General features: G+C 69.5%; 97 protein-coding genes and 2 tRNA genes (1 of these 99 only partly in view). 53 read left to right on the top strand and 46 right to left on the bottom strand.

Translation table 11 applies throughout. The annotated features are described in order from the left end of the window. The first annotated feature begins 150 nt into the window (after positions 1 to 150). Together ACT541_RS11715 and ACT541_RS11710 are read left to right on the top strand one after the other, a co-directional pair. Complete coding sequence (locus ACT541_RS11715) at positions 151 to 540, top strand: nuclear transport factor 2 family protein (RefSeq protein ID WP_476137041.1); 390 nt, start codon at positions 151 to 153, stop codon at positions 538 to 540. Between the two features lie 16 nt (positions 541 to 556). Further along, a complete protein-coding gene (locus tag ACT541_RS11710; RefSeq protein ID WP_476137039.1) occupies positions 557 to 1960 on the top strand; it encodes an NAD(P)/FAD-dependent oxidoreductase in 1404 nt (467 codons plus the stop codon). A gap of 24 nt (positions 1961 to 1984) precedes the next feature. Here the strand turns inward: ACT541_RS11710 and ACT541_RS11705 are convergent, their stop codons facing one another. The 4 genes from ACT541_RS11705 to ACT541_RS11690 all read right to left on the bottom strand — a co-directional run bounded on the left by ACT541_RS11705 (position 1985) and on the right by ACT541_RS11690 (position 6563). Next, positions 1985 to 3301 carry an NAD(P)/FAD-dependent oxidoreductase gene (locus ACT541_RS11705; RefSeq protein WP_476137037.1) on the bottom strand — a complete coding sequence of 439 codons (1317 nt, stop codon included), beginning with the start codon at positions 3299 to 3301 and terminating at the stop codon, positions 1985 to 1987. Positions 3302 to 3342: 41 nt separating this feature from the next. Next, a complete protein-coding gene (locus ACT541_RS11700) occupies positions 3343 to 3765 on the bottom strand; it encodes a Rid family hydrolase (RefSeq protein WP_476137035.1) in 423 nt (140 codons plus the stop codon). Positions 3766 to 3842: 77 nt separating this feature from the next. Further along, entirely contained in the window at positions 3843 to 4982 is a 1140-nt protein-coding gene (locus tag ACT541_RS11695; protein ID WP_476137033.1) for a tyramine oxidase subunit B, read from the bottom strand. Between the two features lie 138 nt (positions 4983 to 5120). Then, on the bottom strand, positions 5121 to 6563 hold the full coding sequence (locus tag ACT541_RS11690) for an APC family permease (RefSeq protein ID WP_476137032.1): 1443 nt from the start codon (positions 6561 to 6563) through the stop codon (positions 5121 to 5123). Positions 6564 to 6674: 111 nt separating this feature from the next. Here ACT541_RS11690 and ACT541_RS11685 point away from each other — a divergent pair, with 111 nt between their 5' ends. Continuing rightward, the gene (locus ACT541_RS11685; RefSeq protein ID WP_476137030.1) at positions 6675 to 7769 is read left to right on the top strand and encodes an AraC family transcriptional regulator; all 1095 of its coding nucleotides are present in this window, start codon (positions 6675 to 6677) and stop codon (positions 7767 to 7769) included. Between the two features lie 52 nt (positions 7770 to 7821). On the opposite strand, the gene rnd is transcribed toward ACT541_RS11685, so the two are convergent. Beyond that, positions 7822 to 9006 (bottom strand): ribonuclease D, encoded by a 1185-nt coding sequence (gene rnd / locus ACT541_RS11680; protein ID WP_476137028.1) that lies wholly within the window; start codon positions 9004 to 9006, stop codon positions 7822 to 7824. A gap of 227 nt (positions 9007 to 9233) precedes the next feature. Between rnd and bfr the strand changes: the two genes are divergently transcribed. After that, entirely contained in the window at positions 9234 to 9713 is a 480-nt protein-coding gene (gene bfr, locus ACT541_RS11675; RefSeq protein ID WP_476137027.1) for a bacterioferritin, read from the top strand. Positions 9714 to 9838: 125 nt separating this feature from the next. Here bfr and ACT541_RS11670 read toward each other — a convergent pair whose 3' ends face one another. Next, the gene (locus ACT541_RS11670; RefSeq protein WP_476137025.1) at positions 9839 to 10096 is read right to left on the bottom strand and encodes a (2Fe-2S)-binding protein; all 258 of its coding nucleotides are present in this window, start codon (positions 10094 to 10096) and stop codon (positions 9839 to 9841) included. Positions 10097 to 10835: 739 nt separating this feature from the next. On the opposite strand from ACT541_RS11670, the gene aspS reads away from it, so the two are divergent. Further along, entirely contained in the window at positions 10836 to 12611 is a 1776-nt protein-coding gene (gene aspS / locus ACT541_RS11665; RefSeq protein ID WP_476137023.1) for an aspartate--tRNA ligase, read from the top strand. 125 nt (positions 12612 to 12736) lie between these two features. Then, positions 12737 to 13342: a DUF3592 domain-containing protein gene (locus ACT541_RS11660; protein WP_476137021.1), complete on the top strand. Its 606-nt coding sequence runs from the start codon at positions 12737 to 12739 to the stop codon at positions 13340 to 13342. A 13-nt stretch (positions 13343 to 13355) separates the two neighbouring features. Here the strand turns inward: ACT541_RS11660 and ACT541_RS11655 are convergent, their stop codons facing one another. Together ACT541_RS11655 and ACT541_RS11650 are read right to left on the bottom strand one after the other, a co-directional pair. Continuing rightward, positions 13356 to 14612, bottom strand: a complete 1257-nt coding sequence (locus ACT541_RS11655; protein ID WP_476137019.1) for a YcbK family protein — start codon at positions 14610 to 14612, stop codon at positions 13356 to 13358. Between the two features lie 218 nt (positions 14613 to 14830). Beyond that, the gene (locus ACT541_RS11650; RefSeq protein ID WP_476137017.1) at positions 14831 to 16000 is read right to left on the bottom strand and encodes a hypothetical protein; all 1170 of its coding nucleotides are present in this window, start codon (positions 15998 to 16000) and stop codon (positions 14831 to 14833) included. Between the two features lie 291 nt (positions 16001 to 16291). Between ACT541_RS11650 and ACT541_RS11645 the strand changes: the two genes are divergently transcribed. Next, positions 16292 to 17845, top strand: coding sequence for an EAL domain-containing protein (locus tag ACT541_RS11645; protein ID WP_476137015.1), 1554 nt, complete (start codon positions 16292 to 16294; stop codon positions 17843 to 17845). 38 nt (positions 17846 to 17883) lie between these two features. Further along, the gene (locus tag ACT541_RS11640; RefSeq protein WP_476137013.1) at positions 17884 to 18720 is read left to right on the top strand and encodes an EamA family transporter; all 837 of its coding nucleotides are present in this window, start codon (positions 17884 to 17886) and stop codon (positions 18718 to 18720) included. 34 nt (positions 18721 to 18754) lie between these two features. Here the strand turns inward: ACT541_RS11640 and ACT541_RS11635 are convergent, their stop codons facing one another. Continuing rightward, positions 18755 to 18961 carry a hypothetical protein gene (locus ACT541_RS11635; RefSeq protein ID WP_476137011.1) on the bottom strand — a complete coding sequence of 69 codons (207 nt, stop codon included), beginning with the start codon at positions 18959 to 18961 and terminating at the stop codon, positions 18755 to 18757. Positions 18962 to 20068: 1107 nt separating this feature from the next. Between ACT541_RS11635 and dnaE the strand changes: the two genes are divergently transcribed. Next, a complete protein-coding gene (gene dnaE, locus ACT541_RS11630; protein ID WP_476137009.1) occupies positions 20069 to 23545 on the top strand; it encodes a DNA polymerase III subunit alpha in 3477 nt (1158 codons plus the stop codon). A 52-nt stretch (positions 23546 to 23597) separates the two neighbouring features. Here the strand turns inward: dnaE and ACT541_RS11625 are convergent, their stop codons facing one another. Further along, on the bottom strand, positions 23598 to 24944 hold the full coding sequence (locus ACT541_RS11625) for an Hsp70 family protein (RefSeq protein WP_476137007.1): 1347 nt from the start codon (positions 24942 to 24944) through the stop codon (positions 23598 to 23600). Positions 24945 to 25139: 195 nt separating this feature from the next. After that, positions 25140 to 25601 carry a preQ(1) synthase gene (gene queF, locus ACT541_RS11620; RefSeq protein ID WP_476137005.1) on the bottom strand — a complete coding sequence of 154 codons (462 nt, stop codon included), beginning with the start codon at positions 25599 to 25601 and terminating at the stop codon, positions 25140 to 25142. Positions 25602 to 25729: 128 nt separating this feature from the next. Here queF and eno point away from each other — a divergent pair, with 128 nt between their 5' ends. Then, positions 25730 to 27007 carry a phosphopyruvate hydratase gene (gene eno, locus ACT541_RS11615; RefSeq protein ID WP_476137003.1) on the top strand — a complete coding sequence of 426 codons (1278 nt, stop codon included), beginning with the start codon at positions 25730 to 25732 and terminating at the stop codon, positions 27005 to 27007. Positions 27008 to 27103: 96 nt separating this feature from the next. On the opposite strand, the gene ACT541_RS11610 is transcribed toward eno, so the two are convergent. Further along, positions 27104 to 27877 (bottom strand): hypothetical protein, encoded by a 774-nt coding sequence (locus ACT541_RS11610; RefSeq protein ID WP_476137001.1) that lies wholly within the window; start codon positions 27875 to 27877, stop codon positions 27104 to 27106. Between the two features lie 219 nt (positions 27878 to 28096). On the opposite strand from ACT541_RS11610, the gene ACT541_RS11605 reads away from it, so the two are divergent. The 9 genes from ACT541_RS11605 (at position 28097) to ACT541_RS11565 (ending at position 37697) form a co-directional block, all read left to right on the top strand. Continuing rightward, a complete protein-coding gene (locus ACT541_RS11605) occupies positions 28097 to 28438 on the top strand; it encodes an FtsB family cell division protein (RefSeq protein ID WP_476136999.1) in 342 nt (113 codons plus the stop codon). Between the two features lie 167 nt (positions 28439 to 28605). Beyond that, complete coding sequence (gene pdhA, locus ACT541_RS11600) at positions 28606 to 29619, top strand: pyruvate dehydrogenase (acetyl-transferring) E1 component subunit alpha (protein ID WP_476136997.1); 1014 nt, start codon at positions 28606 to 28608, stop codon at positions 29617 to 29619. A gap of 12 nt (positions 29620 to 29631) precedes the next feature. Continuing rightward, positions 29632 to 30990: a pyruvate dehydrogenase complex E1 component subunit beta gene (locus tag ACT541_RS11595; protein WP_476136995.1), complete on the top strand. Its 1359-nt coding sequence runs from the start codon at positions 29632 to 29634 to the stop codon at positions 30988 to 30990. Positions 30991 to 31075: 85 nt separating this feature from the next. Next, positions 31076 to 32419 carry a pyruvate dehydrogenase complex dihydrolipoamide acetyltransferase gene (locus tag ACT541_RS11590; protein WP_476136994.1) on the top strand — a complete coding sequence of 448 codons (1344 nt, stop codon included), beginning with the start codon at positions 31076 to 31078 and terminating at the stop codon, positions 32417 to 32419. Positions 32420 to 32729: 310 nt separating this feature from the next. Beyond that, positions 32730 to 34142 carry a dihydrolipoyl dehydrogenase gene (lpdA, locus tag ACT541_RS11585; protein ID WP_476136992.1) on the top strand — a complete coding sequence of 471 codons (1413 nt, stop codon included), beginning with the start codon at positions 32730 to 32732 and terminating at the stop codon, positions 34140 to 34142. 225 nt (positions 34143 to 34367) lie between these two features. Next, positions 34368 to 35444 carry a methyl-accepting chemotaxis protein gene (locus ACT541_RS11580; protein ID WP_476136990.1) on the top strand — a complete coding sequence of 359 codons (1077 nt, stop codon included), beginning with the start codon at positions 34368 to 34370 and terminating at the stop codon, positions 35442 to 35444. 29 nt (positions 35445 to 35473) lie between these two features. Then, entirely contained in the window at positions 35474 to 35923 is a 450-nt protein-coding gene (locus tag ACT541_RS11575) for a hypothetical protein (protein ID WP_476136988.1), read from the top strand. Positions 35924 to 36273: 350 nt separating this feature from the next. Beyond that, a complete protein-coding gene (lipA, locus tag ACT541_RS11570; RefSeq protein WP_476136986.1) occupies positions 36274 to 37242 on the top strand; it encodes a lipoyl synthase in 969 nt (322 codons plus the stop codon). Beyond that, positions 37242 to 37697, top strand: a complete 456-nt coding sequence (locus ACT541_RS11565) for a type II toxin-antitoxin system RatA family toxin (RefSeq protein ID WP_476136985.1) — start codon at positions 37242 to 37244, stop codon at positions 37695 to 37697. The genes lipA and ACT541_RS11565 overlap by 1 nt, the downstream gene beginning before the upstream one ends. A 27-nt stretch (positions 37698 to 37724) precedes the next feature. On the opposite strand, the gene ACT541_RS11560 is transcribed toward ACT541_RS11565, so the two are convergent. Next, complete coding sequence (locus ACT541_RS11560) at positions 37725 to 38249, bottom strand: GNAT family N-acetyltransferase (protein WP_476136983.1); 525 nt, start codon at positions 38247 to 38249, stop codon at positions 37725 to 37727. Positions 38250 to 38484: 235 nt separating this feature from the next. Between ACT541_RS11560 and ACT541_RS11555 the strand changes: the two genes are divergently transcribed. From ACT541_RS11555 to ACT541_RS11540, 4 genes are all read left to right on the top strand, one after another. Further along, positions 38485 to 39564, top strand: coding sequence for an OpgC family protein (locus ACT541_RS11555; RefSeq protein ID WP_476136981.1), 1080 nt, complete (start codon positions 38485 to 38487; stop codon positions 39562 to 39564). Continuing rightward, on the top strand, positions 39561 to 40355 hold the full coding sequence (locus ACT541_RS11550; RefSeq protein WP_476136980.1) for an SGNH/GDSL hydrolase family protein: 795 nt from the start codon (positions 39561 to 39563) through the stop codon (positions 40353 to 40355). The genes ACT541_RS11555 and ACT541_RS11550 overlap by 4 nt, the downstream gene beginning before the upstream one ends. Before the next feature lie 50 nt (positions 40356 to 40405). Continuing rightward, positions 40406 to 41215 (top strand): SGNH/GDSL hydrolase family protein, encoded by an 810-nt coding sequence (locus tag ACT541_RS11545; RefSeq protein WP_476136978.1) that lies wholly within the window; start codon positions 40406 to 40408, stop codon positions 41213 to 41215. A gap of 416 nt (positions 41216 to 41631) precedes the next feature. Continuing rightward, on the top strand, positions 41632 to 43413 hold the full coding sequence (locus ACT541_RS11540) for a TIGR03768 family metallophosphoesterase (RefSeq protein WP_476136976.1): 1782 nt from the start codon (positions 41632 to 41634) through the stop codon (positions 43411 to 43413). A gap of 85 nt (positions 43414 to 43498) precedes the next feature. Here ACT541_RS11540 and ACT541_RS11535 read toward each other — a convergent pair whose 3' ends face one another. Beyond that, positions 43499 to 44290 carry a hypothetical protein gene (locus tag ACT541_RS11535; RefSeq protein ID WP_476136974.1) on the bottom strand — a complete coding sequence of 264 codons (792 nt, stop codon included), beginning with the start codon at positions 44288 to 44290 and terminating at the stop codon, positions 43499 to 43501. A gap of 367 nt (positions 44291 to 44657) precedes the next feature. On the opposite strand from ACT541_RS11535, the gene rpsB reads away from it, so the two are divergent. From rpsB to lpxB, 13 genes are all read left to right on the top strand, one after another. Next, positions 44658 to 45425: a 30S ribosomal protein S2 gene (rpsB, locus tag ACT541_RS11530; RefSeq protein WP_476136972.1), complete on the top strand. Its 768-nt coding sequence runs from the start codon at positions 44658 to 44660 to the stop codon at positions 45423 to 45425. A gap of 187 nt (positions 45426 to 45612) precedes the next feature. Further along, positions 45613 to 46542, top strand: a complete 930-nt coding sequence (tsf, locus tag ACT541_RS11525; RefSeq protein WP_476136970.1) for a translation elongation factor Ts — start codon at positions 45613 to 45615, stop codon at positions 46540 to 46542. Positions 46543 to 46734: 192 nt separating this feature from the next. Further along, the gene (pyrH, locus tag ACT541_RS11520) at positions 46735 to 47463 is read left to right on the top strand and encodes a UMP kinase (RefSeq protein ID WP_476136968.1); all 729 of its coding nucleotides are present in this window, start codon (positions 46735 to 46737) and stop codon (positions 47461 to 47463) included. Between the two features lie 134 nt (positions 47464 to 47597). Continuing rightward, positions 47598 to 48155 carry a ribosome recycling factor gene (frr, locus tag ACT541_RS11515; protein WP_476136967.1) on the top strand — a complete coding sequence of 186 codons (558 nt, stop codon included), beginning with the start codon at positions 47598 to 47600 and terminating at the stop codon, positions 48153 to 48155. A gap of 32 nt (positions 48156 to 48187) precedes the next feature. After that, positions 48188 to 48958: an isoprenyl transferase gene (locus tag ACT541_RS11510; protein ID WP_476136965.1), complete on the top strand. Its 771-nt coding sequence runs from the start codon at positions 48188 to 48190 to the stop codon at positions 48956 to 48958. After that, positions 48955 to 49806: a phosphatidate cytidylyltransferase gene (locus ACT541_RS11505; protein ID WP_476136963.1), complete on the top strand. Its 852-nt coding sequence runs from the start codon at positions 48955 to 48957 to the stop codon at positions 49804 to 49806. The genes ACT541_RS11510 and ACT541_RS11505 overlap by 4 nt, the downstream gene beginning before the upstream one ends. A 109-nt stretch (positions 49807 to 49915) precedes the next feature. Then, positions 49916 to 51058: a M50 family metallopeptidase gene (locus tag ACT541_RS11500; RefSeq protein WP_476136961.1), complete on the top strand. Its 1143-nt coding sequence runs from the start codon at positions 49916 to 49918 to the stop codon at positions 51056 to 51058. A 288-nt stretch (positions 51059 to 51346) separates the two neighbouring features. Beyond that, entirely contained in the window at positions 51347 to 53698 is a 2352-nt protein-coding gene (gene bamA / locus ACT541_RS11495; protein WP_476136959.1) for an outer membrane protein assembly factor BamA, read from the top strand. A 108-nt stretch (positions 53699 to 53806) separates the two neighbouring features. After that, a complete protein-coding gene (gene lpxD / locus ACT541_RS11490; RefSeq protein ID WP_476136957.1) occupies positions 53807 to 54856 on the top strand; it encodes a UDP-3-O-(3-hydroxymyristoyl)glucosamine N-acyltransferase in 1050 nt (349 codons plus the stop codon). Between the two features lie 64 nt (positions 54857 to 54920). Beyond that, positions 54921 to 55391 (top strand): 3-hydroxyacyl-ACP dehydratase FabZ, encoded by a 471-nt coding sequence (gene fabZ, locus ACT541_RS11485; protein ID WP_476136956.1) that lies wholly within the window; start codon positions 54921 to 54923, stop codon positions 55389 to 55391. A 96-nt stretch (positions 55392 to 55487) separates the two neighbouring features. Next, on the top strand, positions 55488 to 56273 hold the full coding sequence (gene lpxA / locus ACT541_RS11480; protein ID WP_476136954.1) for an acyl-ACP--UDP-N-acetylglucosamine O-acyltransferase: 786 nt from the start codon (positions 55488 to 55490) through the stop codon (positions 56271 to 56273). A 7-nt stretch (positions 56274 to 56280) separates the two neighbouring features. Beyond that, the gene (locus tag ACT541_RS11475; RefSeq protein WP_476136953.1) at positions 56281 to 57126 is read left to right on the top strand and encodes an LpxI family protein; all 846 of its coding nucleotides are present in this window, start codon (positions 56281 to 56283) and stop codon (positions 57124 to 57126) included. Next, on the top strand, positions 57123 to 58328 hold the full coding sequence (lpxB, locus tag ACT541_RS11470; protein WP_476136951.1) for a lipid-A-disaccharide synthase: 1206 nt from the start codon (positions 57123 to 57125) through the stop codon (positions 58326 to 58328). The genes ACT541_RS11475 and lpxB overlap by 4 nt, the downstream gene beginning before the upstream one ends. Before the next feature lie 2 nt (positions 58329 to 58330). Here lpxB and sseA read toward each other — a convergent pair whose 3' ends face one another. The 5 genes from sseA to ACT541_RS11445 form a co-directional block, all read right to left on the bottom strand. Further along, positions 58331 to 59182: a 3-mercaptopyruvate sulfurtransferase gene (gene sseA, locus ACT541_RS11465; RefSeq protein WP_476136949.1), complete on the bottom strand. Its 852-nt coding sequence runs from the start codon at positions 59180 to 59182 to the stop codon at positions 58331 to 58333. An 18-nt stretch (positions 59183 to 59200) separates the two neighbouring features. After that, positions 59201 to 59935 (bottom strand): alanyl-tRNA editing protein, encoded by a 735-nt coding sequence (locus tag ACT541_RS11460; protein ID WP_476136947.1) that lies wholly within the window; start codon positions 59933 to 59935, stop codon positions 59201 to 59203. 40 nt (positions 59936 to 59975) lie between these two features. After that, positions 59976 to 61037 carry a cysteine synthase A gene (locus ACT541_RS11455; RefSeq protein WP_476136945.1) on the bottom strand — a complete coding sequence of 354 codons (1062 nt, stop codon included), beginning with the start codon at positions 61035 to 61037 and terminating at the stop codon, positions 59976 to 59978. A 143-nt stretch (positions 61038 to 61180) separates the two neighbouring features. Then, entirely contained in the window at positions 61181 to 62761 is a 1581-nt protein-coding gene (locus ACT541_RS11450; RefSeq protein ID WP_476136943.1) for an MFS transporter, read from the bottom strand. 171 nt (positions 62762 to 62932) lie between these two features. Next, a complete protein-coding gene (locus ACT541_RS11445) occupies positions 62933 to 64372 on the bottom strand; it encodes a cryptochrome/photolyase family protein (protein ID WP_476136941.1) in 1440 nt (479 codons plus the stop codon). Between the two features lie 371 nt (positions 64373 to 64743). Here ACT541_RS11445 and ACT541_RS11440 point away from each other — a divergent pair, with 371 nt between their 5' ends. Both ACT541_RS11440 and ACT541_RS11435 read left to right on the top strand, forming a co-directional pair. After that, positions 64744 to 66414 (top strand): methyl-accepting chemotaxis protein, encoded by a 1671-nt coding sequence (locus ACT541_RS11440; protein WP_476136939.1) that lies wholly within the window; start codon positions 64744 to 64746, stop codon positions 66412 to 66414. A gap of 158 nt (positions 66415 to 66572) precedes the next feature. Then, on the top strand, positions 66573 to 66983 hold the full coding sequence (locus tag ACT541_RS11435; protein ID WP_476136937.1) for a DUF2147 domain-containing protein: 411 nt from the start codon (positions 66573 to 66575) through the stop codon (positions 66981 to 66983). 19 nt (positions 66984 to 67002) lie between these two features. On the opposite strand, the gene ACT541_RS11430 is transcribed toward ACT541_RS11435, so the two are convergent. The 9 genes from ACT541_RS11430 to ACT541_RS11390 all read right to left on the bottom strand — a co-directional run bounded on the left by ACT541_RS11430 (position 67003) and on the right by ACT541_RS11390 (position 78730). Continuing rightward, positions 67003 to 67263: a hypothetical protein gene (locus ACT541_RS11430; RefSeq protein WP_476136935.1), complete on the bottom strand. Its 261-nt coding sequence runs from the start codon at positions 67261 to 67263 to the stop codon at positions 67003 to 67005. A gap of 164 nt (positions 67264 to 67427) precedes the next feature. Beyond that, positions 67428 to 67943 carry a hypothetical protein gene (locus ACT541_RS11425; RefSeq protein ID WP_476136933.1) on the bottom strand — a complete coding sequence of 172 codons (516 nt, stop codon included), beginning with the start codon at positions 67941 to 67943 and terminating at the stop codon, positions 67428 to 67430. Between the two features lie 246 nt (positions 67944 to 68189). After that, positions 68190 to 69671: an NAD-dependent succinate-semialdehyde dehydrogenase gene (locus ACT541_RS11420; protein ID WP_476136931.1), complete on the bottom strand. Its 1482-nt coding sequence runs from the start codon at positions 69669 to 69671 to the stop codon at positions 68190 to 68192. Between the two features lie 129 nt (positions 69672 to 69800). Beyond that, complete coding sequence (gene gabT, locus ACT541_RS11415) at positions 69801 to 71087, bottom strand: 4-aminobutyrate--2-oxoglutarate transaminase (RefSeq protein WP_476136929.1); 1287 nt, start codon at positions 71085 to 71087, stop codon at positions 69801 to 69803. 161 nt (positions 71088 to 71248) lie between these two features. Then, entirely contained in the window at positions 71249 to 72460 is a 1212-nt protein-coding gene (locus ACT541_RS11410; RefSeq protein WP_476136927.1) for a TMEM43 family protein, read from the bottom strand. Positions 72461 to 72509: 49 nt separating this feature from the next. Beyond that, complete coding sequence (locus ACT541_RS11405; RefSeq protein WP_476136925.1) at positions 72510 to 72866, bottom strand: VHL beta domain-containing protein; 357 nt, start codon at positions 72864 to 72866, stop codon at positions 72510 to 72512. A gap of 96 nt (positions 72867 to 72962) precedes the next feature. Continuing rightward, a complete protein-coding gene (locus tag ACT541_RS11400; protein WP_476136923.1) occupies positions 72963 to 76226 on the bottom strand; it encodes an error-prone DNA polymerase in 3264 nt (1087 codons plus the stop codon). A 181-nt stretch (positions 76227 to 76407) separates the two neighbouring features. Then, the gene (locus ACT541_RS11395) at positions 76408 to 77976 is read right to left on the bottom strand and encodes a Y-family DNA polymerase (protein WP_476136921.1); all 1569 of its coding nucleotides are present in this window, start codon (positions 77974 to 77976) and stop codon (positions 76408 to 76410) included. Further along, positions 77861 to 78730 (bottom strand): hypothetical protein, encoded by an 870-nt coding sequence (locus ACT541_RS11390; RefSeq protein ID WP_476136919.1) that lies wholly within the window; start codon positions 78728 to 78730, stop codon positions 77861 to 77863. Before ACT541_RS11390 ends, ACT541_RS11395 begins: the two co-directional genes overlap by 116 nt. A gap of 623 nt (positions 78731 to 79353) precedes the next feature. On the opposite strand from ACT541_RS11390, the gene ACT541_RS11385 reads away from it, so the two are divergent. Continuing rightward, entirely contained in the window at positions 79354 to 80274 is a 921-nt protein-coding gene (locus tag ACT541_RS11385) for a glycosyltransferase family 2 protein (protein WP_476136918.1), read from the top strand. A gap of 198 nt (positions 80275 to 80472) precedes the next feature. Here ACT541_RS11385 and rpe read toward each other — a convergent pair whose 3' ends face one another. The 7 genes from rpe to ACT541_RS11350 all read right to left on the bottom strand — a co-directional run bounded on the left by rpe (position 80473) and on the right by ACT541_RS11350 (position 88684). Further along, positions 80473 to 81162: a ribulose-phosphate 3-epimerase gene (rpe, locus tag ACT541_RS11380; protein ID WP_476136916.1), complete on the bottom strand. Its 690-nt coding sequence runs from the start codon at positions 81160 to 81162 to the stop codon at positions 80473 to 80475. Positions 81163 to 81415: 253 nt separating this feature from the next. After that, entirely contained in the window at positions 81416 to 83428 is a 2013-nt protein-coding gene (tkt, locus tag ACT541_RS11375; RefSeq protein WP_476136914.1) for a transketolase, read from the bottom strand. Positions 83429 to 83574: 146 nt separating this feature from the next. Then, positions 83575 to 84450 (bottom strand): phosphoribulokinase, encoded by an 876-nt coding sequence (locus tag ACT541_RS11370; protein ID WP_476136912.1) that lies wholly within the window; start codon positions 84448 to 84450, stop codon positions 83575 to 83577. A gap of 63 nt (positions 84451 to 84513) precedes the next feature. Then, entirely contained in the window at positions 84514 to 85572 is a 1059-nt protein-coding gene (locus ACT541_RS11365) for a class 1 fructose-bisphosphatase (protein WP_476136911.1), read from the bottom strand. Positions 85573 to 85665: 93 nt separating this feature from the next. After that, the gene (gene cbbX, locus ACT541_RS11360) at positions 85666 to 86589 is read right to left on the bottom strand and encodes a CbbX protein (protein ID WP_476136909.1); all 924 of its coding nucleotides are present in this window, start codon (positions 86587 to 86589) and stop codon (positions 85666 to 85668) included. 137 nt (positions 86590 to 86726) lie between these two features. Further along, on the bottom strand, positions 86727 to 87122 hold the full coding sequence (locus tag ACT541_RS11355) for a ribulose bisphosphate carboxylase small subunit (RefSeq protein ID WP_476136907.1): 396 nt from the start codon (positions 87120 to 87122) through the stop codon (positions 86727 to 86729). A gap of 89 nt (positions 87123 to 87211) precedes the next feature. Then, a complete protein-coding gene (locus ACT541_RS11350) occupies positions 87212 to 88684 on the bottom strand; it encodes a form I ribulose bisphosphate carboxylase large subunit (RefSeq protein ID WP_476136905.1) in 1473 nt (490 codons plus the stop codon). Positions 88685 to 88781: 97 nt separating this feature from the next. On the opposite strand from ACT541_RS11350, the gene ACT541_RS11345 reads away from it, so the two are divergent. Together ACT541_RS11345 and ACT541_RS11340 are read left to right on the top strand one after the other, a co-directional pair. Further along, positions 88782 to 89720, top strand: a complete 939-nt coding sequence (locus ACT541_RS11345; protein ID WP_476136904.1) for a LysR family transcriptional regulator — start codon at positions 88782 to 88784, stop codon at positions 89718 to 89720. A 118-nt stretch (positions 89721 to 89838) separates the two neighbouring features. After that, positions 89839 to 89913: transfer RNA gene (locus ACT541_RS11340), tRNA-Glu, on the top strand. 58 nt (positions 89914 to 89971) lie between these two features. Here the strand turns inward: ACT541_RS11340 and ACT541_RS11335 are convergent. The 6 genes from ACT541_RS11335 to ACT541_RS11310 form a co-directional block, all read right to left on the bottom strand. Beyond that, complete coding sequence (locus ACT541_RS11335) at positions 89972 to 90226, bottom strand: hypothetical protein (protein ID WP_476136902.1); 255 nt, start codon at positions 90224 to 90226, stop codon at positions 89972 to 89974. A gap of 92 nt (positions 90227 to 90318) precedes the next feature. Then, positions 90319 to 90858 (bottom strand): GNAT family N-acetyltransferase, encoded by a 540-nt coding sequence (locus ACT541_RS11330; RefSeq protein WP_476136899.1) that lies wholly within the window; start codon positions 90856 to 90858, stop codon positions 90319 to 90321. Positions 90859 to 90917: 59 nt separating this feature from the next. Next, the gene (locus ACT541_RS11325) at positions 90918 to 91454 is read right to left on the bottom strand and encodes a phage tail protein (RefSeq protein WP_476136897.1); all 537 of its coding nucleotides are present in this window, start codon (positions 91452 to 91454) and stop codon (positions 90918 to 90920) included. A gap of 46 nt (positions 91455 to 91500) precedes the next feature. Then, on the bottom strand, positions 91501 to 92037 hold the full coding sequence (locus ACT541_RS11320; protein ID WP_476136895.1) for a phage tail protein: 537 nt from the start codon (positions 92035 to 92037) through the stop codon (positions 91501 to 91503). A gap of 47 nt (positions 92038 to 92084) precedes the next feature. Then, complete coding sequence (locus ACT541_RS11315) at positions 92085 to 92594, bottom strand: phage tail protein (protein ID WP_476136894.1); 510 nt, start codon at positions 92592 to 92594, stop codon at positions 92085 to 92087. 369 nt (positions 92595 to 92963) lie between these two features. Beyond that, positions 92964 to 93281 (bottom strand): hypothetical protein, encoded by a 318-nt coding sequence (locus ACT541_RS11310; protein WP_476136892.1) that lies wholly within the window; start codon positions 93279 to 93281, stop codon positions 92964 to 92966. Positions 93282 to 93333: 52 nt separating this feature from the next. On the opposite strand from ACT541_RS11310, the gene ACT541_RS11305 reads away from it, so the two are divergent. The 3 genes from ACT541_RS11305 (at position 93334) to serA (ending at position 101506) form a co-directional block, all read left to right on the top strand. Then, entirely contained in the window at positions 93334 to 99216 is a 5883-nt protein-coding gene (locus ACT541_RS11305) for a fibronectin type III domain-containing protein (RefSeq protein ID WP_476136890.1), read from the top strand. A gap of 122 nt (positions 99217 to 99338) precedes the next feature. Beyond that, positions 99339 to 100142: a TrmH family RNA methyltransferase gene (locus tag ACT541_RS11300; protein WP_476136888.1), complete on the top strand. Its 804-nt coding sequence runs from the start codon at positions 99339 to 99341 to the stop codon at positions 100140 to 100142. A 125-nt stretch (positions 100143 to 100267) separates the two neighbouring features. Continuing rightward, complete coding sequence (gene serA / locus ACT541_RS11295) at positions 100268 to 101506, top strand: phosphoglycerate dehydrogenase (protein ID WP_476136886.1); 1239 nt, start codon at positions 100268 to 100270, stop codon at positions 101504 to 101506. Positions 101507 to 101799: 293 nt separating this feature from the next. Here serA and hldE read toward each other — a convergent pair whose 3' ends face one another. Continuing rightward, a complete protein-coding gene (hldE, locus tag ACT541_RS11290; RefSeq protein ID WP_476136884.1) occupies positions 101800 to 103239 on the bottom strand; it encodes a bifunctional D-glycero-beta-D-manno-heptose-7-phosphate kinase/D-glycero-beta-D-manno-heptose 1-phosphate adenylyltransferase HldE in 1440 nt (479 codons plus the stop codon). Between the two features lie 182 nt (positions 103240 to 103421). Between hldE and ACT541_RS11285 the strand changes: the two genes are divergently transcribed. The 6 genes from ACT541_RS11285 to ACT541_RS11260 all read left to right on the top strand — a co-directional run bounded on the left by ACT541_RS11285 (position 103422) and on the right by ACT541_RS11260 (position 107164). Continuing rightward, positions 103422 to 103574 (top strand): hypothetical protein, encoded by a 153-nt coding sequence (locus ACT541_RS11285; protein ID WP_476136882.1) that lies wholly within the window; start codon positions 103422 to 103424, stop codon positions 103572 to 103574. A gap of 106 nt (positions 103575 to 103680) precedes the next feature. After that, positions 103681 to 104076 (top strand): DUF2946 family protein, encoded by a 396-nt coding sequence (locus tag ACT541_RS11280; protein ID WP_476136880.1) that lies wholly within the window; start codon positions 103681 to 103683, stop codon positions 104074 to 104076. Positions 104077 to 104133: 57 nt separating this feature from the next. Next, positions 104134 to 105489 carry a PepSY-associated TM helix domain-containing protein gene (locus ACT541_RS11275; protein ID WP_476136879.1) on the top strand — a complete coding sequence of 452 codons (1356 nt, stop codon included), beginning with the start codon at positions 104134 to 104136 and terminating at the stop codon, positions 105487 to 105489. A gap of 190 nt (positions 105490 to 105679) precedes the next feature. Next, positions 105680 to 105754, top strand: a tRNA-Lys gene (locus ACT541_RS11270). A 138-nt stretch (positions 105755 to 105892) separates the two neighbouring features. Continuing rightward, positions 105893 to 106240 carry a hypothetical protein gene (locus ACT541_RS11265; RefSeq protein ID WP_476136877.1) on the top strand — a complete coding sequence of 116 codons (348 nt, stop codon included), beginning with the start codon at positions 105893 to 105895 and terminating at the stop codon, positions 106238 to 106240. A gap of 189 nt (positions 106241 to 106429) precedes the next feature. Further along, positions 106430 to 107164 carry a cytochrome c biogenesis CcdA family protein gene (locus tag ACT541_RS11260; RefSeq protein ID WP_476136875.1) on the top strand — a complete coding sequence of 245 codons (735 nt, stop codon included), beginning with the start codon at positions 106430 to 106432 and terminating at the stop codon, positions 107162 to 107164. A gap of 62 nt (positions 107165 to 107226) precedes the next feature. Here ACT541_RS11260 and ACT541_RS11255 read toward each other — a convergent pair whose 3' ends face one another. Beyond that, positions 107227 to 108309 (bottom strand): SPOR domain-containing protein, encoded by a 1083-nt coding sequence (locus ACT541_RS11255; RefSeq protein ID WP_476136873.1) that lies wholly within the window; start codon positions 108307 to 108309, stop codon positions 107227 to 107229. Between the two features lie 179 nt (positions 108310 to 108488). On the opposite strand from ACT541_RS11255, the gene glmU reads away from it, so the two are divergent. The 3 genes from glmU (at position 108489) to ACT541_RS11240 (ending at position 112935) form a co-directional block, all read left to right on the top strand. Beyond that, positions 108489 to 109844, top strand: coding sequence for a bifunctional UDP-N-acetylglucosamine diphosphorylase/glucosamine-1-phosphate N-acetyltransferase GlmU (gene glmU / locus ACT541_RS11250; RefSeq protein ID WP_476136871.1), 1356 nt, complete (start codon positions 108489 to 108491; stop codon positions 109842 to 109844). Between the two features lie 147 nt (positions 109845 to 109991). Continuing rightward, entirely contained in the window at positions 109992 to 111821 is a 1830-nt protein-coding gene (glmS, locus tag ACT541_RS11245; protein ID WP_476137523.1) for a glutamine--fructose-6-phosphate transaminase (isomerizing), read from the top strand. Between the two features lie 49 nt (positions 111822 to 111870). Then, entirely contained in the window at positions 111871 to 112935 is a 1065-nt protein-coding gene (locus tag ACT541_RS11240; RefSeq protein WP_476136869.1) for a DMT family transporter, read from the top strand. A 66-nt stretch (positions 112936 to 113001) separates the two neighbouring features. Here the strand turns inward: ACT541_RS11240 and ACT541_RS11235 are convergent, their stop codons facing one another. The 3 genes from ACT541_RS11235 to ACT541_RS11225 all read right to left on the bottom strand — a co-directional run. Then, positions 113002 to 113502, bottom strand: coding sequence for a GNAT family N-acetyltransferase (locus ACT541_RS11235; RefSeq protein ID WP_476136867.1), 501 nt, complete (start codon positions 113500 to 113502; stop codon positions 113002 to 113004). A 358-nt stretch (positions 113503 to 113860) separates the two neighbouring features. Next, positions 113861 to 115015 (bottom strand): iron-containing alcohol dehydrogenase, encoded by a 1155-nt coding sequence (locus ACT541_RS11230; RefSeq protein ID WP_476136865.1) that lies wholly within the window; start codon positions 115013 to 115015, stop codon positions 113861 to 113863. Between the two features lie 53 nt (positions 115016 to 115068). After that, positions 115069 to 115343 carry the 3' portion of an acyl-CoA thioesterase gene (locus ACT541_RS11225; protein ID WP_476136863.1) on the bottom strand. It continues 166 nt past the right edge of the window, so only the last 275 of its 441 coding nucleotides appear in the window; the start codon falls outside the window, past its right edge; the stop codon is at positions 115069 to 115071.

Here is a 115343-nt window from a genome sequence, read left to right as displayed (position 1 = left end):
CGTCCGTCCCATACGGGTCTCGAGCAGACATGCGGGACGCGACCGCCGCCGCGGTCGTGTCCGACGACGCTCGACCCATGTCTCGACCTCGGCCGCGGCCGATCGCCCGGGAGGCTCCGGGAAGGGTGCCCGCCGCGAAGGAGAACGTCGATGCCGACACCATTCACCGCCGAACACCTCCGCGAGACGTTCGACGCCTTCAATCGCCACGACGTCGAGGGCGTGATGCGGCACTTCGCCGACGACTGCGTCTTCTTCACCGTCGGCGGCCCCGAGGCCTTCGGCACGCGCATCGCCGGCCGCGAGGCCGTCGCCACCGCCTTCGCCGCAGTCTGGGCGGGAATGCCCGACGCCCAGTGGCACCAGAGGGGCCATTTCGTCGCCGGCGACCGCGCCGTGTCGGAATGGACCTTCACCGGCACCCGCGCAGACGGCCAGCGCATCGAGGCCGACGGCTGCGATCTCTTCCGCATCCGCGACGGCGCGATCGTCGAGAAGCACGCCTTCCGCAAGGACCGGCCGTTGCAGGAGGCGCGCTGACCGCGCGGGATCGCCCATGAACTCGTCCGCCCCCGCCTCGCGAACCCCGTCGCGCACGCCCTACGACCCGGCCTACGATCCGCTCGTCGACACGACGCCGGGCCGCGGCGCCGCCTATGCCCCGACCTACTGGATCGCCACCGCCGGCCCGCCGCCGGAGGACGACGGACCGGTCGTCGCCGACATGGACGTCGACGTCGTGGTGATCGGCTCTGGCTATACCGGGCTCTCCACCGCGATCCACCTCGCCAAGGACCACGGCGTCCGCGCCCACGTGCTCGAGGCCAACGGCATCGCCTTCGGCTGCTCGACCCGGTCGGGCGGTCAGGCCCAGATCAACAACGGCCGCCTCAAGCGCAGCCAGTGGATCGAACGCTGGGGCCTCGACACCGCGCGCGCCATGCACGCCGAGGTGATGGAGGGCTTCGAACTCTTCCGCGCGCTCATCGTCGAGCACGACCTGAAGTGCGACGCCATCGAGGGCGGCCACTGGTACATCGCCCATCGCCCCTGGATGATGCCGAAGCTCGAGGCCGAGGCCCGCGTGATGCGCGACGCCTTCGGCTACGCCACCCGCATCGTCACGCGGCAGGAAATCCACGACGAGGCGGTGCGCGACATGGACGCCCACGGCGGCGTCTGGGAGCCCGACGGCGTCTCGGTCCAGCCGGCCAAGCTCGCCTTCGAATATGCCCGCGTGGCGCGCTCGCTCGGGGCGAAGCTCCATCCCAATTCGCCGGTGACGCGGATCGAGGAGCGGGGCGGCTCGCTCTGGTGCCACACGCCGGGTGGTATCGTCCGGGCGCGCGCGGTCTGTGTCGCGACCGCCGGCTACACCGGGCGCGACCTGCACGGTTCGACCCGCGATCGGCTGATGCCGATCCTGTCGAACAACTGCGTCACCCGGCAACTGACGGCCGAGGAGATCGCCTCGGTCGGGGCGAGGACCCATGCGCCGCTGACCGACACGCGGACGCTGCGGTTCTATTATCGGATGCTGCCGGAAGGTCGGCTGCAGATCGGCTCGCGTTCGGCGATCACCGGCCGCGATGCGGCGGCCCCCCGTCACGAGAAGCTGCTGCACGATGCCATCGCCCGCAAGTTCCCCGGCCTCGCAGGCGTCGCACTCGATCATTCCTGGTGGGGATGGGTCGACGTCAGCCACGACATGGTGCCGCGCATCACAAGGCCCGACCCGAAGACGCCACTCTTCTACGCCCTCGGCTACGGCGGCAACGGCGTCATGTACGCCGCCCAGGCCGGCCGGCGCATGGCCCGGATGGCGATGGGGAAGGGCGCCGGCTCCGCCCTTCCCATCTTCTCCGGTGAGCTGCCGCACGAAGGCTGGCGCACGCCCTTCCGCCGCCTCGGACAGGCCTGGCTCTATCGCTGGTATCATCTGCGCGACGAGCGGCCCTGAGCCGGGTTCCGGCGCCCTGCGCCGTCAGGACTTCGCGTCGCCGCTCTTCGTCAGGCGGGAGAGGCGATAGGGCGTCGGGTCGACGACCGGCGTCGCGTCGGTGACGAGGTCGGCGGCGAGCCGTCCGGCCGCCGGCGAGGTGCCGAAGCCGTGGCCGGAGAAGCCGGAGGCGACCGTCAGGCCGGGGATCGCCGCGACCGGCGAGATCACCGGCAGCGAATCCGGCGTGATGTCCATCATCCCCGCCCAGACCTCTTCGACGACCGCCTTGCCGAAGGCCGGCCAGGCGGCCGTGAGGTTGCGCATCGCCTCGGCGTTGATACCCTCGTCCGCCTCCGGCGACATGGTGCGCACCCGCTCGAAGGGCGAGACGCTCTTTGCGTTCCAACGCCGCGCCAGCATGAGATCGCGCAGGAAGTGGCCGCCGAGCCGGATGCGCAGCAGGCTGCGATTGCCCGAGAGCGAGCCGAGATAGCGCATGCCGATCAACAGGTGGTCGAGCGACAGCGGCGCGATCAGCGCCCCGCGCTGGGTGACGATGTAGCCGCCGTCGCGGTGCTTGCGGAAGGAGAAGTCCGGTCCGCCGACGGCGATCTCGGTCGGCCCCTCCATCGGCGCGGTGCGCAGCACGGACGAGATCAGCGGCAGCGTCGGCAGCGAGATGCCGTGATTGCCGAGGAAGCGCCGCGACCACAGACCGCCGGCGAGGAGCACCCGGTCGCAGCGGATCTCGCCGCGCTCGGTGACGACGCCCGTGACCTTGCCGCCCGAGAGCGACAGCATGCGCACGGCGCAGTTCTCGACGATCACCGCGCCCTTGGCCATGGCCGCCGCGGCGATGGCGAAGGGGGCGATCGTCGGCTCGGCGCGGCCGTCCGACGGCGTGTGGATGCCGCCCGCCCACTTGCCCCGGCCGCCCGGCACCAGCCGGTCGATGTCGGCCTGACCGAGCAGGCGGGAATCGAGGTCGAGATGGGCGACGGAGGCGAGCCAGTCGCGGTGCATCGCCATCTCGTCCTCGGTGCGGGCGAGATACATGATGCCCTGCTGCCGGTAGCCGACGTCGCAGCCGACGCGCTCGGCCATGCCGGCCCACAGTCGGTCGGAGGTGAGCGACAGCGGCACGTCGGGTGCGGCACGGCCCATCTTGCGCGCCCAGCCGAGGTTGCGCGACGACTGTTCGAGCCCGACCCGGCCCTTCTCCAGCACGACGACGGGAATGCCGCGTTCGGCGAGCTCGAGCGCCGCCGTCAGGCCGACGATGCCGCCGCCGATGACGACGACGGTGGTCGCCGCCGGCATGTCGGGCGACGTCGCGAGGGGAAAGTCGATGCGGGGCATGATGCGTCCTCGGGAGGTTCGACGCGCGGCGCGCGCCGTCGTCAGAGCGAAACGGTGATCAGTTCGGCCTTCGCGGCGCCGACGCCGCGGTGGGCGGTGACCTCGATCTCGACGCGGTAGACGGTCGAGCCGAGCGGCGGGCAGGTGGCGGTGAGCGCCGGGCGGATGCCGCGGAACTTCTCGCCGACGATCGTCATCACCGTGTGCATGTCGGCGGGCTCCTGGACGAAGACCCGCGAGGCGACGACGTCGGCGAGGCTCGCCCCGACCGCCGCGAGTGCGCGCTCGACATTGGCGAAGACCTGCCGCGTCTGCGGCTCGATCTCGGCCGGGATCTCGCCGGTCGCCGGATCGCGGCCGGCGGTGTTGGAGACGAAGATCCAGTCGTCGACGGCGACGATGCGCGAATAGCTGGCGTGGTCCTCGAACCTGGAACCGGTCCCGACCTTGACGACCCTGGGCATGATGCATCCGTGATGATGGGAGAAGGAGCGTGCGGGGAGCCGGCCGCGGGCGACGGCGTCGCGGCCGGCCTCCGTGATCAGCGCAGTTCGGGAACGTCCCAGAGGTTCAGCTTGACGCCGATCCCCTCGGCCACCGCCTTGCGATAGAGCACCGTGCCCCAGGCGACGTCCTCGACCGGCATGCCGCCGACCGACAGGATGATGATCTCGTCCTCGCTCACCCGGCCGCGCGTCTCACCGGCGACGATGGCGCCGAGATCCTCGAGCGCGTCGGCGTCCATCTTGCCCTCGGCGATCATGTCCATGAAGCGCACGCCGATGATCGGCACGTGGTTGTGGGCGGGCTTGGGCAGCTCGTGGAACCACGCCTCGTAGAGGCCGACGTTGTCGCAGACCTTGCGGATGTCGGCCGCCTCCAGCCCCTCGTCGATGTTGCAGAGCGCCGGCATCGACAGGAAGGCGCCGGGCTTCACCCATTCGCGTCGGACGATCGGATAGGTCGAGGGATCGCCGACCTCGCCGGAATTGCAGTAGGTGACGATGTCGGAGCCGCGCACGACGCTCTCGACGTCGTCGACCACCGAGACGGTCTTCACCTGCGGATAGGTCGCGGCGATCCAGTCGAGGAAGGACTTCAGGCTCTTCTCGCCGCGTCCCTTGACCTTGACGGTGTCGATGCCGGGCCGCGCCGCCATGAAGGCCGAGAACGAAGTCTTGGCCATCACGCCGGGGCCGAGGATGCCGACGACCTTGGCGTCCTTGCGGGCGAGGTGCCGCGCGCCGACGCCCGGCACCGCGCCGGTGCGATAGGCCGACAAGAGGTTCGCCGACATGTGGGCGAGCGGCGCGCCGGTGTCGGCGTCGTTCAGCGTGAACATCAGGATCGAGCGCGGCAGACCCTTCTCGCGATTGGCGATGTTGGAGCCGTACCACTTCATGCCCGCGGTCTTGAAGCTGCCGCCGAGATAGGCCGGCATCGCCATGAAGCGACGGTCCGCCGTCGGCTTCGGCATGTCGGGGAACGGCGAGTTCTCGGGGAAGGTGACGATGGCGCCGTGGCTGTCGTTGTTGGCGCCGGCCATGCGGTAGTCGCCGTGGTGGAGGAGGGCGAACATCTCCTCCATCGTGTCGATGCAGGCGGCCATGTCGGTCACGCCGGCACGGATCATGTCCTTCTCGGACAGGTAGATGAAGTCGATCCGGGTGTTCTCGGTCATCGTGTCGTCTCTCGTCTCTCGAGGCGCGCGGCCTCTCTCGGCGGGCGGGTCGGCCGCCGGTGGGATGGTCTTGGGAAGCGGGAAGGCGGGATGATCGGGGTGGGGCGCGCCGGGCGGTGCCGCGGCGCGCCCGGCTCGTCACTCGAGCATGCGGCCGAGGCCGGCGTAGAGATCCGGGCGCTTGGCGCGGATGCGGTAGGCGAAGGCGACGCCGGCGAGACCGACCAGGGCGATGCCATAGGGGAAGGCGGCGACGATCGGGCTCTCGGAACCGGAGAGCAGTGACAGGTTGGCGATCACCAGGGCGAGGCCGCCGACGAGGCCGACGAAGGCGACGAGCGGGGCGACCAGCGTCGTCCACAGGCCGTGCCCGTCGGGCTGGCGGCGGAAGTAGACGATGATGGCGATGCTCACCAGCGCCTGGATCGACAGGATGCCGATCACCGCGAGCGCCGACATCCACGAGAACACCACGGTGTAGGGATCGGCGCCGCCCACCACGAAGAGGCCGACGATCAGCGCCGCGCTGGCGGACTGGACGAGGCCGGCGACGTGGGGCGACAGGTGCTTCTCGTGGACCTGACCCAGCGCCCGCATCGCCAGACCTTCGCGGCCGAGGGCGAAGAAGTAGCGGTTGAGCGTGTTGTGGAAGGACAGCAGGCAGGCGAACAGGCTGGCGATCAGCAGGAAGTTCATCAGCTTGCTCGCCCAGGGGCCGAGCACCGCGTCGGCGGCGACGAAGAAGAACGTGTCGAGGCCGGCGTTGGCGACGTCCTGCACCTTCGACGGGCCGTAGTACTGGACGATGGCCCAGGTGGAGAAGGCGTAGAAGGCGGTGATCAGGAAGACCGCGACATAGGTCGCCCGCGGAATGGTGGTCTCCGGGTCCTCGGCCTCCTCGCCGAAGATGGCGGTCGCCTCGAAGCCGATGAACGAGCCGATGACGAAGACCAGCGCCGAGCCGAGCCCCGGTCCGAACACGACGGAGGGCGCGAAGGAGGTCAGGCCGATCCCCTCCGGTCCGCCGCCCTTCACCAGGATGCCGACGTCGAGCAGCAGCAGCACGGCGATCTCGGCGATCATGCAGACGCCGAGAATGGCGCCGGAGAAGGCGATGTTGCGCCGTCCGGCGAGGTGGACGACGACCAGCGCGGTGAAGGACCACACCCACCACGGCAGATCGAGCCCCTGCGGTGCCAGCGAACCGGCGACGAAGACGCCGAACAGCGCGTAGACCGCGACCTGCACGGCGGAATAGGTGACGAGCGCGATCAGCGCGCCGGCGACGCCGGCCGGTCGGCCGATGCCCTGCGAGATGTAGGTGTAGAAGGCGCCGGCCGCCTCGACGTGACGCCCCATCGCGGTGAAGCCGACGGAGAAGATCACGTAGAGCAGCCCCGCCAACACGAAGGCTCCGGGAACGCCGGCGCCGTTGCCGAAGGCGAAGGCCGCCGGCGAAGCACCCACCACCGCCGTCAGCGGCGCGGCCGCGGCGACGACGAAGAACACGATGTGGGCGAGGCCCACCGAATTGCGCGCCAGGCGCGGTCCGACATCGGAAAGTGTAGCGTCCAAGGTCATGGTGCCCCTCATGTGCATGATCCTGCACAGTAAATTAGGGGTCCGCCACTGGTCTCGATATTGCAAGGTACGCCAGTGAATCGATAATTCGCGCCAAACGGGGTGAAGACGATGATCGAGACGGCAAATGCACGGTATTTGACCAGACGAATGCCGATGATCGCATCAATTCGTGCCTCTGCACTGATGCCGATCGTCAAAGAACTCGATCAACGGACCGGAAAAGCGGATCTGTTGATGGCCGGGCAGGGCATTTTCCGCGGCGAACTCGCCGATCCCTACTCGACCGTGCCGATCGGCGGCTATCTCGCCACCTTCGAACACGCCGCCGAACTCGTCGGCGATCCGAGCCTCGGCGCCCGCCTCGGCATCGGGCTGAAGCCGGCCGACATCGGGCCGATGGGCATGCTCTTCGCCATGGCGCCGACCATCCGCCGCGCCTTCGAGCGCCTGTCGCGCTTCGTCAGCGCGTTCCAGGGCGCGACGAGCTCGGAGGTGACCGAGAAGGGCGACATGCTGGTGTGGAGCTACGGCATCAGCGATCCCGCCCTGTGGCCGCGCCGGCAGGACAGCGAATACACGCTCGCCGCCACCTGCCATCTGGTGCGCCAGTGCTTCGTCTCCGGCTGGAACCCGGTCGAGGTGCATTTCGAGCACCCGGCCCCTGCCGACGTCGCGCCGCTCCGCCGCATCTTCCAGGCGCCGCTGCGCTTCGGCCAGTCGGCCAATCGCCTGATCTTCGACACGGCCGAGGCCGACCGCGTCCACCATCAGGAAGACCCGGCGCTGGTCGAGATGCTGCAACGCCACATCGCCGATCTCTCCGGCGAACTCGGCAAGCCGGTGAGCTGGTCGGAACGCGTCTGGGCGCTGCTCGGCATCCATCTCGGCTTCAAGGACGTCACCACCGCCAGCCTCGCCCGCGAACTCGGCACCGCGCCGCGCACCCTGCAGCGCCGGCTGGCGGAGGAAGGCGTCTCCTTGCGCGAGTTGCTCCGGCGCTACCGCATCACCAAGGCGGCGTCCTTCGAGCGCACCGACGAGCGCAATCGCTCGCGCCTCGCCCATGCGCTCGGCTATGCCGACAGCACCTCGTTGTGGCGGGCCCGGCGGACGTGGAACGCCGACGTCGCGGTCGCACCGGCGACGGCTCGCGGCGGGGCCGGTCGCACGAAAGCGGCGCGCGGAGCATCCCGCGCGCCGTGAGCGCCTGATCGAGTAGAGAACGGCGCGCCTCTGGCGCTCCGGGGGGGAGGCTTCACGCCTTCTTCGGTGCCGGCTTCCGCAGCATCGATTCGCATTCGATGGCGATCACCTTGCGCCCGTCGAAGGAGAGGGCGAGACGGCCGTGCTTCAGCTCGAGCGCCCGCTCGCCGAAGAGCTCGCGCCGCCAGCCCTTGAGCGCGCCGACGTCGGCCTCGTCGTCGGCCGCGATCGCATCGAGCTCGTCGACGGTGGCCACCACCTTGGAGGCGACGCCGTTCTGCTCGCAGACGAGCTTCAGCAGCACCTTCATCAGGTCGACCGCCGCACCGGCGCCGTCCGGCATCGGCTTGCCCTTGGGCACCGGCGGCAGCTTGTCGCGCGGAATGGCCTGGGCGCGGGCGACGCAGGCGAGGATCTCCTCGCCGGCGCGCGAGCGCTCGAAGCCCTTGGAGAGCGAACGCAGGTTCGACAGCGCCGCTGCGTCCTTGGGCTGATCGGCGGCGATCTCGTAGAGCGCGTCGTCCTTGAGGATGCGCGAACGGGGCACGTCGCGATTGCGCGCCTCACGCTCGCGCCACGCCGCGAGTTCTTTCAGAACAGCGAGTTCTATCGGTTTCCTGATGCGAAGCTTGAGGCGCTCCCAGGCGTTCTCGGGCTTCAGGTCGTAGGTCTCGACGGAGGTCAGCACCTCCATCTCCTCCGCCACCCAATGGGCGCGGTCCTGTTCCTCGAGCCGCTTCTTCAGGAAGTGATAGACGTCGCGCAGGTGCGTCACGTCCGACAGCGCGTAGTCGTACTGCTTCTGCGTCAGCGGCCGGCGGGTCCAGTCGGTGAAGCGCGACGACTTGTCGATGTGGTGGCCGCTGATGCGCTGCACCAGCTGATCGTAGGAGATCGAATCACCGAAGCCGCAGACCATTGCCGCGACCTGGGTGTCGAACACCGGATGGGGGACGAAGCCGCCGAGATTGAAGACGATCTCGATGTCCTGCCGGCCCGAATGGAAGACCTTCACGACGTTTTCGTCGCGCATCAGGTCGAGGAAGGGCTTCATGTCGAGCCCCGGAGCCAGCGCATCGACGATGACGGCGGTGTCGGGCCCGGCGAGCTGCGCGACGCAGAGCTTGGGCCAGAACGTGGTTTCGCGCAGGAACTCGGTGTCGACGGCCACGAAATCGTGAGCGGCGAGACGGGCACAGGCGGCGGCGAGGTCTTCGGTGGTCGTGATCAGGTGCATGGACGCGCTCTATAGCGCGGTTTTTCCGGCTTGTCGCCTGCATGCGCACCGATCGTTTCCGCGCCGACGCCGCACCCGCCGCGCGCGGCGTCGATCGTCGGCGCCGGTTTCCCTCGCCGGGCTTTCGCGGTAACGTGATCTGGAACAATTCCAACCGCGCATCGCCAGCGGTGGAGCCGCCGGTCGGCGGCCGAACCCAGCCAGCGCCTTCGCATGGAGAGAGCACCATGAAGGGTGATGCCAAGGTCATCGACTATCTCAATCGCGGCCTGCGCAGCGAGCTGACGGCGATCAACCAGTACTGGCTCCACTACCGGATCCTCGACAATTGGGGCCTCAAGGCCATGGCGAAGGTCTGGCGCAAGGAATCGATCGAGGAGATGGAGCATGCCGACGGCTTCACGGCGCGCATCCTCTTCCTCGAGGGCTTCCCCAACATGCAGACGCTCGATCCGCTGCGGATCGGCGAGACGGTGAAGGAAGTGCTGGAGGCCGACCTCGCCGCCGAACTCGGCGCCCGCGCCCTCTATCAGGAGGCTGCGGCCTATTGCGAGAGCGTCAAGGACTTCGTCACCCGCGACATGTTCGTGAAGGTGATGACCGACGAGGAAGGCCACATCGACTTCCTCGAGACCGAACTGTCGCTGATCGAGCGCATCGGCCTCGAGCTCTATACCCAGACCAAGATCGGCGAGAGCGGCTCCTGAGCCGCGCCGAAAGGAAAGACCGAAGCCGGCTCCCGAGCCGCGCCGAAGCGGCGTTCCCGCCGCCGGAGAACGAGATCGCGAGCCCGTTCCCGGAGACCCGGGGGCGGGCTCGTCGCGTTTCCGGGTCACTCCGCGGCGATCGGCCATTCGGCATCGGTGCCGGGAGTGGAGGCGGGGAAGTCGTCGATCACCGCCGGGCAGGCGTCGCAGTCGCGGTTCGTCGCCTCGCGGATGATCTGTTTGACGGTGGGGGCGCAGCGGCCGCACTGCGGCCGGCATCCGAGACAGCCGAAGACCTCCGACATGCGGCCGCAGCCGCCGGTCTCGTCGACCACGCCCCGGATCGCCCGGTCGGAAAGGGCATTGCAGGAACAGACGATCACTCGGGCCTCCCGCCACGTCGGATTTCGCTCCGGTCGCCCCGCCGTCCGTGTCGCCTTTGCGACGCTCGTCCCTCGAGCCGGGCCATCCGCTTCCTTCTTCGCAAGGCCCGTGCCGCAGCCGGGGCTCGTCCGGTCGACCCGGTCGAGCGGATCGATCGACGCATCATATGTGCAAGCGAGAACCATTCGCAAGAGTAGGAATGCGGAGGCGTGTGGGGGAGGGCGTGGGACAGAGCGAGGGGGAGTCCTCCGCGCGATTGCGCAGGGGGGATCGCCGCCCGTGCGCGATCCTTCGAGACGCGCCTGCGGCGTGCCTCAGGACGAGGCTCTCGTGATTTGCCACATGAAAACAGGCGCCTCACGCCGAAGAGGCGTTCAGAGAACGCCGTCTCGAAGCATCGCGCACGGACGCCGAGGCGCGCTTCTTCGGAACTACGCAACGATACCTCGAGAGGCGAAGGGGGAGCGGTTGCGGCCGATGCCGGAGCCGTCCGCGCCTGCGACGGCGATTGCGCACCCTTCGTCGCCCCGCCTTCTCCCGCGGCCGAGCCGCAAGGCTGCCCGCATCCCCCTCGGACCCGTCGGGAAATCTTGACAAGGCGGGCGTCGCGTGCGCTTGTGCGGCCACTTTCGGACCCGGTCGGGTTCGATCGCCCGCAAGGATTCGCCGGACGAGGCGAGGGGCCTCGCGAGCCGCCCGGCCGACGTCCCCGGACCCAGAAGATCACGAGATCGCGCCATGCATCGCTACCGCTCCCACACCTGCGCCCAGCTCACCGCGGCCGACGCCGGCAAGACCGCCCGGCTCTCCGGTTGGGTCCATCGCGTGCGCGATCACGGCGGCCTCCTCTTCATCGATCTGCGCGACCACTACGGCATGACCCAGGTCGTCTGCGATCCCGACAGCCCGGCCTTCAAGACCGCGGAAGCGGTGCGCGGCGAGTGGGTGATCCGCCTCGACGGCGAGGTGAAGAAGCGCACGGCCGAGACGATCAACCCGAACCTGCCGACCGGCGAGATCGAGGTCTTCGCCCGCGAGATCGAGGTTCTCTCGGTCGCCAAGGAACTACCGCTGCCGGTCTTCGGCGAGCCGGAGTACCCCGAGGACATCCGCCTCAAGTACCGCTTCCTCGACCTGCGCCGCGAGACGCTGCACAAGAACATCATGACGCGCACCCGGGTCATCTCGACCCTGCGCAACAAGATGAACGACATCGGCTTCAACGAGTTCTCGACGCCGATCCTGACGGCCTCCTCGCCGGAGGGCGCGCGCGACTTCCTCGTGCCGAGCCGCATCCATCCCGGCAAGTTCTTCGCCCTGCCGCAGGCGCCGCAGCAGTACAAGCAGCTGCTCATGGTCGCCGGCTTCGATCGCTACTTCCAGATCGCCCCCTGCTTCCGCGACGAGGACCCGCGCGCCGACCGCCTGCCGGGCGAGTTCTACCAGCTCGACCTCGAGATGAGCTTCGTCACCCAGGACGACCTCTTCGCCACGATGGAGCCGGTGATCCTCGACACGTTCGAGAAGTTCGCCGACGGCAAGACCGTCCGTCGCGACGTGCCGCGCATCCCCTACGACGTCGCCATGCGCAAGTACGGCACCGACAAGCCCGACCTTCGCAACCCGATCGAGATGCAGGCTGTCACCGAGCACTTCGCCGGCTCCGGCTTCAAGGTCTTCGCCGGCATGATCGCCGCCGATCCCAAGGTCGAGATCTGGGCGATCCCGGCCAAGACCGGCGGCTCCCGCGCCTTCTGCGACCGCATGAACGGCTGGGCCCAGTCGGAAGGCCAGCCCGGCCTCGGCTACATCTTCTGGCGCGAGGGCGAGGAGGGCGGCGCCGGCCCGCTCGCCAAGAACATCGGCCCGGAGCGCACCGAAGCGATCCGCGCTCAGCTCGGCCTCGGCGTCGGCGATGCCTGCTTCTTCGTGGCCGGTCGCCCGGAGAAGTTCGTCAAGTTCGCCGGCGACGCCCGCGTTCGCGTCGGCAAGGAACTGAACCTCGTCGACGAAGCCTCCTACGCGCTCGCCTGGATCGTCGACTTCCCCTTCTACGAGTGGGACGAGGAAGAGAAGGCGGTCGCCTTCTGCCACAACCCCTTCTCGATGCCGCAGGGCGGCATGGAGGCGCTGCAGTCGCAGGATCCGCTGACCATCAAGGCGTTCCAGTACGACATGGTGTGCAACGGCTACGAGATCGCCTCGGGCTCGATCCGCAACCATTCGCCCGAGACCATGGTCAAGGCCTTCGAGATCGCCGGCATGTCGAAGGACGTGGTGGAAGAGAAGTTCGGCGGCATGTACCGCGCCTTCCAGTACGGCGCCCCGCCGCACGGCGGCATGGCCTTCGGCGTCGACCGCATCGTCATGCTGCTGGTCGGCGCCTCGAACCTGCGCGAGATCACGCTGTTCCCGATGAACCAGCGCGCCGAAGACCTGCTGATGGGTGCCCCCGCCGAGGCCACCCCGAAGCAGCTGCGCGAACTGCACATCAAGCTCAACCTGCCCAACTGAGGCGGGACGCGAGCCGACATGCGAAAGGGGCCTTCGGGCCCCTTTTTCGTCTCCCGCGACGAAAGACGCCTCGCGCGGCGACGCGGTCGGCCTCATCATCACCCGATCGGGCGAGGAGAGGGGTCATGACGGGCGCCGAGGACCGAAATCGCATCGTGAATGCGGCGGCGAACGACGATCGCCCGCCGAAGCGAACCAGTCTCTGGATCTTCCTCGTCTGCCTCGGCGCCGTGCTCGGCGCGATCGGCGGACGCGGCCTCTGGCGCGGCTTCGAGACGCTGAAATGGCCGCGCATCGAGGCGGAGATCGTCTCCTCCGACGTCACGGTGCGCACCGACCGCTCGTCGAGCGGCACCCCCTCGATCGGTGTCGTCGCCGGCGGCCCGCGCAGCGAGTTCGCCGCCTATGCCGTGAGCTTCCGCTACACGATCGACGGTGCCGAGCACATCGCCCACGGCGTCGAGCGTGGCGATCTCGGGCTGCAGAACTCGCAGAAGTCACGGGATCTCGGCTCCGCCCACCCGATCGGCTCGCGGGCGAGCGTCGCGGTGAACCCGGCCGATCCGGACGATGCCTGGCTGGTCGTCGGTCCGAGTTCGGCGGCGAAGATGGTGACCGGGGTCGGTGCCGGGCTGATGCTGATCGGCCTGTGGATGCGCGCCGTCTCGCGCCCCACGGTCGTGCGCGGACGGGTCGTGCGTCGGCGGCGGAACGGGCGCGGCGAGAGCTGAGACGACGCGGACCTCAGTCCGCCATCTGGCTCATGTCGATCTTGGCGTCGCCGGCCGGCTGGGAGGCGGCGAGCGCGGCCGGGACCTTGCCCCACTTGCCCGGCGCGCCGCGCATCGCGAAGAACGAGCCGCAGCCGTATTTCCAGTCGCGCGGCGTGCCGGTGTCGACGTGAACGAGCTCGGAGTGGCAGTAGGTGCCGACGCCGCCGATGCCGGGAATGGTGCGGGCATAGGCCGCGAGCTTCTCGGCCGAGACACCGGGCACGATGATGTCGGCGGCGGCGCACATGCGGTGCATCGAGCCGCGACGGCCGCGATCGCGCGCGGCGGAGGTGATCACGACCTTCTGGCCGTATTTCGTCTCGATCTTGTGCAGCAGCTCGATCATCTCGGGCTTGAGACAGGCGGTCTCGACCGAGGCCGTCTGCAGCACGTAGGGAATGCCGAAGGGCGTGTCGACTTTGAGCCGCGGCGGCGCCTTGACCGGGTCGGTCGGGCTCGAGAAGAAGCCGAGGGCGGCCTTGGGCTCGCCGTGCTGCGGCTCCATCCGCTCGGCGATCCCGGGCGGGGTCTCGTCTTCCTCGGCCTGCTGCTCGGGCGCGTTGCCGGTGATCGACAGCGGCGCGACGGAGGCGTAGTGCGGCCGCGCCCGCGGTATCGGCGGTGCCGCCACTTCCTGATGCGGCGGCCGGGCGCGCGGGATCGCGACGACCTGTTCGTCGCCCTCGTCGTCCTCGCCCTCGTTGACGTCGGCGGCCGCAGCGGCGGCGCCCGGTACCATCAGCGTCTGCTGGCCGAGCGAGGCATATTGCGCGCCCGAACCGACGTTGGCCTCGATGGCGTCCCGCGCGCTGCGCGAGGCTCCGGAGAGCGGCAGCGCGGCATAGGCCATGGCCGAGCCGGAGAACCCTTGCGACGGCGGCACGCCGAGATCGATCTCGGTCGCCGAGGCGGTCGCGGAGGCGGCGAAGCGTCGGCCGAAGATCGGCATGCGGTCGCCCTTGGCGATCGTGGCGATCGGGATCTCTTCGCGGAAGGCGGTCGTGTCGGCGGAGACGGAGCGCGGCGCCGACAGCGCCAGCAGCACGAAACCGGCGACCGCCGCACCGGCGCCGAGCGTCCCGCCGGCCAGCGCGTGACCGACGTGGACATGCCCGATCGCGTCGCGCAGGCGCACCAAGACCCCCGGCGCCTCGGGCGGCGGGATGTCGAGCGCGGTCGCGAAGATCGAGCGAATTCCCTTGTCCGAAGTGGCAGGCTGTCGGCTCATGCGCTCTCGGGGCTCTCGCTCTGGCAAACGGCCGCGCCTCCCTTTCGGGGAACTGCGTCGGACCCTGTCGTTGCGTCGGTGGCGGAACCTAGTCGATTTGGCGCCCGGCGTAAACACCACCGTGCCGTCCGCCCCGCGGCCCGACCGTCGAAACGGCGGAAAACCGCGAAAAAGGGGCGGCTCTTCGCCGCCCCCCGTGACGATCGGTCGTCGTCCGCTCAATCGTTGGCGGAGACCTCGGCGGCGAGCACGTTCGGCAGAGCCTGCGGCGCCGCCATGGCGGTGCCCATGATCTGGCCGAAGGAGACCGGCGTCGCCGGCTTGGCGGCGATGGTCAGCGACTTCGGCGTGTCGAGGAAGGTGCCGGCGGCGGCGGCCACCTTCTTCTCGAAGTCCTTGTTGCCCATCATCGACAGCACGGCCGGGATCAGCAGCTTGAGCTGCTTGGCGTAGGTCTTGGAATCGGTGCCCTGCTCCTTGGCCTGCATGTCGAGCACGCGGGTGGCGAGCGAGCCGTCGTTCCAGCGCAGCGTCAACTTCTCGACGGTCAGGCCCTGGAGGATCTCCATCTCCTTGGCGTTGTCGCCGTCGGCCTTCTTCAGCGCGTCGACGGTCGCCGGCGTCAGGCCGCCGATCACGCCGGAGAGACGGAGCTCGCCGGCCTGCGCCGCGCCCACCGTGATGCGGGCGATGTCGAGACGGCCGGTCTTGTCGTCCCAGGTCCCCTCGAAGCCCGCGTCGATCGACAGCTTCTCGTAGCCGAGCGCACGAGCGGGTGCGAGGTCGGGATCCTTCGGGTCGAGCGTCACCTCGATGCCCTTGAGGTCGAAGGCGGCCTTGCGCGGCGTGTCGCCGACATAGTCGGAGGCGGCGAAGGAGACCGAGGCGATCGGCACCTTCTTGCCGTCCTCGGTGTCGACGACGAGGCCCGTGGCGACGGCCTTCTCGACCCGCTCGCCGGTGATCTTGCCCGGCACGACCTTGGCCGGCGCGACGCCGTGGTAGTTGGTGAGCACCAGTTTCTCGGCCGCGATCCTGGCGTCGTCGCCCTCGATGCGCACGCCCTCGGCGGCGATCTCGGCGGCGTCGTAGCCGCCGTCTGCGGACGGAACCGCGCCGGTCCAGGTGGTCTTGGCGACGCTCATCGTCGTCTTCTTGCCTTCGACCTCGGAGGCGACGCGGGTGTCGGAGACGACGAAGCGGGCGTCGTCGCCCTCGACCTTGCCGAAGACGACCTCCTTGGCGCCGCTCGCCTTCAGCGACTGCGTCGTCATCTCGATGATCTTGTCGCGGGTGCTCTGGGCGAGTGCCGGCGCGGCGAGGGGCAGCGAGACGCCGATCACCAGCGAGGCCGCGAAGAGGCGAAGGGAACGACGGGGAGTGGACATGGCCAGGCCTCGTTGAAAGAGAGCGAATGAACGAACGACAGAATGCGGCGCGCGCGATCGAGTGCCCGTGCCGTGTGGCGGAATTGCGATTCGGCCGAGGGTGGACCGCATCGCGTGCGAAAGCAATCGAGCCGAGCGTCGTAAACGCCCGGAATTCGGCGCCTTCCGGCCGTTCCGTCGGCTGCGTTCAGTCCCTGTTTACCACGTGCGTCCAAACTCGGCGGCGAACGGGGATCGGATCGAACGGTGACCAGTCGCGGCCTTCTTCTTCTCTCGGCAGTCGGTATTGCCGTGATCATCGGTGTCGCGCCCTTCGTGCTCGGTCACTGGGTGCTGACGACCCATGCCGAGCGCTTCGGCCGCGACGAGATCTCCGCCGTCGCCGCCCGCCAGCTCGAGCGCGCCGAAGTCGTGACCGCCGAGGCGATCTCGGTGCTGCGCGAGGCCGATCGCGCCGGGCTGTCGACCTGCCGGCCGGAAGATCTCGCCCTGCTCGGCGAGAAGGCTGCGCGTTCGCAGTACATTCGCCGCATCGGCATCGTCGACGCCACCGGCCTGCCGATGTGTTTCGACCCGCCCCCCGCCCGTCGCCGCGGCGCCGCGCTCTTCCGCCCCGATCCCGCCCGCGCCGTGACGCTCGCCGTGCTCGACTCCGAGGTCGTGCCGGATGCCGCCAAGGGGACGGTCGTCGTCGCCTGGCGCACGTCGGTCGGTGTCCATCTCGTCGCCGAGATCGCGCCCTCGATGCTCGACCTCGACGGCGGCGCCGCCTATCTCCGCGGCTCCCGCTCGGTGACGGTGGAACTCGGCGGCGGCGTCTGGGCCGCCTGGGGAGGTCGTACCGACCAGGGCGAGGCGATGGTGGCGGAGGCGCGCTCCGACTATTTCCCGCTCACCGTCCGCGTCGAGGTCTCGCGCGCGGGCGTGGCGGAACTCGTCCGTCCGCTCGAGGCGACGCTGGCGATCGGTTCGATCGCCTCGACCGTGGTGCTGATCGGCTTCTCGCTCTGGCTCTTCCGCAAGCCGACGTCGGAAGTCGACGACGAGATCGCGGTGGCGCTCGGCCGCGCCGAGTTCGAGCCCTATTTCCAGCCGGTGATGAACATCGACACCGGCCGCATCGAGGGCTGCGAGATGCTGGCACGCTGGATCCGGCCGGACGGCACCACCGTCTCGCCCGGCGCCTTCATGCCCTATGTCGAGAGCTCCGGCCACGTCTTCGAGATGACGCGCCAGCTGATGCGCAAGTCGCTGGCCGCCCTCGGCGCCTTCTATTCCGCCAACCCCGATCTCAAGCTGTCGATCAACCTCTTCGCCGGTCATTTCGACGATCACCAGATCATCGAGGACATCGAGGCGATCTTCGGCGACGGGCCGATCGCCTACGATCAGCTGGTCTTCGAGGTGACCGAGCGCTATCCGCTGCGCGACGTGCCGCAGGCCCGCCGCATCATCGCCGAGATGCATTCGCTCGGCTGCCGCGTCGCCCTCGACGACACCGGCACCGGCCACGGCGGCCTCGCCTACATCCAGCAGCTCGGCATCGACATCGTGAAGATCGACAAGATGTTCGTCGACGCCATGGGCGCCGATCTCGGCGCCTCGACCATCGTCGACGTGCTGGTCGAACTCGCCAACTCGCTCGACATGGGCGTCGTCGCCGAGGGCGTCGAGACCCAGGAACAGCTCGAGCGCCTGCGCGCCAAGGGCGTGACCTCGGCGCAAGGGTATGTCTTCGCCCCCGCGCTCCCGGCCGACCTCTTCGTCGACCTCGCCGCCTCGATGGTGCGCCCGCATCTCGAGTTCGACGACGACGATCTGGCCGGTACGGAAGACGCCGCCTGACCCCTTGTCTTTGCCGGCAAACGAGGTGACGAAGGGCGATGAGCCTCTTCGTCTTTCTCGCCGTCCTCGCCGCCGCCGCCGTCCATGCCGGCTGGAACGCCCTCGTCAAGAGCGCGCAGGACAAGGCCACGACCACCGTCCTGGTCGCCACCGGTTCGGGTCTCCTCGGCCTCGTCGTCGCGCCCTTCCTGCCGCCGCCGGCGCCCGCCGCCTGGCCCTGGCTCGCGGCCTCCGCGGTGTTGCAGGTGGTCTATTTCGCGCTGATGGCGGGCGCCTATCGCCTCGTCGACCTGACCGTCGCCTATCCGCTGATGCGCGGCGCCGCCCCGGTGATCGTGGCGATCGCCGGCGTCGGTGTCTTCGGCGAGGTGCCCTCGACCGCCGGCTGGATCGGCGTCGTGATGGTCGGCGCCGGCATCGGCGGTCTGGTCTTCGCCGGGCGCGGTCGCGGCAGCTTCGGCGGCATCGCGCTGGCGCTTCTGAATGCACTCTTCATCGCCGGCTACACCATCACCGACGGCCAGGGCGTGCGCCTCTCCGGCTCGCCGATCGCCTATGCGCTGTGGGGCGCGGCCCTCGCCGCCCTGCCGCTGGTCGGCTGGAGCCTCGCGACGCGGCCGGCGATCCTGCTCACCGCACTGAAGGGCAGGGCGGCGATCGGCCTTCTCGGCGGCATGGCGTCGATGGTCTCCTACGGCGTCGCCGTCTGGGCGATGACGCAGGCCCCGGTGGCGCTGGTGGCGGCGCTGCGCGAGACGTCGATCGTCTTCGCGCTGATCCTCGGCCGCGTGCTCTTCCGCGAACGCCTCGGTTGGATCCATCTCGCCGCCGTGGCCGTGGTCGTCACCGGCGTGGCGATGTTGCGGGGTGGGTGAGGGGAGTGTCTCGCCGCCGAGCGCAACCTGCGCCTCACGGAACCCGAGGCTTCCCGTCGTTCTCGAGGTCTTCGACGACGATCGTCGCATGTTCGAGCCGAATGACGAGCTCGTCGAGCTTCGTCGCGGTGATGTCCTCGCCGCTCGGCGATCGCAGCGTGGCGCCCGCCCGGTATTCCTCGATCTCGCGTCGGAGGAAGGCCTGCTCGGTGACCGCCCACTGCTGAAGCCTGCGCGTCATGGCCACCTCTTGCGCTCGAGTCCACCCGTTCCGACCCTGCCGTGGCCCCCCGCCGCTGCAGCGCGGCCGACGGCACCCCGTGTCGTCGCGCCGACCGTCGTCGATCTCTCCGCGGCCTACACCCGCCCGCGCCGGCGACGACGGCGCCCGATCTCCGAGGCGTCGATCTCACGCCGCGCCGGCGTGGCCCGCTCGACCGCCGCCGACACCGACGGCGTCTTCCGATCCGCGCGGCGCCGAACGCGCCCGCTTCGCAAGCGCCCGAGCGACCGCCGCACACCCTGCCGTCGAGCCGCCGCGACGCGTTCGATGGTCCCGCCCGGCCGAGATCTACCACAGTCGCCGCGCCTGGCTTGCCGAGCCCGGAGGCTCGCACTGCCCGGTCCGGCGCCCGACGCTCGGTCCGAGGTCTCGTCGCCGAGGCCGGTGCACCGTCGCCCGATGCGGGGTCTCATCGCAGAGTCCCTGTGTCGGCATCGCCCGGTCCGAAGTCCGCGTGCCGGGTCCGGTGCCAGCCACCGGCGGTGACCGTCGTCGAACCCGGTATCCCGTCATCGACGCCGACGCCACGTCGTCGGGCCTGCATCCCGTCGCCGGCCCCCGGCGTGGGTCGCCCCGCCATTCCTCTCGAAAATCACCTCTTGACGATGGAACAAAACACGAACATACTTGTGGATATCCGGTGGATGAAAGCGGAGGAGATGGACATGGGAAACGCTGTTCGTGGTCTCGCTCGGGATGCCTTTTCGCTGGGCGCCGTCGTGTCCTTCGTCGCCATGATCGCCATGTGGGGCGAGGCGATCGGCAGGGCCGCCTTCTACTGAGAACATATCACGAACCTTCGCTGCGCGAAAGGGCGCGTGGCGGGCTAGGACGTCGCACGCGACGGTGTGTGACGGCGACGTGAGACGGGGGCGCGTGAGGACGGCGAGGCCGCGAGGTGGGCCGAGCCCGTGGGCGAGATCGGTCCGACGCCCGTCGGCGCGGGATAACGGGGATGATCCTTCCGTCGCGCGGGGTCGCGGACCGATCCGTGGTTTGATCCGCTTCCGCCCGGCGCTAGTTTGAGCGCTTCGGATGCGGGCGAGTCGTCGCGAGGAGGGTGTCATGGCCGAGGCAACGGCGAGCGAGGGCGGGAAGGCCGGCGTCGGCTTCGTGCATCTGCGCTGCCATTCGGCCTATTCGCTGCTCGAAGGCGCGATGCCGCTCGGCAGGCTGCTCGATCTCGCCAAGGCCGACCATCAGCCGGCGATGGGGCTCTGCGACACCGGCAATCTCTTCGGCGCGCTGGAGTTCTCCGAAAAGGCGACCGACAAGGGCATCCAGCCGATCGCCGCCTGCCAGATCGCCGTCGATTTCGTCGACCAGACCGCCGAGCCCGGCCGCCGCCCGGTGATGCACGAGCGCCTGCCGAGCCTCGTCTTCATCGCCCGCGACGAACGCGGCTGGGAAAACCTCGTCCGCCTCGTCTCACGCTCCTATACCGGCACCGAGGGCGCCGAGCCGCCGCATGTCGAGCCCGACGATCTCGCCGAGTTCCACGAGGGCCTGATCGTGCTGACCGGCGGTCCGACCGGCCCGATCGACCGGGCGATCGTCGGCGGCCGCACCGATCTCGCCCGCAAGCGGGTGGAGACGCTCGCGAAGATCTTCGGCGATCGGCTCTACGTCGAGATCCAGCGCCACGGCCTCGAGGAGGAGAAGCTCGCCGAACCGGTGCTGATCGACATCGCCTACGACCTCGGTCTGCCGCTGGTCGCCACCAACGAGCCGTTCTTCGCCGTCCGCGACGACTTCGAGGCCCACGACGCGCTGATCGCCATCGCCGAGGGCCGCGTCATCGCCGAGGAGGACCGCCGCCGGCTGACGCCCGAGCACTATTTCAAGTCGCGCGCCGAGATGGTGAAGCTCTTCGCCGATCTGCCCGAAGCGCTCGCCTCGACGATCGAGATCGCGCGGCGCTGCGCCTATCGCACGGTGAAGCGCAAGCCGCTGCTGCCGCGCTTCACCGGCTCGGGCGCCGACGCCGAGGTGGCGGAGGCGAAGGAACTGCGTGCCCAGGCCACCGCCGGTCTCGACCACCGCCTCGCCGCCCACGGCATCGCGCCGGGCCGCACCGAGCAGGACTACCGCGACCGGCTCGAGTTCGAGCTCGGCATCATCGAGAAGATGAAGTTCCCCGGCTACTTCCTGATCGTGTCGGACTTCATCAAATGGGCCAAGGCGCACGGCATTCCGGTCGGCCCCGGCCGTGGTTCGGGCGCAGGCTCGCTGGTGGCGTGGTGCCTCACCATCACCGATCTCGATCCCCTGCGTTTCGCGCTGCTGTTCGAGCGCTTCCTCAACCCCGAACGCGTGTCGATGCCCGACTTCGACATCGACTTCTGCCAGGACCGCCGCGAAGAGGTCATTCGCTACGTCCAGGAGAAATACGGCCGCGATCAGGTCGCCCAGATCATCACCTTCGGTTCGCTGCAGGCGCGCGCCGTGCTGCGCGACGTCGGCCGCGTGCTGCAGATGCCCTACGGCCAGGTCGACCGGCTCTGCAAGCTCGTGCCGCAGAACCCGGCCAATCCGGTGACGCTGAAACAGGCGCTCGAGGGCGAGCCCAAGCTGCAGGAGGCGCGGGCGGAGGAGCCGATCGTCGAGCGGCTCCTCGACATCTCGCTGAAGCTCGAGGGTCTCTATCGCCACGCCTCGACGCATGCCGCCGGCGTGGTGATCGGCGACCGGCCGCTCGACCGGCTGGTGCCGCTCTACCGCGATCCGCGCTCCGACATGCCGGTCACCCAGTACAACATGAAATGGGTGGAGAGCGCCGGCCTGGTGAAGTTCGACTTCCTCGGCCTGAAGACGCTGACGACGCTGCAGACCGGCGTGAAGCTGATCGAGCGCAAGGGGGTGAACGTCGATCTCGCCGCCCTGCCGCTCGACGATCCACCGACCTACGCGCTCCTGGCCAAGGGCGAGACGGTCGGGGTGTTCCAGCTGGAATCCACCGGCATGCGCAAGGCGATCGCCGACATCGAACCGGATCGCTTCGAGGACATCATCGCGCTGGTCGCGCTCTACCGGCCGGGCCCGATGGCCAACATCCCGGTCTACGGCGCGCGCAAGCGCGGCGAGGAAAAGCCCGACTACATGCATCCGCTGCTGGAGCCGGTGCTGAAGGAGACCTTCGGCATCATCGTCTACCAGGAGCAGGTGATGCAGATCGCGCAGATCCTCTCCGGCTATTCGCTCGGCGAAGCCGACCTTCTGCGCCGCGCCATGGGCAAGAAGATCAAGGCGGAGATGGACACCCAGCGCATCCGCTTCGTCGACGGCGCCCTGAAACAGGGGCTGACGAAGGAGCATGCCGACACGATCTTCGACCTGCTCGCCAAGTTCGCCGACTACGGCTTCAACAAGAGCCACGCCGCCGCCTATGCGCTGGTCGCCTATCACACCGCCTGGATGAAGGCGAACTATCCCGTCGAGTTCCTCGCCGCGACCATGACGCTCGACATGGGCAACACCGACAAGCTGGCGGATTTCCGCCGCGAGGCGATGCGGCTCGGGATTTCGGTCATCCCCCCGTCGATCAATCGCTCGCGCGAATATTTCGACGTCCAGGACGGCGCCATCGTCTATTCGCTCGCCGCCGTGAAGGGGGTGGGCGGTCAGGCGGTCGAGCATCTGGTGGCGGCGCGCGGCGACAGGCCGTTCCGGGATCTCTCCGACTTCGCCCACCGGATCGACCCCAAGCAGATCAACAAGCGGACGCTCGAGAGCCTGGTGGCCGCCGGCGCCTTCGACGAGCTCGAGAAGGACCGCGGCCGCGTCGCCGAGGCGCTCGACACGATCGTCGCGGCAGCGGCACGGGTGCGCGAGGACATGAACGCGGGGCAGGGCGCGCTCTTCGGCGGCACCGCCTCGGTCGAGCCGATCCGCCTGCCGGCGACCGGATCGTGGACGACGGCGGAGCGGCTGCAGAAGGAGCATTCGGCGATCGGCTTCTACCTCTCCGCCCACCCGCTCGACGAATATCGCGGCGTGCTCGAGAAGATGCGCGTGCAGATGTGGGCCGAGTTCCAGGCCTCGGTGAAGCGCGGCGCCAACTTCGGCCGCCTCGCCGGCACGGTGACCAGTCGTCAGGAGCGAAAGACCAAGACCGGCAACAAGATGGGCATCGTCCGCATGTCCGATCCGACCGGCTCCTACGAGGCGGTGATCTTCTCGGAAGGTCTGGCGCAGTACCGCGATCTGCTCGAGACCGGCCAGTCGGTCGTGGTCTATGCCGCGGCGGAGGAGCGCGCCGAGGGCATCTCGGTCCGTATCGAGAAGGTCGAGCCGCTCGATGCGCTGGCGGCGCGCGAGCAGCAGAATCTGCGGCTCTTCCTGCGTGATGCCAAACCGGTCGACGGGGTCGCGCGTCAGCTCGAGGCGATCGGGCGCGGCGAGGGCGAGGTGAGCTTCGTCCTGATGCTCGACGAGGGCGCCCGCGAGATCGAGGTGAAACTCTCGGGCAAGTACCGCGTCTCGCCCCAGGTCGCCGGCAGCCTGCGGGCGCTGCCGGGCGTGGAGCTGGTCCAACTGGTGTGACGCCGTCGAGACACGGGGACGCCTCGCCGACGACGGGGCCGCCGCGCTGCCCTCAGGCCGCGGCTGGGGTCTCGCGCACGGTCCAGCGCGAGATGTCCTCCTCGGCACCGATCAGGGCGAGGCCATAGGCGATCGACAGGAGCTGGTCGCCGGTCTCGATCCGCGCGGCGCCGAAGCGATCCTCGAAGAGGCGCCTGACGGCCGGCACGAAGGAGGTGCCGCCGGTGAGGAAGACGCGGTCGATCTCGTGATCGGCGAGGCCGGCGCGGGTGATCGCCTCCTCGAAGGACGCGCGGATCTTCTCCAGGTCGTCGGCGATCCAGGTCTCGAAGTCGGCCCGGCGCACCGTCTCCTCGATCGCGATGTCGCGGTGGCGGAAGACGAGCTTGGCCTCGTCGGCGCGCGAGAGCGCGGTCTTGACCTCGTTGACGGCGCGATAGAGCGGATAGCCGAGATCTTCCTCGATCACCTCGATCAACTGCTCGAGCCCGGTCGGATCCTCGGCGGCGGCGGCGAGGCGCGCGAGTTCGCGCAGGGTCTCGCCGGTCTTCATGATCGCGAGGCGGTTCCAACGGGCGAAGTCGGCGAAATAGTGGGTCGGCACGTCGAGCCACTTGCCGAAGCTCTTGTAGCGACTGCCCTTGCCGAGGCGGGGGCTGACGACACGATCGATGATGCGGTAGTCGAAGCCGTCGCCGGCGACGCCGACACCGGTCTGGGAGAGCGGGTGGGCGTGGACCCCGTCGGCGCCGACGGTGAAGCGGACGATGGAGAAGTCCGACGTGCCGCCGCCGAAGTCGGCGACGAGGACGGTGGCGTCCTTCTTCAACCCGCGGGCGAACCAGAAGGCGGCGGCGACGGGCTCGTGGACGTAGTGGACCTCGTCGAAGCCCACCGCGCGGAAGGCGTCGTCGTAGCGCGCCTGGGCGAGCAGCGGATCGGGCGCGGCGCCGGCCCAGGTGACCGGACGACCGACGACGAGACGGCGCGGCAAGGGCGACACGTCGGGCGCGGCGTGGTCGGCGAAGCGCTCGAGGAAGGTCGAGAGCAGATCCTCGAAGCGGAAGGCGCGGCCGTGCACGCTGGTCGAGCGGAAGGAGGGGCTCGCCGCGAAGGTCTTGAACGACTGCAGGAAGCGCGAGCCCTCCGGGCTCTCGACGAAATGGGCGATGGCCCAGGGGCCGGCCTCGACCAGGGTGCGCCGCGTGTCGCGGCTCCCCTCGGTCCAGAAGTCCAGCGCCGAGCGGAAGACCGAATGCGCGCCGTCGCCGTCCGGGAAGGTCACCGGGACGACGCGGCCGGGATGGACGGGATCGGCGAGCGCCGCGACCGAATTGGTGGTGCCGAAGTCGAGGCCGAGCGTGGGGCGCGGCGCGGCGGCGGATCGGGCACGAGCCATGGGGCGGTCTCCTCGAGGGGCGGGCGGACGCGTTGCCGAGCGGTCGGCGGAGCCGACGGACGGATGCGTCTGCGGGGGGAAAGGGCGCGCACCATAGTCGGCAGGGCTGCGCGGTCAAGGCGGGAAAGACGGTCGCGGAGAAATCCGGCCCGAACGGCCGGCGTCTCACCCACCCGCGCCGGATCGGCCGGCGCCTCAGCCGCGTCCGCGGTAGGGGGCGACGCCCTGATCGGGGATCCACAGGTCGGCCGGCTGCGGGCCGGTCGCCCAGAAGACGTCGATCGGGATGCCGCCGCGCGGATACCAGTAGCCGCCGATGCGCAGCCAGTGCGGTGCGATCAGGTCGGCGATCTTTCGCCCGATCGCCACCGTGCAGTCCTCGTGGAAGGCGCCGTGGTTGCGGAACGAGGCGAGGTAGAGCTTCAGCGACTTCGACTCGACCAGCCAGTCGCCCGGCACGTAGTCGATGACGAGATGGGCGAAGTCGGGCTGGCCGGTCACCGGGCAGAGCGAAGTGAATTCCGGCGCGGTGAAGCGGGCGAGATAGCGCGTGTCGGCCTGTGGGTTCGGCACGCGGTCGAGCCGGGCGGCCTCGGGCGAGGTGGGCCATTCGCTCGCCTTGCCCAGTTGCAGGCCGGTCGCGTCGAATTCGGTCATGGCGGGCTCCGTCCTTCGTCTCGGGGTTCCTGTTCCATACGGCTCTTGCCGGGCTGGAAAGGGGGCTTCCGCTCGGCTATAGCAGCGACCGAACCCGAGTTCATCCCGCATCAGGAGAGGCAACGCACATGACCGCCATCGTCGACATCGTCGGCCGCCAGATTCTCGACAGCCGCGGCAATCCCACCGTCGAGGTGGACGTCGTTCTGGAAGACGGCTCCTTCGGCCGCGCCGCGGTGCCGTCGGGCGCCTCCACCGGTGCCCACGAGGCGGTCGAGCTGCGCGACGGCGACAAGTCGGTCTATCTCGGCAAGGGCGTGCTCAAGGCCGTCGAAGCCGTCAACACCGAGATCTTCGACGCCGTCTCGGGCTTCGACGCCGAGGATCAGATCCAGATCGACGCGACCATGATCGCCCTCGACGGCACCCCGAACAAGGCGCGTCTCGGCGCCAATGCGATCCTGGGTGTCTCGCTCGCCGTCGCCAAGGCCGCCGCCCAGGCCGCCGGCCTGCCGCTCTATCGCTACGTCGGCGGCCCCAACGCCCGCGTCCTCCCCGTTCCGATGATGAACATCATCAACGGCGGCGTGCATGCCGACAATCCGATCGACTTCCAGGAATTCATGATCATGCCGGCGGGTCTGCCGACCTTCGCCGAAGGCCTCCGCGCCGGCGCCGAGATCTTCCACACGCTGAAGAGCGAGCTGAAGAAGGCCGGCCACAACACCAACGTCGGCGACGAGGGCGGCTTCGCGCCGAACCTGAAGTCGGCCGAGGCGGCGCTCGACTTCGTCATGGCGGCGATCGAGAAGGCCGGCTATGCGCCGGGCAAGGACGTGTACCTCGCGGCCGACTGCGCCTCGACCGAGTTCTTCAAGGACGGCAAGTACGTCTACGAAGGCGAGAAGAAGACCCGCGATTCCAAGGCCCAGGCCAAGTATCTCGCCAAGCTCGCCGCCGCCTATCCGATCATCTCGATCGAAGACGGCATGGCCGAGGACGACTGGGAGGGTTGGAAGTACCTGACCGATCTGATCGGCGACAAGGTGCAGCTGGTCGGCGACGATCTCTTCGTCACCAACTCCAAGCGTCTGGCCGAGGGCATCAAGTCGGGCACGGCCAACTCGATCCTGGTCAAGGTCAACCAGATCGGCTCGCTGACCGAGACGCTCGAGGCGGTCGAGATGGCGCACAAGGCCGGCTACACCGCGGTGATGTCGCATCGCTCGGGCGAGACCGAGGATTCGACCATCGCGGATCTCGCGGTCGCGACCAACTGCGGTCAGATCAAGACCGGCTCGCTCGCCCGTTCGGACCGGCTCGCCAAGTACAACCAGCTGCTCCGCATCGAGGAACAGCTCGGCGACGCCGCGCGCTACGCCGGCCTCTCGATCCTCAAGGCGTGAGCCCGAGATCTTCGGGGCGTGAGCCTCGAGACCCGTGACGAACCAAGACGGCGGCCCTCGGGCCGCCGTCGTCGTTTTCGAGCCCGCCCGATCGCCTCACGGCATCGGCTTCTTGTAGATCTTCTGGAAGAGGGCGCCGGCCTGGGTCTGGGCGGCGGCGCGGTCTTCCGCGGCGAGGGACTGGTCGCAGTCGATGCGGACGTTGTCGCGGTCCGACTGGTCGACCTTGGGGTGGCCCGAGGACGCGATCACCAGCCGCCAGACGCAGGCCTTGAGGTCGTCGATCGGTTCGACGCCGGTGCAGCCGTCGACGAAGCACCATGCCATGTTGCGCTGGCTCTGATAGTCGCCGGAAAGCGCCGCCACCTCCTCGGCGCGATAGGTCGCGACCTGTTCCTTCGTCGGGTTCTCGATCCGCTGCGGCAGTTCCTCGGCGAGGCTCTTGACGGGGATGAAGGCGTTGCGCCGGCCCTGCGCCAGCGGCTGGTCGCACAGCGCGGCGGAGGTCGGCGAGAAGGCGACGATGCCCGGTCGCGCCCCGCCGCCGGCGAGGAAGCGGGCCTGCGGCTCGATCTCGCCGTCGAGCGTCGTCGTCGCGCGGCGGAGGTCGACGATCAGATCGATGTGGACGCCCCAGCCGTAGCGCCGTGCCATCGTGCCCGGCTCGTCGGAGACGATGGCGCGGATGCGCTCGACGTCGGAGGCGTGGGTGGAGAACAGCGGCCGACAGGCGTTGCGGATCTGGTCGAGCGCCCGGTCGGCGTCGACGGGGGAGACCTTCTTGGTGTCGATCTCGACGTCGATGTCCGTCGGCGCGCGGCCGCAGGCCGCGAGGCCGACGAGGAGGGGGACGAGGAGCAGACGACGCATGGCGCGATCCTCCGAGGGCGCGGACCTTTCGAAGTCGTCGCGATCTTCGCACGGCAAGCGTGAACAAACCGTCGGCGGCGCACCGGTGCGAGGCGGCGATCCGTCGAATTTCACGGCTCCGGACGGGCTCCGGCAAGGCGGTGTTAACCCTGTGCTGTTCATATGGAAAACCGATCGGGGCCCAGAAGGGCGTTCTCGAGTAGGGGTCCAGCGTATCTCATGTCTACCCGTCAGCGTCGCAAGTCCTGGATCCGTCCTCTGATCGTTCCGGCCATCGCGCTCGCCTTCTCGGGCTACTTCGCCTGGCACGGCTGGCACGGCTCCTTCGGCATCGAGGCGCGCCGTCAGCTCGCGGTCGAAGCGACCCGTCTCGACGAGGAACTCGACAAGGTCCGCAAGGAGCGCAGGCTGATCGAGCATCGCGTCACCCTGCTGCGCTCCTCCAGCCTCGAGAGCGACATGCTCGACGAGCGCGCGCGGGAAATTCTCGGCTTCGCGAATGCGAAGGAAATCGTCATCGTCGCGAGTGCACCGCAGCATGTTTGGATGAACCGAAAATGAGTTGATCTACTCGAATCAACCGAATTCGAGTTCAATGTCATTTTCATGTTGCATTGCAGTGATTTGAAGGGTGCTCCGCCTGCGGATTCCCGCACTTGCACGCGGCACGCTTCGCTCTATCCTCCCACGCACGCCGGCCGCATGAGACGGCATGCAGGGAGAACGCGATGGCTGCCCCGAAGTCTTCCAAATCCAAGGCGCCGGTCGAGACCGGCCCCGCGCCCTTCGACCGCGACGAAGAGCTCTTCGCCTACCGCAACATGCTGCTGATCCGCCGCTTCGAGGAGAAGGCCGGCCAGATGTACGGCATGGGCCTGATCGGCGGCTTCTGCCACCTCTACATCGGTCAGGAAGCCGTCGTCGTCGGCATGCAGATGGCGATGAAGCAGGGCGACCAGTTCATCACCTCCTACCGCGACCACGGCCACATGCTGGCCGCCGGCATGGAAGCCAAGGGCGTCATGGCCGAGCTGACCGGTCGGCGCGGCGGCTATTCCAAGGGCAAGGGCGGCTCGATGCACATGTTCAGCGTCGAGAAGGCCTTCTACGGCGGCCACGGCATCGTCGGCGCCCAGGTGCCGCTCGGCACCGGCCTCGCCTTCGCCAACAAGTACAAGAAGAACGGCCTCGTCTCGGTCGCCTTCTTCGGCGACGGCGCCGCCAACCAGGGCCAGGTCTACGAGAGCTTCAACATGGCGGAGCTGTGGAAGCTCCCCGTGATCTACGTGATCGAGAACAATCGCTACGCCATGGGCACCGCGGTGACGCGCTCCTCGTCGCAGACCGACTTCTCCAAGCGCGGCGTGTCCTTCGGCATCCCGGGTGAGCAGGTCGACGGCATGGACGTCCGCGCGGTGCGCGAGGCCTCCGCCCGCGCCTTCGAATACGCCCGTTCGGGCCAGGGTCCCTACATCCTCGAGATGATGACCTACCGCTATCGCGGCCACTCCATGTCCGATCCGGCGAAATACCGGTCGAAGGAGGAGGTCCAGAAGATGCGCAACGAGCACGATCCGATCGAGCAGGTCCGCGCCCGTCTCCTCGCGTCGGGGCTGGCCACCGAGGACGAACTCAAGGTGCTCGACGCCGAGGTCCGCACCGTCGTCCAGGAAGCCGCCGACTTCGCCCAGACCGATCCCGAGCCGGACGTCTCCGAGCTCTGGACCGACATCGTGCGCTGAGGAGAAGCGATCATGGCCGTTGAAATTCTCATGCCCGCGCTCTCCCCGACGATGGAAGAGGGCAAGCTCGCCAAGTGGCTCAAGGCCGTCGGCGACACCGTGAAGTCCGGCGACGTCATCGCCGAGATCGAGACCGACAAGGCGACGATGGAAGTCGAGGCGATCGACGAGGGCGTGCTCTCGGCGATCCTCGTTCCCGCCGGTACCGAGGCCGTCAAGGTCAACACCCCGATCGCCGTGATCGGCGCCGACGCCTCCGACACCGCCGCGGGAACCCCCGCCGTGGCGCCGGCTCCGGCCGCCGCCGCTCCGGCTGCCGCGGCCCCTGCGACCGTCGCCGCCGCGCCGCTCGCCCCCGTCGCGCTCGAGCCGGAATATCCGGCCGGCACCGAGTTCGAGCACAAGACCGTCCGCGAGGCGCTGCGCGAGGCCATGGCCGAGGAGATGCGGCGCGACGCCGAGGTCTTCGTCATGGGCGAGGAGGTCGCCGAGTACCAGGGCGCCTACAAGATCACGCAGGGGCTCCTGCAGGAGTTCGGCGCCGATCGCGTCATCGACACGCCGATCACCGAGCACGGCTTCGCCGGCCTCGGCGTCGGTGCGGCGTTGGCGGGCCTGAAGCCGATCGTCGAGTTCATGACGTTCAACTTCGCCATGCAGGCGATCGACCACATCATCAACTCGGCCGCCAAGACGCTCTACATGTCCGGCGGTCAGATGGGGTGCCCGATCGTGTTCCGCGGTCCCAACGGTGCCGCCGCCCGCGTCGGTGCCCAGCATTCCCAGGACTACGCCGCCTGGTATGCCCAGATCCCCGGCCTCAAGGTCGTCCAGCCGTGGTCGGCCGCCGACGCCAAGGCGCTGCTCAAGGCCGCGATCCGCGATCCCAACCCGGTGATCTTCCTCGAGAACGAGATCCTCTACGGCCAGTCCTTCGACGTGCCCGTGGGTGACTTCGTCGCCCCGATCGGCAAGGCGAAGATCGTGCGTCCCGGTACCGACGTGACGCTGGTCTCGTTCGGCATCGGCATGACCTACACGATGAAGGCGGTCGCCGAACTCGAGGCGCTCGGCATCTCGGCCGAGGTGATCGACCTGCGCTCGATCCGTCCGCTCGACATCGAGACGGTGATCCGCTCGGTGCAGAAGACGGGTCGCTGCGTCACGGTGGAAGAGGGCTGGCCGATCTGCTCGATCGGCTCGGAGATCGCCTCGCGGCTGGTCTCGGAGGCCTTCGACTATCTCGACGCCCCGGTTCTCAAGGTGACGGGCAAGGACGTTCCGATGCCCTACGCCGCCAACCTCGAGAAGCTCGCCCTGCCGAACGTCGGCGAGGTGATCGAGGCGGTGCGCGCGGTGACCTACCGCTGATGTCCCGGAGCCGGTCGGGCAACCGATCGGCTTCCCGCCCGGCCGTTACCGGCCGACAGCTCGCGACACGATTTCGGGGGTCTTCATGCCCACCAACATCCTCATGCCCGCGCTCTCTCCCACCATGGAGAAGGGCAATCTCGCCAAGTGGCTCAAGGCCGTCGGCGACACCGTGAAGTCCGGCGACGTCATCGCCGAGATCGAGACCGACAAGGCGACGATGGAAGTCGAGGCGGTCGACGAGGGCATCCTCGCCGCCATCCTCGTGCCGGCCGGCAGCAACGACGTCGCCGTCAACACGCCGATCGCCGTCATCGCCGGCGAAGGCGAGGACGTCGCCGCAGCCGCCGCCTCCGGTGGTGCCGCTCCGGCCCCCAAGGCCGCCGCCGCCCCGGCGCCTGCCGCGGCTGCCGCCGCCGCTCCGGCCCCCGCCGCGGTTCCCGCCGGCCCGGCCCCGGTCGCCGCCTCCGGCGATCGCATCTTCGCCTCGCCGCTCGCTCGCCGCGTCGCCAAGGAGAAGGGTCTCGATCTCACCAGGATCGCCGGCTCCGGCCCGCGCGGCCGCATCGTTCTGAAGGACGTCGAGGCGGCTTCCGCCGCCGGCACCGCCGTCGCCGGGGCGCCCGCCGCGGCGCCGAAGACCGCGCCTGCGGCTGCTCCGGCCGCCGCCCCCGCGGCTCTGCCGGCCGGTCCGTCGGACGAGGCGGTTCTGAAGCTGTTCGAGCCGGGCTCCTACGAGCTCGTGCCGCACGACGGCATGCGCAAGACCATCGCCAAGCGGCTGATGGAATCGAAGCTGACCGTGCCGCACTTCTACCTGTCGGTGGACGTCGAGCTCGACGCACTGCTCGCGCTGCGCGCCCAGATCAACGCCGGCGCTCCGGTCAAGGACGGCAAGCCGGCCTTCAAGGTCTCGGTCAACGACTTCGTCATCAAGGGTATGGCGCTGGCGCTCCAGCGCGTGCCGGATGCCAACGTGTCGTGGACCGACGGCGCGATGGTGAAGCACAAGTACTCCGACGTCGGCGTCGCCGTGTCGATCCCGGGCGGCCTGATCACGCCCGTCGTGCGCAGGGCCGAGCAGAAGTCGCTGTCGACCATCTCCAACGAGATGAAGGACTTCGCGGCGCGCGCCAAGGCCCGCAAGCTGAAGCCGGAAGAGTATCAGGGCGGCTCCACCGCCGTGTCCAACCTCGGCATGTTCGGCATCAAGGACTTCGCCGCCATCATCAACCCGCCGCACGCGACGATCCTGGCGGTCGGCGCGGGCGAGCAGCGGGTGGTGGTCAAGGACGGCGCCCCCGCCGTGGTGACCGCCATGACGGTGACGCTGTCGACCGACCACCGCGCGGTCGACGGAGCGCTCGGCGCCGAACTGATCTCCGCCTTCAAGGCGCTGATCGAAGCGCCGATGTCCATGCTGGTGTGAGGCGAGCCGTGCCGTCACCTCGGCCGAAACCCTCCCCCTCGCGGGGAGGGTGGACCGCCGAAGGCGGGTAGGGCCGGGCTCTGAAAGCCCGAACGACGGAGGTCCTTCACCCTGAGGTGCGAGCGCGAGCGAGCCTCGAAGGGCGGAGGACCGATGGGCAGGGCCCGAAATCGGGCGTGTGATGCGCCCGTCGACGGCTTCGTCCTTCGAGGCCCGGCCTTGCCGGGCACCTCGGGACGAAGCCGAACAACGAGATCGAATGTCGCGGATCCCGTTCGGATCGACGTGACGGCAGGACGGAGAACACTCCATGTCTCAATACGACGTCATCGTCATCGGCTCGGGCCCCGGCGGCTACGTGACCGCCATCCGCGCCGCCCAGCTCGGCTTCAAGACCGCCATCGTCGAGGCCAAGCACCTCGGTGGCATCTGCCTCAACTGGGGCTGCATCCCGACCAAGGCGCTGCTGCGCTCGGCCGAGATCTACCAGTTCATGAAGCACGCGGCGAACTTCGGCCTCAAGGTCGACAATCCCGGCTTCGATCTGGAGGCGATCGTCAAGCGTTCGCGCGGCGTCTCCGGCCAGCTCAACACCGGCGTCGGCTTCCTCCTGAAGAAGAACAAGGTCGACGTGATCTGGGGTCGCGCCATCCTGACCAACCCCGGCAACATCGTCGTCACCGGCACCGACGGCGCCCCCAAGGGTGCGCTCGGCGGCGGTGAGTATCAGGCCAAGCACATCATTCTGGCGACCGGCGCCAAGCCGCGCGTCGTTCCGGGTCTCGAGCCCGACGGCAAGCTGGTGTGGACCTATTTCGACGCGCTGAAGCCGACCGCGCTGCCCAAGACCATGCTGGTCGTCGGCTCGGGCGCCATCGGCATCGAGTTCGCGTCCTTCTACAACGCCCTCGGCGTCGACGTGACCGTGGTCGAGGTCATGGACCGCGTCCTGCCGGTCGAGGACGCCGAGATCTCGGCCGTCGCCAAGAAGAACTTCGAGAAGCTGGGCCTGAAGATCCACGTCGGCACCAAGGTGCTCGGCCTCGTCCGCCATGCCGACAGCGTCACCGCGACGCTCGAGGACAAGGCCGGCGTGCAGCGTCAGGTCGCCGTCGATCGCGTCATCTCGGCCGTCGGCGTCGTCGGCAACGTCGAGAACCTCGGTCTCGAGAAGCTCGGCGTGAAGACCGATCGCGGCTGCGTCGTGATCGACGAATACGGCCGCTCGAACGTGCCGGGCATCTATGCCATCGGCGACGTCGCCGGCCCGCCGATGCTCGCCCACAAGGGCGAACACGAGGGCATCATCTGCATCGAGGCGATCGCCGGCAAGCACCCGCACCCGATGGACAAGCAGAAGATCCCCGCCTGCACCTATTCGCAGCCGCAGGTCTCCTCGGTCGGTCTGACCGAAGAGAAGGCCAAGGCCGCGGGTTACGAGGTCAAGGTCGGGCGCTTCCCCTTCGTCGGCAACGGCAAGGCGATCGCCATGGGCGAGCCGGAGGGCCTGATCAAGGTCGTCTTCGACAAGAAGACCGGCCGGCTTCTCGGCGCCCACATGATCGGCGCCGACGTCACCGAGCTGATCCAGGGCTACGCCATCGCCATGAACCTCGAGACCACCGAGGAAGACCTGATCCACACGGTCTTCCCGCATCCGACCCTGTCGGAAATGATGCACGAGGCGGTGCTGGACTCGGAAGGCCGCGCCATCCACGTCTGATCCGGACGGCACATCCTGCGATCGAATCCGAGAAGGCGGCGGGCCGAAAGCCCGCCGCCTTCCTGCGTTTCCGGGCGGTCGGCGAACGGGTACCCGCAGTTGAGTGATGAAATTTCGTGCAAGTCGCAATTTTCGTCGTTTGGTACATGTTCGGGTAGTAATTCGTTTACATTTCAGGCCCAAGTCTTTCCCTAACGTCAATTCGAGAGTCGGGGAGCGGGAACCATGGTCGCGGGTGTCCTGGCGGACGAAGGAAGCGGGCAGTCCCTGGACGGAATCCTCGAGCGCTCCGGCGCCGCACGGGACCTCGCCGAACAGAAGGTCGCCGAGATTCGCGCCATCACCCGTCGCATGAAGATTCTCGCGCTCAACGCCCTGATCGAGGCGGCACGGGCCGGCGATGCGGGACGCGGCTTCGCGGTCGTCAGCCAGGAGGTGCGGGGGATCTCGGAAGAGGTCGACGCGCTCGCTCGCGGCCTCGACACCGAACTCGGCGGCGAGATCGAGACCGTGGCGCGGCTCGCCCGCTCGATGGCCGAGACCGCCCATGGCGACCGCATGGTCGATCTGGCGCTGAACGCCGTCGAGCTGATCGACCGCAACCTCTATGAGCGCTCCTGCGACGTCCGCTGGTGGGCGACCGACAGCGCCGTGGTCGAGGCCGCGGCGACGACCGACGCGGGCATCCATGCCTTCGCCGCCGATCGCCTCGGCGTCATCCTGCGCGCCTACACGGTCTATCTCGACCTCTGGCTGATCGACCCCTCGGGCCGCGTGATCGCCAACGGGCGGGGCGATCGCTTCGCCGTCGCCGGCCAGTCGGTCGCCGATCGGCCGTGGTTCCGCGCCGCCATGGGGCTCGCCACCGGCGACGACTTCCACGCCGAGGACGTGACGCGCGAGCCCCTGCTCGGCGATGCCGGCGTCGCGACCTTCGCCACCGCCGTTCGCGCCGGCGGCGCCACCCGCGGCCGGCCGCTCGGCGTGCTCGCCGTGCATTTCGACTGGGAGCCGCAGGCCCGCGCCATCGTCGAGGGCATTCGGCTGGGCGATCGCGCCGGCATCGCCCGCGTGCTGCTGGTCGATCGCCGCCGCCGCGTCATCGCCGCCTCGGACGGTCGCGGCGTGCTCGCCGAGACGCTCGCCTTCGATCCGCGCGGCCGCACCTCCGGCTACGAGCGGCGACCGGACGGCAGCTTCCTGGCCTTCCACGCCACGCCCGGATATGAGACCTATGCGGGACTGGGCTGGCACGGCGTCATCGTCGAGCCGGCGGATCGCGCGACCGCCCGCCGATCCTGACCGGTCGCGGGGCGACGGGGAGGGGACGCATGGACGACGTCGCGACGCTGCCGGCGGGCGGGAAGCGCCGCCGTGGGCGGATGATCCTGATCGGCATCGGCATTCTGGCGCTGCTCGGCCTCTTCGGTCCGATGGCGCTGCGCGCCTGGATCGCCCGCGACCTCTGCCCGACCGTCGTCACCCGCTCCGGCATGTCCGACGGCGCCCGCTGGGAGGTCGCCCGCTCCGACTGCGGCGACGGCCGCATCGTCCATCAGCTGCGCATCGTGCCCAACAAGGGCTGGTCGACGCTGGTCTACGAGACCGCGGGGGGCTCGCTCCCGGTGTCGTGGAGCCAGGAGGGCTTCCTCGGCAAGCTCGAGCTCGACCATCCGCTGGAAGGCGAGGCGAGCCTCGTCCTCGACGTGCCGCTCGACATCAAGGGCCGGCCGAAGGAGATCATCCGCGTGAAGGCCGGCCGGCGCGTGCCGCCGGCGTGAGGGCGATGGCTTCGACGCGGTGCGCGATGCTTCGAGACGGCGTTCTTCGAACGCCTCCTCAGCATGAGGCGTCTGCATTTGCCGAGGAAACATACAGAGCCTCATGCTGAGGAGCGCCGCAGGCGCGTCTCGAAGGATCGCGCACGGACCTCGATCCGGGCTCATTCCGAATTGCGCGAAGGTCCCGCGAGGGGAGAAGGACGACTCCCGCGTCTCCCTCCGCCGAATTGCCGCCACCTCCGCCCCTTCCGGGCAGCGGCTTTGCGCTCGCGCGTGCTTGCCCGCGCGTGGGAGGGCCTATATCAGAGGCGAACGTCGGCGCGTGGCCCGACGGAAGGAGAGATCCGCCGATGGTCAACGTGGTCGACACCCTCGCCGGCAATCGCCCGCAGGGCGACAAGGTCCGCCATCCCGAGAAGGCCCATCGCCCCGATCAGCCGGTGGCGCGCAAGCCCGCCTGGATCCGCGTCAAGGCGCCCGGCTCGCCGGTCTATGCCGAGACGCAGAAGATCGTCCGCGACAACAAGCTGGTCACGGTCTGTGAAGAGGCGGGCTGCCCCAACATCGGCGAATGCTGGTCGAAGAAGCACTCGACCTTCATGATCATGGGCGACACCTGCACCCGCGCCTGCGCCTTCTGCAACGTCGCGACCGGCAAGCCGCTGCCGCTCGACCCGGACGAGCCGGAGAACGTGGCGATCGCCGTCGAGAAGCTCGGCCTGACCCACGTCGTCGTGACCTCGGTCGACCGCGACGACCTCGACGACGGCGGCGCCGCCCACATCGCCGCGACCATCCGCGCGATCCGCGCCAAGTCGCCGGCGACCACGATCGAGGTGCTGACCCCGGACTTCCTCAAGAAGGACGGTGCGCTCGAGATCGTCGTGGCGGCCAAGCCCGACGTCTTCAACCACAATCTCGAGACGGTGCCGGGCAACTACCTGACGGTCCGCCCCGGCGCCCGCTATTTCCACTCGATCCGCCTGCTGCAGCGGGTGAAGGAGCTCGATCCGGAGATCTTCACCAAGTCCGGCATCATGGTGGGGCTGGGCGAGGAGCGCAACGAAGTGCTCCAGCTGATGGACGACCTGCGCTCGGCCGACGTCGACTTCATCACCATCGGCCAGTACCTCCAGCCGACCAAGAAGCACCACGAGGTGACGCACTTCGTCACGCCGGACGAGTTCAAGTCCTACGAGACGGTGGCCTATACCAAGGGCTTCCTGATGGTGTCCTCGAGCCCGCTGACCCGCTCGTCGCACCACGCCGGCGAGGACTTCGCGCGGCTGCGCGCCGCGCGTGCCGCCAAGAGCGCCTGATGCCCGCCTTCTCCACGACGCGCCGGGTCCGCCATTCGGCGGACGACATGTTCGACCTCGTCGCCGACGTGGAGAAATACCCCCGCTTCGTCCCCCTCTGCGCCGCGCTGCGCGTCCGGGCGCGCGAGGATCGGGGCGAGGGCAGGGTGGTGCTGGTCGCCGACATGACGGTGTCGTTCAAGCTGGTGCGCGAGACCTTCACCTCGCGCGTCGAACTCGATCGCGAGAAGCGCGAGATCCGCGTGACCTATCTCGACGGCCCCTTCAGCCGGCTGGAGAACGTCTGGACCTTCCGCGAGACCGGCGAGAAGGCCTGCGACGTCGGCTTCTCGATCTCCTACGAGTTCAGGAGCCGCGCCCTCGGTGTGCTGATGGGCGCGATGTTCGACCGCGCCTTCCGCACCTTCGCCGAAGCCTTCGAGAAGCGGGCGGATGCGGTCTACGGCCGCGCCTGAGCGCTCCGCACCCGCCCGACCGCGGTCTCACATGATCTTCTCGAAGCGGAAGCCTTCGTCGATGCCCGGAAAATCGTCGTGTCCGGGCGGATGGTGCGGGTCGGGATGGTGCGCGTTGAAGAACTCGACGATCCGGAAGCCGCAGACGTTGACGTAGAAGTGGATGTTGCGCTTCTCGAAATAGGGCGTGTGGGTCTGCCAGACCCGCGTCGCCGGGTAGGCCTGCTCGATCGCGCGCCAGGCCCGCCGACCGAGGCCGCGTCCATGTGACCCGACGGCGATGAAGAAAAGATCCAACGTGTTGCGATGCGTGGTCTCGTCGATCGAGACGACGGCGCCGCCGACGTCGCGGCCGTCCGACAGAATGCGCAGGGCGACGGCGCCGGGCGCGGCGATCGTCGCGTCGATGTCGTCGTCGGCAGGAATCGGGCCGTCCGGCAGAGGGCCGAACGTCTCGACCACGGCAACCGCGAAGGCGTCCTGAAGCGCACGCCTGAAGGCCGGAAGGTCGTGCGCCTCGGCGACGACGAGGGTGATCGGGTCCGTGATCATCCCGCTCTTCTAGTTCACGGCGACGGCGGACGACAGCGCGCGCCGTGTGCACCATTGCGTGATCTCGGCCCGTCCGGCCACGGCACCCGATGGACGCGGTGCGTGACCGCGCCTTCCGCACCTTCGGCGCGGCCGCCTTGACAGCCGACCGCCGCCGCCGCCAGCATGGCAGAAACGAAATCGTCGTCCTCGGCCCCGCGCGGGCCGGACGTCGTCGGACCCCGGGGAGTAGGCGATGCCCCGCTCGCCCAATGCCGTCGACTTCTGGCGCGGTTTCGCCCTGGTCGAGATCTTCGTCAACCACATCCCCGGCAACGTGTGGGAGCAGTTCACCCACAAGGTGGTGTCGCAGTCGGATTCGGCCGAACTCTTCGTCTTCCTCGCCGGCTGGTCGCTGATCCATGCGGTCGGCCGCCCCGAGGATCCGCGCCCGGCGGCACCGCTGGTGATGCGGCTCTTCCTCAGGGCCGGCAAGCTCTACGCCGCCCACATGGTGATCGTCATGGCGGCGATCGCCATGCTCGCCGCCGCCTCGAAGCTGCTCGACAACCCGCTGCTGCTCGACTGGTTCAACGCCTCGGCGGTCTTCACCGCCCCGGTCGAGGCCCACATCGGCCTCGTCCTGCTGACCCACCAGCTCGGCTATTTCGACATCCTGCCGCTCTACGTCGTGCTGCTCTTCGCCTCGCCCTTCATCGCGCTGCTGCATCGACGCTGGCCGTCGGCGCTGCTGCCGCTCTCGGCGGCGCTGTGGCTGGTCTGCCTCGTCGGCGAGTTCACCTTCGACACCTGGCCGACCCAGGGCGAATGGTTCTTCGATCCGCTGTGCTGGCAGCTCGCCTTCGTGCTCGGCTTCGTGCTGGCCCAGCCGACCGGGCTCGGCGCCCGGGTCCGTCGTCACATCGGCGAGATCCGGCTCGTCGCCCTGCCGGTGATCGCCTTCGCCGCCTGGGCGCGCTGGGCGGGTTGGGAACTCGATCCGACCACGGCGCCGGAACCGCATCTCCTCTTCGTCAACGACAAGAGCTTTCTGACGCCGACGCGGATCGGCCAGTTCCTGCTCCTCGCCGCGCTCGCCTCGGTGCTGTGGGCGCCGATCGAGCGTCGCCTGCCGGCGCTCGGTCGTGCCCTGTCGCTTCTCGGGCGCAACTCGCTGCTGGTCTTCTGCATCGGTTCGCTGGTGAGCCTCGCCGCCCAGATCCTGCGATTCGTGTTTCGAAGCGGCATCGTCGGCGATACGATCATCGTCGCCGGTGGACTGGCGGTCCTGTTCACGGCAGCGGCCGTTGCCGACTGGTGGGAACGACAGCGATGACACGACGCCTCCGCGCGATCCCGGCTCTCCTCGCCGCCGTGACGATGCTCGCCGCTCCGCTGCCGGCCGCGGCCGAGCCGCAGCTGGCGCCGATGCCGAGCGAATGCGCCGCGACCGGCACCGACGGCGCCCCGACGGTCGCCTTTCCCCATCTCGCCCGCGCCATGACGCAGCATCAGGAGATCGTCGTGCTGGCGATCGGAAGTTCGGTCCTCGGCGGCGCGCGCCCCGGCGGCGACTACTACGGGCTGGTCGAACGCTTCCTCGAGACGACCTTCAAGGGCCTCCAGGTGCAGATCGTCCAGCGTGGCGTCTCCGGCGAGCTCGCCCGCGACGGCGCCGAACGCATCCGCCTCGAGGTCGCCCGCAATGCGCCCGACGTCGTCTTCTGGCAGGTCGGGACGGCCGACGCCATGGCGGGCATGGACCCGGCCGAGACTCGCGAGATCATCCGCTCCACCATCCGCTGGCTCGCCGAACACGAGGTCGACACCGTGCTGATCGGCCTACACTACACGGCGAGCCTGCGCGACGATCCGCAGTATCAGGCGATGCGCGAGGCGATCAACGAGGTCGCGCGGCAGGAGGGCGTGCTGCGCATCCGTCGCTACGAGGTCGGCGAGACGCTCGCCCGGCTGAAGAAGCTGCCGAGCGACGCCGCGCTCTTCGACGACCGGTCCGGCATCGGCGACGCCTGCATGGCCGAACATCTGGCGCGCGCGCTCGCCACCGGCCTCTTCGCCCGTCGTGTCCCCAAGGACCTCGACAAACCGCCGGCGAGCCCCAAGTGAGGCTCCGTAACCCCTGTCGCGGCCCGCGCCGACCCGACGATGGAGACGAGATGGACGACCCTGCGACGCCGCCGATCCGCCGTGCCCCGCGCGCCGCTCTCGCTGCCCTGATCGTCACCTGCGGACTTCTCGCCCCGCTCCGGCCCGCCGGTGCCGGCGAAGCGCCGCTGCTGCCCGGTCCCGCCTGCGACGCACCGACCGAACTGCTGCGGCTCGCCCGGCCGTTGCCGCGCTTCGCCGCCAGGCTCGCCGACGGCTCGCCGATCCGCATCGTCGCTCTCGGCTCGTCGTCGACCTTCGGTCTCGGCGCGACCTCGCCGGCGGCGACCTATCCGGCCCGCCTCGAGGCCGAACTGCGCGCCGCGCGCCCCGGCCAGGACATCACCGTGATCAACCGCGGCATCAACGGCAACGTCACGCGCGACGAGATGCTGCGCTTCGACCGCGACGTCCTCGCCGAGCGGCCGGATCTCGTCGTCTGGCAGGTCGGGACGAACACGCTGCTCAAGGGGCAGGACATGTGGTCGGTGTTCCTCGACGTCCGCGCCGGCGTCCGCCGTCTCGACGCGATCGGCACCGACATCCTGCTGATGAACCTGCAGTATTCGCCGACCGTGCTCGCCCGCCCGAACCACCCCGACATGCTCGATCTGGTGGCGGTCGCCGGCCGCGAGACGAACGTCGACGTCTTCGACCGCTTCGCGATCATGAAGAGCTGGAGCGAGCGACGGCACTACGACTTCGCAGCCTTCATCACTCCCGACGGGCTGCACATGAACGACTGGGGCTACGGCTGTCTGGCCAAGCTCCTCGCCGCGACCCTCGTCCGGGTGCCGGAGCGGCAGACGGTCGGACGCTGAGCGCGGGCGAGCGCGGGGAGGGGCGCGGCGCCCCGCCCGCGGTCGCCCGAGGTGCGACGGCGGATGTCACGCCGAGGATTACGCAGAAATACTTCCGCGCCTTCTGGAAGTGCGACGGCAACCGTTCGTAAAGCGCGGCGGCAATACCATCCTCGCCGTCAATCATGAAGCACTTCGCTCCCTCCCGACCGTCGCAGGGCCCTGGCGCCCACACCGTGATCGCACCGATCTCGGCCTCGTCGGACGTCGACGCCGGATCCTCGGTCTCGATGCCGCACCGTCGCCGAAGTCGGCCGATCGCCGGGCGACCCGCCGCGGATCGCAGTGCCCACAGTCGGATCGGATCGAGCCCTCTCCGCGTCTCTCGTGCGGGGTGACGATCGCCCTCGGACCAACGAACGAGCAGGAGACTTGCCGTGAACACTTTGACCAGACGTGGCTTCGGAGCGGGCGTGTGGGCCGTGACGGTCGCCGCCACCGGCATCGGCCGCGTCGGCGCGGCCTTCGCCGGGACGACGGGGCGCAACGCGGCCGGCGAGTATCCGATCGACCCGAAGGTCGCCAAGACCACCGAGCGGACGATCGTGCCGGGGGCGCTGCCCGCGACCAAGGCCGAGGTCTACGAGCTGGCGAAATACGAAGCGCTCGGCATCGGCAACTGGACCTGGGGCAAGGGCGAAGCGCCGGTGACCCGGGTCGATCTTATGCCGGCCGGCTGGGACGCCGCGGCGGCCGACCGAAAGCGCCGTCTGCTCAAGTTCTTCACCATCTCCGACATCCACATCACCGACAAGGAGGCGCCCAATCAGGGCATCTATCTCCAGCGGCTGCATCCGGAACTGGCGGTGACGACGTCGCTGTGCTCGGGCGTGATGCTCTACACGACGCACGTGCTCGACGCCGCGGTGCAGACGATCAACCGGCTCCATGCGGCCGAGCCCTTCGACTTCGGCCTGTCGCTCGGCGACGTCGCCAACTCCACGCAGTACAACGAGCTGCGCTGGTACATCGACGTGCTCGACGGCAGAGAGATCCGGCCGAGCTCGGGCGCCCATCTCGGCGCCGACAGCATCGAGTTCCAGAAGCCGTTCAAGGCGGTGGGGCTCGACAAGTCGATCCCCTGGTATCAGGTGCTCGGCAATCACGACCACTTCTGGCTGGGCTCGGTGTCGGTCGACCACGGCCCGCGGCCCGACCTCAGGGCGTCCTACGTCTCCGACGAGGTCTTCGCCGCCGGCGACGTGCTCGCCGACCCGTCGCGGATCGTCGACCGCACCTACTACATGGGCGTGTTCGATGGTTCGAAGCCGCACGGCGATCTCGCCTTCGCCGGCCCGGTCGGGGATTTCGCGACGCCGCCGAAGGTCGCCGCCGATCCGGATCGGCGGTCGCTGACCACGTCGGAGTGGATGAAGGAGTTCTTCGAGACGACGTCGAACCCGGTCGGACACGGGTTCGATCGCGCCGCAGCCGAGAAGGGCTTCGCCTGCTACGGCTTCGTGCCCAAGGCGGACGTGCCGATCCGGGTGATCTCGCTCGACGACACCCAGAAGGACGACGACAAGTCGCTCGACATCCATGGTCACGGCTTCCTCGACGAGGCGCGCTGGACCTGGCTGAAGAAGGAACTGGCGGCGGGCGATGCCGCCGGTCAGCTGATGATCATCGCCGCCCACATCCCGATCGGCGTCGAGCCGAGCGAGCCGCGGTCGGAGATGAGCTGGTGGCTCGATCCGCAGAACGCGGTGACGCTGCCCGACCTGCTCGCCGAGCTGCATTCCCACCCCAATCTCCTGATGTGGCTCGCCGGCCACCGTCACCTCAACACGGTGAAGGCCTTCGTCTCGCCCGATCCGGTCGGCGCGCCGGAAAAGGGCTTCTGGCACGTCGAGACCTGCTCGCTGCGCGACTTCCCGCAGCAGATGCGCACCTTCGAGATCTTCCTCAACCGCGACCACACGATCACCATCGAGACGGTCAACGTCGATCCGTCGGTCGAGGAGGGGACGCCGGCGGCGATCTCGCGCCGCTACGCGGTGGCGGCGCAGCAGCTGGTGAAGGCGGACATCCGCACCTTCAACCCGACGAAGGATCCGACCATCGCGCCGATGCCGTCGGGGTCCTACAACGCGCGGCTGCTCAAGAAGCTCGATCCGGCGATGACGGCGCGGCTGAAGGCGCTCTTTCCCACGCCGTGAGCGACGCGCCGACCACGACCGTCCCCCATGCGCCCCGCCGGTTCGCCTCGAGCCGGCGGGGTCGTCGTGTCGGCGGGCGGTCGTTTCAGAAGCTGGTCTTCACGCCGATGATCGGACCGTGCTGGACGATGTCGTAGACGTAGCCGCCGCGGGTATGGTCGATGCCGAGGCCGCGATAGCCGGCGAGCAGCGTGTAGCGATCGTCGTATTTCCAGCCGACGCCGCCGAAGGCGTCCCACGACAGTTTCGAGCCGGTGTCGGAGCCGCCGGCGAGGGCCCAGGAGGTCAGGTACCAGCGGTCGGAGAGGCGGACGCCGGCGTGGGCGCCGAGCATCGGATCGACCCAGACCTCGTCGGTGTCGCCGGAGCGGGTGATGCCGAAGCCGGGCAGGCTCAGCTGCGCGTCGGTCTTCACCCGGTAGAGGCGGGCGCCCGCCATCAGGTCGAGGTTCCAGACCCGATCGTCGACGACCCTCCAGCCGAGGCCGCCGGAGACGACGAGGGTCGAGCTCGACAGGGTCAGCGAGGACGAGACGGGGGTCGTGAAGCGCTCGTCGACCGACAGTTTCGAATACATCAGGTCGCCCCACAGGATCAGCCGATCCCTGCGGGCGTAGACGATGCCCATCAGCGCGCCGTCGAGCTTCGACAGGATGTCGCCGAAGCCCATGTCGACCCGGGCGGCGGGCAACGGCGGCAGGGTGGCGGTGTCGCCGTGGAAGCCCGAGAACCAGCCGTAGCTGGTGACCTCGATCTGCCAACCGGCAGGCTCGGCACCCGCCGGCCGCGCCGGGCCGGCCTCCGCGGTGGCGACCGTGACGGCGAGCATCGCCGCGGCGATCCCGGGGATCCCGGCATTCGTTCCGAATTTCGACATCGTGGCCGCCCGTCCGATCGTCTCGCCGATTCTCACGTCTTCCATTCGAGACGTCCGGCGGATGGAAGCAAGCGGGCCGATCGTCGCTCCGGCCACAGAGGCCCGGCGACGCTGGATCACGTCACGAGGCCGCAGCGCCGTCGACCCGGGGGGGCGGGGTCGGACAGGGGGCGGAAGCGTCGCCATCCCCCTCCCGCCTTGACATCTCCCGCCATCGCGCCTATGTCCCGCGCCATTCCACACGCGTGGGGTCGGGCGCTCGGTACCGAGAAGGATGTCTCGGGGCCGTCAAGCGTCCTACCGGTGTTTCTCTCCCGAGAAACATTCTGCCCCCGCGGAGGTTCAACCGGTAAAGGAGAAGAGAGCCATGGCTCTGCCCGATTTCACCATGCGTCAGCTGCTCGAGGCCGGCGTCCACTTCGGTCACCAGAAGCACCGCTGGAACCCGAAGATGGCCCAGTTCATCTTCGGCACCCGCAACAACATCCACATCATCGACCTCGCGCAGACCGTTCCGCTGCTGCATCAGGCGCTCAAGGCGGTGTCCGACACCGTCGCTCGTGGCGGCCGCGTGCTCATCGTCGGCACCAAGCGCCAGGCCCAGGAGCCGGTCGCCGATGCGGCCCGTCGCTCCGCCCAGTACTTCGTCAACGCCCGCTGGCTCGGCGGCATGCTGACCAACTGGAAGACCATCTCCAACTCGATCAACCGTCTGCGCAAGATCGAGTCGATGCTCGGTGGCGAGGCCCAGGGCCTCACCAAGAAGGAGCGTCTGAACATGGACCGCGACCGTGTGAAGCTCGACCGTTCGCTCGGCGGCATCAAGGACATGGGCGGCCTGCCGGACCTGGTCTTCGTGATCGACACCAACCGTGAGGCCCTCGCTATCCAGGAAGCCCGTCGTCTGGGCATCCCGGTCGCCGCGATCCTCGATTCGAACTGCGATCCGGACGGCATCACCTATCCGATCCCGGGCAACGACGACGCCGGCCGCGCCATCGCCCTCTACACCGACCTGATCGCCCGCGCCGCCATCGACGGCCTGTCGCGCGCCCAGGGCGACATGGGCGTGGACATCGGTGCCTCCGAGGCTCCGGTCGAGGAAGTCCTGTCGGGCGAAGAAGCCGCGCAGTGATCCATTCGAACGGCCCGGGCACGCCCCGGGCCGTTCGTCACCCGCTCGTCGTCGAACCGAGGTTCGATGACACGAGAGGCGGATGGTTCGAGCAGGCCGCCCCCCGAGTCGCGGCTCACGTGTTCCCGTCCGTCGCCGAGGCCTCCGCCTCGGCCGTTTTTCATCACATGACCCTCCAGAGGCGAACATGAGCATCTCTGCTTCCCAGGTGAAGGAACTCCGCGACAAGACCGGCGCGGGCATGATGGACTGCAAGGCCGCCCTCGCCGAGAACGCCGGCGACATGGAGGCCGCGGTCGACTGGCTGCGCAAGAAGGGCCTGTCGAAGGCCGCCAAGAAGTCCGGCCGCACGGCCGCCGAGGGTCTCGTGGGCGTCGCCACCGACGGCCTGCGCGGCGCCGTCGTCGAGGTCAACTCCGAGACCGACTTCGTCGCCCGCAACGAAGGCTTCCAGGCGATCGTCAAGGGCATCGCCCAGCTCGCCCTGACCACCGGCGGCGACGTCGCCGCGCTCGCCGCCGCGGCGCTGCCCTCGACCGGCAAGTCGGTCACCGACAGCCTGACCGACGCGGTCGCCACCATCGGCGAGAACATGCAGCTGCGTCGCACCGCGCTGATCTCGGTCGCCGACGGCGTGGTCGCCTCCTACGTCCACAACCAGGTCGCCGACGGCATGGGCAAGATCGGCGTGCTCGTCGCGCTCGAGTCGGCCGCCGACAAGGCCAAGCTCGCCGCCCTCGGCAAGCAGATCGCCATGCATGTCGCCGCCCACGATCCGACCCCGGCCGCCGTGCGCACCGAGGAGATCGACCCGGCGATCGTCGAGAAGGAGCGTCAGATCTTCTCCGCTCAGGCGCTCGAGTCCGGCAAGCCGGCCGCCGTCGTCGAGAAGATGGTCGAGGGCCGCATCCGCAAGTTCTATGAGGAGGTCACCCTCCTGAAGCAGAACTTCGTGATGAACCCGGAACTGACCGTCGAGGCGCTCGTCGCCCAGGCCTCCAAGGACCTCGGCGCCCCCGTCACCATCAAGGCCTTCGTGCGCATGGTGATCGGCGAGGGCATCGAGAAGGAAGCCTCGGACTTCGCCGCCGAGGTGGCCGCCGCCGCGGGCGTCTGATTGCGGCCTCCGCCGCGGGCGTCTGATCCGAGCGATCGAACGACTTCGAAAAGGCCGTCCGCGAGACCCGCGGGCGGCCTTTTCTCTTATTGAGGCCCGGTTGATGACGAAACGCCGTGCTTCGTGTATTGCCAGCCCGCACGCGCCAGGCGCACCGCGACTCGCCCCGCCGCCCGACCGAAGGAGCCACGAATGACCGAGACCCTCGCCTGGAAACGCGTCCTTCTGAAGCTCTCGGGCGAGGCGCTGGCCGGCGGCGCGCCGCTCGGCATCGACACCGACGTGGTCGGCCGCATCGCCGACGCCATCGTCGCCGCCCGCGCGCTCGGCGCCGAGATCGGCATCGTCATCGGCGGCGGCAACCTCTTCCGCGGCGCCTGGCTGCAGAAGCAGGGCACCGACCGCGTCACCGGCGACCACATGGGCATGATGGCGACGGTGATGAACGCGCTGGCCATGCGCGAGGCGCTGAGCGCCCGCGGGCTCAAGGCCAAGGTCTTCTCCGGCCTGTCGATGCCGGCCGTCGCCGACGACTTCACCCAGCGCCACGCGCTCGAGGCGCTGGCGACCGACGGCGTCGCGCTCTTCGCCGGCGGTCTCGGCACACCGTTCCTCACCACCGACACCACGGCGGCGATGCGCGCCTCGGAGATGCGCTGCGACGCCATCTTCAAGGCGACCAACGTCGACGGCGTCTACACCGCCGACCCCAAGAAGGACCCGACCGCGACCCGCTTCGATCGTCTGACCTTCGACGAGGCGATCGGCCGCGATCTCAAGGTGCTCGATACGGCGGCTTTCGCACTTGCCCGCGACAACGCTATTCCGATAATCGTGTTCTCGCTCGAGGAGCCCGCCGCCCTGATCGAGGTGCTGAAGGGCTCCGGCCGCGCCACCCTGGTGGCCGGGCGCGGGGCCTGACCGGCCCGCGCGCCGCGACGCGAGACGCTTTTCATCACGGGCGCCGGGGCCGATCCCCGTGCCGTCCGGGCCCGCTCCGAGCGATCGCCTCGCCGGTCGGGCCGATCCCGAGGAAGCCTTCCGAGGAAGCCCCCATGGCACACAAGTTCGACATCGAAGACATCAAGCGTCGCATGGGCCAAGCGGTCCACGTCTACAAGGAAGAGCTCTCGGGCCTGCGCACCGGTCGCGCCTCCACCCACCTGCTCGAGCCGGTGACGGTCGAGGCCTACGGCGCCCGCATGCCGCTGTCGCAGGTCGCCACCGTCTCGGTGCCCGAGTCGCGCATGCTGCTGGTCTCGGTCTGGGATCGCGGCATGGCCGGCGCCGTCGAGAAGGCGATCCGCGAGGCCAACCTCGGCCTCAACCCGATCTCCGAAGGCGCGACGCTGCGCGTGCCGATCCCGGAGCTCAACGCCGAGCGCCGCAAGGAGCTGGTCAAGGTCGCCCACAAGTACGCCGAGGCGGCCCGCGTCGCCGTCCGTCACGTCCGCCGCGACGGCATCGACAGCCTGAAGAAGGCGGTCAAGGACGGCATGAGCGAGGACGAGGAGGGCCGTCTCGCCGATCGCGTCCAGAAGCTCACCGACGAGACCGTGGCCGAGATCGACAAGCTGCTCGTCGCCAAGGAGCAGGACATCACCAAGGTCTGATCCGGGTCACGGACGGGACGGGGACCGAGCACATGAGCATGGCGTCCGACGGTTCGATCGAACGCGACCTCGCCGGTGCCGCCGGCGAGGTGCCGAACCACGTCGCCCTGATCATGGACGGCAACGGCCGCTGGGCCCAGGCCCGCGGCCTGCCGCGCACCGAAGGCCATCGCCGCGGCATGGAGACGGTGCGTCGCATCATCCGCCACGCCTCGCGGCGCGGCATCGGCCATCTGACGCTCTACTCCTTCTCGTCCGAGAACTGGCGTCGGCCGGCGGAGGAAGTCGGGTTCCTGATGGGGCTCCTCAAGTACTTCATCCGCCGCGACCTCGCCGAGCTCCATGCCGAGAACGTCCGCATCTCGGTGATCGGCGAACGCGGCGATCTCGCCCCCGACATCGCCGCGCTGCTCGCCGAGGCCGAGGATCTGACGCGGGCGAACACCGGCCTGCGGCTGATCATCGCCTTCAACTACGGTTCGCGCGACGAGATCGTGCGGGCCACCCGCATCCTCGCCGAGCGCGTCGCCCGCGGCGAGCTGGCCGCCGACGCGATCGATCGCGACGCCTTCGCCAATGCCCTGTGGACCGACGGGATCCCCGATCCCGATCTGCTGATCCGCACCTCGGGCGAGAAGCGGCTCTCCAATTTCCTCATGTGGCAGGCGGCCTATTCCGAGCTGGTCTTCTCGCCCGTGCTCTGGCCCGACTTCGACGAGGCCGCCTTCGACGCGGCGATCGACGAATACAACGGCCGTGAACGCCGCTTCGGCGGCATCGGCGTCTCCCTGGGGGCCAAATGACCGACGCGAACCCGGCCGGCGACAAGTCGCGCGAACTGAAGCTGCGCGTGGCCTCGGCCGTGGTGATCGCGCCCGTCGCCCTCGGTGTCACCTGGGTGGGCGGGACGGCCTTCTCGCTCCTCGTCGTCCTCTGCGGCGTCGTCATGGCGTCCGAATGGGCGACCATCGCCATGGGCCGCTCCTGGGCGCCGCTGCGCCTCGTCCAGCTGGCGCTGGTGGGGCTCTCCGTCGCGGTCGGTGTCGGGCTGGTCCCGGCCGCCGGCAAGGTCGCAATGCTGCTCTCGGCCGGCGCGATGTTCGCCGCCGCCGCGGTCGGCTTCGTCGAGGCGAGGGCAGGGACCGTCGCCGGGGCCGATCGCTGGGCGCCCTTCGGGCCGTTCTACGCGGTGCTGCCGTCGCTCTCGCTCGAGCTTCTTCGCCAAGGCCCCTCCGGGCTCGCGCAGGTGATCTTTCTCTTCGCCGTGGTCTGGGCGACCGACATCGCCGCCTATTTCACCGGTAGGGCGATCGGCGGGCCGAAGCTGTGGCCGGCGGTGTCGCCGAAGAAGACCTGGTCGGGCGCCCTCGGCGGGCTCGCCGCGGCCGCTATCTGCGGCGTCGGCGCGGCAGCCGTGGCGGGAGCGAAGGGGCTCTTCGCCATCGCGGTGCTCGCCGCCGTCATGTCGATCGCCTCGCAGGGCGGCGATCTCTTCGAGTCGAGCCTGAAGCGTCGCTTCGGGGTCAAGGATTCGGGCTGGATCATTCCCGGCCACGGTGGTCTTCTCGACCGGGTCGACGGTCTGGTGACGGCGGCTCTCGTCGCCGCCGCCTTCGCCGTCGTCCGCGGCGGGCTCTTCGCAGCGGGTTGAGTTTCCGGATCCGGTCGGAAATCGGCCGGAATCCCGTGGAATATTCGTAAAGGATTGGCGTGCGACACTCGGGGAACCGGGGCGTATCGCCGGCAGTCGAGGGTGGTGGATGCAGGTGCTCAACGACGTGTGGAGTTTCGTCGGCTACGTGCCGCCGTTCCTCTTCGTCCTCACGCTCGTGGTCTTCTTTCACGAACTGGGGCACTTTCTCGTCGGCCGCTTCTGCGGCGTCGGCGTCGTGACCTTTTCGATCGGCTTCGGACCCGAGCTCTTCGGCTGGAACGATCGCCACGGCACCCGTTGGCGCGTCTCGATGATTCCGCTCGGCGGCTACGTCCGATTCGTCGGTGACGAGAACGCCGCCTCGGTGCCCGATCGCGAGGCGCTCGACGGCATGAGCGCGGAAGAGCGCGACCACGCCTTCCAGACCAAGTCGGTCGGCGCCCGCGCCGCCATCGTCGCCGCCGGGCCGATCGCCAACTTCCTGCTCGCCATCGTCGTCTTCTCGGGCCTGCTGTTCTTCGGCGGCCGCTGGGATCTGCTGCCCAAGGTCGGCGACGTGTCGCCGGGCGAGGTCGCGGCCGAGGCCGGCGTGCGCCCGGGCGACCTGATCATGACGATCGAGGGCAAGCCGGTCGCGACCTTCATGGACGTGATGCGCATCGTCTCCGAGCGCGCCGGCCAGACGACCCGATTCGAGATCGATCGCGGCGGCCACCGCGTCGACGTGACGCTGACGCCGCGCCTCTTCGAGGAGAAGAGCCGCTTCGGCAGCCAGCGCCGCGGTCTCGTCGGCATCCGCGCCTCGACCGATCCCGCCGATCGCCATCTCCGGACCTTCGGTCCCGGCGAGGCGGTCGTCGAGGGCGTCAAGGAGACGTGGTTCTTCGTCGAGAAGACGCTGTCCTACGTCGGCGGCCTGTTCTCGGGCCGGGAATCGATCGATCAGATCGGCGGACCGCTGCGCGTCGCGCAGATCTCCGGCGAGGTGGCGGGGCTCGGCTTCCCGGCGCTGATCAATCTGGTGGCGCTGCTTTCGGTGTCGATCGGACTTCTCAACCTCTTTCCGATTCCCATGCTCGACGGCGGCCATCTGGTCTTCTACGCCGCCGAGGCGGTGCGCGGCCGGCCCTTGTCGGAACGCGCCCAGGACATCGGTTTCCGCATCGGTCTGGGGCTGATTCTGACGCTGACACTGGTTTCGTCGTGGTACGACATCCTCCATCTCGTCTCGCTGCGCAGCGGCGGTTGACGGAGCGGCAGGTTGTCGTGTCGCATTCACGCTCGGGGAGTATCGCGTATGGTCGAGCCGTGGGGAGCCGATGACGTGGCGATCGGGCAACGGTCGCCGACAAACCCGTCGGAAGAGTCCGGCGGTCGGGTTGCACATGTGCCAAAAGGCTGTACAAAGCACGGTACGGACGAAGAGATTCCGATCCTCGCCGGGTTGGGCCTGCGTCCCGCGTTCAGCGGAGGTCGCAGGGTGTCGAGGGTCGAAGTGAAACGGGGCCGAAATACGATGAGTTCCTTCGCGAGCACGATGAAGAAGACGGCCCTCGCGGCGGCGCTGCTGACGGTGGTTCCCGTCGCGATGGGCGACGGTGCAATCTTCGGGGCGAGCGTTGCCAAAGCCGACGTGATCGTGCGTGGCAACAAGCGAATCGAGACCGAGACGATCCGCTCCTACGTGGTGCAGAACGCCAAGGGCGGTGACACCGATGCGGTCCTCAAGGCGCTCTATGCGACCGACCTGTTCTCCGACGTGAAGGTCACCCGCGAGGGCGGCAACACCGTCGTGGTCGTGACCGAGAGCCCGCAGATCAACAAGATCGCCTTCGAGGGCAACAAACGCATCACCGACGAGCAGCTGAAGGGCGTCATTCAGGCCAAGCCGCGCGGCTTCATGTCGAAGAACGACGTGCAGTCCGACGTGCAGCGTCTGCTCGAGGCCTATCGCCGCAACGGTCGCTATCGCGCCCAGGTCGAGGCCAAGGTGATCAACCTGCCCGACAACCGCGTGAACCTGGTCTACGAGATCGACGAGGGCGACAAGACCGCCGTCACCCGCATCTCGTTCTCCGGCAACAATTCCTATTCCGCCGGCCGCCTGCGCGACGTCGTCAAGACCCGCGAGACCGGCCTGCTCGGCTGGCTGCGTTCGACCGACACCTACGATCCGGATCGCCTCCAGCAGGACCAGGACGCGCTGCGCAAGTTCTACATGAAGAACGGCTACGCCGACGTCCGCATCGTCTCCGCGACGGCCGACCTCGACCGTGAGCGCAACGTCTTCTTCGTCGGCTTCACCATCGACGAGGGTCAGCAGTATTCCTACGGCGAGATCGACGTCCAGAGCTCGCTCTCGGGCCTCGACGCCGCCGCGCTGCGGTCGGAAGTCGGCACCCGGTCGGGTTCGGTCTATTCGTCCGAAGAGGTCGAGAAGACCATCGAGGCGCTGTCGCTGGCCGCCAGCCGCTCCGGCTATCCCTTCGCCCAGGTGCGTCCGCGCGCCCAGCGCGACTATGCCGGCCGCACCATCTCGATCACCTACTATGTCGAGGAAGGTCCGCGCGTCTACGTCGAGCGCATCAACGTGCGCGGCAACGACCGCACCCGTGACTACGTGGTGCGTCGCGAGTTCGACATGGGCGAGGGCGATGCCTATTCCAAGGCGCTGGTCTCCAAGGCCGAGCGTCGCCTGAACCGTCTCGGCTTCTTCAAGTCGGTCAAGGTCAACACCGAGACGGGGTCCGCCCCGGATCGTGTCGTCGTGAACGTGGACGTCGAGGAACAGCCCACGGGCGAACTCGGCTTCGGCGCCGGCTACTCGACCGCCGACGGCATCATCGGCGACGTGTCCTTCTCCGAGAAGAACTTCCTCGGTCGCGGCCAGTATCTGAAGGCCTCGGTGCAGTACGGCCAGCACACCCGCGGCTGGCAGTTCTCCTTCACCGAGCCCTACTTCCTCGGCTATCGCGTCTCGGCCGGCTTCGACGTGTTCCAGAAGCAGCAGCTCACCACGAGCTACCGCAACTACGAGCAGAAGGACACCGGTGGAACGCTGCGCTTCGGCCTGCCGATCACCGAGAACCTGACCTTCGGCGTCAGCTACACCCTGCTGCAGTCGAAGATCACGCTCGAGTCGTCGCAGGCGAACGACGTGACGTCGGACGGCGAAGCCTCGCTGGCCTACAAGTACTACATCTGCGGTCAGTCGAATTGTGCGACCACGGGTGTCCTGTCGCGCAGCCGCATCGTGTCGACCCCGGCCGTCAGCCTGGTCTACAACACGGTCGACAACATCCAGTTCCCGCGTGACGGCATCTACGCCAAGTGGACCGAAGAGTTCGCCGGTGCCGGCGGCGACGCGAGCTACATCCGCTCGACGGTCGACGCCCGCTACTATCGCGAACTGTGGGCCGACTGGGGCGTGATCGGTATGGTCCGCGGCCGCGCGGGCAACATCGCCGGCATCGGCAAGAAGCTCGAGATCATCGACAACTTCTTCCTCGGCGGCGAGACGATCCGCGGCTTCGCCTCCTCGGGCTTCGGCCCGCGCGACATCGGCGGCGTCTATTCGGAAGCCCTCGGCGGTCGCAACTACTGGGCGGCGACGGCGGAAGTCTCGATGCCGGTTCCGGGCACCCCGGACGAGTTCGGCCTCTACATGTCGGCCTTCGCCGATGCCGGCCAGCTCTGGAGCATCGACAAGCGCTCGGTTCCGGCCGGTCTGAACTACGTCGACGAGAACAAGGTCCGCGCCTCGGTCGGCGTCGGCATCCTGTGGCGCTCGCCCTTCGGTCCGCTGCGTGCCGACTTCGGCATCCCGGTCTCGAAGTCGAAGTACGACCAGACGCAGGTCTTCCGCTTCTCGGGCGGCACCCAGTTCTGAGGTCGATCGACCGCATCGATCGGGCCGCCGCCATCCGTGCGGCGGCCCTTTTTCTTTGAACGGACCCGGATTTGCCCGACCGTTCGACCGTGTCGGAGTTCCATCGCGATGAGCGATCCGTCCTTCTTCGCTGCCCCCAAGCCGGCGACCATCGCCGAAGTCTGTGCCTGGACCGGTGCTTCTTGCGCCGACGAGACGGCGCTCGCCACCGTGGTCAAGGGCGTCGGCCCGCTCGACGGTGCCGGTCGCGGCGACGTGACCTTCCTCGACAACAAGAAATACGCGCCGCAGCTCGCCGCGACCCGGGCGACCGCCTGCCTGGTGGCCGAGCGCTTCGCCAAGGAGGTGCCGGAAGGCGTGGTCGCGCTGATCGTGCGCGATCCCTACCGCGCCTATGCGACCGTCGCCGGCCGTTTCTATCCCGCCGCGCTGCGCCCCGAAGGCGTCTTCGGCGCCGAGCCGGGCGTCTCGCCCGCCGCCCATGTCCACGCGACCGCCAAGCTCGAGCCCGGCGTCACCGTCGAACCCGGTGCGGTGATCGGCGCCCGCGCCGAGATCGGCACCGGCACGGTGATCTGCGCCGGCGCGGTGATCGGCCACGACGTCCGCATCGGCCGCAACGCCTATGTCGGCCCGAACGCCTCGCTGATCCACTGCCTGATCGGCAACCGCGTCATCCTCCACGGCGGCGTGCGCATCGGTCAGGACGGCTTCGGCTTCGCCATGGGCGCGGGCGGCCACCAGAAGGTGCCGCAGACCGGCCGCGTCGTCGTCCAGGACGACGTCGAGATCGGCGCCAACTCCACGATCGACCGCGGCGCCAACCGCGACACGGTGATCGGCGAGGGCTCGAAGATCGACAATCTGGTGATGATCGCCCACAACGTCGAGATCGGCCGCCACTGCGTCATCGTTTCGCAGGTCGGCATTTCCGGCTCGACCAAGCTCGGCGACTTCGTCGTCCTGGCCGGTCAGGTCGGCATCGCCGGCCATGTCACGATCGGCGCGGGTGCCCAGCTCGGCGCGCGCTCGGGCGTCCATACCGACGTCCCCGCCGGAGCCCGTTGGGTCGGCGCGCCGGCGAAGCCCTTCATGGAAGCGGCGCGCGAACTGGCCGCGGTGGCGCGTCTCGCCGCCCGTTCGGACGCCAAGGACTGATGGACCCGACCGGCGCAATTGCGGCGCCGTCGTGGACCGAGACGAGAGAGGAAAGAGGAGCGCGATGACCGACCAACCCGCCACCACGCTCGAATCCGTCGGCATCCAGGAGCTGTTCGAGCTCCTGCCGCACCGTTATCCCTTCCTGCTGATCGACAAGATCGTCGACATCGACGGCGACGATCGCGGCGTCGGCATCAAGAACGTCACCTACAACGAGCCGCAGTTCCAGGGCCACTTCCCGGAGCGGCCGGTGTTCCCGGGCGTCTATCTGATCGAGGCCATGGCCCAGACGGCCGGCGCGATGTGCGTGCTGAAGAGCAAGAAGTCCGGCGGCGGCGCGCGCCCCTCGGTCGTCTATTTCATGACGGTCGACAAGGTGAAGTTCCGCAAGCCGGTGGTGCCGGGCGACACGGTGGAGTTCCACGTCGCCAAGCAGCGCCAGCGGTCCAACATGTGGTGGTTCCGCGGCGAGGCCAAGGTCGACGGCAAGATCGTCGCCGAGGCCGAAGTCAGCGCCATGCTGGTCGCCTGACCGCCGTCGTCACATACCGACACACGAAGTGATTTTGTTCGCGCCCGTTCGGTCGATAGACCACGGACGCGAACAACACAGACAGGAATCGTCCCCATGGCGAAGATCCATCCCACCGCGATCGTCGAGGACGGCGCGGTCGTCGGCGCCGACGTGTCCATCGGTCCCTTCTGCGTCGTCGGACCCGAGGTGGTGCTCGGCGATGGCGTCGAGCTGGTGAGCCACGTCTCGGTCGCCGGCAAGACCGAGATCGGCCCCAAGACCAAGATCTATCCCTTCGCCTCGATCGGCCACCCGCCGCAGGACCTCAAGTACCACGGCGAGGCGAGCCGCCTGACGATCGGTGCCGGCACCACCATCCGCGAGCACGTGACGATCCATCCCGGCACCGAGGGCGGCGGCCTGCTGACCTCGGTCGGCGATCGCTGCCTGATCATGGTCGGCGCCCACGTCGCCCACGACTGCCGCGTCGGCAACGAGGTCATCCTCGTCAACAACGCGACGCTCGCCGGCCACGTCACCGTCGGCGACCACGCCATCCTCGGCGGCCTCTCGGCCGTGCACCAGTGGGTGCGGATCGGGCCGCATTCCTTCCTCGGCGGCCTCTCCGGCCTCGAGAACGACCTGATCCCCTACGGTTCGGCGATCGGCGATCGCGCCCGTCTCGGCGGCCTCAACATCGTCGGCCTGAAGCGCCGCGCCTTCGAGCGCGAGAGCATCCACAAGCTGCGCGCCGCCTATCGCATGCTGTTCTCGGAAGAGGGCACGCTGCTCGAGCGCGTCGAGGACGTCGCCACGATGTTCGCCGACGAGCCGCTGGTGATGGACGTGGTGTCCTTCATCCGCGAGGGCGGCGACCGCCGCGTCTGCATGCCGCGGTGAGGGGGCGATGACGGCGCGGCGCGACGAGGGCGAGGGCCCGCTGATCGTGCTCGCCGGCGGCGGGCGCTTTCCGCGCCTCGTCGCCGATGCCGCCGCCGCCCGCGGCCGCCCCGTCACCATCGCCGCGATCCGCGGCGACGCCGATGCCGAGATCGAGGTCCACGACCACGTCTGGATCTCGCTCGGCCAAGTCTCCCGCCTGATCCGTCTCGCCCGCGACCGCCGCGCCCGCGATCTGGTGATCGTCGGATCGGTCGGCAAGCGCCTGCCGCGCTGGGGTGAATTCGATCTCGCCGACGTCTGGGTGCTGCTGCGCAGCCTGCGCATCCTGGCGGGCGGCGAGGACGGTATCCTGCGCCGCGTCGGCCGCATCTTCGAGCGGCGCGGCCTGCGCCTCGTCGGCGCCGCCGAGGCCGCGCCCGAACTCCTCATGCCCGCCGGTCCGCTCGGACGCGTCGCCCCCGACGAGGCGGCCCGCGCCGCGATCGCCACCGGCGTCGCCGCCGCGCGCCGCCACGGGCTCGGCGACGTCGGTCAGGGCGTGATCCTCGAGGGCGACACGGTCGTCCTCACAGAGGACTGGTCCGGCACCGACGCGATGATCGCCACCTATGCCGCGCGGGCCGAGAAACATCCCCCGGCGGTGCTGGTGAAGTGTCCCAAGCCGATCCAGGACCTGCGCCTCGACATGCCGGCGATCGGCCCCGCCACGGTTCGCGCCGCCGCCGCCGCAGGGCTCTCCGGCATCGCCGTCGTCGCCGGCGCGACGCTGGTCGCCGACCGGACCGAGGTCGCGCGCGCCGCCGACGAGACCGGTATCTTCGTCTTCGGCGTCGAGGAGGCCGCATCGTGAGCGACGTCGCAAAGCCCCCGGTCCGCGTCTTCATGGTCGCCGGCGAGACCTCGGGCGACCTGCTCGGCGCCCGCCTCGCCCGCGGACTGCGTGCCGCGCTCGGCGATCGGCTGGCGCTCGAAGGCGTCGGCGGTCCGGCGTTGACGGGGGAGGGGCTCGCGAGCCTCTTTCCCATGTCGGACATCGCCGTCATGGGCATCGGCCCGGTGCTGCGGCGCCTGCCGCTGATCCTGCGGCGCATCCGCGAGACGGCGGACGCCGCGATCGCCGCGCGCCCCGACGTGCTGGTGCTGATCGACAGCCCCGACTTCTGCCACCGCGTCGCCAAGCGGGTGAAGAAGCGCCGGCCCGACCAGAAGATCGTCATCTACGTCTCGCCGACCGTCTGGGCCTGGCGCCCCGGCCGGGCGGCGAAGATCGCCCGTTTCACCGACCGGCTGCTGGCGCTGCTGCCCTTCGAGCCGGAGGTCCACCGCCGCCTCGCCGGGCCGCCGACCTTCTACGTCGGCCATCCCTACATCGAACGCGTCGGCATCGTCCGCCGCCCCGACCGCGCCGATCTTCCGGCGCCGGGCACGCGGCCCTTGAACCTGCTCGTGCTGCCCGGCAGTCGGCGTTCGGAAGTGACCCGTCTGATGGCGCCCTTCGGCGAGATCCTGCGCGGCTTCGCCGATCGCGTCGGCCCGTTCGAGGTGACGATCCCGGCGGTCGACCATGTCCGCGCCGAGATCGAGGCGCGCGTCGCCGACTGGCCGGTCGTCCCGCGCATCGTCTCGGGCGAGGCGGCGAAGTTCGAGGCCTTCCGCGCCGCCGATCTGGCGCTCGCCGCCTCGGGCACGGTGACGCTCGAGCTGGCGCTCGCCGGCATTCCGCACGTCGCCTGCTACCGGCTCGACGCCATCGGCCGGATCGTCAAGCACTTCCTCGACATCCCGAAGCCGCTGCGCTCGATGGCCAAGGTGCGCACGGCGCTGCTGCCCAACATCGTGCTGGGCGAGCTGGCGGTGCCGGAATTCATCGACGAGACGCTGGTGCCGGAGACGGTCGCCGCCCGCCTCGCCAATCTCGCGACGCCGAGCGCGGCGCGGGCGGCGCAGATCGCCGCCTTCGCTCGGCTCGACGCCGACATGCGCGAGGGCCTCGCCGAGACCCCCGGGGCCACGGCGACGCGGATCGTGCTCGATCTCCTCGGCGAGGGCTGACCTCAGGCCCCGGTGACGACCGTCGTCTTCGGCGAACCGCCCCATTCGGTCCACGAGCCGTCGTAGAGCGCCATGCGGTTACGCGGCACGCCGAGGCTCTCGAGCGCCATCCACAGGATCGCCGCCGACACGCCCGAGCCGCAGGACGTGACGATCGGTCGATCGAGATCGACCGCGGCGAAGGCGGCCCGCAGCGTCGCCTCGTCGGCGAGGCGGCCGTCCGCGACGATCGCCGAATGCGGCACGTTCTTCGCCCCCGGCATGTGGCCGGCGCGCAGACCCGCCCGCGGCTCCGGCGCCTCGCCGGCGAAACGTACCGCCGAACGGGCATCGACCACCGTCGCCGAACCCGTCGACAGCACCTCGACGACGCCGTCGAGATCGGCGATCCGGCCGGTGTCGATCATCACACGGAAGGTCGCGGGCGCGGGCACCTCGGGCGCCGCCGTGTCGAGCGGGCGTCCCTCCGCCTTCCACTTCGGCAGGCCGCCGTCGAGGATGCGGACGTTCTTCGCGCCGTAGACCGTCAGGTTCCACCAAACGCGCGGGGCGGAGAAGAAGCCGGCGCCGTCGTAGACGACGATCTCGGCCGTCTCGGAGATCCCGAGCGCACCGACGGCGGCCGCGAAGGCTTCGGCGCCGGCCAGCATGTGCGGCAGGTCGGTCGAATGATCGGCGATGGCGTCGAGGTCGAAATGGACGGCGCCGGGGATGCGTTCCGCTTCCCATTCGGCGCGGCCGGAGCGGTTCTCCGCCGGCATGTACCAGGAGGCGTCGACGATCACGAGACCGGGCGTGCCCAGCCGCGCGGCGAGGTCTTCGGTCGAGATCAGCAGCTTCGAACGGTCGGTCATGAGTGTCTCTCTGTCGTGTCAGACGAAACGAACGCGGACGCGGCGGTTGATCTTGCCCTTCTTCTCGATCTTGGCGATCGAGAAACGGCCGATCTCGCCGGTCGAGCGAACATGGGTGCCGCCGCAGGGCTGGAGATCGATCGAGGCGTCGCGCGGTCCGACGCGCACCAGCCGCACCCGGCCGGAGCCGCGCGGCGGGGCGACCGACATGGTCTTCACCAGCTCCGGATTGGCGTCGAGTTCGGCGTCGGTGATCCAGTCGAAGGTGACCGGCGCATCCGCCGCGACCAGTTCGGCGAGCCGGGCGTCGAGCGCGTCGCGGTCGAGATCGGCGTCGGGAATGTCGAAGTCGAGCCGGCCTTCCTCCTCACCGACCGCGCCGCCGGTGACGGGAAAGGGCAGCACGACGGAGAGGAGATGCAGCGCCGTGTGCATGCGCATCAGCTTGTGGCGACGGTCCCAGTCGAGTTCGAGCGTGACCTTCGTGCCGGGTTCCGGCAGCGGCATGCCCTCGGTCGCAACATGGGCGATCGCCGTCTTGCTCTGGTCCTCCCAGACCGTGGTGACGATGCCCGTCTCGGTGCCGTCGGCCCACACCATGCGGCCGCAGTCGCCGGGCTGGCCGCCGCCGGTCGGGTAGAAGATCGTCCGGTCGAGGATGATGCCGCCCTTCTCGCCGCGGCCGATCACGGTCGCGTCGCAAGATTTCGCATAGGCATCGTCGCGGAAGACGGGTTCGGTCGCGGGAAACATGGCGCCTCTCGATCGGGTCGGGCTGGAGGCGCCGATGGGATCACGAGACGGGCTCGAAGGGAACCGCGATTTGCGACTTGCGGGTCAGCCATTCGGGGATGGGCAGCCCCTTCTCGGCGAGGAAGGCGGGGTTCCACAGCTTCGACTGATAACGCCCGCCATTGTCGCAGAGGATCGTCACGATGGTGTGGCCGGGGCCGAGATCGCGGGCGAGCCGCTTGGCGCCGGCGATGTTGACGCCCGACGAGCCGCCGAGCACCAGACCCTCGTGTTCGGCGAGGTCGAAGATCTCGCGGAGCGCCTCGTCGTCGGCGATGCGATAGGCGCGATCGACCGGCGCGCCCTCGAGGTTCGCGGTGATGCGGCCCTGGCCGATGCCCTCGGTGATCGACGAGCCCTCGGCCTTCAGGACGCCGTTGACGTACCACTCGTAGAGCGCCGCGCCGTGCGGATCGGCGAGTGCGATCGTCACGTCGGCGCGCTTGGCCTTGAGGCCGAGGCCGACGCCGGCCAGCGTGCCGCCCGAACCGACGGCGGCGACGAAACCGTCGACACGGCCCTCGGTCTGCGCCCAGATCTCTTCCGCCGTCGTCTCGAGGTGGGCCTGCCGGTTGGCGACGTTGTCGAACTGGTTCGCCCAGACGGCGCCGTTCGGCTCGGTCCTGGCGAGTTCCTCGGCGAGGCGGCCGGAGAGGCGGACGTAGTTGTTGGGGTTCTTGTAGGGCGCGGCCGGCACCTCGACGAGCTCGGCGCCGGCGAGCCGCAGCGCGTCCTTCTTTTCCTGGGACTGGGTCTCGGGAATGACGATGACGGTCCTGAAGCCCAGCGCCGAGGCGACCAGGGCCAAGCCGATGCCGGTGTTGCCGGCGGTGCCCTCGACGATCGTGCCGCCGGGGCGGAGCTGGCCGCGGGCGATGGCGTCACGGACGATCCACAGCGCCGCCCGGTCCTTGACCGACTGGCCGGGGTTCATGAACTCCGCCTTGCCGAGGATCTCGCAGCCGGTCTCGGCCGAGGCGCGGTTGAGTCGGATCAGCGGCGTGTTGCCGATCGCCTCGATCACGTCGCGACGGACGGGCGGAACCCACGCGGGAGAAGTCATGCCGGAATACCTCGACGAGCCACGCCCCTCGCGCAGCCTCGCGCCGGATCATGCCGCGTCGACGGGTGCGCGCGAAGGCATGTCGTTCCGAATTCCGGCCCCTCGGAAGAATGCGATGCTCGAGGTCGGTCGGTGCCGCCGGCTCAGCCGTGGGCGGCGCCGTTTCCGTTTCCGTTTCCGTTCTCGCGCATCCTCTGCTCGATCTCGGCGCGGAGCCTCGCCTGTTCCTCGGCGCCGATCGGGAAGTTCCAGACGAGGCGGACGGCGGCGAGCTTCAGCAGGATCGGCACGACGCAGTAGAGGAAGATCAGCGTCCAGGTGGCGAGCGGCGACTGCTTCACCGGCTTGTCGGCGTCGGGGGCGTGGTGCTTGCGCTTCTTCGGCGGCACCGCCGGCTTCTCGACCTCGGCGGGTGCGATGACGGCGCCTTCGCTCGGCGCGTGGGTCATCACGTGGATCTCGCCCTTCGACAGCGTGTCGGGGACGTGATCGCCCTTGTCGTAGCCGACGATGCCGAGCAGGACGAAGCCGATGCCGAGCGCGATCGACAGGGCAATCTTGTTGGCGAGCGCCCAGGAGGCGAAATAGAAGCCGGTGTGCTGTTCGCCCGAGCGCGCGGTGTCGACGTCGATGACGTCGGCCTGCATCGACACCGGCAGCATCAGGTCGGCGCCGACCGACATGCCGGCGAGCATCATGATGACGCCGAAGGCATAGACCGCGTTCTCGCCGAGCACGTCGTAACCGGCGAAGGGCGACCAGATGAAGCCGGTACAGGCGGTGAGCATGGCGAAGCTCCAGGCGCGGTGCTTGGAGGTCTTCTTGGAGACCCACAGCCACAGCGGCGTCGAGAGCACGCCGAACAGGAAGTAGAGCAGCAGGAACAGCCGCTGCGTCTCTTCGTTGCCGTGGACGTAGTCGCGCACGTAGTAGAGCAGCAGCGTCGCCGGCACGCCGTTGCCCATGTTGGCGAGCGCGTAGGCGCCGAGCAGGCGGACGAAGTGTTCGTTCTTGAGCAGCCCCTTGAGGCCCTCGACGAAATTCAGGTGGGTGCGCGCCACGTGCTTGGGCTCGGGCACCGAGAAGACGGTGAAGGCGGCGAAGGCGGGCAGCGTCGCGGCGACCAGCACCGACAGCGCGATCAGCACCGAGGTGTCGCCGTGGAACCCGGCGCGCGACAGCACGAAGGGCAGACCCGTCGCCACCAGCGTGCCGATCACCGCGAAGACCTCGCGGGCGGCGAAGATGCGGTTGCGGCCGTAGTAGCTGGTCGAGACCTCGGCGCCCCACGACAGATGCGACAGCGACAGCGCGGTGTAGCCGACCGACAGCATCATCGACCAGACGAAGAACCACAGGCCGGAGATCCATGCGTTGTCGAACGCCATGATCGGCCAGGGGTTGAAGACGAAGAGCGCGCCCAGCGTCGTCGGGATCGCCGCGAGGCCGAACCACGTCCGCCGCCGGCCCCAGCGCGGGCTGGTGTGGTCGGCGTAGTAGCCCACGAAGGGATCGAGGAAGGCGTCGATCAGCCGGACGATGGTGATGATCGCCCCGACCGCGATGAACGAGAGGCCGACGTTCTCGGCGTAGAACTTCGGAACCAGGATCACGAAGGGAAGCTGGAAGGCTGCGACGGGCAGCGCCGGCAGCGCGAAGGCCAAGAGCCGGCCGAGGCCCAGTTCCGACGAACCGTTCGCGTTCGTCGCCGGGGATTTCTTCACGGACATCTCGGGGGATCTCGCTCGCTTTCGTCGTCGGTTCCGACCGCGCCCGACGGACGGGTCCTCTGACCCTCGGGCGACGCACCGCTTCTCGCCCGAAAGACTTGCCCCATCGGTTGCCGCGCTGTCAATCGATCCGCGGAAATCTGCCGTTCGTGAGCCGTCTTCCGATCACCCCGCCGCCGTCGCCGCGAAGGCGTCGAGCGCGCGGGCGCGAACGGTCGCATGGTCGACGATCGGCCGCGGATAGGTGTCGTCGAGCCGCACGCCGGCGGCCCGGAGCACCAGCATCGGCGCCTTCCACGGCGCATGGATGGCGTCGGTCGGCAGTTGCGCCAGTTCCGGCACGAAGCGGCGGATGTAGGCCCCGTCGGGATCGAAGGTCTCCGACTGGGTGATCGGGTTGAAGATGCGGAAATAGGGCGCGGCGTCGGCGCCGCAGCCCGCCACCCACTGCCAGCCGGCCGGGTTGTTGGCGGGACAGGCGTCGACCAGCGTGTCCCAGAACCAGCGTTCACCGTGGCGCCAGTCGATCAGCCCGTGCTTGGCGAGGAAGGAGGCGACGACCATGCGCACGCGATTGTGCATCCACCCCGTCTGCCACAGCTGCCGCATGCCGGCGTCGACCAGCGGATAGCCCGTCCGCCCGCGTCGCCAGGCGGCGAGGAAGGTCGGATCGTCGCGCCACACGAAGGCGTCGAAACGCGGCTGGAACGACCGCTCCTCGAGGTCGGGGAAGTGGTACATCAGGTGATGGCTGAACTCCCGCCAGCCGAGCTCGGCGCGAAACTTCTCCACCGACGCCGTCGGCCGCTCCGCCGCCACCGCCTCGACCGCCGCCCAGACGCGGAAGGGTGAGATCTCGCCGAATCGCAGATGCGGCGACAGGCGCGACACGGCCTCCAGGTCGGGTCGGTCGCGGTCTTCTGCATAGGAATATATTCCTTCGCGCAGGAAGATCGCCAGCCGCGCCGCCGCACCGGTCTCGCCGGGCGTCCAGGTCGCGGCGAGGCCGCCGGACCAGTCGGGCGCGGTCGGCGTCAGGCCCCAGGCGTCGAGATCGTCTGAGGCGATCGTCAGGGCAGGGGCGGCGATCCGCGCTGGCGCATCGGAGGGCGCGCGCGGCGCGGCACCGGCGCGGCAGGCCCGCCAGAACGGCGTGAAGACGCGGTAGGGGCCGCCGGCTCCGGTGCGGGTCGCGTCCGGTTCGAACAGCACCGAGCCGTGGAAGTGCGCGACCTCGATCCCGCGGCCAGTGAGATCCGCCTCGAGTTCGCGGTCGATCGCCACGTCCGCCCCGCCGTAGCGGCGGTTCCAGTAGACCGCCTCGGCGCCGGTCTCCTCGACCACGGCGGGCACGACGACGCTCGCCGGCCCGCGCCGGAGGACGAGGCGGCCGCCGCGCGCCTCGAGTGCGCGGGCGAGCGAGCGCAGCGACCGATCGAGCCACCAGCGCGCCGCGCCGCCGAGCGGCCGCAGGCCGGGCGACGACTCGTCGAGCACCCACAGGGCCACGACCGGTCGGCCGCTCGCCACCGCTCGCTGCAGTGCGGGATGATCGTCGAGCCTCAGGTCGTCGCGAAACCAGACGATCGCGGGGCGGGCGCCCATGTCCGAATCTCCTTGCCTCGACGATCACTCTGGATCGCCGATCCACGTCGAGCAAATCATCGCGTTACGATCGTCCAACGACGTCTTCGCGGGGCGTCGGACACATGCGATATTTCAGATCCCGGAATATTACGTAGCGGAAATGCGTTCGGATCACCACGCGACCTCCGACTTTGGGTCGAAGTCACTGCGAATTCTGGAATTTTAACCGATCGCTAACGCGGGGGCGAGCAACACTGTCCGAACGAGAGACGGCAGGGCGGAATCGAGACATGTTTCACTTCGGATCGAAGGCAAGAGCGCGCCGGGACGACGACCTGAAGACCGGAATGCCGCTCGCACCCTCCCCGGTAGACGAAGTTAAGACGGCCGTGACAGCCGACGTGCCGCAGTCCTCGACGCGCGACGTCGTCGAACTGCTCGAGGCCGACCTGCACCGCGCCGGACGCCGCATGGAAGGCGAGGGGCGCAAGACCAAGGAGCGTGTCGGCGAAGCGATCGTCATCATCGACGACCTGCGCCAAGAGGCGGAAGGCCTGGTCGACCAGACCGAGACCGCCAAGCGCAACCTCTCGATGTTGGCCGAGGGCTTCGACGAACTACATCAGACCGCCGAGGAGATCGGCCGCCGCGCCGAGACCTCGCAGCGCCTCGTCGACGACGCGGTGGAGGTCGCCAAGGTCGCCGCCGCCTCGGTCGCCGAACTCAAGGTGGCGATCGAACAGATTCAGGCGGTCGTCGCGTTGATCTCCGACGTCGCCGGCCAGACCAATCTCCTCGCCCTCAACGCCACCATCGAAGCGGCACGGGCCGGCGCCGCCGGCCGCGGCTTCGCCGTCGTCGCCTCCGAGGTCAAGGCCCTGTCGGTCGAAACCCAGAAGGCGACCAACGAGATCGGCGCCACCATCGGCCGCCTGCGCGCCACGGCGGAAGCCAACATCACCGCGGTCGACCGCATCGTCGGTCTGGTCGGCGAGATCGGCCCGGTCTTCGGCGAGGTCTCCCAGTCCGTCCGCATGCAGATCGGCACGACCGCCGAGATCGGCCGCTCGACCAACGAGACGGTCCATTTCGCGGAAGCCGTCGCCAACCGCGCCCGCCAGATGAGCGAAGGCATGGCGCGTGCCGCCGAACTCGGCCGCGACGTCGCCGGCGCCACCGACACGATGAACGGCGCGGTCGCGAGCATGAACCGGCAGCTCGTCACGGTCCTGCGCCAGACCCCCGAGGCCGATCGCCGCCGTCACGACCGTTGGCCGGTCGAGAAGCGCGGCCGGGTCACCGTCTCCGGTCGCACCGTCGGATTCCGCACCATCGATCTGTCGCTCGGCGGCGCCCTGATCGTCCCCGAAGGCGATCTGCCGGCGCCGATCGGCGCACGTTTCGACCTCGACGTCTCGGGTCTCGGCGGCTTCGTCGGGACTCTGGTCGGCCGCTCGGCCAACGGACTGCACGTCAGGTTCTCCGAGCTCGGCGGCGAGCAGGAGACGCGTCTGGCGGCGGAGATCGCCCGTCTCGACGCCGATTTCCGTCCGATGATCGAGCGCGCCGAACGTGCCGCCGAACGCATCCGCGGCGCCATCGAGGCGGCGGTGTCGGGCGGTCAACTGTCGCTCGCCGACCTCTTCGACACCAACTATCGCGAGATCCCCGGTTCGGCGCCGGTCCAGTACGAGACCGCGGCGCTGACCGTGCTCGATCGCATCCTGCCACCGGTGCAGGAGGCGGTCCTCACGGAGGACGGACGCATGGCCTTCTGCGCCGCCGTCGACATCAACGGCTGGCTGCCGGTCCACAACCGGATCTATTCGCAGCCGCAGCGCCCCGGCGACGTCCTGTGGAACACCGCCAACAGCCGCAATCGCCGCATCTACGACGACCGCACCGGCCTGCTCGCCGCCCGCAACACGCGGCCCTTCCTGGTGCAGTCCTACCTGCGCGACCTCGGCGGCGGCAAGATCGTGCCGATGAAGGAGATCGACATTCCGCTGGTGATCCAGGGGCGTCACTGGGGCGGCCTGCGGTCGGCCTACGCCATGTGACGGTGTCCGCGAAGGTCCGTCGAAAATCGCCAGGGGCGCCGGGAAACCGGCGCCTTTTCGCGTTCCGTACCGGCCTCGGCGCCCCCGGCATCGTCTTTACTTTCCAGGAAAAGAACGTACCATTACGTCAACAATAACCCGTGGAGGAAACGACGGACATGAAGACCCTTTTCGCGGCATCGATCATCGGCGGCCTGTTGCTCGCCGCGGGTGCGGCCCAGGCCGCAGAACCGACCGGCACGTGGCTGCGCGCCAGCGGTTCGTCGAAGATCCGCATCGACAAGTGTGGCGCGGCGCTCTGTGGCACCGTGGTGTGGGAACAGTCGCCGCGCAAGGACACGTTCAATCCCGATCCGGCCCGGCGCAACGACCCGATCACCGGTCGCAAGGTGATCCTCGGCATGAAGCCGGACGGCGCCGATCGCTGGAAGGGCGAGGTCTACAATGCCGAGGACGGCAAGACCTACACCGGCTATCTGACGCTGACGGGCACGGATTCGCTCAAGCTGCAGGGCTGCGTGCTCGGCGGCCTGATCTGCAAGTCGGACACCTGGTCGCGCGCCAACTGACGACCCCCGCGGGGAGGCGTCACGTCTCCCCGCCCTGTCCGGCCTCGCCGCCGCCGCCGGCCCCCGCCTCCTGCACGAGCCGGACGACGACCGTCTTCGGGCGGTTGAAGTGCTGGGCGCCCTCTTCCTGCGCCAGGATCCAGTCGATCCCCCTGACGACCCAGCGCTCGGGCCGCACCCGGCCGTAGCGCGTCATCACCATGGTCTCGCCGATCCGCGGAAGGGTCTCCGGCATCCGGCCGAGCAGGCGTCTGCCGTCGAGGTCGTAGAAGAGGTCCATGGCGAATCTCGCGTGAGAATGTCGATCGCCCGACATTCCAGCGTCTGCACGCTGGCGCCGCAAGAGCGGCATGGTCGCATTCGCCGGTTCGCGGGTCCCGCCGACGAAAAAGGCCGGCAGAAAACTGCCGGCCTTCGTGACGGGTCGCGCGTGCGGTCGGGCGATCAGCCGTTGCCGCCGCCCAGCGCCTTGTTGCACTGCGAGTAGTAGCCGCCGCCCTTCTCGATCCACTTCAGGCCGCCGTTGCCGTTGGTGGCCTTGTTGGCGTTGTACTGGTCGAGGCAGGTGTGCATGCGCTGCTTGCCGGCGCTCTCCTTGGCGTACTTCGGATCGACCGCGGCCGGGAACTTGGCGGCACCGGCGGCGGCAGGAGCGGCGACGGCGGGCTTCGCCGGTGCCGCCGGGGCCGCGGCAGGCTTGGCCGGGGTCGCGGGCGCGGCAGCGGCCGGAGCCGCAGCAGCCGGCGCGGCGGCGGGCTTCGCGGCGGCCTTCGCCTTGCGGCAGTCGGCGAGATAGCTGTTCCAGGTCTGGCCGGGCTTGACCTGCTTGGATTCCTTCAGCTGCTGCCACTCGGCGCCGCAGGCCTTCATCACGTCGGCCTGGGCGAACGCGGAGGCCGAACCGACGACCACGGCGGCAGCGAAGAACACGGAACCAATTCCTAAGGACCGACGGACCATTGCGGCCTCCCTCGAGACTGTCGCGCCGCGTGCGCGGCGGGCCCCCTCTCGCATGATCGCGCGAGAGGTCGAGCGAGGTGCAGCATCGACGAGATTCGTGTAGTTTTCCAGTCCGTAACGTGGCGAAAACCCGTACGAACCCGAAGCGCACACCATACGTTCGTCGTAGCCGAGGTCCGCACCTCACGCGGCGTCGGGAAAAGCGGTTCCGGCCGCCCTCGGGGGAGCGGCCGGAACGGGGTGTTTTCAGGCGCCGAGACCGGCCACCAGCATGTACTTCTTCTCGAGGAACTCCTCGATGCCGTGGTGCGAGCCCTCGCGCGAGTTGCCGCTCTCCTTGATGCCGCCGAAGGGGGCGAGCTCGGAGGAGAGGATGCCCGAGTTGATGCCGACCATGCCGTATTCGAGCCCTTCGCCGACCCGGAACACCCGGCCGACGTCGCGGGTGTAGACATAGGCGGCGAGGCCGAACTCGGTGGCGTTGGCGGCGTCGATGGCTTCCTTCTCGGTCTCGAAGCGGAAGACCGGGGCGAGAGGGCCGAAGGTCTCCTCGCGCGCCACCGCCATGTCGGCGGTCACGCCGGCGAGCACGGTCGGCTCGAAGAAGGTGCGACCGAGGGCATGGCGATTGCCGCCGGTCACGACCGACGCGCCCTTGGCGCGGGCATCGGCGACGTGGCGCTCGACCTTGGCGATCGCCTCGTCGTTGATCAGCGGCCCCTGGACGACGCCGTCCTCGGTGCCGACGCCGACCTTGAGCTTCGCCACGGCGGCGGAGAGCTTGGCGACGAATGCGTCGTAGACGCCGGCCTGGGCATAGATGCGGTTGGCGCAGACGCAGGTCTGGCCGGCGTTGCGGAACTTGGCGATCAGCGCGCCCTCGACCGCCGCGTCGACGTCGGCGTCGTCGAACACCAGGAACGGCGCGTTGCCGCCGAGTTCCAGCGCGACCTTCTTCACCGTGCCGGCCGACTGGCGCATCAGCAGCTTGCCGACTTCCGTCGAGCCGGTGAAGCCGACGACGCGGACGGCCGGATGCGAGGTCAGCACGCCGCCGATCGCCGGGGCGTCGCCGGTGATGACGTTGAAGACGCCCTTGGGGATGCCGGCGCGCTCGGCGAGCACGCAGAGCGCCAGCGCCGACAGCGGCGTCTCCGGCGCCGGCTTGACCACCACCGAGCAACCGGCGGCGAGAGCCGGCGACACCTTGCGGGTGATCATCGCCGAGGGGAAGTTCCACGGCGTGATCGCCGCGACCACGCCGACCGGCTGACGGATGACGAGAACGCGCGCGTCGGCCCGGTGGGTCGGCAGCGTCTCGCCGCGGATGCGCTTGGCTTCCTCGGCGTAGAACTCGACGTAGGCTGCGCCGTAGTCGATCTCGCCGCGGGCCTCGGCCAGCGGCTTGCCCTGCTCGGCGGTCAGGATCATCGCCAGATCGTCACGGTTCTCGGTGATGAGATCGAACCAGCGGCGCAGGATCTTCGAGCGTTCCTTGGCGAGCTTGGCGGCCCAGGCCGGCATGGCGGCAGCCGCCGCCTCGACCGCGGCGGTCGCCTCGGCCGCGCCGAAGCGCGGCACCAGGGCGAGGCGCGCGCCGGTCGCCGGATCGTCGACCGGGTCGACGCCTTCGCCGACGAAGGCACCGTCGATCCAGCACTGCGTGGCCAAGAGGGAGGGATCCCGCAGGCGATCCGCCAGCGGCTTCAAGGAAACGGCGATGTTCATGGCTTCTCCTCGCGGTCCCGTCCGACCGCTGCGCAAGGGCGGAAACGAACCGCCGGCGATCCCGGACGCGATGCCGGGATCGTCGATGGTCGTGTCGGGGAACGCCGATCGATCCGATCGGCGTCCGGATCAGGCGCGGGCGGCGACCAGCGCGGTCTCGAGCGCCTTCAGGCCGTCCTCGAGGACGGCGTCGGAGACGGTCAGCGGCACCAGGATGCGGATCACGTTGCCGTGGACGCCGCAGGACAGCAGGATCAGGCCGGCCTCGAGGGCGGCGGCGGTCACCCGCTTGGTGGCGTCGGCATCCGGCTCGTAGGCGCCGTGCGACTTGACGATGTCAAAGCCGATCATCGCGCCGCGACCGCGGATGGCGGTGATCGGAACGATGTCGTTGCGGGTCGCGAGCGCCTCGAGGCGGCCCTTGATCGCGGCGCCGATGGCGTTGGCGCGATCGAGCAGCTTCTCCTGGTCGATGACGTCGAGGACGGCGAGCGCGGCGGCGCAGGCGAGCGGGCTGCCGGCATAGGTGCCGCCGAGGCCGCCCGGCTCCGGCGCGTCCATGATGTGGGCGCGGCCCATGACGCCGGAGATCGGGAAGCCGCCGCCGAGCGACTTGGCCATGGTGACGAGGTCCGGCTCGACGCCGGTGTGCTCGATGGCGAAGAGCTTGCCGGTGCGGCCGAAGCCGGTCTGCACCTCGTCGGCGACCAGAACGATGCCGTGCTCGTCGCAGATCTTGCGCAGCGCCTGGAACAGCTCGGTCGGGGTCTCGTAGAAGCCGCCTTCGCCCTGCACCGGCTCGACCACGATCGCGGCGACGCGCTCGGGCTCGACGTCGGCGCGGAAGAGGAAGCCGAGCGCGTCGAGCGCCTGCTTCACGGTGACGCCCTGGGCCTCGTTCGGGAAGGGCAGGTGCCACACCTCGGCCGGCATCGGGCCGAACTTCTTCTTGTAGGGCAGAACCTTGCCGGTCATCGCCATGGTCAGCATGGTGCGGCCGTGGAAGGCGCCGGTGAAGGTGATGACGCCCGAGCGGCCGGTGTGGGCACGCGCGATCTTCACCGCGTTCTCGAGCGCCTCGCCGCCGGTCGTGAAGAAGATGGTCTTGGCCGGGCCGGAGAAGGGCGCGCGCGCGTTCAGCTTCTCGGCGAGCTCGATGTAGCTCTCGTAGGCGTTGACCTGGAAGGCGGTGTGGGTGAAGCGGCCGAGCTGCGCCTCGACGGCGGCGACCACCTTCGGGTGGCGATGGCCGGTGTTGAGAACCGCGATGCCGCCGGCGAAGTCGACGTAGCGCTTGCCCTCGACGTCCCAGATCTCGGCGTTTTCGGCGCGATCGGCATAGACGGGAGTCGCGGTGGCGACGCCCCGCGGAACGGCTGCGGCGCGGCGGGCGAGGAGATCGGCGTTGGTGGTCATGGTGGCGCTCTGTCCCGGTGGGTGAAGAAGCCCCGATGCTGCTACGCATTTCCCCGTCGGGCGAGACCCTTTGTTCTCACCATGGTGGAGCCCTGAGAGCACCACAGAGACGAAAAAGGCGCCGAAACCGGCGCCTTCTCGACTGTCGTACGTGGTGCATCTCACGCTCGGGCGGGGCTCGCCCCGCCCTGTGCCGCCTGCTTTGCCGCCCGCCGGCGCGTGAGACCCCAGGCGATCGCCCCGCCGGCGACGAGCACGCCGATCGCCAGCAGTGGCCGCGCCGCGAACCAGGCGACGGCGATGACGATCGATCCGAGCACCACCGTCGCCGTCAGCGACACCAGGAAGACGGCGCCCTGGACGAGGCCGCCGACGATCGGGATCCAGTCGGTGAGGAGCTGGACCGGGGCGAAGAACAGCGAGAAGCCGATCAGCATGAAGAGCAGACCGACGCCGCGGATGATCCAGGTGAAGATGCGATTCTCCTCCTGCGCCTCCTTGAACATCGCGTCGGCCGGCACGATGCCGCGATCGGCGAGCAGGATCTCGCGGCCGTTCGAGGCGGTGTGGGCGACGATCGCGCCCGCCTGCTGGCGCCCGACGAAGGAGGCGGGACCGGTGCGGGCGATCGTGTGGGTGATGCGGAGATCGCCGACATGCGGGTTCGCCGGGTCCTGGCCGACGTAGAGCCCGCCCATGTCGGCGCGGGTGCGCGACCCGAGTGCCGCACGCGCCTTCGCCACCGCGGCGTCGTCGAGCAGGAATCGGTCGCCCGTCGGCAGTTCGCCGAGTGCGGCCGGCGAGATCGCCAGCGCGCCGATGCGGGCGTCCTGCGCGGTGAAGCTGCCGCCCTCGAGCCGGAACGGCGGGTTGGAATGGCCCGACGGCGCATGGAAGCCTTCGGAATTGACCGGGCTCGCCGACCACTTGCGGTCATAGACGAAGCGGCGGTCGCTGCCCGAGCCCTTCTCGGTCTCGTACCACTGGTACATCTCGACCTTGCGCTCGAGCTTCAGCCCGGCCGTGGCGAGGCCGAGATCGGGATCGGCGACGCCGCGCGCGCTCACCGTCTCGCCGCTCGCATGGACGAGCCGGCCGTCGAGGAAGGCGTCGACCCGGTCGGTGGCCGCGGTCTGCACCGTCGCGGCACCTTCCTTCAGCGCCTTGGCGACCTCGACCGCGTTGTTCTCGTTCCAGAAGAGGCCGATGGTCGAGCCGATCACGAAGAGAAGGCCGACCAGTACCGCCGAGAAGGAATTGCCGATGCGGGAGAGGATCCCCTCCGGTGCCGCCACCACGTCGGCGCCGCCGGAATCGACGGAGTCGCCGGTCGGCGCCCAGGACACGTCGTTGCTGGAATTGTCGTCGCTCATCGTCCGTCCCCCCGATTGCGGCGGCTCCCGACCGCCGGTTCGCGACCGCTCAGCGGTCCGAGAAAGTGATGCGATTGTCGCCCGGCCGGCTCGCCATGAAGACGCCGCCGACGCAGTTTCCGGCCGGATCGACGCCGATCCAGGGATGCGTCAGATAGGTCTGCTGGCGATAGGCCTCGCCCGGCTGCAGTTCGCGGTAGAACTTGGCGTCGCCGCGGAAGTCGAGCCAGTGGACGCGCAGCGGCCGGTTCGTCCCGTTGAGGAAGATGATCGCCGCCGGATCGTCCGAGTTGAACGACACGATGTCGCCGGGCACCGGGCAGCCGGCGGCGCGCGCCGGCGTGGCCGAGGTCGTGGCGAAGGTCGCGGCGGCGGCTGCGAGGGCGGCGGCGAACAGGGTCTTCATCGTCGTGTCCGTCGTTTCGTTGCGTCACCCCCATCGGGGCAGGTCTCGCGGCCTCCTGTCAACTGCGGCGCGGCCGTGATGCGGCGAGGGGCTGCCTCAATGGAAGTCGCGCGACTTCGGCAGCACGCGGACGTCGCGGGGATGACGGGCGGCATTGCCGGTCGGGTCCGTCTCCGAGCCGTCGTCGAGGCCGAGCCCGTCGAGCAGGGCGGTGCGATCCTCCACCCGCCGGCCCATCAGATGGACGACGCCCTTGTGGCTCTTCTGCACGACGCCCTCGATCAGCATCAGCCGGGCGCCGACCACCTGCGACCGGAAGCGCTCGAACTCGCGCGCCCACAGCAGCGCGTTGGCGACGCCGGTCTCGTCCTCCAGCGTGACGAAGATCGCCTTGCCGTTGCCCGGCCGCTGGCGCACCAGCACGACGCCCGCCGTCTTCGCCCAGGCCCCGTCGCGGGCGGCGGCGAGATCCGCCGTGGTCAGCACGCCCTCGGCGGCGAAGCGGTCGCGCAGGAGCGCCATCGGATGGGCCTTCAGCGACAGCCGGACGGTCTGGTAGTCGGCGACGACCTGTTCGGCGAGGCCCATTTCGGGCAGCGCGATCGCCGGCTCCGCCGCCAGTTCCGGCGCCCCCATGGCGGCGAAGAGCGGAAGGGCCTCGGCATCCGGCAGCCGCCGGATCGCCCAGGCCGCAGCCCGTCGGTCGAGCCCCATCGAGCGGAAGGCGTCGGCATCGGCGAGGAGCCGTAGCGATCGCTGATCGAGCCGCGCCCGCCGCGCCAGATCCTCGACCGAGAGAAAACCCGCCCCGCGCGCCGCCACGATCCGCTCGGCGGCGTCCTGCGACAACCCGTCGACCTGGCGAAAACCGAGGCGCAGCGCGATCGTCCCGTCCGGGCGCGCGCCGAGCCGGTTGTCGTAGGTCGAGCGGGCGACGTCGACCGCGCCGACCGGCACGCCGTGGTCGCGGGCGTCGCGGACGATCTGGGCCGGGGCGTAGAAGCCCATCGGCTGGGAATTGAGCAACGCGCAGGCGAAGACCGCCGGGTGGCGGCACTTGAGCCAGGCCGAGATCCAGACGAGCTTGGCGAAGCTCGCCGCGTGGCTCTCGGGAAAACCATAGGAGCCGAAACCCTTGATCTGCTCGAAACAGGCCTGCGCGAAGGCCGGATCGTAGCCGCGCGCCACCATGCGGCCGACCATCATCTCCTCGAAGGTCTGGATCGTGCCGATGTTGCGGAAGGTCGCCATGGCGCGACGCAGGCGGTTCGCCTCGGCGTCGGTGAACTTCGCCGCCACCATGGCGAGCTTCATCGCCTGTTCCTGGAAGAGCGGCACGCCGAGCGTCTTGCCGAGCACGCCGTGGAGCTCGTCCGCCGGCCCGTGCTCCGGGGACGGCGAGGGGAAGTCGACGTCCTCGAGCCCCGCCCGACGCCGCAGGTAGGGGTGGACCATGCCGCCCTGGATCGGTCCGGGCCGCACGATCGCCACCTCGATGACGAGGTCGTAGAAGCATTTCGGCGCGAGATGGGGCAGCATGTTCATCTGCGCCCGGCTCTCGATCTGGAAGACGCCGATCGTGTCGGCCCGCTCCAGCATCGCCCACACGGCCGGCTCTTCGAGCGGCACGTCGGCGAGGCCGAGGTCAGGCCCACCGGAGAGCCGCAGCAGGTCGAAGGCCTTGCGGATGCAGGTCAGCATGCCGAGCGCCAGCACGTCGACCTTCATCAGCCGCAGCGTGTCGATGTCGTCCTTGTCCCATTCGATGAAGGTGCGGTCGTCCATCGCCGCGTTGCCGATCGCCACCGTCTCGTCGAGCCGCCCGCGCGCCAGCACGAAGCCGCCGACGTGCTGCGACAGGTGGCGGGGAAAGCCGAGGATGCGCGAAGCGATCGTCAGCACCCGCGCGATGGTCGGATTGTCGGGATCGAACCCCGCCTGCCGGGCGCGTTCGGCAGAGATGCCGCCGCGCCCGTCGCGCAGCACGCCGGCGAGGCGGCGGATGACGTCCTCGGTCAGACCGAAGGCCTTGCCGACGTCGCGGATGGCGCTGCGCGGGCGATAGCTGATGACGGTCGCCACCAGGCCGGCGCGATGACGGCCGTATTTCTCGTAGACGTGTTGGATCACCTCCTCGCGCCGCTCGTGTTCGAAGTCGACGTCGATGTCGGGCGGCTCGCGCCGCTCCGCCGAGATGAAGCGGGCGAAGAGCAGATCGTTCTCCGCCGGATCGACACAGGTGATGCCGAGCGCGTAGCAGACCGCGGAATTGGCCGCCGAGCCGCGCCCCTGACACAGGATGCCGCGCGAGCGGGCGAAGGCGACGATGTCGTGGACGGTGAGGAAATAGCGGGCGTAGTCGAGCTCGCCGATCAGCCGCAGCTCGCTGTCGAGCGACGCGGCGACCTTCTCCGGCACGCCCGCCGGCCAACGCTCGGCGGCCCGGCGGCGGGTCAGATCCTCGAGCCAGGCCTGCGCCGTCCAGCCCTCCGGCACCGGCTCGTCCGGGTACTCGTAGGTGAGGTCGCCGAGATCGAAGCGGATCGACGAGAGGAACCGCCCCGCCTCGTCGACCGCGCCGGGGGCATCGGCGAAGAGGCGGCGCATCTCGGCTTCGCTCTTCAGATGCCGCTCGGCATTGGCCTCGAGCCGCCGCCCCATGGCGGCGAGCGGCACCCGCTCGCGGATCGCCGACAGCACGTCCTGCACGTCGCGGTCCTGCGGCGCGGCATAGAGCGCGTCGTTGGTGGCGATGAGCGCGACGCCGGCCGCCCGCGCCGTCTCGATCAGTCCGGAAAGTCGTCGCCGGTCGGCCCCGCCGCGCGGCATGGCGGCAGCGAGCCGGACCTCGGCCCGCGACACCGCGGCGAGCCGCGCCAGCGCCGCGGCGACGGCTTCGGGCGCGGCCGGGTCGGGCATGACGATCAGCGCCAGATCGGCGGGGGCGATCGCGAAACTCTCGATCAGATCGTCGAGGCCGAGGGTGCATGCGCCCTTCGCCGCCCGCCGCTTGCCGAGCGTCAGCAGCCGGCAGAGCCGGCCCCAGCCGTCGCGCGTCGTCGGATGGACCACCACGTCGGGCGCGCCGTCGGCAAAGACCAGCCGCGCCCCGGCCGCGAGTTTGAACGCCTTCGCCGCCGCCGCCACGGCTTCGTCCTCCGCCTCGCGCAGGTCGAGGAGGGCGCGATGGACCCGCACCACGCCGGCGACCGTGTTGCGATCGGCGATGCCGATGCCGCCGTGCCCCAGCGCCAGCGCCGTCGCCACCAGATCCTCCGCCGGCGAGGCGCCGCGCAGGAAGGAGAAGTTGCTGGCCGCGACCATCTCGGCGAAGCGGGGCGGGGGGGCGAAGGGTCTCATGGCGAACTCTCGAAGTTTCGAGATTTCTTTCTCCGTTCGGCTTCACCCTGAGGTGCCCGACTGAAAGTCGGGCCTCGAAGGGCGAAGCCACGACGGGCCCTGCCACTCGGCCCTTCACCCTTCGAGGCTCGCTCGCGCTCGCACCTCAGGATGAAGGACCTCCGCGAAGAGCCGTCCGCTCTCATGCGAAGAGCCCGTGGACGAACCAGCGCGGCGCCTCCGCCTCGCCGAAGAGGCCGCTGCGGAACACCCAGAAGCGGTGCCCGGTCGCGTCCTCGATGCGGTAGTAGTCGCGCGTCGGCTCGTCCGCCCCGTCGCGCCACCATTCCGGGGCGATCCGCTCCGGCCCCTCGGCGCGGACGATCTCGTGCAGCACCCGCCGCCAGCGAAAGCGCATCGGCGGGCCGTCCGGCACGGTCGCCAGCGTCTCGATCGGCTGCGGCGGATCGAACAGGGTGAGCGGCCGCGCCGGCGGATCGCCCGGCAGCGGCGCGGCCCACGCGACATCCTCGCGCGGCGCCCCTTCGGCGATCGACACGACGTCGGCGGCGCGTTCCGGCCAATGGCTGTCGCGGGCGACGAAGCGCAGAACCCGGTCGCGGCCGAAACGGGCGACCAGCCGATCGAGGAGATCGCTCAAGGCCCGATCCTCGTTCACCCGCCCGTCGAGGGTCGGCTGGCGCGCGGTCAGCGCCTCGCCGGCCGGCACCGACAGGCGCAGCGCGTCGAAGCCCCAGCCCGGATCGAGCGGATCGGCCAGCGCCGCGAGGCGTTCGTCGAAGAGCCGCATCACCACGGCGGTCTCGCGCACCGGCCGTCCGGTGCCGACGGCGATGCGCCGGACGACGCCGTCGGAGCGAAAGAAGGTCGCCTCGAACAGGCGTCCGCCCTGGCCGCGCCGCTCCAGCATCTCGCCCGCCTCGTCGACGAGATGGGCGAGCGTCTCGCGCAGCGACGGCGAATGGACCAGCGGTTCGGGGAAATGGCGCTCGACCATGCAGTCGGGCAGGGGGCGCAGCGGCGTGATGCGGCGATCGACCCGGCCGAGGATCTCGGCGAGCCGCCGCGTCGTCGCCTCGCCGAACCGGGCGGAGAAGAGCACCGACGGATGGGCGTCGAGATCGGCGAGGGTGCGGAAGCCCGCCCGCCGCAGCGCGCGATGGGTCTCCTCGCCGACTTCCAGGGCCATGAGCGGCAGACGCCCGACAGCCGCCTCGCTTCCCCCCGGCGCGACGATGCCGCCGTCGCCGAAGCGCACCAGCGCCCGCGCCGTCGCCGGCCCGTCGGCGAGCGCCACCTTCGCCGTCAGCCCGGACCGGCCGCAGCGCGCCACGATCTCCGCCGTCAGCGCCGCCTCGCCGCCGAAGAGATGGGTGCAGCCGGTGACGTCGAGCATCAGCCCGTGCGGCGGATCGATCGCCACCATCGGGGTGAAGCGCTCGCAGGCCTCGGCGAGCCGCGCCACCAGCCGCTCGTCGCCGGCCGGGTCGGCCTCCTCGATCGCCAGATCGGGGAAGCGCGCCCGCGCGTCGGCGAGTGCCGTTCCCGGGCGGAGGCCGAGTTCCAGCGCCCGCGCGTCGCAGGCCTCGATCACCCGCGCTGCGCCCCGCCGGCCGACCACGGCCAGCGCCGTCTCAGGCGGTGCGGCGGATGTCCGCCGCAGCCGATCGGTCGGCAGGAAGGGCAGCCACAGGGCGAGAAGACGCCGCCCCGCGGATGTCGGAAACGAGATCGAAGGCTCGGTACGCACGATTCCACTCCACAGACCATTCCGACCCCATGCCGCGGCTGGCGTGGCGCAGCAGCGCCACCCGGAAGGCGGGGTTGCCCGGCGCGTTGGCCGGTGCCGGCCGCGACGGCGCCGACCGGACCTGCCACCGGCTCGACGCCGCGCTCGCCACCGCACCGGCAGCGACGCGGACGACGAAGAGCGTCACCCCCGAGGCCGATGCCGCCAGCGCCAGCCGCCGGCTCGCCGTCAGATCCCAGTCGCGCGGACCCCCGCCGATCCGCCCGGCCGGCCCGTCGCCGCGCATCGCCAGCACCACGGCACCGAGGCCGCGGCAGCGTGCCGCCTCGTCGGCGGCGCGCAGTCCGTCGGCCATGTCGCGCACCCGCACCAGAGTGACGCGCGCCGGATCGATGCCGAGCCCGACGAGACCCGGCGGATGGAGCGCCCCGGCCTCGCGGGCGAGGTAGTCCTGGACGATCCAGCAGATCGCGCCGCGCTCGGCGGTGCGGGGCCGGCCGAAGAGATCGCGTCCGAACCCTTCGTCGGGGCCGGCGAGGGTCGCCCGCTCGGCCAGCGCCAGCGCGAAGCCGGCGGCGCTCGCCGCGTCGTCGTGTCCGGCGGCGAGGATCTCGTGGACGGCGGCGCGCGCGAGCCCGCCGCAGCGTTCGTCGATCGCCTCGACGCCGAGCCCGAACCCGAACCCGTCCGCGGCACGCGTCGTCTCGCCCCCGTGCCAGCCGCGTCGCACGGAGCCCATGTCGTGGAGAGCCACTGTGCCACTCCTCATGTTCCTTGTTTGTTCTTTGTAGCAGAACGTCGCGGCGAGGGGAAGAGGGGTGGGGAGAATCGGGTGGGAGACGGGGCGAAGGGGCGGGGATTCCGAGAGGGAACGCGTGGGCGCGGAGGCGGGTTTCGGGCCGGGAAAGGTACGAAGGCCGCCGCGGGAGAAGGTGCCCGAAGGGCGGATGAGGGGGCGGGCGCGAGCCCGCAAGGAAACTGCTGCACATTCCGGCCCGAGCCGAATTAGACGCCGTGCGCGATGCTTCGAGACGGGCGCCCATTGGCGCCCTCCTCAGCATGAGGTATCTGTTTTTACAGATGAAATCTCGATGACCTCATCCTGAGGAGCGCCGCAGGCGCGTCTCGAAGGATCGCGCAGGAACGTCGATCCGGGCTCCTCTTCGCCCCTCCGTGGGCGAAAGCCCGGGACGGTCGAGCATCGATGCATTGCGCGCTCGCGCACGCCACCCCTCATCCGGCGCGTTGCGCCGCATTCTCCCGCAGGGGGAGAAGGGAAGGGTGCCCGTGCCCGCGGCCATGCGTGCCCCCGCCGCCCCTTGAGCCCGGGGCCCCCGCGCGCTATCGAGGAGGCCCCTCGACAGCGGAACGCGCGACATGGCGGATGCCTCGACCAACGCCCACGGAGCCGATCTCGGCTTCTCGATCGTCGTTCCGACCTGGAACAACCTCGAGTATCTGAAGCTCTGCATCGCCTCGATCGAGGCGAATTCCGCCTACGCCCACGAGATCATCGTCCACGTCAACGAAGACGCCGACGGCACGCTCGCCTGGGTGCGCGAGAAGGGCCTGCGCCATTCCTTCGCGCCGAAGAACCTCGGTGTGGCGGTGTCGGTGAACCTCGCCGCCTCGCTGGCGACGAAGCCGTGGCTCCTCTACCTCAACGACGACATGTGGGTCTGCCCCGGCTGGGACGTGGCTCTCGTCGCCGAGATCGAGAAGGCGGGGACCGACCGCATCTTCCTCTCCTCGCGGCTGATCGAGCCGAAGGACACCGGCGACACCCGTCCGATGATCCTCGACTGCGGCACCGGGCCGGAGAACTTCGATCGCGACAAGCTGCTGGCGCACTACCGCGATCCCACGCGCGGCGACGAGCGCTTCGTCTTCTCCCAGCCGACGATGATTCACCGCACGCTGTGGCAGGTGGTCGGCGGCTATTCGGTCGAGTTCTCGCCCGGCATGTCGACCGACGACGATCTCGTCATGAAACTGTGGACGGTCGGCTGCCGCGAGTTCCGGCTGGTCGATGCCTGCCGCGTCTATCACTTCGCCTGTCGGTCGACCGGTCGCATCCGCAAGAACAAGGGCAGCCGCCAGTTCCTGCTCAAGTGGGGCCTGCGCTGGAAGCGCTTCCGCGACGCCCGCGGCGGCGAGGGCGCGACGACGGCGACCCTCTCCGATCGCCTGCGCCGCGCGCTCTACGCGCTGAAGTCCACCCACCCGATCGACGATCTCGAGGGCTGGAACCCGAAGGCCGAATGGGACTGGCGGATCGGCGACGACGCGCGGCGCTGAGGGAGCGTCGGCAGAGGTCATTCATCCGTGAGACCTCGAGGAAGCCCTTCACACTGAGGTGCGAGCGTCAGCGAGCCTCGTTAGTCGCGAAGGGCGAGTGGCACCGCCCGTCATGGCTTCGCGCTTCGAGGCCCGGCTTGCGCCGGGCACCTCAGCATGAAGCCGAACAGGGGCCGAACGCCGTATCCCGTCCGATCTTCACGCGCTCGCCCGCACCGGCGCCACGCCGGCGGCGGCGGCCGCGCGCAGGTCGCGCACCGCCTGGCCGTAGTCCTTCTTCTTGAAGATCGCCGAGCCGGCGACCACCGTGTCGGCACCCGCCGCCACCACGGCGCCGATCGTGTCGGGGGCGACGCCGCCGTCGACCTGGAGGCGGATCGGTTTGCCGGTCCTCTCGATCCGGGCACGCACGTCGGCGATCTTGTCGAGCACGTGCGGCAGGAAGCTCTGGCCGCCGAAGCCGGGATTGACCGACATCAGCAGCACCATGTCGACCTGATCGAGGACGCAGTCGAGGGCTGCGACCGGCGTCGCCGGATTGAGCACCACGCCGACCTCGCAGCCCTTCTGGCGGATGAGCCGCAGCGAGCGGTCGAGATGACGGCAGGCCTCGACGTGGATCGAGATCAGGTCGGCGCCGGCGGCCGCGAAGCCCTCGATCAGCGCGTCGACCGGCTCGACCATCAGATGGGCGTCGATCTTCAGCTTCGACCACGGCTTCAGCGCCTCGAGCACCATCGGACCGAAGGTCAGGTTGGGTACGAAGTGATTGTCCATCACGTCGAAATGGATCCAGTCGGCCCCCGCCGCCTCGACGGCGCGGACCTCCTCGCCGAGCCGGGCGAAGTCGGCGGCGAGCAGCGAGGGGGCGATGACCAGCGGGTTCATGATGTCTCTCCGGGCTTCCGTTTCGTCGAAGGCTCCGGCCGACGGGCCGAGCCTCGTGAGATGTCCCGGAGGCGGAGAAGCGCGGGCCGACGCGAGCCTCCGCCTCCGGGGACGTCCCTCCTCGTTTTGCAGGGACGTAGGGAATGGTGCGCGAGGGGGCACCGTCTCGCGCGGAGGTCCTTCATCCTGAGGTGCTCGCGTCAGCGAGCCTCGAAGGGTGAAGGGCCTCTGCACCGAGCCCAATCCTCCCGCCTCACAGCGTCGCCAGATGCTCCCGCACCCGCGCGGCGACCGCTTCGGCGGTGAAGCCGAAATGAGCGAGCAGCGCCTTTTCCGGCCCGCTCTCGCCGAAGCGGTCGATGCCGACGACGAGGCCGCGATCACCCACCACGCCGCGCCAGCCGCGCGTCGTGCCGGCCTCGATCGCCACGATCGGCAGGCCCTTCTGGAGAACGGCGGCGCGTTCGCCCGCCGGCAGTCGCTCGAAGGCCTCGACGCAGGGCATCGACACGAGCCGCACCGGCTTGCCCTCCGCCGCCAGCACGTCGGCGACGGCGGCCGCGAGACCGACCTCCGAGCCGGTGGCGACCAGCGTGGCGCAGGCGCCGGCCGGATCGCGCAGCGTGCGATAGCCGCGCCCGTCGACCGCGCCGGCCTGCGGCGGCAGATTCTGGCGCGACAGGATCAGCGCCGAGGGGCCGTCGGTGCGGGCGAGCGCCGCAGCCCAGGCGGCGGCGGTCTCGGCGGCGTCGGCCGGGCGCCAGACGTCGAGGCCGGGGATGAGCCGCAGGCTCTCGACGTGCTCGATCGGCTGATGCGTCGGCCCGTCTTCGCCGAGCGCAATGGAATCGTGGGTCAGCACCCAGATCACCCGCTGCTTCATCAGCGCCGCCATGCGGATGGCGTTGCGGGCATAGTCGGAGAAGACCAGGAACGTGGCGCAGAAGGGGATGAACCCGCCGTGCAGCGCCAGGCCGTTGGAGATCGCCCCCATGGCGAACTCGCGCACGCCGAAGAACACCTGATTGCCCGCCGGATCGCGGCTCACGGGCTTGGAGCCCTTGTGGACCGTCAGGTTGGAATGGCCGAGGTCGGCCGAGCCGCCGAAGATCTCCGGCACGTGCTCGGCAAAGGCGGCGAGCGCCAGCTGACCGGCCTTGCGCGAGGCGATCGAGCCCGCCGCCTCGCAGGCCGCGAGCGCCGCGGCGGCACCGGCCTCGAAGCCGGGGGCGGGGAGGCCGGCGATGCGGCGCTCGAACTCGGCGGCGAGTTCGGGATGGGCCGCGGCATAGGCCGCGAAGCGACGGCGCCAGTCGGCGGAGCGCGCCTTGCCGGCCTCGCGGGCGTCCCAGGCGGCGCGCACGGCGTCGGGAATCTCGAAGGGCGCATGCGGCCACGCCATCGCCTCGCGCACGGCGGCGATCTCGGCGGCGCCGAGCGGGGCGCCGTGGCAGGTCTCCGTGCCCTCCTTGCCCGGCGAGCCGCGGCCGATCACGGTGCGGCAGCAGATCAGCGTCGGCTTCTTCGTGTCGGCCAGCGCCGCCTTCGTCGCGGCGTCGATCGACGCCGGATCGTGGCCGTCGACGCCGCGGATCACCTGCCAGCCGTAGGCCTCGAAGCGGGCCGGCGTGTCGTCGGCGAACCATTCGACGCACTGGCCGTCGATCGAGATGCCGTTGTCGTCCCAGTAGCAGACGAGCTTGCCGAGCCCGAGCGAACCGGCGAGCGAGGCGGCTTCGTGGGAGATGCCTTCCATCAGACAACCGTCGCCCATGAAGACGAAGGTGCGATGGTCGACGATCTCGTGGCCGGGGCGGTTGAACTGCGCCGCGAGCGTGCGCTCCGCCAGCGCCATGCCGACGGCATTGGCCAGCCCCTGGCCGAGCGGCCCGGTGGTCGTCTCGACGCCGGGCGTGTGGCCGACTTCCGGGTGACCGGCGGTCCGGGAACCGAGCTGACGGAAGGCCTTCAGATCGTCGATCGAGAGGTCGTAGCCGGTCAGGTGCAGCAGCGCGTAGATCAGCATCGAGCCGTGGCCGTTCGACAGCACGAAGCGGTCGCGGTCGGGCCAGCGCGGATCGCTCGGATCGTGGCGCAGATGCTCGCGCCACAGGGTGGCGGCGATCTCGGCCATGCCCATCGGCGCGCCGGGGTGGCCGGACTTGGCCTGTTCGACCGCATCCATCGCCAGCGCACGCAGCGCCGCCGTGACCGGCCAATCGAGGGCGCCGGGACGGGTGCCGGCGAAGGAGAGGGGGGCGTTCATCGGTCTTTCCTCGGGTTGGATCTTCGGGCGGAGGGCCGCATCGGGTTGGTCGGTCCGACACGGCGCGTCGTTCGCGGCCGCGAGGTCGCGTTCACCCGGCTCGGGTGGCTTCGTTCGATGGGAGGGCCGTCGCGGGGCCGTCCGCCTCAGGCGGAGCGGCGTTTGCGGTCGACCATCTTCAGGATCGTCGGCGTCAGGATCAGCTGCATGGCGAGATCGAGCTTGCCGCCGGGAATGACGATCGAGTTCGCCCGGCTCATGAAGCTGTCGTGCAGCATCGTGCGCAGGTAGGCGAAGTCGATGCCGCGCGGGTCCTTGAAGCGGATCACCACCATGCTCTCGTCCGGCGTCGGGATCCAACGCGAGATGAACGGGTTCGACGTGTCGACCGTCGGCACGCGCTGGAAGTTGATGTCGGTCTGCGAGAACTGCGGCGTGATGATGCGGACATAGTCCGGCATGCGGCGAAGGATCGTGTCCATGATCGCTTCGGTCGAATAGCCGCGGGTGTTCTTGTCGCGATGGAGCTTCTGGATCCATTCGAGGTTGATCACCGGCACGACGCCGATCTTGAGGTCGGCATGGCGGGCGATGTCGATCTCGTCGGTGACGACGGCACCGTGCAGGCCCTCGTAGAAGAGCAGGTCGGTGTCGGGCTCGAAGGTCCGCCACTCGGTGAAGGTGCCGGACGGCGAACCGAGCCGCTCGGCCTCCTCGGCGTCGTGGACGTAGGAGCGGGTGCGGCCGTTGCCGGTGGTGCCATAGGAACGGAAGGTCTCCTCGAGCTCGGCCAGGAGGTTCGCCTCGATGCCGAAATGCGAGAAGTGGTTGTCGCCGGCCGCCGCGCGCTCGGCGATCACGCGCTTCATCTCGGCGCGGTCGTGGCGGTGGAAGGCGTCGCCCTCGATGTTGGCGGCGGTGATGCCCTCGCGGCGGAAGATCTGGTCGAAGGTCTTCTTCACCGAGGTGGTGCCGGCCCCCGAGGACCCGGTGACGGAAATGATCGGATGCTTGACGGACATGGGTTCGTCCTCCGGGGATCGGGCCCCTGATGCGATGTCGGATCGGGCGAAGCGGGCGACGGCTCAGGCCGTCAGCAGCCCGCGTCGGGCGAACAGCGGCGATCGTTCGGAATTGCCCCAATTGGTCGCGAGATAGCGCTCGAGGCGCTCGACCTTGGGCCGCGATCCGAAGATCAGCGGCACGCGTTGGTGCAGTTTCTCCGGTACGAGGTCGGCGACCGGCGTCTTGCCGTCGCTCGCCCGTCCGCCCGCCTGTTCCATCAGCATGCCGATCGGCGCCGCCTCGTAGACGAGGCGCAGACGGCCGTTGGCGTAGCCCTTCCGCTGGTCGCCGGGATAGAGATAGATGCCGCCGCGGATGAAGATCCGATGCGCCTCGGCCACCATCGAGGCGATCCAGCGCATGTTGTAGTCGCCGCCGCGCGGACCGTCGCCGCCGGCGACGAGATCGTCGACATAGGCGCGCACCCGATCGTCCCAGTGGCGGTAGTTCGACATGTTGATGGCGAACTCGCGCGCCTCCTCCGGCACCCTGAGCCCCGCCTCGATCAGCCGGAAGCGCCGCGCCTCGGGGTCGAGGACGAAGAGATCGACGCCGTCGCCGACCGTCATCACCAGCGCGACGTGCGGGCCGTAGACGACGTAACCCGCCGCCACCTGCTCGCGCCCCGGCCGCAGGAAGGCCTCGTCGGTGCCCGGATCGATGCCCTCGATCCGGCGACGGACGGAGAAGATCGTGCCGACCGAGACGTCGGTGTCGATGTTGGAGGAGCCGTCGAGCGGATCGATCGCCACCAGCAGCCGACCCTCGGGGTCGAGGGCCATGGCGTGGTCGGCCTCTTCCGAGGCGAGAGCTGCGACCGGAGCCGAGCGGCAGGCCTCGTAGAGGATCTGGTCGCAGCGCACGTCCAGTTCCTTCTGGACGTCGCCGCCGCCGTTGTCGGCGCCGCGCGAGGCGCCGAGCCTGCCTGCGAGCGGGCCGCGGGCGATCAGGCCGGCGATCTCGGCACAGCCGCGAGCGATGGCGTCGACGGTCGCGGCGATGTCGAGCCGCGACGGATCGCAGCCGGCCCAGGCCTCCAGCCGGGCACTCAGATCGGGGGGCGTCGATGCTTCGCGCATGACTTTAACCTCTCGGTGTTTCCTGTTGTCCCTGAACGATGATCGCCGCCCGTGCCTTTTTCGGTCTATGCGAACCGACGATCGAGGAAGCGCTCAGGGATCGATGTTCCTGGCGAGCACCCGACTGGACCGGATCTCCGCCTCGGTGATGGTGGAGAGATCGCCCACGTCGACCTCGCGCCCCTCTTCGAAGAGGCGGATGGCCTGGCGCAGGCGGGCTCGGTCGAAGGCGTTGCGGATCGACCGGGCATTGGCGAAATCGGGTTGGGTGCGGCGTGCCACGACATAGTCGGCGAGCGCGGCGCGGGCTCCCTCGTCGAACCGGTAGCCCTCCTTTTCGGCGATCACGTCGGCGATGCGCAACAGTTCGTCGTCGCGATAGTCGGGGAAGTCGACGTGATGGGCAATGCGCGAGCGGAAGCCCGGGTTTGCGGAAAAGAAAGTCTGCATCCGGTCGGCGTAGCCGGCGAGGATCACGACGAGATCGTCGCGCTGGTTCTCCATCACCTGCAGCAGGATCTCGATCGCCTCCTGACCGTAGTCCTTCTCGTTCTCCGGCCGATAGAGGTAATAGGCCTCGTCGATGAAGAGGACGCCGCCCATGGCGCGCTTCAGGACCTCCTTGGTCTTGGGCGCGGTGTGGCCGATGTACTGGCCGACCAGATCGTCGCGCGTCACCGAGACGAGATGGCCCTTCCGGACATAGCCGAGGCGGTGGAGGATCGACGCCATCCTGAGCGCGACGGTGGTCTTGCCGGTGCCGGGATTGCCGGTGAAGGCCATGTGCAGCGTCGGCGGCGAGGTCTCGAGCCCCATGATCTTGCGCGCCTTGGTGACGAGCAGATGGGCGGCGATCTCGCGGATGCGGTCCTTGACCGGCTTGAGGCCGATCAGGTCGCGATCGAGCTCGGCGAGCAGAGGCCCGATCTCGGTCTCGCGCCACAGGGCGGCGAGATCCAGCCGGTCCGGGGTCGCGGCCGTGAGACCCTCGGCGGGGGAGAGTGCTGACAGGGTCATGATCGGGCCTCCGGCTCGCGGGGCCGGGCCTCGACGGGCCCGGATCGTTTCGGGTGGCGTCCGCCGAAGGGCGGACGGCGGGCGACGCGCGGGGGCGGGGACGCATCGCCCGCCGGGAGCCGGACGGCTCCGTCCGCTCACGCCGCCGAGCGACGACGCACTGCGTAACGCTGGATGCGGCCGGCTTCCTCGATGCGGTCGAGGACGAAGCCGGGTTCCTTCGACGGGCGGTGCACGATGAAGGAGAGGCGGATCGTCTCCCAACCGCGCGTGCTGTCGAAGGCGTTGATGCGCACGTAGGCCTCGGGGTTGGCCTCGCGGGCCGCCCGCACCTCGGTCATCACGCCGGCGGCGTCGCGCAGGTCGAACATCGGCATGCCCCACATGTCCCAATAGGTGTTGCGGGGATGGGGGTCGTCGGTGACCTCGATGCTCACCGCCCAGCCCTGGTTCAGGGCATGTTCGATCTGGGCGGAGATCTGCGCGTCGGTGAGGTCGGGCAGGAACGAGAAGGCGCCTTGGGTCAGTCGCATGGAGGCTACTCCGGGTCTGGATGAGAAGGGGGAGGCGGCCGGTTTCAGGGCGGACCGACCGCCTCCCGCGCGGCGGGCCGAAGGGAGGCTCAGCTCGCCGCCGCCGTCGGAACGAAGTCGGACGTGTCGGTCGAGGCGTAGTCGAAGGTGACGGAGCCCCAGGTCGCGAGCGCGGCCTCGAGCGGCTTGCACCACTTGGCGGCGTCGCGCAGGATTTCCGGGCCTTCCGCCATGATGTCGCGACCCTCGTTGCGGGCGAGAACCATGGTCTCCATGGCGACGCGGTTGGCGATGGCGCCGGCCTGGATGCCCATCGGGTGACCGATGGTGCCGCCGCCGAACTGCATCACCACGTCGTCGCCGAAGAGATGCAGCAGCTGGTGCATCTGACCGGCGTGGATGCCGCCCGAGGCCACCGGCATGACCTTGCGCAGGTCGCACCAGTCCTGCTCGAAGAAGATGCCGCGCTGATAGTCGACGGCGTTCTTCGCCTCGCGGCAGACGTTGTAGTAGCCCTGCACGGTCATCGGATCGCCCTCGAGCTTGCCGACGGCGGTGCCGGCATGCAGGTGGTCGACACCGGCCAGCCGCAGCCACTTGGCGATGACGCGGAACGACACGCCGTGGTTCTTCTGCCGGGTGTAGGTGCCGTGACCGGCGCGATGCATGTGCAGGATCATGTCGTTGGCGCGGCACCACTCGGCCATCGACTGGATCGCCGTCCAACCGATCACGAGATCGATCATGACGATGCAGGAGCCGATCTCCTTCGCCATCTCGGCGCGACGGTACATCTCCTCCATCGTGCCGGCGGTGATGTTGAGATAGTGGCCCTTGATCTCGCCGGTGGCGGCGGTCGCCTTCATCACCGCCTCCTGGCCGTAGAGGAAGCGGTCGCGCCAGTGCATGAAGGGCTGCGAGTTGATGTTCTCGTCGTCCTTGGTGAAGTCGAGACCGCCGGCGAGGCCCTCGTAGACCACGCGGCCGTAGTTCTTGCCCGAGAGCCCGAGCTTCGGCTTGATCGTGGCGCCGAGCAGCGGCCGGCCGAACTTGTCGAGGCGCTCGCGCTCGACGACGATGCCGGTCGGCGGGCCGCGGAAGGTCTTCACGTAGGCCGGCGGGAAGCGCATGTCCTCGAGACGGGCGGCCTTCAGCGGCTTGAACGAGAAGACGTTGCCGATGATCGACGCCGTCAGGTTGGCGATCGAGCCTTCCTCGAACAGGATGATGTCGTAGGCGACCCAACAGAACCACTGGCCCGGCTGGCCCGGCACCGGCTCGACCTTGTAGGCCTTGGCGCGGTAGCTGTCGCAGGCCGTCAGGCGATCGGTCCACACGACGGTCCAGGTCGCGGTCGAGCTCTCGCCGGCGACCGCCGCGGCCGCTTCCATCGGATCGACGCCGTCCTGCGGCGTGATGCGGAAGAGGGCGAGGACGTCGGTGTCCTTGGGTTCGTAGTCTCCGTCCCAGTAGCCCATCTGGGCGTACTTCAGGACGCCCGCGCCGTAGCGCTTCTTGGCATCCATCGGGGTGGCGGCGGCAGGCTTGTCCATCACGGTCATGGGCGTTCCCTCGTCTTGGTTGGAGGGATGCTGCGCCGGTGTTTGAATTAAGCAAATTCGTATTTCTTTTCGTTCTGATTCAGATAATCTGAAGTCCATGCGAAACGTCACCCTGAAGCAGCTCCGAATGTTCCGTGCCGCGGTCGAAGGACGCTCCTTCGCCGCCGCCGCGCAGGCCACCCACGTGACCCCGCCGGCGGTCACGGCGCAGATGAAACTGCTCGAGGAAGAGGTCGGTCTGCCCCTCTTCGAACGCGACGCGCAGGGCCTGACGCCAACCGCCGCAGGGCGGGAAATCCTCGATGCGTCAAGGCGTTTGGAGAAGATCCTCGACGACGCGCGATCGAGCGTCGAGGCGCTGCGGACCCCCGACGGCGGCCGCGTCACGGTGGGCGTGGTGTCGACCGCCAAATACTTCGCGCCGATGCTGCTGGCGGCCTTTGCCCGCGAGCACCCCCGCGTCGAGCTGGAGCTGGTGGTCGGCAACCGGTCGGACATCGTGTCGCGGTTCGAGGCCGGCGATCTCGACCTGACGATCATGGGACGGCCGCCCGAGGAGGTGCCGGTCGAGAGCGCGCTGATCGGCGCCCACCCCCACGTGGTCGTCGCCGCCCCGACCGACCCGCTGGCGCGCGAACGCCGAATCGATCCCGCCCGCTTCGCCGACCGCACCTTCCTGGTGCGCGAACCGGGCTCGGGTACCCGCACGCTGATGGAGCACTTCCTGGCGCGATCGGGCATCCACCCGAAGATCGGCATGGAGATCGGCTCCAACGAGACGATCAAACAGGCGGTGATCGCCGGCCTGGGCCTGACCTTCATCTCCGCCCACACCGTGGCGGCCGAGGTCGAGGACCGCCGCCTCGTCGTGCTCGACGTCCTCGGCCTGCCGCTGTGGCGGCGATGGTACGTGGTGCGGCTGGCGCGCAAGAAGGCGATGCCGGCGACGCGGGCGCTGATCGACTTCGTGCGCAGCCGCGGCGGCGCCTTCCTGCCGCAGATCCCCGGCATCCCGGATGCCCCGAACGACGGCTGACGGTGCGCGGAGACACGCGCCGGTCGACGAGATTTCCACAATTCGGCGAAGCCATTGCGTCCGAAGCGGGTAGGGGCTTGCCCGTAACCGCGAAGCACTATAAGAACCCGCCCCGTGAGCGCCCTTCGTCTATCGGTTAGGACGGCAGCCTTTCACGTTGCAAAGACGGGTTCGACTCCCGTAGGGCGCGCCACACACTCCCCAAGACATTGATGCGATCGGCAGACCGTCTCCTGTTCATGTGCGGGGGATCAGGACCCGCGCGTCGGTATGACGAGCCGGTTGAACGCGTCGAACTGCAAACTCGCTCCTCTTTTCTTCAGGCGGTCGACCAGACCGGGCTGGATGGCAGGCGCAACGAAACCGGCATTGCCGGCTTCGCAGGCTCTGCAGATCGCCGATCGCCATTGATGGACAAACCGGCCCTCGTAGCGCTGGCGTCCGAAAGGAAAGGGTTTCTCGCAGACGACACAGGTCTCGTGCGGAGTTTCGATCGGGTCGAGCATGGCTTCCTCGCGTTTTGATGTCGCTGGAGGAAGCGTCCCATGCTCGGGTCGAAATCGACAATGTCCAGCTCGCCCGCGCGCCAACCTCCGCCTCAACCCGGCCCCAACGCCAGACCCATCGTCGTACCGACCCCGTCTTCGCCCTGCGGACGGAAACCGAGGCGCCGATAGAGGCGAGCGGCGGACGGATTGGTGTGGGCGACCATCAGCGACAGAGCGGTCCATCCCGCTTCCCGTGCCGACCGGATCGTCTCGCCGAGCACCGCCGTGCCGATGCCGCGGCCGCGGGCGGTCGGCGCGACGACGATGTCGACGATCCGCAGCGTCCGTCCGCTCGCGCGGCGATCGGGCGCGGTCACGAGACGGCCGACGGGCGCGCCGTCGGCGAGGATCACCGAGCGTTCGGCATCGGGAAACTCCTGCGCCGAACCCGCCTCGTGGGCGCGGTACTGCTGGTCGAGCAGGATCGCCAGCATCGGCTCGGGAAGGACCGCGGCGGCGAAGAGCGCGCGGCGATCGGCGACGAAGAGCGTGCGCAGGAAGTCCGCGTCACCGGGCTCGACCGGCCGCAGGGCGAACGCCGGACGATCGGCGCGGGCGTCGCCGTCCTCGACGGCGAAACGCGTCGGCATCGGCATTCCTCCCTCGGGTTCCGTCGACGCCGGGCCGGCCGGCGTCGACGGTCCGCGCCTCACTGGAAGCTCGGGTAGATGCCCGTGGTGGCGATGCAGTACAGCAACTGCAGCGTCGGCTGGTCGTTGGGATGCGACTGGCTGGCTCCCGCGGTGCCGACCGTCATCGGGTTCAGCAGGGTCGCAGGCACGGTGCCCTGGGGCAGGAAGCCGGTCATGCCGGGGTCGACCAGCGTCGCACCGGCGGTCGGCGTCGCCACGTTGGTGGTGCCGCGGTAGACCGTCATCGGGTGGGAATGGGGAGGGATCTCGGTCGACAGGAGGGTGACGGCGTCCAAGCCGAAGCTCTCGCCGATCGTGTAGTCGGAAAGCCCCGGCCCCTGGCCCTGTCCGGCGACCACCCGGACCGTCGTGCCGTTGATGTTGGGCAGCGCGAAGTTGGTCTGCCCGTTGCCGCCGTAGGTCGTGCCGATCAGCGCGAACAGAGGGGTGTACTGCTGGATCGGCAGCAGCTGGCCGTTACAGGCCATCCACCCGCCGGAGGGGACGAAATTGTACGGGAACGGCATGATCGTGCCGATGAAGAAGCTGTCCATGGGGCCCTCCCGGAGCGCGTTCGACGATCTTGGACGGTCGGCGGAATCACCCTTGCGACGGATAGATCCCGTAGAGCGCGATGCAGTAGTTGCCGATCAGAGTCGGCATCATGTTGTCGTGCGGCAGTCCGCCGGCGCTGGCGCCGATCGTCGTGGAGGCCATGACCTCCGGCGTCGCCCCGGTGATCGACGACGTGTAGGGCAGCAGCCCGACGCCGGTCCCGAAGCCGACGGAAGGATCGGGCGTCGCGGTGCCGCCGACCGGCGGCGTGCTCGATGCGGCCGTGAGCGGGTGGCCGTGGGCGGCCATCGCCGTCGTGACGAGCGTCACCGCCTCGTCGCCGCCGTTCTGGCCGATCACGCGCGTCGTGAGGCCGGGGCCGGTCCCCTGATGGATCGGAACGCGCCCCCTGAGGTCGGGCACGGCGAAGTCGGTGACGCCGTCGCCGCCGTAGGTGGTGCCGATCAGCGTGAAGAGCGTCTCGTATTCCGAGATCGGCAGCAGCGATCCGTCGCAGGCGGCCCAGCCGGTGGGAATGCGGGGAAAGGCGAAGAGCATGATCGTGCCGATATAGGGTTCCATGTCTCGATCCCTCGTTGCCGGAGTAACGTCGCAGGCCGATCGATCCTTCAGCCGCGGCTGGGGAAGATGCCGGAAAGTGCAATGATGTAGTTCACGACGAGATACGGCTGCATGTTCTCGTGGGGAGCGTTGCCGCCACTCGCGCCGACGTTGTTCTGCGACAGGGCGACCTGGTTCGACGGCTGCGCGAACAGCGTCGCCGCGGCGTTGCCGTTGGCCCCGAAGATCTTGCCGGCGGCGGGCGTCCCGCGGCCGGATCCGGCCACCGTCGTGGCGGTGACGTAGTGGGTGTGCGCCGGCAACTGGTTCGCCGTCAGCGTCACCGTCTCGGTTCCCGACGAAAGGCCCGGCTGAGACTGCGAGAGGCCGACCGGCGTCCGCCCGCGCAGGTCGGGCAGGCCGAAGGTCGAGCGCCCGTCACCGCCGAAATTCGTACCGAGAAGCGAGAACAGCGCCTGATTCTGCGCGATCGACAGCAGCTGGCCGTTGCACAGTGCCCAGCCCTTGGGGGCGAAGGCGAAGCCGACCGGCATGATGGTTCCCAGATAGGTATCCATGCTTATAAACCCCCGGTTGTTTGGCATTTCGAACAAACCATAGGTCCGGCGAACTGTCCAGCGCGTCACAGAAGTCTGTCGCGGCGTCATTGTATTGTGACGCCGTGTGACGGGGTATAGACTCTCGTCATGACAGGTTGACGCGGAAGAGCCTCGCATAGATCTGTATCATGATTGCAACGCAGCACGGATATATCGCGATCTGCCGTGTCGACCCGAGTCTACCGGCGTCGAACATGACGCAATGCGGCACATCCTTGTTTCGATTGGACTCCATGATGCGCGGAATGTCTGCGGAGACGGCGCGGAAGGAGACCGTCTATATTGGAAAAATATTTCATCAGGTTGTGCTGACGAGACACTCGTGCATTACTCGTGCTCGACACGCCGGTTCGGTCTTCGGCAGATCGCGCGCGTCAGTGGGGCAGGGTGGGGGTCCATGTTCGATCGATCGTCGATTTTGAATTTCGCTTCGGGGCGGGATCGACCGCGCTCGGGTGTGCGATCGATACGACCGCTTCCGGTCGAAGCCGCCGGGTTCTCGCGCGGCTCGTCCCGCGTCGCGCGGCGACCGATCTTTCGCATGGCCTGGTTGGCCCGCGGTCTGCTCGCGCTCGTCCTGTTGATCGTCGGTTCGGTCGCGGCTTCGGCGGCCTGTTCGTCGTCGGGCACACTGAGCGTCGACATGAACGGTATCGCGGTCAACGGATCGAAGACGCTCGACCTTCGAACCGTGGGCATGAGCGACACTGCCTACGAATCCGGCCTGTTTTCCCCATGCGGATCCGACAACACCAACCTGCCGATGACCGCCAGTAGCAGTTCGTCGTTGACGAACGTCACCCTGGCCGGCGTGAACGGCGGGTCGTATCGCATCACGCCGATCGACGACACCAGCGGGAACTTTCAGGGTTTCAGCTATACCATCACGATCCTGGCCGGCCCGACCAGCGGAACGACCGACAGCTTCGACCTGACCTACAAGACGCCGTTCTGCTTCAACCTCACGAACTGCGTGGCCGGCGGGACGCAGGTCGGCTACGCGGAATACGGTCAGACGAATGCCGCCTACACCATTCAGTTGACCAACCTCACCAGTGCCACGCCCGCCTTCTCCTCGACGTCGCTGACCTATTCGACGACGATCGCCTACAACACCGGCTCGGCCTCGGCGACGTCGATCGACGTCGCGACCCTCGGCTCGCCGACCAACTCGCCGACCGCCTACTACCTCGGCTCGTCGGGTACCTCGACCACCGGCACCTCGACCAACGGCGCCTCACTGTCGGTGACCACGGGTGGTGTGGTCTCCTACACGCCGGTCGTCGGCTTCCGCGGCTCCGACACGTTCCAGATCCGCGCCCACAACGCCGCCGGCGATTCGGCCACCGCCACCGTGACCGTCACGGTCGGCAATCCGACGCTCTCGATCTCGCTCTCCGGTTCCGGCGCCACCGCCGCCACGGCGCTGTCGGGCTATTCGATCACGACGACCGGCGGCAAGTCGCCCTACACCTGCGCCACCTCGGTCGCGTCCGGCGCCTTGCCCGGCGGCGTCTCGATCGGCTCGAACTGCGCGCTCTCCGGCACGCCGACCGCCGGCGGCAGTTTCAACTTCACGCTCCAGGTCACGGACTCGTCGACCGGCACCGGCGGCTTCTCGCAGACCAGCGGCACGCTGACCCTGTCGGTCGCCAAGGCGTCGCAGACCATCACCTTCGCCAATCCCGGCGCCCAGAACTTCGGCACCACGCCGACCCTGACCGCCACCGCGAGTTCCGGCCTGACGGTGAGCTTCGGCTCGTCGACGACCGGCGTCTGCACCATCACGAGCGGCGGCGCGCTGACCTTCGTGACGACGGGAACCTGCACCATCGACGCCGATCAGGCCGGCGACGCCGCCTATGCCGCGGCGACGCGGGTGACGCAGAGCTTCGCGGTCGACGCCGTCGCGCCGGGCGCGCCGACCATCGGCACGGCGACCGCGGGCGACGCCCAGGCGAGCGTCACCTTCACGGCGCCGTCCTCGACCGGCGGGGCGAGCATCTCCGGCTACACCGTCACCTCGTCGCCCGGCGGTCTCACCGGGACGGGCACGACCTCGCCGATCACCGTGACCGGACTGACGAACGGTACCGCCTACACCTTCACCGTGACCGCGACCAACACCGTCGGCACGGGTGCGGCCTCGAGCGCCTCCAACAGCGTCACGCCGAAGGGCGCGCAGACCATTACCTTCGCCGATCCGGGCGCCCAGACTTTCGGCACCTCGCCGACGCTCTCGGCGACCGCGAGTTCCGGTCTGACGGTCGCCTTCTCCTCGTCGACGACGAGCGTCTGCACCATCACGAGCGGCGGCGCACTGACCTTCGTGACGGCCGGCACCTGCACCATCGACGCCGATCAGGCCGGCAACGGCACCTGGGACGCGGCGGCGCGGGTGAGCCGCAGCTTCGCCGTCAATGCGGTCGCACCCGGTGCGCCGACCATCGGCACGGCGACCGCCGGCGACGCCCAGGCCAGCGTGACCTTCACCGCGCCCGCCTCGAACGGCGGCGCGACGATCTCCGGCTACACCGTCACGTCGTCGCCCGGCGGCTTCACCGGGACGGGGACGGCCTCGCCGATCGCCGTGACCGGCCTCGCCAACGGCACCGCCTACACCTTCACCGTGACCGCGACCAACACCGTCGGCACGGGTGCGGCGTCGGCGGCCTCCAACAGCGTGACGCCGAAGGGCGCGCAGACCATCACCTTCGCCAATCCCGGCGCCCAGACCTTCGGCACCTCGCCGACCCTGACCGCCACCGCGAGTTCCGGTCTGACGGTGAGCTTCGGCTCGTCGACGACCGGCGTCTGCACGATCACGAGCGGCGGCGCGCTGACCTTCGTCACCGCCGGCACCTGCACCATCGACGCCGATCAGGCCGGCAACGGCAGTTGGCTCGCGGCGACGCGGGTGACGCGGAGCTTCACGGTCAATGCCGTCGCGCCGGGGGCTCCGACCATCGGCACCGCCACTGCGGGCAACACCCAGGCGAGCGTCACCTTCACCGCGCCGGCTTCGACCGGCGGCGCGACGATCTCCGGCTACACCGTCACGTCTTCGCCCGGCGGCTTCACCGGGACGGGCACGACTTCGCCGATCACGGTGACGGGCCTGACCAACGGCACGGCCTATACGTTCACGGTCACCGCGACCAACACGGCCGGCACGGGGGCGGCTTCCGCCGCTTCGAACAGTGTGACGCCGACGGCGACGCAGACCATCACCTTCGCCAATCCGGGCGCCCAGACCTTCGGCTCGACGCCGACGCTCTCCGCAAGCGCGAGCTCCGGCCTGACGGTCGCCTTCACGTCTTCGACCACGAGCGTCTGCACCATCACGTCGGGCGGCACACTGACCTTCGTGACGACCGGAACCTGCACCATCGACGCCGATCAGGCCGGCAATGCCGCCTTCACCGCGGCGACGCGGGTGACGCAGAGCTTCGCCGTCAATGCCGTCGCGCCCGGTGCCCCGACCATCGGCACGGCGACCGCGGGCGACACCCAGGCGAGCGTGACCTTCACCGCCCCCGCCTCGAACGGCGGTTCGGCCATCACCGGCTACACCGTCACGTCGTCGCCCGGCGGTTTCACCGGGACGGGAACGACCTCGCCGATCACCGTGACCGGGCTCACCAACGGCACCGCCTACACCTTCACCGTGACCGCGACCAACACGGTCGGCACGGGTGCGGCCTCGAGCGCGTCCAACAGCGTCACGCCCAAGGCGTCGCAGACCATCGCCTTCGCCAATCCCGGCAGCCAGACCTTCGGCACGACGCCGACGCTCTCGGCGACCGCGAGTTCCGGTCTGACGGTGAGCTTCGGCTCGTCGACGACGAGCGTCTGCACCATCACCAGTGGCGGCGCGCTGACCTTCGTGGCGGCCGGCACCTGCACCATCGATGCCGATCAGGCCGGCAACGGCGCCTGGCTCGCGGCGACGCGGGTGACGCAGAGCTTCGCGGTCAATGCCGTCGCGCCCGGTGCCCCGACCATCGGCACGGCGACCGCCGGCGATGCCCAGGCCAGCGTGACCTTCACCGCGCCCGCCTCGACCGGCGGCTCGGCCGTCACCGGCTACACCGTGACCTCGTCGCCGGGCGGCCTCACCGGAACGGGTACGGCCTCGCCGATCACCGTGACGGGCCTCACCAACGGCACGGCCTATACGTTCACGGTGACGGCGACCAACACGGCCGGCACGGGGGCGGCGTCGGCGGCCTCCAACAGCGTCACGCCGAAGGGGGTGCAGACCATCACCTTCGCCAATCCGGGCGCCCAGACCTTCGGCACCTCGCCGACGCTCTCGGCGACGGCGAGTTCCGGGCTGACGGTCGCCTTCTCCTCGTCGACGACGGGCGTCTGCACCGTCACCTCCGGCGGAACGCTGACCTTCGTCACGCTCGGCACATGCACCATCGACGCCGATCAGGCCGGCAACGGCGCCTGGCTCGCGGCGACGCGGGTGACGCGCAGCTTCGCCGTCCAGGCGACGACGCCCGCCGTGACGTCGATCGCGCCGACCTCGGGTCCGACGAGTGGCGGCACGGTCGTCACCATCACCGGCACCGACCTGCTCGCCGCTTCGGCGGTGAAGTTCGGCACGACGGATGCGACGAGCTTCTCGGTGACCTCGGCGACCTCGATCACCGCGACCGCGCCGGCGGGCTCGGCCGGCACCGTCGACGTGACGGTGACGACGCTCGGCGGCACCTCGACGACCGGGGCGGGCGACCGCTTCACCTATGTCGCGGCGCCGGTCGCCGGCGCCGTTTCGGCGACGGTCGAACCCAACTCGAGCAACAACCCGATCACGCTCGCCCTCTCCGGCGGCACTGCGACCAGCGTCGCCGTCTCGACCGCGCCGGCGCACGGCTCGACCTCCGTCTCCGGTACGTCGATCGGCTACACGCCGACGGCGGGCTACACGGGCACGGATTCGTTCCAGTACACCGCGACCAATGTCGGCGGCACTTCGGCGCCGGCGACGGTGACCATCACCGTCAACAAGGGCACGCCGACGATCACCGTCACGTCGTCCAACGCCGCGCCGGCCTTCGGCGCGCCGGTGACGCTGACGGCGACGCTCACCGGCGGCGTCTCGCCGACCGGGTCGGTCACCTTCAAGGACGGCGCCACGACGCTCGCCACCGTCGCCCTCTCCGGCGGCTCGGCCAGCACGACGGTCTCGTCGCTGACGATCGGACCGCATTCCATCACCGCGGCCTATGCCGGCGACGCCAACAACCTCGCCGTCACCTCGTCGACGACCACCGTCACCGTGTCGTCGCGGCCCGATCCGTCGGCCGATCCGACGGTGCGCGGCATCGTCACCTCGCAGGTGACGACCGCCAACCGCTTCGCCCAGGCCCAGATCGACAACACCATGCGTCGCCTGGAGGAGATCCACGACGAGGACGACGACCCCGACGGCAACGACGGTTCCGGCCCCGGCGGCTCGGGCACCGGCTCCGGCGCCTCGTCCGGTTCGACCACGCCCTCCGGCGGTCGTGTCGCGGCGGCGCGCGGCAACGGCGGCACGGCGACGGCCGAGCTCGGCGGGCGTTCCTCGGGCGGCACGCTGCGCATGGCGGCCTCCGATCCCCGTCCGGTGATCGACGCCGACGGCACCGTCCTCGCCTTCGCGTCCGAGGACGGCCGCGACCGGGCGTCGATGAACGACGCCGGCCGCGCCATCCAGAAGATCACCCAGGCCTTCGCGGTGATGCAGAAGAAGGCCGATCTGCCCTTCCGCCTGTGGACGGCGGGCTCGATCGACTTCGGCCGGCTGAAGATCGACGGGTCCTACGACAACCACTTCACCACGGCGGGCCTGACGGTCGGCATCGACGGCCGCGTCATGGACGGGCTGAAGGTCGGTCTGGCGCTCGGCTACGGCCAGGACCGCACCACCTTCGGCTCGGACGGCAGCCGCTCCGACGGCACCGCCTGGACGGCGACGCTCTACGGCAGCTGGCGCTTCGCGCCCAAGGCTTTCCTCGACGTGACCGGCGGATACGGCGCGCTGCGCTTCGACACCCGGCGCTGGTCGACGGCCGGTTCGGTCATGCTCGACGGCCGGCGCGACGGCCACGAGATCTTCGGCTCGGTCGGCCTGACCTTCGCCGAGAAGTGGGGCGCGTTGAAGCTGTCGTCCTACGGTCGGGTCGACGTGGTGAAGGTGTTCCTCGACGGTTACACCGAGACCGGCTCGACGATCTGGGCGCTCGCCTACGATCGGCTGGAGACGACCACGGTCAGCGGTGTGGCAGGCCTCCGGGCGAACTACACGATCCCGGTCGACTGGGGCACCGTCACCCCCGGCGTGCGGCTCGAATACCGCCACGCCTTCGAGGGTGGCTTCACCCAGCGCCTCGGCTACGCCGACCTCGGCGGCGCCGGTTACGCCATCACCGGCACGCCGGCCGTCCGCGACAGCCTGACCGGCGGCGTCTCGCTCCGCATGATGACGCTCGACGGGATCTCGATCGATCTCGAGTATCTGCTGACCGCCAATGCCGATGCGGTGCAGAACCAGCAGGTCCGAGCCTCGGTCCGCGTCGCGTTCTGAGGACGGCGGGCGACGCGAAGGCGGCAGCCGGGGAGGGGAGCCTTCCCGCGCCGCCGATCGCCCGTGGTCGGCCGCCCGCGTTCGTGCTAGGCGAACCGGCGACGCCCACCCGAGACCGCGCCGTGCCCCGCATCATTCCCGTCACCTCGCCCGATGATCCCGCCGTCGCCGCCTATCGCGACGTGCGCGAGCGCGATCTCGTCGGCCGGCAGGGGCTGTTCGTCGCCGAGGGCGAGGTCGTCCTCACCGTTCTCGTCCGCGCGCGCCGCCATCGGCCGCAGTCGCTGCTGATCGACGAGCGCCGCATCGAGAGCCTCGCGTCGCTGCTTGCCGAACTCGACGACGACGTCCCGGTGATGACGGCGCCGCGTGCCGTGCTCGACACGATCGCCGGTTTCCCGCTCCACCGCGGCATCCTGGCGATCGGCGAGAAGGGCGAGCCCGAGAGCCCCGAGGCGCTGCTGGCGCGCGCGCCCGACGATGCGGTCGTGGTGATCGCCATGGGCATCGCCAATCACGACAACATCGGCGGCCTCTTCCGCAACGCCGCCGCCTTCGGCGCCCATGGCGTGCTGATCGATGCCACCTGCTGCGATCCCTTCTATCGCAAGGCGCTGCGCGTCTCGGTCGGCCATGTCCTGAGCGTGCCGCATGCGCGGCTCGAGGGCGGCTCCGATCCGGTGGCACTCGCCGCCGCCCACGGCTTCGAGATGCTGGCGCTGACCCCATCGGCGACCGAACGGCTGATCGAGGTGCGACCGCGCGGGCGCATGGCGATCCTGCTCGGCACCGAGGGGCCCGGCCTTCCGGCGGACGTGATCGCGCGGGCACGGGCGGTGTCGATCCCGATGGCGGCGGGCGTCGACAGTCTCAACGTCGCCACCACGTCCGGCATCGTGCTGCATCACCTGACGGCCCGCCGCTGAGCGGAACACGCCGCGCCGGTGGCTGGCCAATGGGCGAATCCCGCGCCGATGTTGCATTTTTTGCATTGAACCGGGGGGGCGGTTCGGCCTAGACCGGCTCTTCCTTTCCTGAACCGGGTGTCGTCATGACCGTACGCCTCTCGATGCCGCGCGAGCGCATCTCGATCCTGCTCCTCGAGGGCATCAGCCAGACCGCCGTCGATCTCCTGAAGAAGGCCGGCTACACCAACGTCACCCATCTCAAGACGGCGCTGGAAGGTCAGGCGCTGAAGGACGCGCTGCAGGGCGTCCACATGGTCGGCATCCGCTCGCGCACGCAGATGACCGAGGCGATGTTCGAGGCCGCCGACAAGCTGATCGCGGTCGGCTGCTTCTCGGTCGGCACCAACCAGGTCGACCTCGCCGCCGCCCGCGTGCGCGGCATCCCGGTCTTCAACGCGCCCTTCTCCAACACCCGCTCGGTCGCCGAACTGGTGATCGGCGAGATCGTGATGCTGTTCCGCCGCATCTTCGATCGCTCGGTGTCGGCCCATCAGGGCGGCTGGGACAAGTCGGCCAACGGCTCCTTCGAGGTGCGCGGCAAGACACTCGGCATCGTCGGCTACGGCAACATCGGTTCGCAGCTGTCGAACCTCGCCGAGAGCATGGGCATGCGCGTGATCTATCACGACGTCACCGACAAGCTCAGCCACGGCATGGCCGAGCCCTCGGGCACGCTCGAGCTGCTGCTCGATCAGGCCGACGTCGTCTCGCTGCACGTGCCGGAGAACGCTTCGACCCACATGATGATCGGGGAGAAGGAGATCCGCGCCATGAAGAAGGGCGCCTATCTCGTCAACAACGCCCGCGGCACCGTCGTCGACCTCGAGGCGCTCGCCCGCGCGCTGAAGGACGGCCACCTCGCCGGCGCCGCCGTCGACGTCTTCCCCAAGGAGCCCAAGGGCAACGCCGAGAAGTTCGTCTCGCCGATCCAGGGCCTGCCCAACGTCATCCTGACGCCGCACATCGGCGGCTCGACCGAGGAGGCGCAGGAGCGCATCGGCGCCGAAGTCGCCCGCAAGCTGGTCGACTGGTCGGACATCGGCTCGACCGTCGGCGCGGTCAACTTCCCGCAGGTCCAGCTGCCGGCACGTCCGGCCGGCACGCGCTTCATGCACGTCCACCAGAACCGCCCGGGCATGCTGAACCGCCTCAACACGCTGTTCTCCAACCGCGGCCTCAACATCGCGGCCGAGTATCTCCAGACCGAGGGCGACGTCGGCTACGTGGTGATCGAGGCGGATGCCGCCGACGACTTCGCCGACGACGTGCTGGCCGAGATGCGCGCCATCGACGGCACCATCCGCTGCCGTCTGCTCTACTGAGCCTCGGTCGAGGCCGGAACGACGAGGGCCGGCGGAGCGATCCGCCGGCCCTTTCGATTCCGTGGGTGAGGTGGTGCGCCCGCGGGCCTCATACCGGCCTCGTGAAGTTCAGACCCTTTCGGTCTGTCGCAGAGGCCCTTCACACTGAGGTGCGAGCGCAAGCGAGCCTCGAAGTGCGAAGGGCCGAGTGGTGCGGCCCGTCGACGACTTCGCCCTTCGAGGCCCGGCTTTCAGCCGGGCACCTCAGGGTGAAGCCGAACAGGAGCAAATGGTCGGAATTTCGTACGTCGCCCTCAGTCACCCTTGGCCCGCGCCACGATCGAGCTGGTCGACCGGCCCTCGAGGAAGGGCAGGACCTCGACCCGACCGCCGGCCGCCAGCACGTCCTCGGCGCCGACGATCGTCTCGATCGTGTAGTCGCCGCCCTTGACCAGCACGTCCGGACCGATCGCCCGGATGATGTCGAGCGGCGTGTCGGAATGGCGGCCCTCGGCGTCGATCGAACCGTCGAAGGGCACGACCCAGTCGACCGCCTCGAGCGCCGCCAGCACCGCGGCGCGATCGGCCCAGCCGTTGATCGGCCGGCTCTCGCCCTTGAGCCGCGTCACCGAGGCGTCGGAATTCAGCGCCACCACCAGCCGACGGCCGAGCGCCTTGGCGCGGGCGAGATAGTCGACGTGGCCGGCGTGGAGAATGTCGAAACAGCCGTTGGTCATGACGATGCGTTCGCCGCGCGCCTTGGCCTCGGCGATCCGGCGCAGCGTGATCTCGACGTCGTCGGCGGCGCCGATCGGCGCGGAGGCCTCCGCCAGCTCGTGCAGCGTCACCGCCGCCGTGCCCATGCGGCCGACGACGATGCCGGCGGCGAGATTGGCGAGGCGCACGGCCTCGGGGAAGGAGGCGCCTGCCGCATGGGTCGCCGCCAGCGTCGCGATCACCGTGTCGCCGGCGCCGGTGACGTCGTAGACCTCGCGCGCCACCGTCGGCATGTCGAGACGGAAGCCGCCTTCGGAGAAGAGCGTCATGCCGCGTTCGCCGCGGGTGACGAGGAGATGGGCGAGCCCGAGCTGCTCGCGAAGCGCGAAGCCACGGGCGCCGAAATCGGCCTCGTCGGCCGCACGACCCGCGACGGTGGCGAATTCCGAGGCGTTGGGCGTGATGGCGGTCGCCCCGGCATAGCGGGCGAAGTCGGAGCCCTTCGGATCGACGATCGTCGGCTTGCCCGCGGCCTTCGCCAGCGCGATCAGATCCGCGACCCTGGCGAGCGTCCCCTTGCCGTAGTCCGACAGCACGACGAGGTCGTGATCGGCGAGCGCCGCGCGATAGGCGTCGAGCAGCGGCCCGTGATCTTCGTCGGCGAAGGAATCCTCGAAGTCGAGCCGCAGCAGCTGGTGGCGCTGCGACAGAACCCTGAGCTTGACGATGGTGCGGGCGTTCTCGGCCGTGACGAAACGGGTGACGACGCCGGCCTCCTCGAGGCGGTCGCGCAGGGCGGTCGCGTCGGCGTCCCTGCCGACATGGGCGACGAAGGTCACGGCGACGCCGAGCGAGGCGAGGTTCAGCGCCACGTTGGCGGCGCCGCCCGGCCGGTCGAAGACGCGGCCGACCTTGACGATCGGCACCGGCGCCTCCGGCGAGATCCGCCCGACGGGGCCTTCCATGTAGCGATCGAGCATGGCGTCGCCGACGAGGAGGACGCGCTTTGCGGCGAGATTGCTGAGGAGGCGATGCATCGGCGGTGTCCCGGCTTTTGTGGCCCCGTGTCTAGCCCACATTCGGGGGTGCGGTCCACAGGCCCGATGTCGCCGGGAAAACGCCGAAGCCGTTGAACCGATCGTCGCTGCGGCGCGACCGACGAGCATGCGGGCGGCGAGAGGCGCCGCCGGCACCGGGTCTCGCGCTTCGGAGGGTTCCCATGAATCCCGTGATCAATCCCGTGATCGTCCGCTTTCTGCTCGTCACCGCCGCCTTCTTCGGCCTCGCGGCGCTCGCCATCGACGCGGCCTCCGCCGCGGACGTCGCGCCGACCAGGGTCGTCTCGTGCTCTTCGGCGACGGCGGGGCACTGACGGGCCCGCCGGCGATTTGGTCCGTAGTTCTGCCTAGGGCAGTCTTCTCGAGGACGTCGCCGACGGGTAACCTCCACGCAGGCAATCCTGCCGGCGGCCATTCTCGATGTTGGGCTCCTCGCGCATTTCGAACCGGACCTGGCGGCTGGAGCTCGTGCTCCTGCTGGCCTTTGCCGTGTTCCTGCGCGTCCTCGGGCCGTCGATCGCGCTGCCCGAGCGCGAGGGCTTCTCCGCCCTCTGCACCGGCACGGACATCGTCTATCTACCGAACGATTCCGACGGTGCCACCCATCCGAACGGCGGCGGCGGCGACGACCGCGCCCCGCAGCACATGTCGTGCATCTGGCTCGGCCATCATCTCGCGATCGTGCCCGCCGTCGTCGCGGCGGCGATCGCGACCGGCCGGGCGCTGCCGCCCGAACCCGCGCCGCAGCGCGCCGTCCGCCTCTCCGGCGGCGGCGGCTCCTACCGGTCCCGCGCCCCGCCCGCACCGATCCCGTGACCGCAGCGCCCGACTCCCGCGTCGGGTCTCGTCTTCTCGGATCGGAAAGGGACAGCCATGTCTCGAACTCTGCAGGGCGGAGCGCTGGGCTCCGTCGTCTACCGCGCCCTCTGGCGTTGGCACTTCTTCGCCGGCCTCGTCATCATTCCCTTCGTCGTCCTGATCTGCGTCACCGGCGCGATCTATCTCTTCAAGGACGAGATCAACGACAGGATCCACGGCGGCCTGCGCTTCGTCGCGCCCCAGTCCACGGCCCAGATGGCGCCGTCCGAACTGGTGGCGAAGGCGATGGCCGCCCATCCCGGAACGCTGCGCGGCTACGAGCCGCCGCCGGCCCCCGATCGTTCCGCCAAGGTCAGGATCGCCGGCCCCGACGGGGTCAAGGACACGGTCTTCGTCGACCCCTACACGGGCCGTGTCCTCGGCACGCTGTGGGACGCCGGCTTCGCGGAATCGCCCGCGATGTACGTCGTCCGCAAGCTGCACAGCCTGCAATATGCCGGCTGGTTCGCCGAACGCATCATCGAGGGCGTCGCCGGCTGGATGGTGCTGATGACCGCTTCCGGCATCTATCTGTGGTGGCCGCGCGGGCAGAAGGGCGGCGTCGTCAGTGTGCGCGAGACGCCCGCGAAACGCGTCTTCTGGCGCGATCTCCACGCCGTGACCGGCGTCTTCGTCGGCGCCGTCATCGTCTTCCTCGCGGTGACGGGCCTGCCCTGGTCGGGCTACTGGGGCAAGAAGTTCTACGCCTATTCCTATGCCCTCGGCCTCGGCATGCCGGACGGCTACTGGGACAAGTACCCGGTCTCGACCGTGCCGCTGAAGGACGTCGCCGACCACGCGCCCTGGATCATCGAGAACCAGCCGGTTCCGCTCTCCGGCGCCAAGTCCGGCGTGCCGGCGAAGCTCGACGACGTCGTCGCCACGGTCGACGCGATCGGCATGGCGCCGGGCTGGGCGATCAACGTTCCGACCACACCCGACGGCGTCTTCACCGCCTCGGTCTATCCCGACGACATCCGAAAGGAGCGTGTCGTCCATCTCGACCAGTACACCGGCGAAATCCTGTTCGACATGGGGCTCGAGGATCTCGGCTTCTTCGGCCGCATGGGCGAATGGGGCGTCAGCATCCACATGGGTCAGGCCTTCGGCCTCGCCAACCAGCTGGTGCTGCTCGCATCTCTGGTGGCGATCGTCGGCCTGACGGTCTCCGGCGTCGTCATGTGGTGGAAGCGCCGCCCCTCGGGAACCTTCGCCGCACCGCGCCTGCCGGCGGGCGAACGGATCCCCGCGTGGCTGATGGCACTGGCCGTGGCGACGGGCGTCTTCTTCCCCATGGTCGGCCTGTCGATGCTGGCCTTCGCGGCGCTGGAACTGATCGGCTACGGTGTCAGAGCGCGGCAGCCGGCGTGAGAGCGTGCGCCATCCCTCCGGTGAGGAGGGGTGGCGCTCCCCGCCCGCGTCGCTCCCGTTCGCGACGAAGGGGAGGCGAGGGGAAGACGGGTTCGAGCGCGTCGAGCGACCACGGACCGCCGGCTGTGAAGCGACTTGCGCGACGGCTTGACCGCCGCGCCGACCTCCCCTTATGGTCCGCCCGCGCTGGGGGCCGGTAGCTCAGTGGTAGAGCACGTGACTTTTAATCATGTGGTCGCGGGTTCGATCCCCGCCCGGCTCACCAAAACGTCCGACACGATCGAAAATCGCAACGTCGTCCCCGACGCCGAAAAGAGATCGCGAGCCGGCGAGAGCCGTGTGAGATTGATCTCACGTGTCTCGCGTCGGACATCGCGTTCCGTCGTGTGCCGAAGGGGAAGCCATGCTGGACAGAGTCGGTCCCGTCGTCGGGGTCATCCTTCTCGTCGCCTATTCGGTGGCCTCGGTCGTCGCGTTCGCCGATGGTGCCGAAGCCTGGTTCGATTGGCCTCTGGTCGGATGGCGCGTGTTGGTCGTCGCCGGCGCCTTCGTCGTGCTCGCCTTGCTGCGCCTGACCATCCTGACGCTGCCGCTGATCTTCTACGGTGCCTGGAAGGTGTGGGGCCTCGTGTGGTGGCAGGCGCTGCTCTTCGCGGTCCCTGCCGTCAGTCTGGGCCTGATCATGATTCTCGGCGGTGGCATCGCAGTGGTCTGGGAGAGTTGGTCGCGGTGGCATCGCCCGAACCGATGATCCTCGACGCCTTCGATGCCGCCTTGCCGGAGGCGCCGGGCATGGGTGCCGCTGGAAGAGAGCCGTCCCCGCCGCCGACATTCGTCAATGTCCCTCTGCCGTAAGCGTGATTTCGTCGGCGTCGCGTTTCGGGTTAGGAACGCGCCACCGATCCCACGAGCCAACGATCAGACGAGCCACCCGGGCGCCATGACTTCTGACATCACCCTTCTCGGCACGTTCGGTGCCGGCGTGCTCTCCTTCGCCTCGCCCTGCGTGCTGCCGCTGGTGCCGCCCTATCTCGCCTTCATCGCCGGCGCGAGCCTCGACGAGATGACCGGCGCCGGCTGGGAAGCGGCGCGGCGGCGGATCTTCCTGGCGTCCCTCGCCTTCGTCGCCGGCTTCGCGTCGGTCTTCGTGGCGATGGGGGCGACGGCCTCGGTCTTCGGCTCGATCGTGCGCTCGCATCTCGACGTGCTGGCGCCCGCGGCCGGCGTCGCCATCATCGTCATGGGGCTGCATTTCCTCGGCCTCTTCCGCATTCCGCTGCTCTATCGCGAGGCCCGCGTCCAGGTCGCGCGCAAGCCGGCGGGCGCGCTCGGCGCCTATGTCATCGGGCTCGCCTTCGGCTTCGGCTGGACGCCCTGCATCGGCCCGGTGCTGGCGACCGTTCTCGGCGTCGCGGCGAGCCGCGAGACGGTGGGGCAGGGCGCCTTCCTGCTCGCGGTCTATGCCGCCGGCCTCGGCGTGCCCTTCCTCGTCGCCGCCGCCTTCTCGCAGCCCTTCATGAAGCTGATGCGCCGCTTCCGCGCCCAGATGGGCGTGGTCGAGAAGGTCACCGGCGGCCTGCTGGTGCTGACCGGCATCGCCTTCCTCACCGGCGGCATCGAACGCGTGTCGTTCTGGCTGATCGAGACGTTTCCGATTTTGTCGAAGCTCGGCTGACGCCGGCTTCGACGGTCCTATTATCTCGAAGCTCGGCCGAGGCCCGTCCCGAACCGCCGACCTCAGCGGATCGCGGCGAGCGGTTGGCCGGTGTAACCGGTCACCTGACAGGAGACGCCGAAGGCCTTCATGCGGATGCAGGCCTTGGCCGCTTCCTGCTGGCTCGAATAGGGGCCGGCGACGAGCCGCGCCTCCATGCCGCTGTCGGTCTCGCGCAGCCGCGCCAGCGGCTCGATGCCGTGGCCGAACTCGGCGTAGCGATCCGACATGTCGGACCACGACTTCTTCAGCGAGGCGAGCGAACGGTAGCCGCCGAGGTCGATCGCCGCCACCGCCGCACCGCCGATCGGCTGCGCCTTCGCCGCCTCCGCCGGAGCCGGCGCGGCAGCGGCCGGCGCAGCGGAAGGCGTCGGGGCGGGAGCGAGGGCAGGCGCCACGGCGACGGTGGCCTGCGGTGCCGGAGCCGCGGGCGTCGCCTCGCGATCGAGCTTGCCGGCGGAACCGGTGGTCGCGGCCTTGGGCGGAACGGATCCGGTCACCGTCGGCAGATCGGCCTCGGGCCGCGGCTGCGGCAGACGCGGGGTCGCGCTCGCCTCCGTCGGGCCGCCGGCGGTGCGCATCGGCTGGCCGGCCGCCTGGCTCGCACCGGCATCGTCGCGCGCCGCGACGGTCTCGCCGGGCGAGGGCTGGGACGGCACCGACGAGGCGATGACGGTGATGCGCTCCTCGAGCCGGTCGACGCGGCGCGACATGCCGTCGCCGGAGAGCCCCATCTGGGCGATCCGGCGCTGCAACTCGCGCAGGTCGGCGCGCAGCACCTCGATGTCGCGGATCGTCACCGCCGGTTCGTTGGGATCGGCGCCGAGCACCAGAGGCCCGACCTTGCCCGGTGCGATCACCCGCGAGGGCAACGGCGCCGGCCGGTCACCCGGCACGATCGATCCGGTGATCTCGTCGGCATTCGGCCCGCCGGCCATGCGCACGCCTTCGCCGTCGGCCCGCGGCGGGGCGAACTGCCAGGAGGCGAAGCCGAGCACGACCGCCGCGACCGTGGCGAAACCCCAGATCACGAGTCCGAACCCGCCGTTGCGGGCGGGGTCGTCGTCATAGAAGGTGGCGGTGCCGATGGACTTGCGGGCGGCCAAGGTCGAATCTCGCGAGAAAGGCTGTCGAATCGCTGAAACAGTCTAGCATTTCCCGTTCGTCGCTGCGCCGCGCTCGGGGTGCGGCCCGGGACGTCCGCCGCCTTCGGGCTTGACCCCGTCGTCGCGTCGTAGTTTCCACGGGGGACCGAGCGCCACCCGCGCCCTCCAGGAGACCGTCCATGTCCGATCGTACCTTCCTCGCCGTCGTGCTCGCTGCCGGAGAAGGCACGCGCATGCGCTCGAGCCTGCCGAAGGTGCTGCACGAGGTGGCGGCGCGGCCGATGGTCGCCCACACGATCGGCGCGGCGAAGGCGGCGGGCGCCACGCGCGTCGCCGCCGTGGTCGGCCCGGGTGCCGACGCGGTCGCCGCGGTGGCGTCGAAGGCCGGTGCCGGCGAGATCTTCACCCAGACCGACCGCCTCGGCACCGCCCATGCCGTGCTCCAGGCCCGCGCCGCGATCGCCGCCGGCGCCGACGACGTCGTGGTGCTCTACGGCGACACGCCGCTGGTGACCGCCGAGACCATCGGCCGCGTCCGCGCCGAACTCGCGACCGGCGCGAGCGTCGTCGTCCTCGGCTTCCGCACCGCCGACCCCAAGGGCTACGGCCGCCTGCTGACGCAGGGCGCCGACCTCGTCGCCATCCGCGAGGAGAAGGACGCGAGCGAGGCCGAGCGCGCCGTGAACTTCTGCAATTCCGGCATCATGGGGCTGTCCGGCGCCCAGGCGCTCGCGCTGCTCGAGGCGATCGGCAACGCCAACGCCAAGGGCGAATACTATCTGACCGACGCCGTCGAGATCGCCCGCTCGCGCGGTCTGAAGGCCGTCGCGGTCGAGGGCGACGAGGAAGAGTTCCAGGGCGTCAACGACCGCACCCAGCTCTCGGTCTGCGAGGCGGTGTTCCAGAAGCGCCGCCGCGCCGCGGTGCTGGCCTCGGGCGTCACGCTGATCGCGCCGGAGACCGTCGTCTTCGCCGCCGACACCGTGATCGAACCCGACGTGACGATCGAACCGAACGTCGTCTTCGGCCCCGGCGTCACCGTGTCGCGGGGGGCGCGGATCCGCGCCTTCTCCCATCTCGAGGGCGCCCATGTCGGCGAAGGCGCGACCGTCGGTCCCTTCGCCCGTCTGCGCCCCGGTGCGGAACTCGGCCCCGACGTGCACGTCGGCAACTTCGTCGAGATCAAGAACGGCAAGGTCGGCGCCGGCGCGAAGGTCAATCACCTGACCTACATCGGCGACGCCACCATCGGCCCCAAGGCCAACATCGGCGCCGGCACCATCACCTGCAACTACGACGGCTTCGGCAAGTATCTGACGGAAATCGGCGCCGGCGCCTTCGTCGGCTCCAACTCGTCGCTGGTCGCCCCGGTCAAGATCGGCGACGGCGCCTATGTCGGTTCGGGCTCGGTCGTGACCAAGGACGTGCCGGCGGATTCGCTCGCCGTCGCCCGCGGCACGCAGCGGGTGATCGAGGGCTGGGCGGCGAAGTTCCGCGAGCGCATGGTCCGCCTCAAGGCCGAAAGGAAGGGCTGATCCGGCCCGCCATTCCGCCGTCTTTCGCGCGTAGCGACGGTGGCTTCCGCGGTGTCGCGTCACAAACCGACACCGAATGTGATTTCGATCCGCCGTCGTCGATCGGATAGAAGCGACGTCGACGGATCAACGCAGGGTGTGACCAACATGTGCGGCATCATCGGTATCGTCGGGCGCGAGCCCGTCGCTCCCCAACTCGTCGAAGCCCTGAAGCGTCTCGAATACCGCGGTTACGACTCGGCCGGCGTGGCGACCCTCGAGCAGGGCTCGGTGCTGGCGCGCCGCCGCGCCGAGGGCAAGCTGAAGAACCTCGAGGTCAAGCTCGCCGCCGCCCCCCTGTCCGGCCTGATCGGCATCGGCCACACCCGCTGGGCGACCCACGGCGCCCCGACCGAGGCCAACGCCCACCCGCATGCCACCGCCCGCGTCGCCGTGGTCCACAACGGCATCATCGAGAACTTCCGCGTGCTGCGCGACGAACTCGAGGCCGCCGGCCACGTCTTCGCCTCCGAGACCGACACGGAAGTCGTCGCCCAACTGGTCGACCATCGCCTCGCCGCCGGCGACACCCCGGCCGATGCGGTCGCCAAGACGCTCAAGCGCCTCACCGGCGCCTTCGCGCTCGCCTTCCTCTTCCCCGGCGAGGACGATCTGGTCATCGGCGCCCGTCGCGGCTCGCCGCTGGCGGTCGGCTACGGCGAGGGCGAGATGTATCTCGGCTCCGACGCCATCGCGCTCGCCCCCTTCACCGACCGCATCGCCTATCTCGAAGAGGGCGACTGGGTGGTGATCACCCGGGCCGGCGCGACCATCCACGACGAGACCGACGCCGTGGTGACGCGGACGATCGCCACCGTCTCGGCCGCCTCCTTCCAGGTCGATCGCGGCAACTACCGCCACTTCATGGCCAAGGAGATCCACGAGCAGCCCGAGGTGGTCGGCCACACGCTCGCCCACTACGTCGATCTCTCGGCCCAGCAGATCCGCCTGCCGACGGCGCTGCCCTTCGACTGGACGAGCCTCGACAAGCTGTCGATCGTCGCCTGCGGCACCGCCTATTACGCCGGTCTCGTCGGCAAGTACTGGTTCGAGCGCTACGCCCGTTTGGCCGTAGAGATCGACGTCGCCTCCGAGTTCCGCTACCGCGAGCCGCCGCTGCCGAAGAACGGCCTGGCGCTCTTCGTGTCGCAGTCGGGCGAGACAGCCGACACGCTCGCCTCGCTGCGCTACTGCAAGGAGCACGGCCAGCACACCGCCGCGGTCGTCAACGTCGCGACCTCGACCATCGCCCGCGAGGCGGAGGTGATCTTCCCGACGCTCGCCGGCCCCGAGATCGGCGTCGCCTCGACCAAGGCCTTCACCTGTCAGCTGTCGGTGATGGCCGCACTCGCCATCGCCGCCGGCCGCGCCCGCGGCACGCTCACCCGCGACGACGAGGTGGCGCTCGCCCGCGCCCTCGGCGATCTGCCCGGCGCGATCATGCGCGCGCTGCGCGTCGAGGCGAAGATCGAGAAGCTCGCCCGCGAGATCTCGCGCGCCACCGACGTGCTCTATCTCGGCCGCGGCTCGAACTATCCGATCGCCCTCGAGGGCGCGCTGAAGCTCAAGGAGATCTCCTACATCCACGCCGAGGGCTATGCCGCCGGCGAGCTGAAGCACGGGCCGATCGCGCTGATCGACGAGGCGATGCCGGTCGTCGTCATCGCGCCGCACGACAAGCTCTTCGAGAAGACCGTGTCGAACATGCAGGAAGTCGCCGCCCGCGGTGGCCGCATCGTGCTGATCACCGACGAGAAGGGCGCGTCCGAGACCGACGTGGCGACGCTCGAGACGATCGTGCTCCCCGACGTGCCGGAGATCATCGCGCCGCTGGTCTATGCCCTGCCGGTCCAGATGCTCGCCTATCACACGGCGGTCTTCATGGGCACCGACGTCGACCAGCCGCGCAATCTGGCGAAGTCCGTCACCGTCGAGTGAGACGGACGCCGCCGCCGATCGAGGCTTCCGGAGATCGGACGACGAGGCGATGAGCGCAGACCGTTTCGACCATCTGTGGCCCGGCGTGCCGATGGCACTCGCTTCCGCGGTGCTCTTCGGCGCGACGCCGCCGCTGTCGAAACTCCTGCTGACCGATCTCTCGTCCGTCCTGCTCGCCGGGCTCCTCTATCTCGGCGCCGGGCTCGGGCTCGCCATCGTCGAGGGCGTGGCACGCCTCGGTGGACGCGGACGGAGCGAAGAGGCGCCGATCTCGCGGGCCGATCTGCCGTGGCTGGCCGCGGCGATCGCCGCGGGCGGCATCGTCGCCCCGGTCCTGCTGATGGCGGGGCTCGCCCGCACCACGGCCTCGAGCGGCGCGCTCCTGCTCAATCTCGAGGGACTGGCGACCATGGCGATCGCCTGGATCGTCTTTCGGGAAAACGTCGACCGGCGCCTGTTGGTCGGTGCCTTCGCCATCCTCGCGGGCGCCGTCGTCCTCGCCTGGACGGGGGCCGGCGTCGCGCTCGACGTCGGCGGTCTCCTGGTCGCCGGCGCCTGCCTCGCCTGGGGCATCGACAACAACCTGACCCGCCGGGTCTCGGCCGCGAATCCGGTGCGCATCACCGTCTGGAAGGGCCTCGTCGCCGGAACGACGAACGTCGGTCTGGCGCTCGCCGTCGGCAGCCCGCCGCCGTCGCCGACGCAGGCCGCTCTCGCCGCCCTGCTCGGCTTCTTCGCGGTCGGCATCAGCCTCGTCCTGTTCATCCGGGCGCTGCGCCATCTCGGCTCGGCGCGCACCGGCGCCTATTTCTCGCTCGCGCCCTTCATCGGGGCCTTCCTCGCGATCGTCGTTCTCGGCGAGGCCGTCACGCTTCGCCTGGCCCTCGCGGCGATCCTGATGGCGATCGGCCTGTGGCTGCATCTGACCGAGCGGCACGAACACCCCCATACCCACGAGGCCGTCGAGCACGATCACCTCCATTCGCACGACGAGCACCACGACCACACGCACGAAGGCGAGACCGGCGAACCGCACGGCCATCCGCATCGGCACGCGCCGCTGGTCCATGCCCATGTCCACTATCCCGACATCCATCACCGCCACGACCACTGAGACGGTCCGGATCCGCTCCCGAAGGGTTTCGGGCCGCACCCCTCGAGGATGCGGCCCGATGTCGTTTCACGCCTCCTGATCGAGGCCGAAGGCGGGATGATGGATCATCTCGCCCACCGGCTCGGCGTCGCCGAAGGGCAGGGCGAGGACGACCTCGGGCGGACAACCCTCGACCGTCAGCCGCGGGAAGGTGTGGAAGCCGAAGCGCCGGTAGTAGCCGGGATCGCCGACCAGCACGGCGCCGCGGCAGGTCTTCCGCAGGCGCCGCAGCGCCTCCGCCATCAGGGCCGAGCCGACGCCCTGGAGCCGGCGCGGCGGCGTGACGGCGAGCGGGCCGATCAGGCCCCAGCCGTCTTCGTCGCCGACCCGCGCGTCCGAGGCGGCGAGATGGCCGATGACGGCACCGTCCTCCTCGGCGACGAGCGACAACGTCATGGCGCCGGCCGCCCGCAGCCGTTCGACGATGGCCGCCTCGGTGCCCGTCGCCTGCGGCAGGAGGCGCATCGCCTCGGTCACCACCCGGCCGATCGCCGGGGCATCGGTGGGGATCTCGTCGCGGATCAGCATGACGAAGCCCTCCGTTCGCCGTGGCGTGCCGGGAAGGCGGTCGCGGAGGTGGTCGTGGTGCGGTGCGTCACGAAGCAGCCGCCGACGCGGATGCGCGCGTGCGACGTGGTGTGTCGGTCGTTCGTATGCATGATGAATGTCTCGTGTGATGAGCGTGAAAAAACTCGCCGGGCGCAGGCGCGCTCGGCCGTCCGGACTTCACGAGGCTCTCCGCGACCGGAGAGCCGTATCACACAAGCTCCGACATCCAGGCTCCATCGAGCCGGCCGCGTCCGCGACCGCTCGCATGATCAGATTAGGCGCGGCCTACCCGCGCGACAACCCCGGAAGACCACGACGGCGGCCTTCCGGGCATCGCTCAGAGCAGCGCGCGATAGATCGCCGCGACGTCGTCCTTCGACATGTCGCGCGGATTGGCGACGATCAGCCGGCGGATGCCGACGGCGACCTCGTCCGCCATCGAGTCGATGTCCTCCGCCTTCACGCCGAGGGCCGACATCCGCGTCTCGAGGCCGTAGCGGGCGCAGAGCGTCTCCATCTCGGCGACGAAGGCCTCGGCCGCGGCTGCCTCGTTGGCGAAGCTCTTCCCCGGCAGCAGCACGGCGGCGAGTTCGGCGTAGTCCCGCGTCGCCTCCGGCAGGTTGAAGCGGAAGACCGCGCCCATGACGAGGGCGTTGGCATGGCCGTGCGGCACGTGGAAGCGGGCGCCGAGCGGGTAGGCCAGCGCATGGACCGCCGCGACCGAGGCGTTGACGAAGGCCTGACCGCCGAGGAGCGAGCCGACCAGCATCGCCGACCGCGCCTCGATGTCGGCGCCGTTCGCCAGAACCTTCGGCAGATTGGCCGAGAGAAGCGCCAGCGCCCTGACCGCGATACCGTCGGCGATGACGTTCTTGCGGGTGCGGCTGGTATAGCCCTCGATCGCATGGACCATGGCGTCGAGCGCCGTCGCCGCCGTCACGTGGGCCGGCATGCCGACGGTCAGTTCGGCATCGAGCAGTGCGACGTCGGGCAGGAGCTGGCGGGCATAGATCGCCTTCTTCTCGCCGGCGTCGGAGGTGACGACCGAGGTCCAGGTGACCTCCGAGCCGGTGCCGGCGGTCGTCGGCACCTGGATCAGCGCCACGCGGCTGCCGCGGGCGAGATCGGTGCCGAACATCGCCTCGAGCGGCTGATCGGAGTTGAGCATCAACGCCACCAGCTTGGCGGTGTCGAGCGACGAACCGCCGCCGAGCCCGACCACGCCGTCGGCGCCGAAGGCCTTGGCGGCGGCGGCCGCCGCACGCACCGAGGAGACGGGCGGATCGGCGACGACGCCGTCGTGGACATGCGCCGCGAGCCCGGCCGCCTCCAACGAGGCGACGGCGCGATCGGCGAAGCCGCAGGCGCGGATGCCGCGATCGCAGACGACCACGACGCGTTTCGCGCCGAGCTCGGCCATCGCCGCGCCGATCTTCGAAAGACCGCCGACCTCGCAGACGATCTTGGGGACGCTCTGGAACACGAAGCCCATGGCTCATTCTCTCCCTGTCGGCTCTTCGCCGTCGTTCTTGTCGCTCGCCCTCCTCAGGCAGCGGGGCGGTGGATGGTCTCGAGCGCGGCGCGCAGGTCGTCGGGCAAGGGCACCGGACGACCGCCGGCGCGATCGACATAGACGTGGGTGAAGTCGCCGACCGCCGCCGGGGTCTCGAGCCCCTCGACGAAGAGGCCGATCTGGTAGTGGACCGACGACTTGCCGAGCCGGGCGACGCGCAGGCCCCCTTCGACCGCCTGCGGGAAGGCGACCGAGGCGAAGTAGTTGCACTGGGTGTTGACCACCAGCCCGATCACCGGCGAGGCCT

Source organism: Pinisolibacter sp. DMC100, assembly GCF_056313705.1.
The sequence above is the reverse complement of the archived record's forward strand: the minus strand, read 5'-3'. Positions and strand labels throughout refer to the sequence as shown.

Coding starts and splice junctions, on each gene's coding strand:
- ACT541_RS11715 (WP_476137041.1), top strand. CDS start 151: ATGCCGACACCATTCACCGCCGAACACCTCCGCGAGACGTTCGACGCC.
- ACT541_RS11710 (WP_476137039.1), top strand. CDS start 557: ATGAACTCGTCCGCCCCCGCCTCGCGAACCCCGTCGCGCACGCCCTAC.
- ACT541_RS11705 (WP_476137037.1), bottom strand. CDS start 3,301: ATGCCCCGCATCGACTTTCCCCTCGCGACGTCGCCCGACATGCCGGCG.
- ACT541_RS11700 (WP_476137035.1), bottom strand. CDS start 3,765: ATGCCCAGGGTCGTCAAGGTCGGGACCGGTTCCAGGTTCGAGGACCAC.
- ACT541_RS11695 (WP_476137033.1), bottom strand. CDS start 4,982: ATGACCGAGAACACCCGGATCGACTTCATCTACCTGTCCGAGAAGGAC.
- ACT541_RS11690 (WP_476137032.1), bottom strand. CDS start 6,563: ATGACCTTGGACGCTACACTTTCCGATGTCGGACCGCGCCTGGCGCGC.
- ACT541_RS11685 (WP_476137030.1), top strand. CDS start 6,675: ATGATCGAGACGGCAAATGCACGGTATTTGACCAGACGAATGCCGATG.
- rnd (WP_476137028.1), bottom strand. CDS start 9,006: ATGCACCTGATCACGACCACCGAAGACCTCGCCGCCGCCTGTGCCCGT.
- bfr (WP_476137027.1), top strand. CDS start 9,234: ATGAAGGGTGATGCCAAGGTCATCGACTATCTCAATCGCGGCCTGCGC.
- aspS (WP_476137023.1), top strand. CDS start 10,836: ATGCATCGCTACCGCTCCCACACCTGCGCCCAGCTCACCGCGGCCGAC.
- ACT541_RS11660 (WP_476137021.1), top strand. CDS start 12,737: ATGACGGGCGCCGAGGACCGAAATCGCATCGTGAATGCGGCGGCGAAC.
- ACT541_RS11655 (WP_476137019.1), bottom strand. CDS start 14,612: ATGAGCCGACAGCCTGCCACTTCGGACAAGGGAATTCGCTCGATCTTC.
- ACT541_RS11650 (WP_476137017.1), bottom strand. CDS start 16,000: ATGTCCACTCCCCGTCGTTCCCTTCGCCTCTTCGCGGCCTCGCTGGTG.
- ACT541_RS11640 (WP_476137013.1), top strand. CDS start 17,884: ATGAGCCTCTTCGTCTTTCTCGCCGTCCTCGCCGCCGCCGCCGTCCAT.
- ACT541_RS11635 (WP_476137011.1), bottom strand. CDS start 18,961: ATGACGCGCAGGCTTCAGCAGTGGGCGGTCACCGAGCAGGCCTTCCTC.
- dnaE (WP_476137009.1), top strand. CDS start 20,069: ATGGCCGAGGCAACGGCGAGCGAGGGCGGGAAGGCCGGCGTCGGCTTC.
- ACT541_RS11625 (WP_476137007.1), bottom strand. CDS start 24,944: ATGGCTCGTGCCCGATCCGCCGCCGCGCCGCGCCCCACGCTCGGCCTC.
- queF (WP_476137005.1), bottom strand. CDS start 25,601: ATGACCGAATTCGACGCGACCGGCCTGCAACTGGGCAAGGCGAGCGAA.
- eno (WP_476137003.1), top strand. CDS start 25,730: ATGACCGCCATCGTCGACATCGTCGGCCGCCAGATTCTCGACAGCCGC.
- ACT541_RS11610 (WP_476137001.1), bottom strand. CDS start 27,877: ATGCGTCGTCTGCTCCTCGTCCCCCTCCTCGTCGGCCTCGCGGCCTGC.
- ACT541_RS11605 (WP_476136999.1), top strand. CDS start 28,097: ATGTCTACCCGTCAGCGTCGCAAGTCCTGGATCCGTCCTCTGATCGTT.
- pdhA (WP_476136997.1), top strand. CDS start 28,606: ATGGCTGCCCCGAAGTCTTCCAAATCCAAGGCGCCGGTCGAGACCGGC.
- ACT541_RS11595 (WP_476136995.1), top strand. CDS start 29,632: ATGGCCGTTGAAATTCTCATGCCCGCGCTCTCCCCGACGATGGAAGAG.
- ACT541_RS11590 (WP_476136994.1), top strand. CDS start 31,076: ATGCCCACCAACATCCTCATGCCCGCGCTCTCTCCCACCATGGAGAAG.
- lpdA (WP_476136992.1), top strand. CDS start 32,730: ATGTCTCAATACGACGTCATCGTCATCGGCTCGGGCCCCGGCGGCTAC.
- ACT541_RS11580 (WP_476136990.1), top strand. CDS start 34,368: ATGGTCGCGGGTGTCCTGGCGGACGAAGGAAGCGGGCAGTCCCTGGAC.
- ACT541_RS11575 (WP_476136988.1), top strand. CDS start 35,474: ATGGACGACGTCGCGACGCTGCCGGCGGGCGGGAAGCGCCGCCGTGGG.
- lipA (WP_476136986.1), top strand. CDS start 36,274: ATGGTCAACGTGGTCGACACCCTCGCCGGCAATCGCCCGCAGGGCGAC.
- ACT541_RS11565 (WP_476136985.1), top strand. CDS start 37,242: ATGCCCGCCTTCTCCACGACGCGCCGGGTCCGCCATTCGGCGGACGAC.
- ACT541_RS11560 (WP_476136983.1), bottom strand. CDS start 38,249: ATGATCACGGACCCGATCACCCTCGTCGTCGCCGAGGCGCACGACCTT.
- ACT541_RS11555 (WP_476136981.1), top strand. CDS start 38,485: ATGCCCCGCTCGCCCAATGCCGTCGACTTCTGGCGCGGTTTCGCCCTG.
- ACT541_RS11550 (WP_476136980.1), top strand. CDS start 39,561: ATGACACGACGCCTCCGCGCGATCCCGGCTCTCCTCGCCGCCGTGACG.
- ACT541_RS11545 (WP_476136978.1), top strand. CDS start 40,406: ATGGACGACCCTGCGACGCCGCCGATCCGCCGTGCCCCGCGCGCCGCT.
- ACT541_RS11535 (WP_476136974.1), bottom strand. CDS start 44,290: ATGTCGAAATTCGGAACGAATGCCGGGATCCCCGGGATCGCCGCGGCG.
- rpsB (WP_476136972.1), top strand. CDS start 44,658: ATGGCTCTGCCCGATTTCACCATGCGTCAGCTGCTCGAGGCCGGCGTC.
- tsf (WP_476136970.1), top strand. CDS start 45,613: ATGAGCATCTCTGCTTCCCAGGTGAAGGAACTCCGCGACAAGACCGGC.
- pyrH (WP_476136968.1), top strand. CDS start 46,735: ATGACCGAGACCCTCGCCTGGAAACGCGTCCTTCTGAAGCTCTCGGGC.
- frr (WP_476136967.1), top strand. CDS start 47,598: ATGGCACACAAGTTCGACATCGAAGACATCAAGCGTCGCATGGGCCAA.
- ACT541_RS11510 (WP_476136965.1), top strand. CDS start 48,188: ATGAGCATGGCGTCCGACGGTTCGATCGAACGCGACCTCGCCGGTGCC.
- ACT541_RS11505 (WP_476136963.1), top strand. CDS start 48,955: ATGACCGACGCGAACCCGGCCGGCGACAAGTCGCGCGAACTGAAGCTG.
- ACT541_RS11500 (WP_476136961.1), top strand. CDS start 49,916: ATGCAGGTGCTCAACGACGTGTGGAGTTTCGTCGGCTACGTGCCGCCG.
- bamA (WP_476136959.1), top strand. CDS start 51,347: ATGAAGAAGACGGCCCTCGCGGCGGCGCTGCTGACGGTGGTTCCCGTC.
- lpxD (WP_476136957.1), top strand. CDS start 53,807: ATGAGCGATCCGTCCTTCTTCGCTGCCCCCAAGCCGGCGACCATCGCC.
- fabZ (WP_476136956.1), top strand. CDS start 54,921: ATGACCGACCAACCCGCCACCACGCTCGAATCCGTCGGCATCCAGGAG.
- lpxA (WP_476136954.1), top strand. CDS start 55,488: ATGGCGAAGATCCATCCCACCGCGATCGTCGAGGACGGCGCGGTCGTC.
- ACT541_RS11475 (WP_476136953.1), top strand. CDS start 56,281: ATGACGGCGCGGCGCGACGAGGGCGAGGGCCCGCTGATCGTGCTCGCC.
- sseA (WP_476136949.1), bottom strand. CDS start 59,182: ATGACCGACCGTTCGAAGCTGCTGATCTCGACCGAAGACCTCGCCGCG.
- ACT541_RS11460 (WP_476136947.1), bottom strand. CDS start 59,935: ATGTTTCCCGCGACCGAACCCGTCTTCCGCGACGATGCCTATGCGAAA.
- ACT541_RS11455 (WP_476136945.1), bottom strand. CDS start 61,037: ATGACTTCTCCCGCGTGGGTTCCGCCCGTCCGTCGCGACGTGATCGAG.
- ACT541_RS11445 (WP_476136941.1), bottom strand. CDS start 64,372: ATGGGCGCCCGCCCCGCGATCGTCTGGTTTCGCGACGACCTGAGGCTC.
- ACT541_RS11435 (WP_476136937.1), top strand. CDS start 66,573: ATGAAGACCCTTTTCGCGGCATCGATCATCGGCGGCCTGTTGCTCGCC.
- ACT541_RS11430 (WP_476136935.1), bottom strand. CDS start 67,263: ATGGACCTCTTCTACGACCTCGACGGCAGACGCCTGCTCGGCCGGATG.
- ACT541_RS11425 (WP_476136933.1), bottom strand. CDS start 67,943: ATGGTCCGTCGGTCCTTAGGAATTGGTTCCGTGTTCTTCGCTGCCGCC.
- ACT541_RS11420 (WP_476136931.1), bottom strand. CDS start 69,671: ATGAACATCGCCGTTTCCTTGAAGCCGCTGGCGGATCGCCTGCGGGAT.
- gabT (WP_476136929.1), bottom strand. CDS start 71,087: ATGACCACCAACGCCGATCTCCTCGCCCGCCGCGCCGCAGCCGTTCCG.
- ACT541_RS11410 (WP_476136927.1), bottom strand. CDS start 72,460: ATGAGCGACGACAATTCCAGCAACGACGTGTCCTGGGCGCCGACCGGC.
- ACT541_RS11405 (WP_476136925.1), bottom strand. CDS start 72,866: ATGAAGACCCTGTTCGCCGCCGCCCTCGCAGCCGCCGCCGCGACCTTC.
- ACT541_RS11400 (WP_476136923.1), bottom strand. CDS start 76,226: ATGAGACCCTTCGCCCCCCCGCCCCGCTTCGCCGAGATGGTCGCGGCC.
- ACT541_RS11385 (WP_476136918.1), top strand. CDS start 79,354: ATGGCGGATGCCTCGACCAACGCCCACGGAGCCGATCTCGGCTTCTCG.
- rpe (WP_476136916.1), bottom strand. CDS start 81,162: ATGAACCCGCTGGTCATCGCCCCCTCGCTGCTCGCCGCCGACTTCGCC.
- tkt (WP_476136914.1), bottom strand. CDS start 83,428: ATGAACGCCCCCCTCTCCTTCGCCGGCACCCGTCCCGGCGCCCTCGAT.
- ACT541_RS11370 (WP_476136912.1), bottom strand. CDS start 84,450: ATGTCCGTCAAGCATCCGATCATTTCCGTCACCGGGTCCTCGGGGGCC.
- ACT541_RS11365 (WP_476136911.1), bottom strand. CDS start 85,572: ATGCGCGAAGCATCGACGCCCCCCGATCTGAGTGCCCGGCTGGAGGCC.
- cbbX (WP_476136909.1), bottom strand. CDS start 86,589: ATGACCCTGTCAGCACTCTCCCCCGCCGAGGGTCTCACGGCCGCGACC.
- ACT541_RS11355 (WP_476136907.1), bottom strand. CDS start 87,122: ATGCGACTGACCCAAGGCGCCTTCTCGTTCCTGCCCGACCTCACCGAC.
- ACT541_RS11350 (WP_476136905.1), bottom strand. CDS start 88,684: ATGACCGTGATGGACAAGCCTGCCGCCGCCACCCCGATGGATGCCAAG.
- ACT541_RS11345 (WP_476136904.1), top strand. CDS start 88,782: ATGCGAAACGTCACCCTGAAGCAGCTCCGAATGTTCCGTGCCGCGGTC.
- ACT541_RS11335 (WP_476136902.1), bottom strand. CDS start 90,226: ATGCTCGACCCGATCGAAACTCCGCACGAGACCTGTGTCGTCTGCGAG.
- ACT541_RS11330 (WP_476136899.1), bottom strand. CDS start 90,858: ATGCCGACGCGTTTCGCCGTCGAGGACGGCGACGCCCGCGCCGATCGT.
- ACT541_RS11325 (WP_476136897.1), bottom strand. CDS start 91,454: ATGGACAGCTTCTTCATCGGCACGATCATGCCGTTCCCGTACAATTTC.
- ACT541_RS11320 (WP_476136895.1), bottom strand. CDS start 92,037: ATGGAACCCTATATCGGCACGATCATGCTCTTCGCCTTTCCCCGCATT.
- ACT541_RS11315 (WP_476136894.1), bottom strand. CDS start 92,594: ATGGATACCTATCTGGGAACCATCATGCCGGTCGGCTTCGCCTTCGCC.
- ACT541_RS11310 (WP_476136892.1), bottom strand. CDS start 93,281: ATGTCGACGCTCAGTGTGCCCGACGACGAACAGGCCGCCGAAGCCGCG.
- ACT541_RS11305 (WP_476136890.1), top strand. CDS start 93,334: ATGAGCGACACTGCCTACGAATCCGGCCTGTTTTCCCCATGCGGATCC.
- serA (WP_476136886.1), top strand. CDS start 100,268: ATGACCGTACGCCTCTCGATGCCGCGCGAGCGCATCTCGATCCTGCTC.
- hldE (WP_476136884.1), bottom strand. CDS start 103,239: ATGCATCGCCTCCTCAGCAATCTCGCCGCAAAGCGCGTCCTCCTCGTC.
- ACT541_RS11285 (WP_476136882.1), top strand. CDS start 103,422: ATGAATCCCGTGATCAATCCCGTGATCGTCCGCTTTCTGCTCGTCACC.
- ACT541_RS11280 (WP_476136880.1), top strand. CDS start 103,681: ATGTTGGGCTCCTCGCGCATTTCGAACCGGACCTGGCGGCTGGAGCTC.
- ACT541_RS11275 (WP_476136879.1), top strand. CDS start 104,134: ATGTCTCGAACTCTGCAGGGCGGAGCGCTGGGCTCCGTCGTCTACCGC.
- ACT541_RS11265 (WP_476136877.1), top strand. CDS start 105,893: ATGCTGGACAGAGTCGGTCCCGTCGTCGGGGTCATCCTTCTCGTCGCC.
- ACT541_RS11260 (WP_476136875.1), top strand. CDS start 106,430: ATGACTTCTGACATCACCCTTCTCGGCACGTTCGGTGCCGGCGTGCTC.
- glmU (WP_476136871.1), top strand. CDS start 108,489: ATGTCCGATCGTACCTTCCTCGCCGTCGTGCTCGCTGCCGGAGAAGGC.
- glmS (WP_476137523.1), top strand. CDS start 109,992: ATGTGCGGCATCATCGGTATCGTCGGGCGCGAGCCCGTCGCTCCCCAA.
- ACT541_RS11240 (WP_476136869.1), top strand. CDS start 111,871: ATGAGCGCAGACCGTTTCGACCATCTGTGGCCCGGCGTGCCGATGGCA.
- ACT541_RS11235 (WP_476136867.1), bottom strand. CDS start 113,502: ATGCTGATCCGCGACGAGATCCCCACCGATGCCCCGGCGATCGGCCGG.
- ACT541_RS11230 (WP_476136865.1), bottom strand. CDS start 115,015: ATGGGCTTCGTGTTCCAGAGCGTCCCCAAGATCGTCTGCGAGGTCGGC.